We start from the raw sequence: 115,343 nt of genomic DNA on the forward strand, positions 1-115,343 counted from the left end.
CGGCTTCAGTCGGCAGTGGCCATCGCCACATCCCAATGCGCCGTTTCGCTATGGCGGCGCGGTGCGGCTGCGCCGCTACGACCGTGGCAGGGCTTTACAAATTGAGGCTTGGCTCTCGGCCCTGACGCAGCGCGCCGGCCTTGTCGGTCTGTGCAGCGCCGATTTCATCGAGGCCGAAAACGGTCTCAGTCTCATCGAAATCAATCCCCGCCCGGGGGCAACGCTCGATATTTTCGACAGCGACGCAACGCCGCTGCTGCGTGAACATTTGCGTGCAGTAGCGGGCGCTTCCATTACGGTTCCTGCCTATCGCGGCTCGGCCGCATCGGCCATCGCTTACACCAATAGGCCAATCAGGGCCTTTCCGCCGGTCGACTGGCCGGCGATGACAGCCGATCACCAGACATCCGGAACTGCACTCAGTGCGGGGGATCCGGTCTGCACCGTGTTTGCGTCGGCGTCCTCGGCAGTAGCAGCCGAGCGCGCCGTAAGGCACCGCGTCAGGGCGTTGGCGATCAATTGGGAGGAGGATTTCGCATGAGGGACGGTCATGCCTATCTGAACAGGAATGCACAGCGCCTCGCTGACGCGATGATCGAAGACGCCGATCGGCTCGGGATAAGCCATGGTCGCGGCAGCCTCGGCGAACACTTGATCGACGCCGGGGCCAAGGCTCGCGGGGGAATAGAGGCCGGCCTGCGCATTGTCGAAATCTGCATGGGCGGGCTTGCCACCGTCTCGGCCAGCCTCGATCGCAGTTTTGGCAAATGGCCATACACAGTAGACGTGCGTTCGTCGCAGCCGGTCCTTGCCTGCCTTGCCAGTCAGTACGCCGGGTGGAACCTCTCGCACGAAAAATATTTCGCCATGGGGTCCGGACCGGTGCGGGCTCTCGCTCGAGTCGAGCCGTTATTCAAGGATATCCCCTATCGCGAGCCCGAGGCGCAGTCTTCCGTGGTGATGCTTGAAGCAGCGACGCCACCACCGGCGGAAATCGTCGAAAAAGTTGCGAAGGCGACGAAGCTCGACCCATCGCAATTGACCTTCATCTATGCGCCGACGCAGAGCCTCACCGGTTCGATGCAGATCGTCGGGCGGGTCCTCGAAGTCGCCCTCCATAAGGCGCACGATCTCAACTTTCCGCTTGATGCCATTGTCGACGGCGCGGGACGGGCTCCAATACCTGCCCCGCATCCGGACTTCTTGAAAGCCATGGGCCGCACCAACGACGCCATTATCTACGGCGGCATCGTCCAGCTTTATGTGCGTGGCAGTTCGCAAGCGGCCCGCGACCTTGCCGAGCAGCTGCCGAGCCACCGCTCACGCGACCATGGCCGGCCGTTCGCCGACATATTCAAGGCATTCAAAGGCGACTTCTACGCAATTGATCCGCATCTCTTCAGCCCTGCCGAGGTGATTGTAACCGCAATCGAAACCGGCGATACGTTTCGCAGCGGCAGCCGCGATGATGAAATGCTCGAGCAATCCCTGGGGTGAGACGACTATAGATGCCAGAAACGATACTGATCCTATCCGACCGGGCCGATCGGCAGGTCAGACAATTGCAGGCTTCGCTTGAGCGTCTCGGCTTCAGTATCCTCACCTTGCACCTTGCCGATATCGCTTTCGATACCCGTTTCTCCTCGGGACTTGCGATCCCGGGATTGAACGGCGCTCTGCCTGCGGGTGTCATCGTGCGTTCGATATCATCAGGATCCTTCGAGGCGATTACCCGAAGGCTTGGCATCCTGCATGCCTTCGCGCAAATGGGCGTTCCGGTGTGGAACTCGGCCAAGGCAATCGAGCGCTGCGTTGACAAATCGACGACCACCTTTCTGTTGGCGCATGCCGGTCTGCCGACGCCGCAGACCTTTGCCGTCGAGAACCTCGCCAACGCGCGCGACGTTGCCGAGCGCGAGCTTGGGCACGGCCCCCTGGTGCTGAAGCCGCTATTTGGATCGCAAGGCAAGGGCTTACGCCTCATCAGGAGCGTCGAAGACCTCCCCCAGCCCGAGGAGGTCGACGACATCTATTACCTGCAGCGTTACGTTGCGCATTCGGGACCGCCCTTTTCCGACTACCGGGTTTTTACATGCGCGGGTGAGGTGCTGGGCATGATGGCGCGCCGCGCCGACGGCTGGATCACCAACATGGCCAAGGGCGCCAAGGCCGAACCCGTCATCGGTACCGTGCGCCCGCTCCTCGAAAGCCTGGCACTCGCCGCGTCTGCAGCCATCGGCACGGACTTTGCCGGCATCGATATCGTGCCCGCCGCCGATGGCCGCCTTCTCGTCCTTGAGGTCAACAGCATGCCGGCCTGGACCGGCTTGCAATCGGTCGTGCCGGTGCGCATTGCCGATCGTATCGCCAGTGCCCTCGCCGCCCGCATCGCTCCTGCACTCGATGAAAGGCCCGCAGCGTGAAACCGACACGGGAGCAGATAAGGCGTGCCTATATCGATGCCTGTTATCACGAGATCGACGCGCTCAAACCGGGAAACGTGCATCGATTTGCCGACGGCCACAAGATGAGCGCCGCACAGTTCTTCGACAGCGCGCAGGCCTCGGCAACCTCGATTGCGGACCCTGAGCTTGCCATTGGCGCGCGCATCCTTGGCGCGATCAGGGCGACGCGGCAGAAGGTTGAAACCAACACCAATCTCGGCATCGTTCTCCTTTGTGCGCCGCTGACACAAGCTGCGGAGCGCGGCGGCGCAGACCTGCGCGCGAACCTTGATGCCGTGCTTGCGGCGCTCGACATCGAGGACGCGCGCAATGCGTTCGCTGCGATCGTCCTTGCGCAGCCCGGCGGTCTCGGTTCCGCCACCAGGCATGACGTGGTAGAAGAACCCGCAGTCACCCTACTCGAAGCGATGCGCGAGGCAGCCGACCGTGACATGATTGCCCGCCAATATGCCACCGGCTTTGCCGATATCTTCAGCGGCGGATTTGCCGCGCACGCTGCCGCTGTCCAAGCGGGCGAGGAGCAGATGTGGCCCGTCGTTTTCCTCTATCTCCATTACCTGTCGGCCTTTGCCGATAGTCACATCGCTCGCAAGTTCGGTGCGGCGCGCGCTGAAGCAACACGCAAGAAGGCGGCGCATATACTGGAGCGTGTCCACGCTCTTAAGGACAGCACTGAACGGGAGAAACTGCTCCTCGCCTTCGATGCCGAGCTCAAGGATGAAGGCATCAACCCGGGCACGTCCGCCGACCTCACCGTTGCAACCCTTTTTGCGCTACAACTCAACTTGGTCTTGCATATTCCCTAGGTAAATGATTGAATTTCGTCAGTGGATTTCATCCGCTGCTATCTGGCCAACCGACCCCCAACTCAAGGGTGCTGCGAACAAGGATAGCTGTCCATCGAGCGTCGTGTCTCGAGGTGCGGCAACTTTGGACGAACCATTTGGGACCACTATAGGGAGGAAATAGGCTGTGGCGAAAATCAATAAAGTTATGGTTGGCGAGTCGCTGGTTGGCGACGGAAATGAAGTTGCGCATATCGATCTTCTGATCGGGCCGCGTGGCAGCGCCGTTGAGACGGCATTCTGCAATGCGTTGACGAACAACAAGGATGGTTTCACCTCCCTGCTTGCCGTCATTGCTCCGAACCTCGCATGCAAACCCAATACGATCCTGTTCAACAAGGTTACCATCAAGGGCGCCAAGCAGGCCGTCCAGATGTTCGGACCGGCACAGCATGCTGTTGCCAAGGCGGTTCAGGACAGTGTTGCCGACGGAACGATCCCTGCGGACGAAGCCGACGATATCTTCATCTGCGTTGGCGTTTTCATCCATTGGGAAGCAGAGAGCGACGCGAAGATCCAGGACTACAACTATCGCGCCACGAAGGAAGCTATCCAACGCGCAGTAACGGGCAAGCCGACGGCCGCGGAAGCAACCGCCCAGCGCGATTCCGTGAAGCACCCCTTCAGCGCATAGACAAGAGACAACCCCGCACAGAGCGCGCCCTCTGTTGAACCGGATGGCCTGCTGCGCCGGTTGGCAAAACTCTTGGGATTCTAGGTTTCGAGGAAGGGGACACCCTCTTCCTCGAAGGCTCTGCGCCTTTTCACACCTTGTGCATGAAAGATGCGATCGCCTCTGAGGCGAAAGCACCATTGTGAAGTGACGTGGCTAGAAGTGCGCCCTCGATGCCCATCGCGGCGAGCTGGTGAAGGTCGTTGGCATCCCGGATACCGCCGGCGGCGATGACCGATCGATTGCCGGCACGCCGCTTTATGTCAGCTAGCCGACTGAATTCCGGTCCGGCGTTCGCGCCTATGCTGCCGAGGGTCATCACGATGATATGCGACGGCCAGCTTTGGGCATCCGCGAGGATCGCCTCCGGACCTAGAAAGGCCTTAGCGCGAAAATCAAGGGATAGAATGATGCCGGGCATCTTGAGAAGCGCCGAATCGCGCTGGGACTCGGAACCAATGACGGGAACAATTCCCTTGAACGACAGTGCTTGTCCAACCTCTTCGCGTTCAGAAAACCCGGCATCAAGCCAGATGGCCGAGGGTGCGAGCGCGGCCTGTAGTTTCGACGCGAGGTGAAGTGGCCGATGGCGACCTTCTATTGCATCAAGATCGGCGACGTAGACAAGCGGAAACGGATAAAGCGAGGCGAGGCCCCGTGCGACATCGCCTATCTCGGCCGTCGGGCTCAGCGGGGTCTCGATCGGCCGATAATTGGCACGATCGCCAAGATGCGCCCGCACCACGCGGCCGTCTTTTATGTCGATTACCGGAATGATATGCACAGGGTCGAATCCACGTGATGAGAGTGCCATGAAACTGCGATTTGCCAACGAAAGAAAGCCCCTCGTAACCGGTTGGGATCTCGGCGGTGCGCATCTGAAACAGGCGAAATGCCTGGGCGGTGAGATCGTCTCCGCGCAGATCGTAAAGACCCCCCTATGGCTCGGCATCGACCAATTGCGCGCAGAGCTGCGTGAAATGGGGCCTTTGCGCGAAGCGGGCAACGTCAATGTCTTCACCATGACCGGCGAACTTTCCGACACCTTTGCGTCGCGCGACGCAGGGATCGCCGGACTGCTCGATCTTATTGAAGCCGAGTTCGGTAGCGATGAAACGCTCATCTATGCGGGCCGGGCGGGATTTTGCGATATCACGACGGCACGCGGGCTTGGAAGCGACATCGCTTCCGCAAATTGGCACGCAACGGCAAATTTGAGCGCCAAGCTCCTGGACAGCGGGCTTTTCGTCGATATGGGTTCGACGACCACCGACATCCTTGCCTTCAAGGCCGGCGAGCTCGCCAACGACGGCTATACCGACGCTGAGCGGCTTTTGACCGGGGAACTGGTCTACACCGGATTTGCCCGTTCGGCGCTCATCGGCATCGCGGCGCTGGTACCGGTGCAAGGCCGTATGACACCCCTGATGAACGAATACTTCGCAAACACCGCCGATCTCGGCCGTATTCTCGGCACGCTGGATGAAGACGACGACAAATATCCATCGGCCGATCGCCAGGCAAAGTCTGTCGCCGGCTCTATCGCGCGTCTCGCACGCATGGTCGGGCGCGACAGTGCCGATCTGGAATATGACGAGTGGGTGGATATCGCGCGTTGGTTCAGCGAGCATCAGCTGCGGATGATCCATGACGGCGCCTTCCGTGTAGTACGGCGCACAGACTCGGATTATGCGGCGCCTATCGTCGGCGCGGGCATTGGCCGGCCGCAGATCAAGCGTCTTGCAGCGCGGCTTGAACGCCCTTACCTCGATTTCGGATCGCTTATCCCGGCAACCGATGCTGCGCGCGATGATGCGAGCAAGGCGGCGCCGGCCGCCGCCGTCGCACTTCTGGGCTCAATGCATCTTAAAGGAACTGAACGCCCCGATCAGCCGTGATGATGCTCATGATGGATGGCATCCTTGCCTTTCGCATCGCGGGCATCGTGATGGTCTTTCACTCTTTGCATCAGCCAGGACCAGGCCTGCTGCTCGTCGGGGCCGGCCGTTTTCTCCATGGCGATCGATAGATATTTTATCTCGGCCTCGATCTTCTCCGGTGGCAGCATGTGCAATCGGCTGACGAGAATCGCGAGTTCGAGGATGGCTGCCTTGGCGCGGTTGAGCCCAGTAAACGGAGCGTGCGTCTCTTCCGACACGACCTCGCAAAGATGCTGGGGTCGCAGGCCGTCATCATTGACCGTAACAACCTTCAGAACCGAGTGGCTGAGCGCGGATTGGAGGCGGGGGACTTTGCAACCCTTGACGGCGACAGTGGGCCAGTCCTTGCGCCCCGTCAGGCATCCGGCAAAAACCAGCATATCGTCCGTGTAGTTGGCGATCGCATAGGGCACCGAAGCGAGGTTTTCCAGCGTCTTTGACGGTCGAAACGGCGCAATGATCCATTTGTCGTCCTGCTGGATGATGCCGAGCGGCGCGATATGCACCGCGCCTTGATTGTCCACGGTCGTTACGATCGTTTCCCTGATGTAGGTCATGGCGCCGCATCCTTTTTTGTCCGCAACGTATGTCCGGCCTCGGCCAGCCTCGTACGGTCCTCTTGTTTCGCGGGCGCGGCAGCGCCCCAGGCGAGCGGCTCGTCCTGCGCATAACGCTTGCCGAGCTTCCAGGCGATTTCCGCTTTCGTCAGTTCCGCGCCGAGATAGAAGGCGTGAGCCCCATCAGCCTCAACGCCGAGACCAGGGAAAAGTTCGAATACGTCCTGTGCCGTCCCGTGGCCCTTGCCGTTGAAAATATGGACGCCGTCAGGCGCGGTCATGATGCGGAAATTTGCATCGCGTACGTCAGTGGCAAGCGTCTCGATATCCTGAATGCTGTGCGGATAGGGTTTGCGATCATGCACCTGCAACAGTCCGGCATCGTAACCGCGCGGCAAGGCGTGATCTTCCTTCGCAGCGAACATGATGCGGCGGGCGCGGTCATGCTCCTCAACGGTGCGCACCGTGTGCGGGCTGACATTGACGACGAGCACATTCTGGATCGAGAGTTCGGAACAAAGTCCGGCGAGGACTGCCGTAACTCCTGAAGAGTCGGCGTCGGTAAGTTCGGTGAGATTGCCTGTGCCCATCATCATGGGAATGTCTGGCCAGCGTTTCCGCGCTTCGATGAAACGGGCAATCGAGGCCGCAAACCCGAAATGAATGGGGTCGAGGACCGGATCGGCGATGAAGGATATACCGGCCGTCTGCGCCGCTGAAATCGCACGGCCGAGTGAATCGAGATCGCCGGCAGCCGCGGGGATGAGGATGGGCGTCGTGCGATATTTTTCGGCAAGCCAAATGGTATCTTCGGTCAGGCTGAGCAAGTAATCCGCGCCAGCTGCGGCCCCCTCCTCCAGCTCCTTGATATTGGCGGAATCAACGCTGACCTTGAGGCCCATTGCCTTCAGGCTGCGAACGGCCTCGGCGAGATGCGGAAACGGCGTTTCCGGCAGGCAACCCAGATCGATTACATCGGCGCCAGCGGCGCTGAGCGTCGTCGCGCGCTGCACCAGCGCCTCGATGCCCAACGCCGATGCGTCGACGATCTCGGCAAAAATCCTCATGTCATGGCGCGAAAGGTCGACGGGCTTACCGGCCCTCCCAAGGAAGGCGGGAAGGTCGGCCACCTCATCCGGACCGCGCACGAAAGCCACACCGAACCTGTCGCTAAGCCGCGCAAGATCACCACGGTAGCGCCCAGGCAGGATCACCCGGTCTGCAGCGAGCGGCGGCTTCAATCGGCGCGAAATAATCTCCTCGGTCATCAAGGCCGCGACCTTCACGCCGATATCGACGATCTCATAGGAAAAAGTCGTTTCCCCGAGGTCCGCGAGAACCCGCTCCAGCCGCGACCGCGCCAGGTGCCCGGTCAGGAACAGCAGGCGCTCAGCCATCGCTGGCGATCTCATTTTGCCGCTGCGCGATGAGCCCCTGCAGTTCGGAAAGTGATTCCACGACTTTGGTGCGGGGATAGGCCTTCAGGCGCTCGGTGTTTTCCAGGTCGATGGGCCGGGGATAGACCTTGACCATGCCGCCCGGGGCCATGGTTTCAAGTTCCGGCGCGGTGTCGCAGGCGAAGACAATCGACGGCACACGGCACTTGCCGGCCTGCGCGTAGACATTGGTGGGCAAGGAATCCGATATGCCAGCCACGCATTTCGCCACCGTATTCGAGGTAGCCGGTGCAATCACTGCCGTATGATAAACGCCGTGGTAGAACCCTCCGATCGGAATGGAACTGGCCGTCTTGTCGTGGAGAACACGCATCGTATCGGGAAAATCGAGCTTCAGGCCATACATGCGCAAGACCTCATTCGCCGCTTTGGATACGAATATATCGCAGTGTTCGAGCGTACGGATCAACTCGAAGCTTTCGATGAAGAAATGGCCCGAGCCGGTAAGGGCCCAGGCCCAGCGCGGCGTATGGAGTTGTGTCATTGAGCACCCATGTCTTCAGCAATACTGCAACGCATGATCGGGTGTCCGGGGATCGTTGCCAAGGGTAATTTCAACGCGTCGAGCGTCTGCGGACCGGCAATATGAAGATCAATGTCGGGGGCAAGCATCTTGTCCAGCATCGGATCGACAATAGCGGCGTGAGCAAGGGCGGAAAGCGATGCGCAATGCAGGTATTCGTCCGTTTGTTTGATGAGAAGCAGCGCTTTGGCACCAAGTTTTTCTGCGAGCCAAGCGCTCAGCGAATCGGACGTTACATTCCAAGAGCGCTCGACATCGGCTGCGTCGATCGTCATGGTCGAAGGCAGCCAGACGGGAACATGTCCCGCCACCAGCACTTCGCCTATCTCACCCACAGTTCGGGCAAGGCGAAGCCTGTCATGGCGCTCGGCAAGCATCATGCCGAACTGATCCATGGCGAGGATCGCCATGGCGTGAGCAGCGTCATCCGAAATACCGAACCGCTTTTGCGCAAGACGCACCTGGTCCGCAAAGGGACCACCGCCGGGGACGACTACGAGCAGAAAGGTGGAAGTCGCGAGAGCGTCGATCCAGTGCTGCATTTCCGCCTTTCCCGCCGTGCTCCCACCGAGCTTCACGACAAGCGGTTTCATGAGGAGGCGCCGCCCTTCCTGCCTCCATGCACATGCACCTGCTCGGCCTTGCCCTGTCTCGACTTGGCCGAATTTCGCATGTCGTTCTTGCGCTCGATCTCGACGCCGACACCGCCTGGCCCGAGTTCCAGTTTCTCCGCCCGGACGACAACGCGGGTCACGCGTGGATTTTCCAGTACAAGCGCCGCCACCTGTTCGGCCAATGTCTCGGCGAGCTCGACATGGCCCTGCGCAACGATCGCCCGGATGCCGTCCATTATAAGGTCATAGGAAACGACATGGCGCATGTCCTCGGGATTGCGGGTCACGCGGAGCACATCCGCAGTAACATCGAAGCGAACCTTCTGGCTCTTGCCGTGTTCGAAACTATAGGCACCAATCTGCACGGGAACGACGAAATCCCTGACGAAGATCTTGTCGGTCCCGAGGCCGGCTTCTGCGGAATCGGGAAAGTAGGCGCGGGCGGCGAGCAGTTTGTAGTCGACACCCGGAGGCGCGCGCAGCCCTTCCGTTTCCGGAATAAGGCCACGTATCTTCGCAGTCGCCTGCGCGTCAACAGGCGAATTACGGCTGAGCCCCGCGCACAGCGCCCCGCGAAATCCGAGAAAATCGGGCTTGAAGGCAAGGAGCCGGGGAACGTCCGGCGCCTCGAGCGATCCCGCTACGCCGCACATCAGTTCGTGCGAATGGCACTCCTTGATGAAATGGCCGATCTGGTCCGGCGTCATGTGGTCGAGCAGCCGGCCCGAAGCCTTGTCCGCAGTATCGATCATCACGCCATGAAACCCTGCAGCGGCCAACTTCTCGACAAGGTTTTCATCATATTCCGCCACATGATCCGCGAAGAGAACGGCAATCAATTTTCCGTGCGTTGCGAGCGGCTTCAGCACCTCGATGCAGGCATCGAGCTGCGCGTTCGGGAAGAACCCAACCTTGAGATAATCGATCCCGGTCGCCGCAATTTCCTCGACCTTGCTGCGGATCGTGTCCGGGTGCATCGGCAGATCGCCACAGGCAGCGCTGAGCGGTCGGCGCCCGGCAATATAGTCCTTTACTTCCAATAGCTTGGATAGTTCCACCGCGCCCAGGGCACCGTTTGCCGGATCCTTCAGATCGATGATATCGGCGCCGTTCAGAAATACGATTTCCGCTTCCTGGCGATCCCTTACGCTGGCCAGCATCTGCGTCATTGGCGCGCTCCCGACAGAATGCACATCGCATCAACCAACGCGCGAGAAAAGCTGACACGGTGGGTTGAGATTTCGGCTGGCTTGTTTAAAAACACTCTGGGCACCTCTGTTCTTAAGCGACCGTCATGACGCGAATGGCGGCAAAACGGAATGGTATGGATTATGAAGAGTATGGTGCCAAACACTCTCGTGTTTTTATTCGGCTTTTTTTTGCTCTTCGTCAACGTCCCTTCCCTAAACGCACAAGCTACACAACCCGACAAATCTGCACAACCAACGGTTGATGTACGCATCGGTTATCTGCGCGCCTACGAGCCGCAACTTGCGCTCTCCGTACTCGATATTCCGCCGCGCGACGAGGGCGTGGCCGGCGCGAACGTTGCCATTAACGACAACAATACGACCGGCAAGTTTCTCGGCCAATCCTTTATTCTCGATGTAACGGAAGCCAAGCCGCAGGCTGACATTGTGCCCGTTTTCAAGGAAATGCTGGCGCGGGGCGATCGTTTTATCCTCGCCGACATTTCAGCCAAGCAACTGCTTTCGATCGCCGATCTTGCCAAGGAAAATGGCGCGATCCTCTTCAATGTCGGGGCCACCGACGATTCCTTGCGCGAAGAGGAATGCCGTTCGAATGTGTTCCATACGGCGCCCACCCGCTCGATGCTGGCTGACGGCCTTGCTCAATATCTTGTCTGGAAGCAATGGCCCAAATGGGTGCTGCTTTATGGCTCCCATGACGGCGACAAGCTTTACGCCGATGCGATCAGGCGCGCCGCAACACGCTTTGGCGCGACTATCGTCGAAGAACGGCTTTACGAGGACAAGGGCACCGCACGCCGCACTGACACAGGCGTCATCCAGGTTCAAAAGCAGATGCCGGTTTTCACCCAGAACCTGCCCGAGCATGACGTCGTGATCGTTGCCGACGAAAGTGAGGTCTTCGGCAGCTATGTGCCCTATCGGACCTGGACGCCGCGTCCGGTTGCAGGCACGGCGGGGCTTGTGGCTTCGAGCTGGCATCCCGCCAGCGAACAATGGGGCGGCTCGCAAATCCAGAACCGTTTCGCCAAGGCGACTGGTCGCCGTATGCTATCAAAGGACATGCAGGCATGGACTGCGGTTCGCATTGTCGGCGAGGCGGTCACACGCACGAAAGGCAATGATCCGAAGCAGGTCGAGGACTACATCAAGTCGGACGGTTTCTCGATTGCCGCGTTCAAGGGCCAGAAGCTGACCTTCCGCAATTGGAACTGGCAATTGCGGCAACCTGTTCTGATCGGCGATGGCCACGGGGTGGTGTCGACTTCGCCGCAGGAGGGCTTCCTGCATCAATTCTCCGAGCTGGATACGCTCGGCGTCGACAGGCCGGAGACCAAGTGTAAACTGAACTAGAAATACTGGGAGGACTGAATGCGACGGACCTTACGCCTGCTCGCCGCGACTGCGGCTCTGCCATTCCTTGCGGGCCCAAGCCTTGCGAATATGGTCTACGTCTCGAACGAGAAAGACAACACGGTCACCGTCGTCGATTCGAAATCAATGGAAGTCGTCAAGACGCTCGAAGTCGGACAGAGGCCGCGCGGAATTACCATCTCGCAGGACGGTAAATTCGTCTACGTCTGCGCCAGCGACGACGATACGGTGGAGATCATCGATACCGCCTCGGGCGAGATCGTAGGCTCGCTTCCATCCGGTCCTGATCCCGAACTCTTCGTGCTCTCGCCGGACGGCAAGAAGCTCTACATTGCCAATGAAGACGACAATCTCGTCACTGTCATCGATATCGAGAGCAAGAATGTCATCGCCGAGATACCGGTCGGGGTTGAGCCGGAAGGCATGGGTGTCAGCCCTGACGGCAAGACCATCGTCAACACGTCGGAAACGACCAACATGGCGCATTTCATCAATACCGACACTCACGAAATCACCGATAATGTCCTTGTCGACTCCCGCCCGCGCTTTGCCCAGTTCAAACCTGACGGCTCCGAGGTCTGGGTGTCAGCCGAAGTCGGCGGCACCGTGTCGGTTATCGACAACGCCAAGCGCGAAGTGACCCACAAGATCACGTTCGAGATCCAGGGGCTGCGGTCGGAACAGATTCAGCCCGTCGGCATTCGCATCACCGCTGACGGCAAGAAAGCCTATGTCGCTCTCGGACCGGCCAACCGCGTCGCGGTCGTCAATGCCGAGACCTACGAGGTGGAGAAATACATCCTCGTTGGGCAACGCGTATGGCAGCTCGCCTTCACACCGGATGGCAAGAGCATCATCAGCACCAACGGGCTTTCAAATGACATCACCTTCATCGATACGGCCACGGACGAGCCGATAAAGTCCGTTACCGTCGGGCAACTGCCCTGGGGTGTCGTGGTGGCGCCGAACTGACCAATGAATGACGAATATCAAGGAGGAAAAGTATGAGAAATTTCAAGACGGTCGCCCTCGCGACACTCCTGAGCATTGTGGCCGCCCAAACGGCATTTGCACAGGCCGATGACGACGACGACGATCAGGCAGCACCGAAGCCGAAAGCCGAAGCACAGACCAAGGCACCGGCGGTCACGCGTGCGAGCAAGAACCTCCCGGAACTCATTCTTGGCTCCAAGACCGACGACTTCGCCGTCAATCAGAAGGATTTCGAGCTTGTCGCCGGACAAGGCTACCGCTGGAAGATCACCTCGGCCGCCGGTTTCGAATACAAGTTCTTTACCGACCTTTTCCGCAATGTCTGGATGAACCAGATCGTCATCAACGAGCTCGAGGTGCACATGAACGGGGCGCCCGCCTGGCTCGAATTCGATTCACCCGGCACGATCAATGTTCAATTCACCGCGGTTCGCCCGGGCGAATACACGTGGTCGGTTCCCGACCTTGCCGATAAGGGAATGAAGGGTAAGATTACCGTCAAATAAAGGATACCGCATACGGTACCAGGGTGGAGCTCAATGGGTACAAATGCCGGACTGAGAAGTATCGAAGGCAGGACTTTGCCGGAAGCAAACGTTCCGGCATTGCAGTTGACTTCGGTGAGTTACGCCTATGGCAAACGGCAAGCGCTGGATGACATATCATTCTCGATTGCGCCCGGACGTTTTGCCGTTCTTTTGGGTTTGAATGGAGCGGGCAAGACGACGCTGTTCTCATTGATCAGCCACCTCTTTGCCACGCGGCAAGGTAATATTCATGTCTTCGGGCACGATATAAACCGCAAGTCCGGCGACGCGCTACGGCGCCTGGGAATTGTTTTCCAGGCGCGAACGCTTGATCTCGACCTCTCCGTACACCAGAACCTCGCCTACCACGCCTCGCTCCACGGCATCGGGTCGCGGCAGGCAAACCAGCGCATCAATGAGCTCTTGATGTCGATAGACATGAGCGACCGCCTGCACGAGAAGGCCCGCAGCCTTTCCGGTGGGCAGATTCGCCGCGTCGAAATCATACGCGCGCTTTTGCACCAACCGTCGCTGCTGCTGCTCGACGAAGCCACGGTCGGGCTCGACATCAAGTCGCGCGCAACGATCCTCTCCGATATCCGCAAGCTCGTCCAGAACGAGGGCATCAGCGTGCTCTGGGCGACCCATCTCATCGATGAGGTCAGCCATGCCGACCAGGTGATCGTGCTCGATAGGGGCAAGCTCGTCGCCAATGGCCCCGTGCACGACGTCATCAAACGCGCGGGCGCCGAGACGATCAACGAAGCATTTTCGCGGCTTACGGGCATCGTGGCGTTAACCCCGGGGCAGAAACCATGACGGACATTGCCGGCAACGTACCACTTCCCCGGTCCTCGGCGCGCAAACGCTTCGGCCTGATGCAATATCTTGTCTGCCTCAAGGGCATTCTTATCCGTGAGGGCCTCCGCTACCTCAACCAGCGCGAGCGGTTCATTTCCTCGCTGGTTAGGCCTCTGCTTTGGCTCTTCATCTTTGCAGCCGGCTTTCGCCAGGTCCTCGGCGTCTCGATCATCCCGCCCTATCAGACCTATGTGCTCTATGAGGTCTATATCACTCCAGGCCTATGCGGCATGATCCTCTTGTTCAGCGGCATGCAATCATCCTTGTCCATGGTCTATGACCGCGAGATGGGAAACATGCGCACGCTCCTCGTCAGCCCATTCCCGCGCTGGTTCCTGCTGGTTGCGAAGCTCTTGGCCGGTGTCGCCGTTTCGATCACCCAGGTCTATGCCTTCCTTTTCATCGCATGGTTCTGGGGTGTCAAAGCGCCGCCCATTGGCTATCTCCTGACCCTTCCTGCCCTTTTCCTTGCCGGCATGATGCTCGGCGCGCTTGGCATGCTGCTCTCTTCGGTGGTGAAGCAGCTCGAAAACTTCGCCGGGATCATGAACTTCGTGATCTTCCCGATGTATTTCGCCTCGTCGGCGCTCTACCCGCTGTGGCGCGTGCAGGAGGCAAGCCCGCTCCTTTACAAAATCTGCCAGCTCAATCCGTTTACCTATGCCGTGGAATTGATCCGGTTTGCCTTCTATGGTCAGGTCGAATGGACCTCGCTCGTCGTCGTCTGCGGCTTTACGCTTGCCTTCATGACAGGCGCTATCATTGCCTACGACCCCTCGAGGGGTCTGACCATTCGCAAGCAGGAGGGAGGAAATACGTGAAACAAGCGCGCGCTATCGCCCTGATTTCGGCAAAGCTTCTTCCCTTTTTTGCTACGCTTCCCGCTTATGCGGCGGCGAGCAACGATCCGGATTGGCCCTGCATCCAGCGCAGAGTCCCGGAGATTTCAGTCGGGCAGGTCTGGAACGGACCGCAAATCCCCGAAACTGCCGGCGACTGGGGCAACGATCCCAAGATCGATGATCTGGTCAGCGAGATTGCTGCCCGCCGCAACCCGCTCGAGGCGGCACAGAAACAGATAACGGAATTTGCCGCCGGGCTTCCGAAAGACCAGGCCAACGACAAGCTTTTTCAGGTTTTTCAGGGGGTCTTCGACACGCTCAGCCGCGAGCGCCAACAGGTGATGACCGGTATTTCACGCTACGCCGTGCGCCAGCGTGACATGGCGGACGACCTGCGCAAGGAAGCCGCCCTTGTCGATGCCATGCGCGCCAAGCCCGATGCGGATCCGGAAGAACTGGACCGGCAGGACGAGCGTCTGAAATGGGAAACACGCATTTTCGACGAGCGCGTCCAATCCCTGACCTATGTCTGTGAGGTTCCGACGATCATCGAGCAGCGCCTCTACGGTTTGGCGAAGACGATCAGCCAGTCGCTGGTCAAGCCGTAGGCTCTGTAACCCGCCCGATCCGCCGATAGGTGAATGTTTCGGCGCCATTCGCCGAAGTCCTGGTTCCGGCCGCTTCGTTGATGAGCGCGCCCATGCGCGCGTGCAGCGGGGACTTGATGCAGGCTGGATCGGTGGCGGCGGGATCGCCGGCAATGGCCAGCGCCTGGCAGCGGCAGCCCCCCCAATCAATCTCGCGCCGCTCGCAGCTCCGGCACGGCTCCTGCATCCAATCGGTACCACGAAAAGCATTGAACGCTGAGGATTCATGCCAGATGCGGCTTAGGGTCCAATCGCCGAAGCGTTCGAAATTAAGGGTTTTGATGGTAGCGGCGGCGTGGCAGGGAAGCACAGTGCCATCAGGCGCCACCATGAATGCGTCGCGCGCCCATCCGCCCATGCAGGGCTTCGGATAGATGGCAAAGTAGTCGGGCGTGACAAAATCGATGGTCATGATGCCCCGCAACCGTTCCTGCGCCGCCTCGACCACTTCGACCTGTCGTTCGACGGCTTCCCGCTCTGGCATCAGCGCATTGCGGTTAAGCAAGGCCCAGCCCGCATATTGCACATTGGCGATTTCGAGCCGCTCGGCACCGAGTGAGAGCGCGAGATCGATGAAGTCGGGCACCTCTTCCATATTGTGCCGATGGATGGGCGCATTGATGGTCAGCGGCAGGCCGGCGGCGCGAATGCGTCGCGCTGTTTCCAGTTTCTTTTCGTGTGCGCCGCGCGCATTGCCGATCTTTTCCGTCGTCGCTGCAAACGCTCCCTGGAAACTCAGCTGGACGTGATCAAGTCCCGCTTCAGCAAAGGACTCGATACGGCCTTCAACAATGCCGACACCCGCTGTGATAAGGTTCGTATAGACGCCGCGCCGCGCAAGGCACGCGATGAGGTCAACGAGGTCAGTGCGCAAGGTCGGCTCGCCGCCCGAAAGATGCACCTGCAGCACACCGAGATCGGCCGCCTGTTCGAAAAGCGCGACCCAGCCTTGCGTGTCCATCTCGCGATTGGCCTTGAGCAATTCAACGGGGTTGGAACAATAGGCGCATTGCAGCGGGCAGCGATGCGTCAATTCCGCCAGCATGCCGATCGGGGGTAGGACAGGTTCCGTCATAACGTCACCAGAAATTTGTCGGACCATTCCTGCAGAAAGCCGGTCACATCCGGCGCAATTTCAGCTTCGTCCGCTCCGTATTGATCGCCAAGCGAGGCAATCATTTCAGCCACGGTCTGCCGCCCATCGCATAGACGCAAGATATCAAGACTGACCTCATTGGGCCAGAATACGCGCTCGGGCGACAGGAGGGCCCATGCTTCACGCACTCTATCATATTGCAGACGGACATGCCGCTTCAGGATCGGTTTCGATTGCATCGACACGAGCGAACGGGCACGGGCGGTTTCGATCATGTTCTCTCCGGATCGAAGGCGCCTGGCGGAACGTGGCCCGCTTCGCCATAGGCATGCGCCAGCGCATCGAGCATCGCCCAAAGGACGTCGCACTTGAAAACCAGCGCATCGATAACCGCCTGCTGCTTCTCGGCCGTGTCTGCATGTTTCATGACATAGGCAAGGGCAAAGTCGGAATCGCGCGATGCCTGGGTCGGACGTTTGTCGAAATAGGCCAGAATCTCCGGCGTAACATAATCGTATTTCGCCAGCATCGCCGGAACGCGCTCGCCGATTATGACCGGCGAGAAGAGTTCGGTGAGCGACGAAGCCACCGCTTCGAGCAGCGTGCGGTTGGTGCAGAACGAGAGATAGGCGCCGACGGCAAAGTGCGTCGCGGGCAGCGCCAGCCTCTCGCTTTTGACGGCGTCAGCGTCGAGGCCCAGCCCCGTCGCGAGTTTCAGCCACCGGGCAATTCCGCCGTTCCAACCGTCACTTCCGTCATGGTCTTCGATCCGCTTGCGCCACTCGGCACGAAATTCCGGATCCTCGGCGCGTGCGATGATCATGGCATCCTTGCGAGGAATCACCGACTGATAACAGTAGCGATTGAGCGCCCAGGCCTGCATCTGTGCTTTTGTCAGCGCTCCACTGGTCATCTGGTGATGATAGGGATGGCGATTGTGGTAGCGGACCGCGCCCACTTCGTGCAGAACGTTCTCTAGTTTCGCCGGCGAAAGGCCGCTTCCCGCCGCATTGCTGAAATCGCTCAAAGCCTTACCTCCATGCCGTCATGGGCGACTTCCCATCCCGCCTCCTCGACCGCGGCGCGCTCCGCCGATGCTTCATCCAGGATCGGGTTGGTATTGTTGATGTGGACATAGATCCGCCGCTTGACCCCGAGATTGCTCAGCGCGTCGATCGAACCGGAGGGCCCTGAAATGTGCACATGGCCCATCCGCGCGCCGGTCTTGGAGCCGACGCCTGCCGTGATCATCTCGTCATTGGTGAACAACGTTCCGTCAAAGAGCAGGCAATCGGCATTCGACAGGCGGCGCTTCAGATTGGCGTCCACGGCGGCACAGCCCGGAACGTAAAATGCCGCGTGCGGCGTCTGCGACGACGAGATACGAAGGCCGATCGTGTCGCCCGTCTCGGTGCCGAAACCCTGCGCGGCCAAACTAGGGTCTTCGAGAAACAGCGCCACTTTGCCTGGGACTGCAAATGCCTCGACGACGAGACCGGTGGGCGTGCCGCTGGCGTCAGCGATTCTTGTCGGCTCATCGAGCAGAAGCTCGCGCCGCTTGACGATCGCGGGATCGAGCACGTTAAAGATGGAATTGCTTGCGAGAACTTCCAGGATCCGCTTCGAGGCGTAGATCGCAAATGGCTCGCGTTCGCGCAGGCTGAGAAGCCCGGCAATATGGTCGACGTCGGCGTTGGTCAGAACGACCGCGCGGATTGGTGTAGACCGCAACGGGCCTGCAGAAGCAGGTTGGAGCTCGGGTGTCGCGGCAATCTGCTCACGGATATCCGGAGACGCATTAAACACCACCCAATCCGTACCGTTTGCACTGGCAATGAGGCTGGACTGGGTTCGGGGGCGAAGATTGATATCGCCGCTCCGGGCACCCCGGCTCAATCGATAGTTGCAATTCCATTGCGGAAACCCGCCACCTGCCGCTGAACCAATTATCTTCAAACGCATTGCAGGCACGCATCCTCATAGCCGAATGACGAGGCATCGCCCGTGCTTCAGCTTACGATTGAACCAGAAGGCCGCCCCACGCTCGATATGTGCGTGGGGCGAGAGGTATGTGGCTTATTTCTTGGCCTTCAGTTCCGCTGGCAGGTAACGCGAAAGTTCCATGCCGGCAGCAACTTGGCACATGACTGGCTTTGTCCAGGTTTTCTTCATGCTTTCCTCCTTCTCATATCAAAGATCATTCCCGATCTTTCTCCAGCATCATACGCCACAATGGCGCAGGATTGAAATCAATAGGGTTCATTTCTTTGTGTGGCCTGCTTGGCAGCGGTCCAGCCGTCGGTGCCGAGGGGAAACCAGATCACCGAAGTGTATCCCCATTCGACGGCCCTTTTGGCTGCATTCCACGACATCCAGCAGTTCTCCATACAGTAGAAAATCACGTTCTTGTTCACGTCATCATCCAGTCGAGATTTGAGGCCCTTGCGAAAATAGGCCTCGGTCTCCTTGTTGATGACCCCGTATCCGACATTGGGTAGCCAGATGCTTCCCGGAATGTCCTCTCGAATCTTTTCCTTCCAGATCGTGCCAGCCGGCAATTCCGCTGGCTTCGGATCATGGGGAAGAACATCTACGAAAACAGCGTCCTTGCTCTTCCAAAGTTCGACCGCCTCGTCGGTCGTGATCACCTTTGCACCCTCCAGCGTCGCCGGCGTCGGCGCCCTGTAGGATTCGGTCCTGTAACCGTCGGGCTCGGGAACCGTTTCTGCGGCAAGTGCAAAACCTGTCCCCGCCACTATCAGAACGGCTGCCGCCACAAGCCGGTTCCACTGCAATTTCAAGCGTCCTCCGTCATCCTATTGCGTCACCGGCTTATTGTTCTCATCGATCAACGGAACCTGGTAATCGAGCAGGATTTTGTTGATCTCCGCCTGGTTTTCCCTGATCACCTTGTTCAGCGTCCGTTTCCACTCCTGGTCGGACGGGCGCACGCCCATGGTGATGCGGAACGCCATGTGGCCCGACTTTTCGTTCAGGAGCGGCACGAAGGCGAGATCGGGATCGATCTGCTTGGCATAGTAGCCGGCCATTGGCCCCCACAGGATGGCGACATCAATGACACCGCTCTTCAGTTCCTTGATCATGACTTCGGCCATGGACGGGGCGAGGCGCGTATCGACCATCAGCGGATACGGATGGACGTTGCGCATATAGCCCGCCTTGGCGAGATTTACCGATGGCGGCGTACCGGCAACCACCCCGATCTTCTTGTTGGCAAGCTTCGGATCCTCGATGCTATCCACGCCATCAAGCCCGGCGCCCTTCTTGTAGACCAGAACGTAGGTCGATCGATAATAGGCGTTGGTGTTCTGGACGAGTTCATCGCCCTGGGCGTAACCCATGATGATATCGCAGCGATGCGCCCGCAACGTGTTGCGCACGAAACCTGTTGCCATCGGATACCAGGTATAGGCGACCGACTTTCGGCCGGTCTTCGCCGCAACGAGTTCCGCGAGCTTGTTCTCAAAACCCTTGCCGCTCTCGTCGGAGAACGGCATGTCGGAGGGATCGGCGCAAACCCGCAACACGTCTGGATCGACAAGTTCACCGGCCGCACCGAGTCCCGCCCCCTGCGCCAACGCCGTAGAGGGCGACGCCAGGAATGCCGCCATCGATAATGCGGCGATCCATTGCGGAAGAGAGCGCAGGCGCAGCTTCATATCAACCACCCATGCAGGATGTTTCCTGCTCCTTGGCCGCATCGGGTTTGTTTTCGTGCTTTGCCGGGCGACCGCGCGGCAAGTCGCCGACAGCGCGCGCACGCAGATAGACATAAAGATCGTCCATGTAGCAGTAGACGTTCTTGTTATCGCCGAAGGCCGGCATGACCTTCTCATTGCCACCACTGAGATTTTTGCGCCCGCCGGCAACGATCGCCATGAAATCTGCGTAGTTGATGGACTTCAGCGAAGTGGCGAGGGCCGGGGCAAAGGACGAACCAGCGCCATCAGCGCCGTGGCAGACGTGGCACTCGGAGTTGAACCGCCGGTAGCCGCTATAGGTGTACCAGTCGACTGTGCCATCTTCCTGTATCTTGTATGTGGGATTTCCCTCTTTGTCGGCATATTTGCCGTTGGCGTCGGATGCGACTGCAGCGGTCGCTGCGTCGTCGGCGTAAGTGCTGCCCTGGCTCGCCAGAAGGGCGAGACCGGCAGCGACGGCAAGCAATGTCTTTCGAATGGGCATCCGGAGTCCTCTTTCCAATCCGCGGTCAGCATCTCACGATACAGGCCCACGGTTGTTATTGATCAATGTTTCGGCATTTGAGACACGAAGGGCCCGGCCTGGAAGGACCGGGCCCTATTGTTCAGAGCCTGCCTGCGCACGCTCGCAATGTGTCCGACATCGTTCCTGTCATTCAGGAACGGTGAATACGGTCAGCTGACCACCCAACGTCGTGTAGTCGGCCAAACCGGCATAACCGCCGACGGCGCCGAGACCTGCAGTTCCGACTGACTTGGTTTCGTCGCCCTGGGCCCTGCCCTGATCGACTGCGCCATGCCATGCAGCTGCATTCTTGGCTTCAAGCAGACCGGCTGCGAGACCGATACCTGCCCAGCCACCAACACCGGACAGAACGGCAACATATTGTTTGCCCTTATGTTCGTAGGTGGTGACATTGCCGATGATCCCGGAAGGTGTCTTGAACTTGTAGAGTTCCTTACCGTTCTTATCGACCGCCTTGAGGTAGCCTTCGAGTGTGCCGTAGAAGACGACGTCGCCATCCGTGGCAAGGGCGCCGGACCAAACTGAGAACTGCTCGGGAATGGACCAGACGATTTCACCCTTGGCAGCATCCCAGGCAATGAAATTGCCCATGCCGCCGTGGCTGTTGGGAGCCGGATACATGGAAACCGTGGCGCCTACATAAGGCTGACCCGCGGTGTAGCTGACCTTGTAGGGCTCGTAGTCCATGCAGACATGGTTTGTCGGAACGTAGAAGAGCTTGGTCTTCGGCGAATAGGCCGCAGGTTGCTGATCTTTCGTACCGAGAGCGGCCGGGCAGATACCGGTGGTATTCGTATCCTCACCCTGAGCCTGGGTCGAATACTTGTCTACGACCTTTGGACGGCCATAGGTCTTGCTGCTCTTGTCCATATCGACTTCAGTCGCCCAATTGACAGCCGGATCATATTTCTTTGCGACCAGAAGCTCACCGGTTGCACGATCCATCGTATAGGCGAAGCCGTTGCGATCGAAATGCACGAGCACATCGCGATCCTTGCCGTCGATCTTTATGCCATCGGCCAAGATCATTTCATTGACGCCGTCATAGTCCCACTCATCGTGTGGGGTCATCTGATAGAGCCATTTTGCCATGCCGGTGTCGGCATCGCGGGCCATGATGGTCATGGACCATTTGTTGTCGCCCGGGCGCTGGTTAGGATTCCAGGTCGATGGGTTGCCCGTGCCGTAATAGATCAGGTTCAGCTTCGGATCGTATGAGTACCAGCCCCATGTCGTCCCGCCGCCGATCTTCCATTGATCGCCTTCCCAGGTATTCGTTCCAGAATCAGGTCCGACTGGCTTGCCGAGCGCGGTCGTCTTTTGCGGATCGATCAAGGTCTCCTTGTCGGATCCCATAGAATAGGCCCGCCAGGCCTGCTTGCCGTCCTTGATATTATAAGCTGTCAGGTGACCGCGGACGCCGAATTCACCGCCGGAAACACCGACGAGAACCTTGTCCTTGATGACAACCGGCGCAGATGTGCCGGATTCACCCTTGCTGCCGTCAGCTGCTTCACCATTCTTAACAGACCAGGCAACGGCGCCGGTCTTGGCGTCGAGAGCAACGAGGGTCGTGTCAGCCTGGTAGAGGAAAATCTTGCCGTCGCCATAGGCAACGCCGCGATTGACCGTATCGCAGCACATGATCGGAATGACGTTCGGATCCTGCCTTGGCTCGTACCGCCACAGGATTCTGCCGTCATTGTTGAGATCGAGCGCATAGACCGTGTTCGGGTAAGGAGCATGGACATACATAACATCGCCAACTACGAGCGGACCGCCTTCATGGCCGCGCAGTACACCGGTCGAGAACGTCCAGGCGACTTGGAGGTTCTTGACGTTGTCCTTGGTGATCTTCTTCAGTTTCGAGTATCGGGTATTGGCGTAATCGCCCGTCTGCATAGCCCAGTTCTTGGCATCCGAAGACAGGGTCTGAAGATCATCATTGGCAAATGCTCCTCCCACCAACGAGAGCGTCATGGCTGTGGTAGCGAGTGCAATGCCAATGAAGTGTCTGTGTACACGCATTCTGAGTCCTCCCTAAGTTCACTTTAATGAACCATCGGGCGGCGCCATCTCACAGGACGACTCCGCTCCATCAGCTCACGCAAATGGGAAGTATTTCCGGCAGCGTGTCACGACCTAAGCCAGGCGAGCAGAGGGCACCGTTACTGCCCACCCCGCTTGGCCTACGAAGACTGTCACCACTCCCTTGACGGTAACGTCCTTGAAGCCGGAAACAAACCGACGATAGGAGAAACAAATGCATTAAGCAAGCAGGATTATCAATTTATATTTGCTGCATTGCAATACACTTCTATTGCACTGCAGTAACTCGCCTATTCTATTTATATATTCTCTTTTTTGAGGCTGTCACACAATTTGATACTTAAAACCGGCGTAAATGTTTGCAGATCGTTGTTATCTTTTGCTATCTACTTGGAAAATGTATATTTCCACACCACGAAAGCGAGAAATGCCATGGCCGCGTTCAAAGTTGCCAAATTCGCCATGTTAGCAGTTGCAACATCTGGCATCAGTTTGCCGGCAAATGCTGCGTCAGACTACCCCACGGCGACGGTCGCGGAGTATGTTTATGCCTGCATGAAATCCAATGGCGAAAACCGGGATATGCTGCAGCGCTGCTCGTGTTCCATCGACGTTATTGCCTCGGTCGTGACCTATCCTCACTACGAGGCGGCCGAGACCTTCAAGCAGATGGGATTGGTGCCTGGCGAGAACGGCGCACTGTTCCGTGAGAGTGCGCCGGCCAAGGCTGCAAACGCCGAATTGAAACGGGCGCAGGCAGAGGCTGACGTGCGCTGCTTCTGATCCTCAAAGGGTAGATGACTGGATCGGCCACTCGTTCTGGAACTTCTTGCCTTTCGTATCCGCGGCATCGACCTTGATGTCTTCGTCAGGTTTCGCGTTGAAGTCGAAGCGGAAATTCGGATCCTCCGAGATCGATATGCCGCCAACCATGGACATGATCAAGCGATCGCCTTGGGTGATCGTCAGCCCATCGATGAAATGCGGCGGAATGTAATAGCGCGTGACCTGATCCATCTGCAGCCCGGAATTGTTAGGGTGCCGGATCATCAGCTGCATCTCCGTGGCGCGTGTCATCGGCTCGGTGCCCGCAGCCGTCGACGGAAAAACCTTGAGCTTCATCTGGCCGAGGGAAGCCAGGGCTTCGTCCTGGTTCTTCATTGCCGGAGCCGAACAGCCGCCCGAAGCCTTTACGAAGGTCTCGGTCATGTGCAACTTGCCGTCCTCGGTCTCAGCAATCGCCCGGATATAAGAGTAGGCGTTGACGCGCAAACGTGTGGCGAGATGGGTGACGCCGGCATCCTTGCCGAATTGAAAGACCGCGGCGACGGGCGACGGGTTTTCATCGACGATAAGGGTAACGGCTTTCAGCCTGCCTGAAGCGGCGTCGGTCTTGAAACGCAGATCGACAGGAACGATCGCCGCATCTTCCGCGCGTTTCGGTGCCTCGATACTGATAATGCCGTCGGCTGGCTCGATCGGCTTCGCGCCGAACACGTCGCCCTTGAGGCTGTTCCAGGTCGTCGGTTCCGGCCCGGAAGCGCTTTGCGCCATGGCGCTGGGCGTCAATCCACCAAGGAATGCCAACGACAACACTATCGCAAAACGGCTGCGCCGATTTGTGAAATCAAAAGTCATGCTTTGCCTCCACCAAGTTTTGGCGGTGCCCGGCCAATCCTCATTATACCACCACGCCGAAGTGTCTGGCAAACAACACCGTCATTCCCATTCGAGTTCGGCGAAGGCTGCGGTCGCATTGCGTTCATTGTAGTCGTCAAAGAGATGCCAATTATCTCTTTCGCTTTGGCCCGCAGTCGTGACGGCCTTCGCCATTGGCACCCCATCGGCAATTGCCTTGCGGATGTCCGCGGCAAGCACGTCGAAATAGCGACGCTCGGCCTCGAGCGCCTGCGGCCAGTTCGCCGGAACCTCGCCGTGGCCCGGGACGGCACGTTGGGCCTTGATGGATGCCAAGGCGCCGAGTTGGGCTATCCAGCCGCGCAAGGATCCGTCCATCGTCGGCAGGTGCCCGAGAAAGCAAAGGTCGCCGGTAAAAAACGTTTCGGTTTGTTGATCGAAAACCGTCAGGTCGTTGTCCGTATGGGCAGGTTTCCACGCCTTGAGCGTCAGTTTGCGCCCGCCAAGGTCGATCTCATCGACATCGGTCACAAGTTGTGTCGGCGGCATGATCCTGATGTCTGCCATCAGCGCAGCGCCCATCGCATCGCGATAGCTCTGCAGATAGAATTCGCCGCGTGCCGCAAGGGCTCGGGGCAGGTTATGGTGCCCGACAATTGTCGCGCCGGTCTCGGCGAAGGCGGCATTGCCGAAGATGTGATCCGGATGCATGTGGGTATTGATCAGGTAGCGGATCGGCTTGTCGGTCACGGCGCGGATCGCGGCGACGAGTTCCCTTCCCTCGGCCGTGCTTCCCCCGCTATCGATGACCGCAACACTCTCGTTGCCAAGGATGAAGCCAAGATTGCAGATCTTTCCCTCGTTGGCGGCAAGCATGAGGGCGGGAATACCCCTGAAGGCGAAAACGCCGGGGGCAATCTCGCTGACCGTTAGCGATGACTGCGCCCTTGCGAAGCCGGAATGCATCATGCCGCAACAGGCGAAGAGCATCCCTGTCTTGATGATGCTTCGCCGGGTTGGCGACCGAATCATGGTTCAGTCCTTATGCCAGCAAATTTCTCCCGGAATGATCGCAGCAGATCGGCATTCACCTGTTCGTTGCGATAATTGCGCGGCAGCCGGATATCGAACGTGCCAAGGACGTGTGTCGGCCTGTCCGACAGGACGACAATGCGGTCGGAAAGCATGATCGCCTCCTGCAGATTGTGCGTGACCATCAAGGCCGTGGTGGGGCGGTCCGACCAGACGCCAAGCAAGAGATGCCGCAATTGCTGGGCGGTCGAGGCATCGAGGGAAACAAACGGTTCATCGAGGAGGAGAATATCGGGCTCGATAGCCAATGCCCGGGCGATTGCTGCGCGGCGTGCAAGGCCGAGTGAAAGCTCCGAAGGGTAGAAGCCGCGCATCTTGGCGAGGCCAAGACTTGCGAAAAGCTGATCCAGGCTGGTGTCGCGGAGGTGCGTCGGAAGCGCAAGCCGAACGTTCTGTTCCACGGTCCGCCAGGGCAAAAGCAGTGGCTCCTGAAATACTGCGGCCATGCGCGCCTGCACCTTTCCAGGCAGTTGGACGGAGCCGCGAAACTCCCGGTCGAGCCCGAGCAGGATGCGCAGCATTGTCGTCTTGCCGCATCCGGACGGTCCTAGCACGCAGGCAAATTCATTCTCCCCAACCTCGAAATTGAGGTCGCGCAACACCTCGATCGTTCCGCCGTCCGAGGTGCGGAACGATTTCTCTTCGATGTTGACCTTAAGCCGCGCGGCGGCGCCAGCGAGTTGATGAGCGTTCAAGGGGCTGTACCAGGAGGAGTTCGATGAAAAGCATGACCGCCACGAAGGCAAGCGCATAGGCCAGGATCGCCGCGACGTCGAAAAGTTGGAAGAAGAGGTTGATCTCGAAACCGACACCGTTCGACCGGCCGAGCAGTTCGACTACGAGCACGATCTTCCAGATCAGGGCAATGCCCGAGCGCGACGCTGCGGCGATGTAAGGCTGCAATTGCGGCAGGAGGATATGGCGAAGCCGATCGAGGGGGCCAAATCGATAGACGGCTGCCATCTCGGCATAGCGCGGATCAAGCGCGCGCGTGCCCTCGCGCATGGTGACTATGACATTCGGGATCTTGTTGACGGCCACGGCGCCGATCGCTGCGACCTCGTTTAGGCCGAACCAGATATAGGCGAGGACGATGACGACAAGCGCCGGAATGTTGAGAAACAGTATGAGCCACGGGTTGAAGAATTGGTCGGCGCGCCGAAAACTGCCGAGGAAAACACCGATGACCGAGCCTATGACCATTGCGAGGACGAACGATGCCGCGACGCGCCAAAGCGTCATGCCTAGATGGTAAGGCAAATCACCGCTCGCCGTTTCGCGAAGGAAAGTCTGGAAGACCGGCAACGGGCCCGGTAGGGAGCGGCTCGGCCATGTGATTGCAGCGAAATGCCAGGCGGCCAAAAGGACGGCAAACGACAGTGCGATCATGATCGGCGAGGTCAGTTTGCTGCGATCTGCCGGTGCCCTTCCCCGTTGCATGCGGTCTGATTCAGCGCTTGCCAGCCCCATTCATTCGTCTCCCCAGAATGTGCCTGCCGCCAGCGTTTTGGCCGGGCCTACCAGCCTCGGCCCACCGAGTTCGGCAAGCACAGAATAGAGCTTCGTGGCATCCGCCTGCTGTTCCTCGATCGTATCGTCGGGGATTCCCTCCCGGTAGCGATCACGCAAAACGTCTAGTTCCCGGCCTTCGGCCCTCACGACGGGGGCGAGGCGCCGCCAATCCTCGTCCGAGGTTGCCAGCAATGCCTTGGCGTCGCGGCTGGCCGCAATGAAGCCGGCAACGGCCTGCGGATGCGCTTTCGCCCATTTTTCATGAAAGATGTAACCGATGGCCGAAGTGGTGCCGGACGCGCCAAGCGCTTTCGCGGCATCATTCGCACTCAGCAGGCGGCGGAAACCGTTTGCCTCGAGCCGCGCGCAGAAATTCCAGAAGTTCAGGACCGCATCGAGCTCGCCTTGCATCGCCTTTTCGGCCAGCAAGGGCGGCGCGCCGTAGATAATCTCGTTTTCAGCAGCAAGATCGAGCGCGTACTGCTGCTTCGCCAGACCCTGGATCAGCAACCAGCTCTTGTCCAGGGGTCCACCGGCCACCCCGAGCTTCTTGCCCTTGAGGTCTCCAAGGCTTTTAATGGGCGATTGTGCTGGCACCATGATGGCGCCGACCGAACTTGAGTATGGGACGAATGTCAGGTCCTCGCCGGACGATCGCTGGCGCGATGCCCATAACCAGTCGCTGACGATGATATCCACGTCGCCGGCCATCATCGCCACGTTGGTGGCATCTTCGCCAGCAAAGAACCGGATATCGAGATCGATACCGTGCTTCTCATCGAGTTTATGAAACTTGATCGTATCAAGTTCCCAATTCACCGTGCCGAACTTGAGAACCCCGATCCGTACCATTTCGGCAGCCAAGGCGCGGGTGATGCCCGCTTCGTAAACCAGAAGCAGAATTGCCAGACTGAAAAATGCCCGTATGCATACGCGAATCACGACGCTCTCCTCACAGCGAGCGTTCATCTGTCGGATAATCACACTTCCAGCGGACTACCTTCTGCTTGGGATGGAGCTCCGACCATTTCGCTATCTCGGCAGGCGCAAGAAACATGCAGTTCAGCTGGCCACCACGGTCTTCGAAATGCAGCCGCTCCTCTCGACAACTCGAGGGATTCGATGCAAGGCATATTGTCAGGACGAGATCGATCACATTCATTATCGGCACCTCCCGCCTTCTGCCGAGGTCTTCCTACGCTCAGCCGCACGTCCGGCGCGAGAAAGACTCAGTCACGCTGATCGGATTTCTCAAGGTGCCCGAATGAGAAATATTGCAACAGGTTACGGTTCCCGTATGCGAACGTCAATCACGGCGAGCATGGAAAAATCGGCCCGCAATTTCTCGGTGTAAGCGATTGACTTCTCAGGAACGGCGGGTAACTCTGGAAGAGTTCTAAATGGTGGACACCAATGCATGGAAATTGGTGCCAGTCTTCGTCCAGGGCACCCTTGGCGAAAATGAGGAAATGCCATGCAATACAAGAATGCCCTACTTATCGGTCTATCAATTGTTTCGTTGTCAGCTGTTGGAGCGCGGGCCCAGGAGGGTGATGCCACGGCAGGTGCAACGGTCTTCAAGAAATGCGCGGTATGTCATGTCGCCGACAGCGACAAGAACAAGGTCGGGCCCTCATTGTTCGGCCTGTTCGGCAGGACTGCCGGAACGCATCCTGGCTTCAGTTATTCGACTGCCATGGTCGAGGCGGGCAAGGGTGGTCTCGTCTGGGACCCGGCAAGCCTGAAAGACTACCTGCATGATCCAAAGGCCAAGGTCAAAGGCACCAAGATGGCCTTTGCCGGTCTGAAGGATGATACGGATATCGCCAATCTGGAAGCTTACCTGAAGCAGTATTCGAAGTAACCGCAATGCCGCCGCTGAACGCGGCGGCGTTCCCCCGCATTCATGCCGGTTCGCGCCATTTGATCGAGCAACCGATCGAAGCGACCTGTTCGCGCGGGCCCTGGCCTGAATTTGCTATCTGTTTCATGGCCTCGAAAAGATCGCGGCGAAGATCCATATCGCCTTCCTCCTTGCGCGATGCATCAAGGCGGCCGCGATATTGTAATTCCCCAGCAGAGTTGAACCCAAAAAAGTCTGGCGTACAGACCGCTCCATAGGCGCGTGCCACCGTTTGATCGGCGTCATGAAGATAGTGGAATGGAAAGTCATGCTCGCGGGTGAAGCGTTGCATGTTTTCGAAAGAGTCGGCCGGATATGCCGCCGCATCGTTGGCATTGACCGCCACGAAACCAATGCCGAAATCCTTGAGATCCCGGGCATCGCGCACGATGCGTTTGATAACCGCCTTGACGTAAGGACAATGGTTGCAAATGAAAGCCACAACCAGTCCCCTTCGACCGGCCTGCGCCAGGATCGAATGTGTCTCGCCATCGATACCGGTGAGCCGGGCGTCGATAGCCTTCCAGCCGAAATCGCATACGGGTGGGATCGCCGCCATGTTCTCGCCTCCGTTCAAGCCGCCCGCGCGTGCATTGCCGCGTCGGCAGCATTGCGGATTGCTGCGATATTGTCAGCATAGGTGAGCTTGCCATTGCCCTTGAATATCGCAGAACCCGCGACAAGCACATCGGCGCCCGCCGCCGCTACGAGTGGGGCGGTCTGCGGTGAGACACCGCCATCGATTTCAATATGGATCGGACGCCTGCCGATCATGGATTTGACCCTGCGCACCTTGTCGATGACCGAAGGAATGAAAGCCTGTCCGCCAAAACCCGGATTGACGGTCATGAGCAGGACGAGGTCGAGGCGGTCGAGGACATATTCTATGACGTTCTCCGGGGTGGAGGGGTTCAATGAGACACCGGCCTTCTTGCCAAGGTTGCGTATCGCCTGCAGCGAGCGATCAAGATGTGGTCCGGCTTCCGCATGAACCGTGATAATGTCGCAGCCGGCTTCGGCGAAGGCGGCAAGATAGGGATCGGCCGGAGCAATCATCAGATGGCAATCGAAGGTGGCTTTCGTCCGGTTGCGGATCGATTTGATGATCTGCGGACCAAAAGTGATATTGGGGACGAAATGCCCGTCCATGACATCGAGGTGCACCCAGTCCGCGCCGGCCGCAATGACATCCTCCACCTCTTCACCGAGCCTGGCAAAATCCGCCGAGAGCACGGACGGGGCGATGATGGTCTTCTGGCCTATCATGATCATTCCTCCTGCCTGGACATTGCGAAGACGCGGCTGACCTTGATATCGGCCGCGGTGATCGTTGAAAGCGCCCGCGAATCGATGGGACCATCCGAACTTTCAAAGAGCCGGTTCGCCTGGCGCAGGCGAGCCCGGTCGAGTGCGTTGCGGATGGAACGAGCATTGGCGAAATGTGGCTGCTGCCGGCGTAACGTGATGTAATCTGCCATGATGGCGCGGGCTTCATCGTCGAAATGGTAGTTCTGCTTCGACAGCATCGTTTCAGCAATACTCAGCAATTCGTCGTCGCCGTAGTCAGGAAAATCGATGTGGTGGGCGATACGCGAGCGAAAGCCCGGATTGCTTTCGAAGAACTTGTCCATGCGGTCCGCATAACCGGCGAGGATAACCACGAGATCGTCGCGCTGGTTTTCCATGACCTGAAGCAGGATCTCGATGGCTTCCTGGCCATAGTCGCGCTCGTTTTCCTGCCGGTGAAGATAGTAAGCCTCGTCGATGAAGAGCACTCCCCCCATCGCCTTCTTGAGGATTTCCTTCGTCTTCGGGGCGGTATGACCGATATACTGCCCGACAAGATCATCACGCGTCACCGAAACCAGGTGTCCCTTGCGGATATAGCCGAGGCGATGCAGGAGATCGGCCATGCGCAGGGCGACCGTGGTCTTGCCAGTACCGGGGTTACCGCTGAAGCTCATATGCAGAGTCGGCGTCTCATGCGCCAATCCCATGCGCCGGCGGGCGCGCTCGACCAGGAGCAGCGCTGCCGTTTCCTTGATACGCTGTTTTACCGGCGTCAACCCGATCAACTCGCGGTCAAGCTCATCAAGCACGTCTTTGACGCCGGATTCGCCATATTCGGCGCGCAGATCGACGGCGGCAGGCGCCGCCGCGATGCTATCCTCTGCCTGAGGTTCCTTGACGGCCATATCAGCCATAACGCTGCCCCGCGGGTTTGTCGGCCGCATAGGCGCGCGTTGTATAGCGCACGACACGCCCTCCCGCTTCCTGCCTGGCCAAATGGAAGCCAGGCTCTTCCGCCGGCCGGTTGACCAGGAACGAAAGCTTCACCGACTCCCAGCCATGGCGGTTATCGAAGGCGACGAAACGGATATAGCGGTCGCCATAGACCTTGCGGCATTCCCTAAGCTCCATCATCAGCGCCGCCGCATCGGGATTGTCGAACATCGGGTGGGCCCACATGTCCCAATAGGTGTTGCGCGGATGCGGATCGTCGGTGAATTCCAGGCTCACTGCCCAGCCATTGTCGATGCAGTACTGGGCCTGTTTTGCGATCTGTTCGTCGGTCAAATCCGGCAGGAAAGAGAAGGCTCCCTGTGTGACACGCATATTGTCCTCCTATTCTGCTGCAGTTGCTGTTGGAACGAAATCCGGCGAGTCAGTCGATGTGTAGTTGAAAGTGACGTCCTTCCAGATGTCCAACGCCTGCTGGAGCGGTTGGCAGGTGCGTGCGGCCATGCGGAGGATCTCGGGACCCTCGTTGACGATGTCGCGACCTTCGTTGCGGGCAAGGATCATGCACTCCAGCGCTACGCGGTTGGCGGTCGCACCGGCGGCGATTCCGAGCGGATGGCCGATCGTGCCGCCACCGAACTGGAGGACGACATCTTCCCCGAGAAGATCGAGCAGTTGGTGCATCTGTCCGGCATGGATGCCACCGGACGCAACCGGCATCATCTTGTTCAGCGATGCCCAATGCTGATCGAAGAACACGCCGTTCTCAAGCCGCATCGGGTTGAAGTCCTCGCGGCAGATATCGTAATAGCCGCGTGTCGTCGCCGGGTCGCCCTCGAGCTTGCCGACCACCGTTCCAGCATGGATATGGTCGACACCCGCCAGCCGCATCCACTTCGCAATGACGCGGAACGAGACGCCATGCGACTTCTGCCGGGTATAGGTCGAATGGCCGGCACGATGCAGGTGCAGGATCATGTCGTTGCGGCGGGCCCATTTCGACATCGACTGGATGGCGGTGTAGCCGATCACGAGGTCGATCATCACGATGTTGGAGCCGAGCTCCTTGGCAAATTCGGCGCGCTCATACATGTCCTCCATGGTGGCGGCCGTTACGTTGAGGTAGGTACCCTTGATTTCGCCGGTGGCGGCTTGCGCCTTGTTGACGGCCTCCATGCAGTAGAGGAAGCGTTCGCGCCAGTGCATGAAGGGCTGCGAATTGATATTCTCGTCATCCTTGGTGAAGTCCAGCCCACCCTTCAGCGCCTCGTAGACGACGCGGCCGTAGTTGCGACCCGAAAGGCCGAGCTTCGGCTTTACCGTCGCTCCGAGCAGAGGGCGGCCAAATTTGTCAAGGCGTTCGCGTTCGACAACGATGCCGGTTGCCGGACCCTGGAAAGTCTTCACATAGGCGACGGGCAGGCGCATATCCTCAAGACGCAGCGCTTTCAGCGGCTTGAAGCCGAATACATTGCCGATGATCGATGCGGTCAGGTTGGCGATCGAACCCGGTTCGAAGAGATCGAGATCATAGGCGATATAGGCAAAATACTGCCCTTCCCCGTTTGGAACGGGATCGACGCGGTAGGCCTTCGCCCGGTACTTTTCCGTCGCTGTCAGCCGATCGGTCCAGACGACCGTCCAAGTAGCGGTCGAGGATTCGCCGGCAACAGCAGCCGCGGCTTCGATGGGATCGACCCCGTCCTGGGGCGTGATGCGGAACATAGCGATAATGTCCGTATCCTTGGGCTCGTAGTCCGGCTCCCAGTAGCCCATCTTCTTGTATTCCATCACGCCGGATCTGTAGCGCTCCTTTCCCGTAACCGTCTCTGACTTGTTCAGCATTGTAGGGTCCTTTCCATTGATTGGGTCCTGTCAGGCAGCCTTGGCTGCGGCGATCTGCGGGTCAAGCTTGCCCGCGGCGTAGCGTCTGGCCATGTCGTCAAGGCCGATGACCTTGATTTTCGATGCCTGGCCCGCGGTTCCGAAACGTTCGAACCGATCGCGGCAAAGGTCGCGCATCGCATCCATTGCCGGTTTCAGGAATTTTCGCGGATCGAATTCAGCGGGGTGCTCCACCGCGATGCGGCGGAACTGGCCACTCATCGCCATGCGGCAGTCCGTATCGATATTCACCTTGCGAACGCCGTGACGAATACCACGCTCGATCTCTTCGACCGGTACGCCATAGGTTTGCGGCATCTCTCCGCCGAACCGGTTTATTACGTCCTGCAGCACTTGAGGAACGGAGGACGAGCCGTGCATGACAAGGTGGGTATTGGGCAGCTTGCGATGGATTTCCTCGATCACACCCATCGCGAGTATGTCGCCATCCGGCGCGCGGGTGAACTTGTAGGCGCCGTGCGACGTGCCGCAGGCAATCGCGAGGGCATCCACCTTAGTGCGCAAGACGAAATCGACCGCCTGATCTGGGTCGGTTAGCAGTTGCTCATGGCTGAGTACACCACTCGCGCCGTGTCCGTCCTCGGCCTCCGACTCGCCGCTCTCCAGCGATCCGAGCACGCCGAGTTCGCCTTCAACCGAGACCCCTACCCAATGTGCAATCGTCGTAACGCGGCGGGTGATCTCGACATTGTACGCATAGGAGGCAGGCGTCGCAGCATCGGCTTCGAGCGATCCATCCATCATGACCGAAGTGAAACCATGCCGGATCGCCGTCAGGCAGGTGGCTTCGTCATTGCCGTGGTCCTGGTGCATGCAGACAGGAATGGAAGGATAGATATCGACCAGCGCATCGATCATGCGCGCCAGCATTAGATCTTTGGCGTAGGAGCGGGCTCCCCGCGAGGCCTGCAGGATGACCGGCGCGTCGCAGGCCGCGGCGGCTTCCATGACGGCAAGCCCCTGTTCCATATTGTTGATGTTGAAGGCGGGAACGCCGTAGCCATGCTCGGCCGCATGATCAAGCAATTGCCGCAGGGTAATTCGAGCCATGATCGCTATTCCTTGTTAACGAGTTTGCGCGCGGTCGCGACGATGTTTTCCGGCGTGATGCCAAAATGACGGTAGAGATCAGAGGCGGGCGCACTCGCGCCGAAGCCCTGCATGCCGATGAAGGCCCCTTTCTCGCCGATCCAGCGATCCCAGCCGAGCCGGGCCGCCGCCTCGATTCCAACGCGCGGCGCAGCAGCGAGAACCGACCGGCGATAGGCGGGGGTCTGGGCTTCGAACAGCTCCCAGGACGGCATCGAAACCACCGCTGCCGCGATCTTGTGCTGCCCGCGCAGTATATCGGCGGCCGTGCAGGCGATCTCGACTTCCGAGCCTGTTGCAAGAAGGGTGACCGCACGGGGCTCCGCGGGCTCGCGAAGGACGTAGGCGCCGCGCGCCGAACGATTTTCCTCAACATGCGCTTGCCGCAGCATGGGCAGGTTCTGCCGCGACAAAACGATGATGCTCGGCCGGTCCGTATAGCGCAGGGCAAGTTCCCAGCATTCCGCCGTCTCGATGATGTCGGCAGGGCGGAACACGTTGATGCCGGGCGTTGCGCGCAACATCGCAAGATGTTCGATCGGCTGATGCGTCGGTCCATCCTCGCCAAGGCCGATCGAGTCATGCGTCATGACGTAGATGACCTGCTGACCCATAAGCGCCGACAGCCGAATGGCGCCGCGCGCATAGTCGGCAAAGGCCAGGAACGTGCCGCCATAGGGAATGAAGCCGCCATGCAGCGCGATGCCGTTCATAGCGGCGGCCATCGCATGTTCGCGAATTCCGTAGTGAATGTAGCGGCCGGTAAAATCGTCGGGCGTAATGTCGCGAAGCCCTGGGGTAATCGTCAGGTTCGAATGGGTAAGGTCGGCTGACCCTCCAATCGTGATTTGCGTTGCACCATTGATGACGCCGAGCACCATCTCCGAGGCCTTGCGCGTTGCAACCTTGGTTGCTTTTTCCACGTGCTCCCGGCGAAACGCATTCAGCGCGTCAAACAGCTCCGCAGGAAGCTCCTTCTGAACCTCCTGCTTGAACGCTTCCGTCTGGGGCGACGCGGAAAGCCGCACGCGCCACTCACGGCGTTCGTCTGCACCACGGCGGGCGACGTTGCGCCATGTCTCGACGATTGCTTCCGGAACGTCGAAAGGTTGATGCGGCCAGCCGATGGCGAGCCGGGTGGCGGCGATCTCGGCCTCGCCAAGTGGTGCGCCGTGGGTTTTCTCGGTTCCCTGGAGCTTTGGTGCACCCTTGCCGATAATCGTCCGGCATGAGATCAGCGATGGCCGGTCGGATAAACGCGCCCGCGTAATGGCGGCGGCAATCGCCTCGAAATCGTGCCCGTCGATCTCTTCAACCTCGAAGCCGGCCGCCTTGAACCGCGCAAGTTGATCCATCGAGGTCGAGAGCGATGTCGGACCATCGATCGAGATGGAATTATTGTCCCACAGCACCACAAGACGCGACAGTTTCAGGTGTCCGGCAAGATCGATCGCCTCATGGCTGATCCCTTCCTGAAGGCAGCCGTCGCCGGCGATCACATAGGTGAAGTGATCGACAATTTCCTCGCCATAGCGCTCGCGCAGAAGCCGCTCGGCCATGGCCATGCCGACCGCCGTTGCAAGCCCCTGCCCGAGCGGTCCCGTGGTCGTCTCGATACCCTGGGCATGGCCGTACTCGGGATGGCCGGCGGTCTTGGCGCCGAGCTGGCGGAACCGCTGCAGTTCCTCGATCGGCATATCGGGATAGCCGATCAGATAGTGCAGAGCGTATTGCAGCATTGATCCGTGACCCGCCGACAAGACGAAGCGGTCGCGATCCGGCCACTGCGGATGCAGGGGATCAAGCTTGATGAAGCGGTTGAACAGCACCGTCGCAACGTCGGCCATCCCCATCGGCATGCCCGGGTGGCCGGAATTGGCCTTCTGCACGCTGTCCATGGCGAGCGCACGGATCGCATTGGCCATGTCGCTTTCGCTGACGATTTCGGCGGTTGGGGTCTCTTGAAGGAAAGCTTGGGTGTTCATCGTCTTCTCCTCACGAGGCTCGGTTCTTGCGTTCCATCAGCTGCATGATCAGCGGGGTCAAAATCAGCTGCATTGCGAGATCCAGCTTGTTTCCGGGAACGACGATGGAATTCGCCCGGGACATGAAGGAATCGTGGATCATCGACAGCAGGTAGGGGAAATCGATGCCGCGCGGCTTGGCGAAGCGGATGACGAGCATCGATTCATCGGGAGTTGGTATCCAGCGCGCGATAAACGGGTTGGACGTATCGACGATCGGAACGCGCTGGAAATTGATGTCCGTAAGTGTGAACTGGGGTGTGATGTAGCGGACATAGTCCGGCATGCGGCGCAGGATCACATCCATGACCGCCTCGGTCGAATAGCCGCGCGTTGCCCGGTCGCGATGGATCTTCTGGATCCATTCGAGATTGATGACCGGGACCACGCCGATCTTCAGGTCGGCATGGCGGGCAAGGTCGACCTCGTCCGTCACGGCACAACCATGCAGCCCCTCATAAAAGAGCAGGTCACTCGGCGGAAAGTTGCGCCATGGCGTGAAGGTTCCGGCGGGCGCTTCATGCACCTTCGCCTCATCCTCGTCGTGGATATAGCTACGCGTCTGGCCCGTGCCGCGCCGGCCATATTCCCCGAAAACTTCCTCGAGCTTGTGCAGTTCATTTGCATCGGCATGAAAGTGCGTGAAGTTGGGATTGCCCCTTTGTTCTTCCTCCGCGACCTTTTCCTTCATGGCGTTACGGTCATACTTATGGAAGGCATCGCCTTCGATGAACGCCGCTTCGATCTCCTCGCGCCGGAAAATCAGTTCGAAAATGCGCTTGACCGAGGTGGTCCCGGCGCCTGAAGAGCCCGTGATGGAGATGATGGGATGCTTTGCTGACATGGTCGTCTCCCATCAGGCCCTGAACAGGCCACGGTTGCTGAAGAGCGGTGCTCGCTCGCCGATGCTGCTTGGCTGCGTGTGATACCGGCTGATCCGCGCGACTTCCCGGGACGAGCCGAATACCAGCGGAACCCGCTGATGCATGCCTCGCGGCGTCAGCCCGAGAATGCGGTTCTGCGTGTCGGTTGCCGCGCCCCCCGCCTGCTCGATCAGAAAGGCAACCGGATTTGCTTCGTAGACGAGCCTGATACGCCCCTCGCCATAGCTCTTGCGCCGGTCGCCGGGGTAGAGAAAGACGCCGCCGCGCACGAGGATGCGATAGGCCTCCGCAACTAGCGAGGCGACCCAGCGCATATTGAAGTCGCGTCCCCGGGGACCTTCATTGCCCTTGAGGCAATCGTCGACATAGAGACGTACAGCCTCGTCCCAATGGCGGTAGTTGGCCGTGTTGACCGCAAACTCATGCGCCCGGTCGGCGATGACGATGCTCTCATACGCCTGGACAAAAGTGCCGAGCCTCGAGGAAAACACGAAGATGTGGGTGCCGCTGCCGAGGGTCAGAACCAGGGCGAGCTGCGGTCCATAGATAAAAAAGCCGGCAGCGAGCTGAGCCTCCCCTTTTTGCAAAAAGGAAGCATCAGGCTCGCTGTCCGGTTCACCAGCCACCGGGAGGATGGAGAAGATTGTGCCTATCGAGACATTGGTGTCGATGTTCGAAGAGCCGTCGAGCGGGTCGATGGCCAGCGCCAGTGGAGCTGAAGGATTGAGAATGGCCGGATGCTCAAGTTCCTCCGAACCGTAGACCGCCACGGGGGCCTGCCGCATCGCTTCGATGAACATGTCATCGGCAAGGATATCGAGTTCCTTCTGTGTGTCGCCACCCGCATTCCTGTTGCCCTGGCTGCTCGCGAAAGCCTTTCCCAGAGCACCCTGATTGATGGTGTTGCGCACCTTGACGGCAGTGAGAGAAAGGTGGCGAACGACGGCGGAAACCGCGATGCGGATCTCGTCGCCCTTTTCGCAATAGGACCCAAGAAAGGCGTCTAGTGTCGCCGTGGTCATCGTATTCCTCCCGTGCCTGACGTCTCTCCCGTGTCAAGCTTCAGGTTCATGGAAACAGCTTCACATCCGTAAGTAAAATTTAATATATTTACTGGATCACTAAATTATTTTAACGTCGCTGGATGCGAAATCTCACCCTCAAGCAATTGCGTGCAATCCAGGCCATCATGAAACACGGAACCATCGCCGCGGCGGCAAACGCGCTTCGCCTGACCCCGCCTGCGGTCACCATTCAGTTGAAGCTGGTCGAGGAGGAGGCGAAGGTATCGCTGTTTGACCGGACCAATGAAGGGTTGCGGCCTACCGCCGCTGGCCTCGCGTTTCTGGATGCCGCCCAGATGATCGAAGAGAGGCTGCGTGTCCTTGATGACGAGATTGACGCAATCAAGGGTGTGCGGGTCGGCAGCCTCAACCTAGGGGTTGTCTCGACCGCGAAGTATTTTGCGCCGCGCCTGATGGCGACCTTCAGGAACGAACATCCGGATATTGCCATCAAACTTCTTATCGGCAACCGGGCCGAGACCATTGCCAGCCTCAAGAGCCATGAGGTCGACATCGCCCTGATGGGGCGGCCACCCAAGGATATCCCGCTACGCTCGGCCGTGTTCGGCGATCACCCCCTTGTCGTCATCGCCGCTCCGGACCATCCCTTGGCCAAACGCCGCGACATAACCAAGGAACGCATAGCCCAGGAGCACTTCCTCGTACGCGAACCCGGATCAGGAACACGCATCTCTCTCGAGATCTTTCTGAGCGAGCTGCCCGGCAGGCTCGATGATCTTGGAACCGAAATGTCGTCGAACGAAACGATCAAGCAGGCGGTCATGGCGGGGCTCGGCGTCGCTTTCATCTCTGCCCACACGATCGCCCTCGAACTCGAAGTCGGCAAACTGGTCATGCTCGACGTGGTCGGCATGCCCATCCGCCGGCAATGGTTCTCCGTGGTGCGCACCGACCGCACCCTGTCGCCGGCGATGAAGGCGTTCCAGGATTTTCTCAACCGCAAGGGCGCGCAGTGCCTGCCTTTCTTCGACAAGCTTTATCCGGACATGGGCAGTATACACAGGTAGCGCAACCGACCGGAAAATGCTTCGCCCGATGGTTGACACATTCCTTGCGAGCAATAGGTTGCAGTCTCATCATCGTAGGGGTCGTTCGTGAATTCACCGTTTCATCGCGCTCTGCTCTTTGCCGTCTTGCTCGGACCCGCGCCGGCAATGGCCGCCGACAAAACGATCTACCTGACATTCGATGATGGCCCGCTCAATGGAACGTCGAACATCCTCAATGTCCTGGACGCCGAGCAAGTGCCGGCAACCTTGTTCATGGTCGGTTTGCATGCCGAGGCGAGCCGGGAACGGCAGGCGCTCGTGGCAAAAGCGAAGTCGCTGCCCTTCGTGACGGTCGGCAATCACAGCTACAGCCATGCCTATAACCATTACAAATTTTTTTATGCTTCGGTCGAAGGGCTTCTCGCCGACCTTGCGAGGGCGAACAAGGTTCTCGGATTGAAGGGCCCACCGATCTATGCGCGCCTGCCCGGGCGAAACGTGTTCCGCCTGCCCGACATGTCGTCCGACGACATGTCGATCGGCAAACCGGAGGATCACCGCGAGGAGCCCGGCTTCGAATTTGTGGCTGCCTCTGGCTACTATCTTTACGGCTGGGATCACGAATGGGTACACGACGACAGCGGCAAGCCGGTACAGAGTGTCGATCACCTTGTCAGCGAGATCGATCATCTTTTTGCCTACGGTAAGATGGCAAAACCAAACAAGCTGATCCTGCTCATGCATGACGAAATGTTTCAGGACAGCTTCAACGGTACAGCCAACCTGCTATCGCTCATCGCGTCCCTCAAGAAACGCAGCTACAAGTTTGGACAGATTTCTGCTTTTGACGACTAGTTCAAATGATGAACTTGCAACCCTGGTGTATCTGGTTCACGCAAGAGTTGCAAAATGGCGGACTATAGCCAGCGGATTGGCTATAATTACGGAGGGGCGTGGTGCCATCGTCCAGGACGATCGTAGTCGCCGGTACAAGCAAGGAGATTTCCATGGGACTGATGACCCGTTATTTCCGCGGTGCGGCGCTGTCGCTGTTCGCCATCTTGTTTTCAGCGAACATGGCATCGGCGCAGGTCGGCAAGTCAGGCTGCACGCTGCAGCAGGTCGGTGGCACATCTCGCCAAATGCTCAAGTGCACGGGTGGCTTGACGATCATTGCTGAAAAGGGAGCCCGCTACTCGCTTGTCGACCGCAACCGGGACAACCGTGTGGATGGCGTCCGGCTGCAGAGCAAGGCGCTTCTCCTGGACTTCGCCCCGGGTTCCGGCACCGGCTTTCAGGTGACAACGCCGCAGGCGATCGCTGCGGTGCGCGGCACCAGGTGGGCGGTCGATGTCGGCGCTGGCAAGACTTCGGTCTTCGTCGAGCGTGGTCAAGTCGGCGTGCAGCGACCCTCCGCAAATGCCGGGGTCGTTCTCGGGCCCGGCGAAGGTGTCGATGTCGATCAGGGCACGAGCCCCCTCACCGTGAAACGCTGGCCGCGTCCCCGCGTAGCGGCATTGATGGCACGCTTCGGCCAATAATTTCATGAGCGGAAGAGCGCTCCAGACGCTGATTGCCCTCGTTGTCGCAGGAATTTGGGGCGCGGGTCTTGGCCTCGCGCATCTGCGCGGCGACATGTGGTTCATCGATCGGGTCGAAGCGACAATGACCGACCTGCGGACCGTCATCCGTGGCCAGAAGCCAGCACCTGACGTCGTCACCATCGTCGCCATAGACGACGAGGTTGTCCGCCAAACTGGCAGTTATCCCCTGGCGCGAGCGAAACTTGCCGAGTTGATCGACGCAATTGCTGCCTTGAAGCCCAAGGTCATCGGCGTGGATACGTTGCTCGTCGATCCGGGACCGGCCGAGGGCGACCAGCGGCTGGTTCAGTCTCTCGCCAAGGCGCCGGTCGTGCTTGCGGCGGCGGCCGTTTTCCCGCAGGGCCAGCAACTTACCCAGAATGACGCCGCCGACCCGCTATCGGGCGTACCCGACGCTGAGCGCTTCCTGTTGCCCCTACCCGTCTTTGGTGATGTGGCTGCGACCGGCGTCGTTAACGTGTCGACCGACCGAAACGGAACGCCACGGCTCGTTCCGATGCTTTTCAAGAGTGGCGGCGACATCGAGGCATCCTTCCCGCTTCGTGTGGTTTCAATTGCAAAGGGTGTCGAACCTGCCGTGGAACCCGGCAGATTGCTGCTCGGCGACGAAATTATCCGAACCGATATTGGCCAGGCCCTCCCACTCAGCTTCTATGGCACGCGCGGGTCGATCCGCACCATCAGCGCCGCCGACGTGCTTGCTGGTAAACTGTCACGCGAAAGCATCGAGAACCGGATTGTCGTCATCGGAACCACCGTTACCGGTGGCGGTGACGTTTTTCCGACTCCATTCGATCCGGTATTGCCGGGAGTGGAAGTTGTTTCCACAGCGATAACTCACTTGATGAACGGTGGCGCTCTCATCCGCGATCGCACCGTCAGGCTCGTCGATGCGGGCTTTGCGGCCGCCCTTCCCGTCATCCTGGTCAGCCTTCTCGCCTGGCGGCGCAATGCCATCGGCCTTATCGCAGCGCTATGCGTGGTTCTTGCCTGGTTCGCATTCAACCTTACGGCCTTCTTCAACGGTATCTGGCTGAGCGCCGCCGTTCCCCTGGTTGCGGCCATACCGCCTGCACTCGCCTTCGGCGCAACGCAGTTGTGGATCGGAAGACGACGGGCGCAACATTTTGCTGAACAGAGCAAGCTTCTGCAGCAAGTGCAGGCGCCGGGGCTCGGCAACTGGCTGGCGCGCAATCCCGATTTCCTGGCAGCGCCGGTGCGCCAGGATGCCGCCGTGGTGTTTGTCGACCTTTCAGGGTTCACCGGTCTTAGCGAAACCTTAGGACCCAACGCAACGCGGGAACTCCTCAACGGATTCTACCAGCTGGTGGACGAAGAAGTCGCGGCCAGCAGCGGGTCGATCACGAGTTTCATGGGCGATGGCGCCATGATCCTTTTTGGATTGCCCGCGTCGAGTCCCGATGACGCGCTCAATGCCGCGCATTGCTGTGTCGGCCTTTGCGACCGCATGCGCGCCTGGCTCGATGGGCTGCCCGAGGCCGTCAGCTCCCGTATCGGCTTCAAGGTCGGCGCCCATTTCGGCACGATCGTGGCTTCGCGGCTGGGGAGCGGTATGCGCCAGCAGATCACCGCGACGGGCGACACGGTGAATATCGCGAGCCGATTGATGGAAGTGGCCGCCAGCAACGGGGCGGAACTGGCGTTGAGCGAAGAAATTTTGCGAGCCGCCGGGGAAGACGCCGATCCATTCAAGTCTGGCATCCTTCGCGGTCCTCTGGAAACCCGGATACGCGGACGCGCAGGGTCAATCGCCATATGGCTTTGGCGAGGCACGGCTTCCGACAGCGCGCGCGGTCAGATTGAAATGTCGAAGTAAAGATCCGTTGCCGACACGCCTGTAATAGCGCGCGATGGCGTTTCGTCGCTGCGGATGACGCCTGTCTTGGCCGTGGATTTGAGGGCCTCTGTCAGTTCCTGCAGGGGAATCCGGTCCCAGCCCTTCCTGAGCGCCATTTGATGATCGACCGGAATTGCGGCAATGGACAGGTTTTTCATCATCGCCAGACCGTTGGCGCGCAGCGTGGCATTGCTGCTTCCATGGTGGCCGACCTTATAGAAAATCGTCCTTGCCAGGAGATCCGGGCCCGTCATTTCATCGCCGCCGACCTTCCACGAGAGGTCTCCCCAAGAGATCCAATTGCCGACCTGTGCGTCAGCGACGAAAAGCAGAACGTCACCACCCTTGAGCTCGATCGCAAGGACGAGGCTGGTATTGTTGGTTGCGCCGTCGAGTGCGAGCGCCAGCTCCGAAGCCCCGTCGAGCCACGCAGTATCGATCCGGCGCCAGTCGGGAGCGTCCTCGCCCGGTCCCCAATAGTGTGCGCGGAAGAATTCCATGCCGCGGGTCAGCGCGAGCGGTATGGCGCGAAGGTCACTGAATGGAGTCGCCGCATCGTTGGGCAGCAGCGCGGCAGTGACATTGTCAGAAAGCTGGTTGGCGGCAACACCGTAAGTATCGGGGTCGCGCGCCGAAGGCAGGGTCTTGCGGATCAGCTTGGCGTCGTGCGGCGGTCCGAGAACATAGACCTTCGCGGCTGCATCCTTCAATTGCGTCGGCTCGTCCGCTGGGCGGCAGAAGCGCAGCTTTCCCATTTTCATGACGGCATCCAGCGCGTCCGCCGTCGAGGCGCCGCGCGTGGCGCCGTAAAAGCCGAGGAGATTGTCAATCTCACTGGCGCCAGCCGTGTCGCCGGCCATCGTCATGGCAGCCGCACTCATGCGCAGTGCGGTGAGTGCCTGCGCCCTTTCCTGTCGAAGCTCATTGGCAAGATCGTCGCGGGGATCCTCGGTCCATGCCACCCACACCTCGCCAACCGTCAGCTTGGCGAATATGTCGGAAGCCTGGATGAACCCTGAAAGATGATCCCAGTGTTGATGCGTCGCCACAACAATGTCGATGTGCCCTCCGGATACTTTGACGATGTCTTCGGCAACGCGGATCATCTTTGCCTCGGCATCGTCGGTGCCAAGGAGAACGCCGCAATCGATCAATATCCGGTAGGCGCCCGATGTCTTGCGCGGCAGCGTAATGAGAAAGCAATCGCCGAAGCCCTGCCTGTACATGCGAATGTTCGCACGGGCACCCTTGCCGCCAGACTTGCTGCCTCGCGGCGAAGCGGGCGCGACAGTTTTCTTCTTCACCATTCCTGACCTCCCGCCTAATGGCCGCTTCGATGCAGCATTGCAAACGGCTCGTCGCCCGCCGGCGATTGATCGAAATATTGCATCCTGGGATCGGACTCGAACTGACGGCGATAGGCAGCCTGCTGGCTCATGCGTTCGGCGCTCGTTACCCGCTTGCGTATGCAGTACCGGACGGTGCTCGTCTCGAGATCGATGACAAGCGTACACCCGCCTCGATAAAGGCCGTCGAGAACCTGATCGGGCCGGAACGTCTGGGTGATCTCGACGATAAGATCAGTTCGGCTCTGACCATCGGGACCAATGCGTCTTGCCGGGCGTACCGAATGAACCTCCAGCCCGCGCATCTGGCCTTCCATGTTGCCGACACGCATCTTCTGGCTCTTGCGGGTGAAGCCGAGCATGGCAAGCTCCTCATCCGACACCTGCTTTGGCGAAACCAGCCAGGCATGGAACGTCGCGGCATTCAGCTGCGACGCCTTGTAGGCGAGGCGCCGGTCATTGTTCAAATTCCAGGTCAGTTTCATCTCGGAAAGGATCGCATCGAGATTGGTAAGCGGTAGCGGCGGCGATTCCCAGATGAGATTGCCGGGCGACAGGTGGCGCACACCCGAGGGATAGATACCACGATCGCGGAATGCGGCGACGAAGGCAACGCGATAGCCGCGTGGATCGTCCGGCACGAGATCCCGGTCCGCCGTGATAAGCGCACGGAGATAGTCGCCAAAGGTAATATCGACCGGCGGGCAATAATCGAGCGCCCTGATGCACATTTTCAGCACTTGGGTCGCGACCTTGCTGGCCTCGTCGGCCATGCGGTCGGCAAGTTCGACCGATATATCGCCCGGCGGCAACACCCCGGTCCCCTGGGTCGCAAGCTTGACCAGATCGAGCATCCTCGCCTTGTAAATCGCAAGGAATGCCGCGAAAATTGCCGAAACGAGCACCGCACCCAAGGCATGCGGTTCCTTGCTGGCCCCATAATCCGTCGGCTTCGGCTTGCGCGCGACCCATTTGCCATCTGCATCGCGGGAGCCGATGGCGTCGCGCAGCGCGCCATAGCCGCCGCTCAGTGCCTGGCCGAATTCGATGGCAAGTTCCGAAAGCAGATTTTCCTGGCTGAGGTCGCCGCGCGTCCGGCTGATCTGGTGGCGCAGTGCCTCCGGCATGGCGAAGTGCTGGAACAGCGCTACGATATCGGCGAAGGCCTCGTGAAATGCGAGGACGTCCGGGTTTGTCGGTTCGCGGAACCGGCTATGCAATCCGTCCAGCAAGGCGTGGGTCGTCTCGTGGGCGATGACATCGTGGGACAGCGCCGTAAATACGACGCCATGCGGCAGGCCGAGGCCTGCCGTCGGCCCGCTCGCCGTGAAATATCCAAAGAGCAGCGCCTTGCGCTCAGGACTGTAATAAGCGTTGCGGGCCCGGATGCCGTGCGGATAGATACGCAGTCGCTGAACAAATTCACGGCGCACTTTATCCGTGACTGTGACGATGCGTGGTGCCCACAATGCCGACCGGCCAAGCGCAAGTTCGAAAAACTCGATCGTTCGCATGGCGACCGCATAGGTCATCTGCTGATGGAATTGTGGATTGCCCTCCGATGGGGCAAGTCCGTCTTGCGGCAGCAGGTGCACATGATTGAGATCGACGGGCGCATAGGCGCAGCGGCTGGCTGGATCGATGTCGACGATCTCGAGATATTCTCCTATTGGCCCTGGAAGCAGGCCACGCTCCCAACGCACATCAAGCACGGCTTCGTTGATTGCAGCGGTTTCAATTGATGTTGCCAGCGATGGATCAAGCGCGAAGACGTGCAGGCGGCGGCGGCTCGGGGCCGTAATGTCGGGGGACATGGCAGACTTCAGATGGAACTTGGTGACGGCATCATCGGCTTGCGGCAGCGCTATAGCGGGGACCGCCGTCGGAACGGCGGCCATGAGCGTTTGGCGCAAGCGCTGCGATATGGCCGGCTGCGCCAAGAGGGCGTCTGCAATGTCGAGCCTTTGCTTGGCGGTCAGCGTCTGCGGATCGACCGACGGATCGGGAAGTGCTGCCTCGACCTCGGCCGACTGCGACAGCTGCAGCGCCTCGAGTTCCAGCATACGGCGGCCGGGGTTGTCGCCATCCGCTAGGCCGAATTGCCCGCCGGTCAGTACGTTGAGAAACGGAAACGATGCGCTGTCGCTTGGCTGCTTGGCGAGATCGGCCGCTCTTGCCGGCGCAACGCTCAATGCCGCCAGTGCCTTGAGTTCGCCGCGTCCGAGCCGTCGCAGATCGCCCCGTGCATCCGCCGTCTGAAAGAGCGCCTTGCGAACCGCCTCGACCCGCATCCAGTCCTCGCGGTAGGCGGTATATTTCGTCATGTTTTTCTGAATCCACAGCGCTGCAGATGCGGCAACCTGCGGCGTGGCCGACGATGTGCCGTTGCCGTCGAAATCGATGATGGCAGGGCAGCCCTTCCGCGCCCAGGTTGTATTCGGCGTACATGCCGCGATCGCGGTCGTCATCTTCGATGCCGGGCCATAGTTGCCGGCCATGACCGCTGCCGGCAGGTCCGCATAGGGCATATGGTCGGCCATGACGCCGCAGGCCGCGACGACGCGGTTGAACCGCGCCGGATAGACGATGTTGCGCGTCGGCAGATTGGCGTAATTGTTGCCCGCGGCCGTCACAATGAAGACACCACGCTCGTAAAGGGCGTTGACCGCATCTGCCCAGGCCTGCGAGGCAAGCCCGCCCATGCTCATCGTGATGACATGAACGCGGGTGGCAGGATTGTTGCAAAGCGCGTGGACATAGTCGAACGCCCTCGCGATTGAACTGTTGGAGAACAGGACGACGCTGTTGGCGACGCGCAGCGGCACAACATCCACATTCGGTGCGCAACCGATCACCGGCGTGGTGCCGAAGGCCTTGCCCGCCAGAATTCCGAGGGTCCCGGTTCCGTGACCCGGATTTGACAGCGCCGCCTCGCCCGTCGTGTCTGTTGCATCGTTCGGCCGGTTCGCATCGACGAAGTTGCGCTGTAGCGCAAGGTTCATGTGTGCCGGAAAGCTGCCATGCCGCGGATCGTAACCGGTGTCGAGATGCGCAACGCGTACCCGTCCGGCTGCGCTTGGCGTTCCGACTTCCGCCAAGGCATCATCGAACTGCGAGTGGCTGCGCTTTCTCAACCAGAAATTGTCTGGATCGCGCGGATAAGAGGCATTCTGAGGCGCAGCCCTGTCGCAACTTGCAGTCAAGCCTATGCCGATGGACTTCTCATCACCGATCAGCCAGCGCTGGGTCAGGTCCGGCTCGGCAAATTCGACGGCCGTACCGGCGATACCGAGGCCTCCCGTTACCATGGAATGGCAGAGATCCCATGGATTGCCGCTGTCATCATCCGTCGACAGGACATGCCAGGCGGCAGCGCCGGCAATACCAAGGCCGTGCTGCTGCCCGATGCTCCGGAAGAGCGGCTCGACGCTGAATTCGGCGCCGGCAGCTCCAAAGGTAAGCCGTTGCCCGCCGATTGCCGCCGTGGTCTTTACCAGTATTCGCCGTTGCTTCGCCGCTTCAACCATGTACCGCACCCCCAAGCAAGCGGCGCCAATACGCCGCGCGGTCCAAGTAACGCTCACATGTCAGTCGTAATTTCGGAACCAGCGCACGATGGTCAATTCCGGTCATGCAAAATTGTCGATGATGGAAACCTTGCTCGAAATAAACCACAGACCAGGCATCGAGGCAAATGGTACGGCAATTGAGCAGCTGCAGCCGTTGCGTGACATTCTAGCCAACTCACTGCCCGGGCGGCGGGCTCTGAACGGGAATTCTGTCATTGCCTGTTGACGGCGGACACCACCTGCCGCATGGGCAATAAGTATTCGTTCAGTAAATCTTCCGGACATAAAGTTGTGCACTGCACAAAAGCTTTCGCGGCCACGGAAAATACAACCTAGGGTATAAATTTTGCTGTCATTGCCTGTTTTTCTTCTTTGTGCAATGCTACCTTTGGGCGCCTACAGATTGCATGTTCATGTCCACAGCCGATGTCGGCAGGGAGGTGGCAAGAAATGGCTGTCGTACTCATTCTGGTTCTAGTAGCGGTTGCGTCAGTTCTGTTTCATCTGTTGAGTCCCTGGTGGTGGACGCCTATTGCCTCCAACTGGCACTACATCGACAACACAATCATCGTCACATTCTGGATCACCGGCGTTGTCTTCGTCGCGGTTGTCCTATTCGTTGCCTACTGCGTCTATCGTTTTCGCCACAGGCCGGGAATGAAGGCCCACTACGAACCTGAAAGCCGTAAGCTCGAATTCTGGCTCGCGACGGTAACCGCCATCGGCGTTGCGGCAATGCTTACGCCTGGCCTCTTCGTCTGGCATCAGTTCGTGACCGTCCCGAGCGACGCCACCGAAGTCGAGGTCGTCGGGCAGCAATGGCTATGGAGCTTCCGCCTGCCGGGCGCCGACGGAAAACTCGGCACGTCGGAGACGCGCGATGTGACCAGCGATAATCCGCTGGGGATCAACAAGAACGACCCGGCCGGGCTCGACGACATTATCATTCAGGGGGGCGAACTGCATCTGCCGATGGATAAGCCGGTAAAGATGGTGTTGCGCTCCATTGATGTGCTGCATGATTTCTACGTGCCGGAGTTCCGGGCCAAGATGGACATGGTACCGGGCATGGTCACCTATTTCTGGTTCACGCCGACCCGCACCGGAACGTTCGAAGTGCTGTGCGCCGAACTTTGCGGCGTCGGCCATCCGCAGATGCGCGGCACCGTCATCGTCGACAACGACGAGGATTACAAGACGTGGCTTGGGCAGCAGCAGACCTTTACGCAGTTGATGGCATCGGGAGAGACCAAGACCGTGAACTGAGCATGCGCTTTTCGGGAGACGAAGCGATGAGCATTGAGGGAGGCAATTGATGGTCAATATTCCATCCAGCATGGACGACCCCATCCCGCCGGCGGAAGTCGAAGATGTGGAACTCTATCATTCGCACAGTTGGTGGACGACCTACGTCTTCAGCCAGGATGCCAAGGTTATTGCCATTCAATATTCGATGACGGCAATGGCGATCGGCCTCGTTGCGCTCGTGCTTTCATGGCTCATGCGCCTGCAACTCGGCTTTCCCGGCGTTTTCACCTTCATCGATGCCGAGCGCTATTACCAGTTCATCACCATGCACGGCATGATCATGGTCATCTACCTGCTGACAGCCCTCTTCCTCGGGGGGTTCGGCAATTATCTCATACCGCTTATGGTCGGCGCTCGCGACATGGTGTTTCCATACGCCAACATGCTGAGCTACTGGCTCTATCTACTGGCCGTCTTGATACTTGTTGCCAGCTTCTTTGCGCCCGGCGGACCGACAGGCGCCGGCTGGACGCTCTATCCGCCGCAGGCTGTCCTTTCAGGCACCCCCGGCGGCGCCGATTGGGGCATCGTCCTGATGCTTCTGTCGCTCATCTTCTTCATCATCGGCTTTACGATGGGCGGGCTCAACTATGTGGTCACAGTGCTCCAGGGACGCACCCGCGGCATGACGCTGATGCGCCTGCCGCTGACGATCTGGGGCATTTTTACCGCGACCGTCATGGCCCTTCTCGCTTTCCCTGCCCTTTTCGTCGCCTCCGTCATGATGCTGTTCGACCGCCTGCTGGGAACGAGCTTCTTCATGCCGGCGATTGTCGAAATGGGTGAGCAGTTGCAGCATGCCGGGGGGACCCCGATCCTCTTCCAGCACCTTTTCTGGTTCTTCGGGCATCCCGAAGTCTATATCGTTGCCTTGCCGGCATTCGGCATCGTCTCAGATCTCATCAGCACCCACGCGCGCAAGAATATCTTCGGATATCGCATGATGGTCTGGGCCATCGTCATCATCGGCGCGCTCAGCTTCGTCGTCTGGGCGCACCACATGTATGTCAGCGGCATGAACCCGAACTTCGGCTTCTTCTTTGCGACGACGACGCTGATCATCGCCGTGCCGACGGCGCTTAAAGTCTACAATTGGGTGCTGACTCTCTGGCGCGGCGACATCCATCTGACGCTGCCGATGCTGTTTGCCCTCGCCTTCATCGTCACCTTCCTCAATGGCGGGCTAACCGGCCTCTTCCTCGGAAATGTCGTCGTCGATGTTCCGCTGTCCGATACGTTGTTCGTGGTTGCTCACTTTCACATGGTGATGGGCGTCGCGCCGATCCTCGTTGTTTTTGGTGCGATCTATCATTGGTATCCGAAGATCACCGGGCGGATGATGGACGAGACTCTCGGGCGTATCCATTTCTGGGTGACATTCCTCGGCGCCTACCTGATCTTCTTCCCGATGCACTATCTCGGCCTGCTCGGCATGCCTCGCCGCTACTACGAAATGGGTGAAACCGCCTTTGTGCCGCCCTCTGCACATTCGCTGAACGAGTTCATCACTATCGTGGCGCTCATCGTCGGCGCCGGCCAGATGGTGTTCCTGTTCAACCTCTTCTGGAGCGTCCGGCACGGCAAAGACGCCGGCGGCAATCCGTGGCGGGCAACGACGCTTGAATGGCAGACGCCGACGACACCGCCACCGCACGGCAACTTCGGCAAGGACCTGCCGATCGTCTATCGCTGGGCCTATGACTACAGCGTGCCGGGAGCGGCGGAAGATTTCATCCCGCAGAACCAGCCCAACGACGACCGGATATCGAGGGAACCGTCTTGAGCGCGATCCTCATCTTCCTCGCGGCGCTTGCCGTCATCATCACCTGGTGGATGGCGCAACAGCGGCTCATGTCAAAACCCTGGCTTGAAGTCGGGCATGCCGGCGACACGCCCCAGCGGGAAGGATCTTCCATTCCAACGGCAAAGATCGGGCTCGGCGTCTTCCTCGCGGTCGTCGGCGCTTTGTTCACATTGCTGATCAGCGCCTATTTCATGCGCATGGGCCTCAATGACTGGTGGGCCGTGCCGATCCCCGGCCTGTTGTGGTTCAATACCGCCCTGCTCGTTGCAAGCAGCCTCGCTTTGCAGTGGACCAAGGCAAGAGCGCAGCGGGGCAATCTCGAAGCCGTGAAGGCCGGACTTGGCCTCAGCTTCGTAACCTCGGTCGGCTTCCTCGTCGGTCAGATCCTGGCCTGGCGTCAACTGATGGCGGCAGGGTATCTCGTCGCCGACAACCCGGCGAACAGCTTCTTCTACCTGATCACCGGCATGCACGGCCTGCACATTCTCGGCGGCCTCGTCGCGCTTGGTCGCACATCCTTCAAGGCACTCAAGGGCGCGCCAGCCAAGGCGATCCGGCTAAGCGTCGATCTGTGCGCGATGTACTGGCATTTCATGCTGCTCGTATGGCTAATCCTTTTTGCCCTGCTTGCGGGCTGGGCGAACGATTTCGTCGAAATCTGCCGGCAATTGCTGACTTAGAGGTGTGACAATGCACGAAACCACAAAGACCAAGCCTGGCATTGCCCTTCCTCCGCTCGCTCCCGGAATGCAGGGCTTTGCCTCCGACTGGGCTTCCGACCAGAGGGCATTCAAGAATGTCTCCTGGGGCAAGGCGATGATGTGGATCTTCCTGTTGAGCGATACATTCGTCTTCGGATGTTTCCTGCTTGCCTATATGACAGCGCGCATGTCGACCACCGTGCCCTGGCCGAACCCCAGCGAGGTCTTCGCGCTGAATATTGGCGGGCAGGATATTCCGCTGATCCTCATCGCGATCATGACCTTCGTGTTGATCAGCAGCAGCGGCACCATGGCTATGGCGGTGATGTACGGCTACCGGCGCGACCGCCGCAAGACCGCCGCCCTCATGCTCCTTACCGCGCTCTTCGGCGCGACTTTCGTCGGCATGCAGGCCTTTGAATGGACCAAACTGATCCATGAGGGCGTCCGTCCCTGGGAGAACCCCTTTGGCGCGGCCCAGTTCGGGTCGAGTTTCTTCATGATTACCGGTTTCCACGGCACGCACGTGACGATCGGCGTTATCTTCCTCATCATCATCGCCCGCAAGGTTTGGCGCGGGGATTTCGATCAGGAAAAGCGCGGCTTCTTTACGAGCCGCAAGGGACGCTATGAGATTGTCGAGATAACGGGCCTCTATTGGCACTTCGTCGATCTCGTCTGGGTCTTCATTTTTGCTTTCTTCTATCTGTGGTGAGGTGGGACACATGGCACAGGCTGCAGCACATGCCGAACATCAGGAACATCCGATCAAGCTCTATCTGCTTGTCTGGGGACTGCTCTTCGTCCTCAGCGTCTGTTCCTACCTCGTCGATTATTTCGGCCTGCACGGATATTTGCGATGGGGCCTGATCCTCATCTTCATGGTGCTGAAGGCCGGGCTTATCGTTGCTGTCTTCATGCATATGGCCTGGGAGAGACTGGCGCTCATCTACGCCATCATCGTACCGCCCGTCCTGGTCCTGGTCTTCGTCGCGATGATGGTTTCGGAGTCGCACTATACGCTGCTGACACGGGTCAACTTCTTCGGCGCCAGCCCCTGATCTAGTCTCTCGCGCGTCGCTTAACGGGAAACGGCGCCATCTGGCGCCGTTTCCATTGTGCCCAAATGAATTGATCGTCGTTACGCTGCAGTCGGAGCAGGCACGACAATCTTCTTGTAGAGATGCCAGGTCGCGTGGCCGAGCACCGGGATGAACACGGCCAGGCCGACGAACAAAGTCAGGAAGCCGACAAGAAGGAGCGCGGCAACGATCAAGCCCCAGAGCGCGATAGGTACGGGATTGGCAAGCGTTGCCTTCACGGAGGTGACGACGGCCGCAAAGGCGCCGACGTCGCGATCGAGGAGCAACGGAAAAGCGATCACTGTGGTGCAGAGAACGACGACGGCGAAAACGAAGCCGATGGCGTTGCCGAGCAGGATCATCCTCAGGCCCTCCGGGGTCTCGAACACCTGGCTCATGAATGTGCCGATCGATGCGGGGACCTGGTCACCGAAGAGGTTCGTATAAAGCGTCTGGGCCACCAGTATCCAGGCGACGAACAGAACGAGAAGCATGATGCCAACCGCGATGATGGATGGGATTGCCGGCGAGTGGCGTACCTCGAAAGCATGGCTCCAGGACGTGTCGAGATTGAGTTCCCTGCGCCTGCTGATCTCATAAAGGCCTAGCGCCGCGAACGGCCCGACCAGTGCAAAGCCCGACATCAGCGGGAAGAGCAGCGGCAGCATGTTGGCTCCGGATGTCCAGCGTATCAGGACCAGACCGGCTATCGGATATATCAGGCAGAGAAAGACATAGTGCGAGGGCTTGTCCCAAAAATCATCGAGCCCCTCGCGCAGCGCGGCAAAAACATCGGCCACACCAATTCGACGAACCTCTGGATAGACGTTCGTTTCATTCGCACCTGCTATCACGTGAAATTGTGCCATGAACAATTCTCCCAATCTCGTTTCGAGCGGGAAAGGTACCGGGGGCACCGTGCAAAGGCGGGGCCAAGGGACCTAAACCTGCACAAGCAAAACATAACCTGATCGGCATGCATTTGCCAGATATATCGGCAACCGCTGGTAGAAAGCCCGTCCTATGGCCAATCCCGATGGTGATTATGGTGTGCTTCGGTCAGGCCGTTCTGGAAGAACCGTTCATAGTATTCGATATCGACGTGATGCACCTGCAGCCAGACGCCGGGAACATGGATCGCATCGCAATGGGCCGGGAACCTGCCGTGGGTATCGTAGATATAGGTGCAGATATCCTGGACGCATTCGATCACATCCGAACTGTAGACAGCAGCTTCGGAAAGGTACCGATTGCCGTAGTCGCCTTTGTAAATCTGCGCGAACAGGGCCTTGTCTGTGTAAAAACCGCCCTTCTCGCCAAATTTTTCGCGAACGACCTCCTGAACGGCGCTCGCCATGGAGTCGTAGTAGGGCGGTGACATGCCCTTAATCAGATACTCGCCCTTGTGGCGCAGGCCGATCGAATTGCTCCTGAGGTTGGAGTAGCGCGGCAGCGGCACATGCCAGCGCAGAAGATCCATGATGCGCCATTTCGGCGTTTCCACATCGAGTCCGAGCATGGGCCCGTAGTCCTTGGTGAACTTCGGGTCCCCAACCAAGACGGGCGGACTGATCGAGGCGTGTATCCAGGCGCCGAGCCCCATCGCATCGGCGACGAGAAAGAGATTCTGCAACAGAAGGTCAGCTTCGATCTGCGTGCGCAGCGATCCAATTGCGCCGAGCGGCACCTTCAGGTCCTTGTTGAGAAAGCCCTTCTCGACCCATTTCTTCACGCCCGCCGACCTATAGAAGTTGCGGTCGTCGACAATAGCAGGGCGCGCTCCATCAGGCTGCGTCAGGATGTACATCATCCCGTTGATATACTGCCGTGACAGGTCAACCACCGGGAGCAGCACCGTCGTTCCGGGAAGGTTCGAAAGGAAGCGGTTGGAATCGAGATAGGCCGGAAAATCCCTCTTGCCGTTCGGAACATCGAGGCGGCGATCGAGTATTTTAACTTTAGCCTGGTTGGCGCGCTCCAACAGAAGCTCGGTGCTGAACGCCTTGTTGCCGTCTGCTGGCGGCGGCAGCTTGCGCAGGAAATAGGTTCCGGAATCGTTGATGAGGAAGAAGTGCGTTCCTTGTGCGTTGTCCGGGCTTCCCGCCGTTCGTCCCGCCATGTTGAGATTGGGCTTCGCCATGATCGGCTTGCGCGTTGATGGATCCTCGAAGGGCCGATCCGGCATGGTAAGGCCGGTACAGCCGGTCATGGCGATGAGCACCGCTTCCTCAAGTTCGGAAAGCGGCTCGCGCGGCTTGTCCGACTCGTAGCTCATCGTACCCGCCAGCACCGTACTTCCCTGGCTGACCCGATGCGTACGCCGGCGCCAGATCGTTTCCATGAGCGGCCGCTTCAGGAGCGCATCGAGCCCCCGGTGTCCGGTGGATGTTGCGGGAGCATTGGTGGGGAGCGGCTCGGTCACGGCGTCGCTCCCGTCATCGACGGCATTGTACTGTTCGGCAGGATCGGGCGCCAAGGCGCAAAGGCGCTGCCGGTGCGCGGCAGCACCGAGGCAAGTTCCGGACAGTGCCGAAGGATGACGCTGGTCATGTTATTGTTGGCGATCCAGTCGATACCTAATGACGAATAGACCTCCGGCCTGAAATCGACGGTCAGGAAGCGGTCGCTCTGCAGCCGGCGCGATGCCATGAGTATGAAGATACGAAACGCCGTATCGCTGAAACCGAAGCCGGTGGGCGCGGGTTCGGCAAAGAGACCGACGACCGTATCGACGCGGTCGATACTTCCATAGAACTTTTTCAGGAGCTCGATGTCGGCGGGATTCGTCGTCAACTCTTCGAAGCTTCTCAATCGCGGCCGATGCAGGCCGGTACGGAAATCATTGTAGCGCGGCACGCCGCGCCGTCTTGTGCGCACGAGGTCGACCACCGAAAGGTCGATGATCTCGTTGTCGCGTTCGAGCGCCAGCAGCGAGCGGGGATAATTGTGCAATGTGATCGCACCCGGATGCGCGATGCCGAACGAATAGAGCGTGTTGCGCAGCCCGAACGCCCGCATCGCATCGTCGGCCGCCGCTGCCTGGATGTCGAGGAACCCCTTATCTGCGATCTTGCTGCCGTTGGCGTGGTTGTAGAAGCAGTAATCGTCTGGCAGGAGTGGATGCAGGCGGTAGACGGTGACAAAGTCCTCCGTCAGGCAGTATGGCGCGCCATGATGATCCGGCAGGGTCTTCGGAATGCCAGTCAGCGCGTGCGCGTCGAGCAGCCATATGCCCAGCTTCGTCAGCCAGTCATTGGCTGGCGGGCCGTTCCAATTGCTGGAGAGGCCGACGTCGATGGCTTTCGTCGCGAGGATTGCCGGAGTCCATTCAACGGTGTGGATCTTGGCAATCAGGGCCGAGACGATCAGGCGCGCCGTATGATAGACGCGCTCGTCATCCCAATTGCGGTAGCGCGAGCGTAGCTCGTCGCACAGGAGATTGTGTTCGCGCGCAAACAGCGTGTGCAGGGCGCTGAGACCCAGCCACCAGCTTTCGTTGAAGCCGGTGACCTCCATGCCGCGCAGGTCGACCGGCAGATGCCCGTTCACCAATCGCAGCTTCGGGCCTTCGCGCAACAGATTGGCGGACTTGCTATCCGGTCCATAGACTTCCGAACCGTCCCACCACTGAGAGGCAGCATTGCCGAAATAGATGGGTGGCTGGCCGTCGACCGGATCGCGCCCGGCCACGTTGCTGGCGATACGCATGACTTCTTCGCGCGGACCACCAACGCTGCTCTGCCAGGTCATTCCCTTGGGCAATGGCACGATGACATCGTCCTTGCCGAGGGGGTTGCGCGCATGATTGACCCAGTCGTGCACCTGGAACTGGATCCATGCGGCCGCCAGGATGTTCAGCGAGCGCGCGGGAATGAATGTGTCGCGGTGCAGCAGTTCACGAGCCACCTCGACCGGATTGGGGTTGTCGAACTGATCCGGCTCAAAGACCGGCTTGAGATTGCGACCGAAGGCCGAGCCGATCGATCCCATTTTGGGCTGGGAAAGATCATTGAACGTTCCATCGTAAGTGCGCGCCTGGCGGACTGTCTCATCGACACTGGACGGTGGTACCGGACGGGCTGTCGGCGGTGCTTCATAGACTTCCGTATCGATCAGGTTCTTTTCGCGCAGCACATAGCGAAACGCGTCAAGGTTGAGCAGGCTTAGTCGCAGCGATAATTTATGCCACTCGATATAGCGATTGATGACCAGAAAACCCTGCCGTGCAATCGTACCGAGCACGCGGTTGCGAAGCGGCGTTTCCGTTCGCCAGCGATAGACATGCCGATGCGCCGAGCTCGCATCGTAGACTGATTTACGGGCACGGTTGAGATTGCCCAAGGGCCGGAATTCATCGGTGGTGTTCCACGGATTGAAGGAAAGCTCGTCGATGACCCTCGCATTGGTGAACGCCTCGGCGATGCCCGAATTGGGCTTCGAAATGGTGAGGTCGGCCACCTTGATCGGGCGCGATACCGATTCCAGCCATTCGACCGCCGTATCCTCGATCGGCGTGGACGCGACATCGACATAGGGTTGCAGGCAGAGTTCGAACCGGACGTCGTCACGATCAAGACGGCGCGCGAACTCGTTTGAAAGGTAGCCGGGATCCTTTTCCGAAGGTTCGGGAGCCGACGGAGCGTCGGCAGCGGGGCGCAGGATGAAGCGCACGGCGAGCGTGTCACCCCATCGGATGGCTCCACGGCTCCAATAGGACTCAAGCGCGACGCTCGAAACCTTGCGTTTGCGTGCGGTCGTGACATTGCGGAGCATGCGGATGACCTCGGACGGCCCGAATTTCACCACGAGTTGGACAAGGCCCGCGAGTTTACTGAAAATGCCGCCGGACGTTGCTTTAGCGAACGCCACGAACTGCTCGGCATTGCGCGCATGCGAGACGGGGAAATTGGTGGCAAGCAGGTCGTGAAATTCGTCGTCCGACACCTTCACCCGCAAGGCAACGCCACGCATGTCGGGCTTGTAGTCAGGCTGGCCATAGCCGTTGGCGTTCGAGAACCGGACGATCGTCGTGTATGACGCGCCGGGCTGGGCAAATCCCGCGCGAAATTCCTCGGGAAGGTCGTCAACGAAGGTCAGTTTCGCGTCGATGGCGGAAAAGACGGCCTTGCTGTGAAAGGCACGCTGGATTGCCGGCGCCTTGCCATGCTTCTTTGCCTTGACCTGAACATCCATCATGTCCTGGGCCAGACGCTCGAACGTCAGCCGCTCGGCTTCCGCACTACCTTGATATTCCTCACGCCACGTCGACATTTTTGTTCCCCTACGCAGGCTACATCAGAAAATATGCGACTTTTTTCGCGCCTTCATTGCGCACGAACCCTCTCTCCCAGTCGCTCAACCAATCCGGCGAGCGTTCCCTCGGGCGATGAGCTGTATTTCGGAAGTTCCATCCGCGAGATATGGGCGTCGATAAGCACCGGCTTGTTGAGGGCAAGCGCCTTGTCCAAGGCCGATTCAAACTCGCCGACCGTTTCGACCCGGAAGCCTTGCGCACCACACGCCTTGGCATAGGCGACGTAGTCCGGGTTCTCGAATTCGACGAGACCGGATTCGCCATAGGTCGATAGCTGGTAAATCTTGATCAGTTTGAACTGGTTGTCATTGAAGATGATCCAGATCACCGGCAGGTTGTACTGAACGGCCGTTAGCAACTCGAACCCGGAAAGCAGATAGCAGCCGTCGCCGCAGCCGACGATGACGGTGCGGTCGGGATGAGCACATTTGACGCCGAGCGCGCCATTGACGCTGCCGGCCATGGGTCCGAAGCCGCCCGGCTTGCGAAACCGCTGGTGCGACTTGAGTTCGAGATAATATCCGAGCCAGGTGAGATGCGCGCCGGCATCTGCAAGTACGATGGCATTGTCAGGCAGGCGGCGTGAGAGGGCCTGGGCGAGCTGGCCCGGATGAATCTTGCCCACCAGATCGTGAATCTTGTCGGATCGATAGTCGTAGCGGGGGAAGGTTCGTTTCGGCAGCGGCTCGAGTTCGGCCGACATGCGGTCGTAAAGCGCCGTTATTGCAAGCTTTGCATCGCCGATAATCGCCGCATCCGCCTTGTAGACCTTGTCCACTTCGCCGCCATCAATATTCAGGTGAATGAGTTTCTTGCCCTTGAGAAGGTCCTTGCGGAAATTGAAGGTCGCATGCTGGGCAAAGGAGTTGCCGATGGCGAGAACGATCTGCGCCTCCTTGAACGCTTCCCGCGCCGCTTTGTGACCGCTGTCGCAAAAAACGCCGATGGCCAAAGGGTGGCTCTCGTCGATGATCCCTTTCCCGTCGAGCGTCGTCACGAAAGGGATCTGGTAGCGTTCGAGCAGGCGAAGCAGCGGCTCGCCGGTATCGCTTAAAATTGCACCGAAACCGATGAGCGCGAGTACTCTCTCGCCTTTTGCCAAAGCGGCGAGCAGAATTTCCGCGACGGCCTCGACCCTTGCCGTCTCGGGCACAACCGGCTTGATCTGCAAATCGACGTCGCGATAATTGTCAACGGAAACGCCCTTATGGGTCAGATTTTCCGGCACGTGGATATGGACGGGTCCCGGACGACCATCAAAGGCCACGTTGACAGCCTCCTCCAGCACGTCGCAGGCCTTGGCCGCATCCTCGAGGAGAAACGACTTCTTGGTGGTTGCCACGAACATCGCATGGGAGTCGGGTGTCCGGCTGACACCGGACGTCTCGTTCAACGCGCCCTTGCCTTTCCATTCCAGCGACGAATAACCCGAAATCGCGAGGATTGGATAGGAGTCCGACATGGCGACGGCGAGCCCTGAAAAGAGATTGAAGGCGCCGGGGCCGGCCGTGGCAAAACAGACACCAAGGCGGCGCGAATACATGGCGTAGCCGCATGCCATGAAGGCTGCGGCCTGTTCGTGACGCGTGATCACCGGCCTGATCTTCTTGGAATGTTTGAGCGCGAGCATTAGTTGGGCAGCGTTCTCGCCGGCGCCGCCAAACGCAGCGCCGACGCCAACGCTCTCCAGGCCCTTCACCAACGCCTCGTAGATCCTCATTGCGAGCGCTCTCCGGCTGCGCAGGACTTCCTCCTGCACAACAAATACTCACCAGCGAGGCACGCGCCCCGACCAAGAGTGATGACTTTACATTACAGTTCGTATTTTCGGCAGAACTTGTCTTACACGACTGTCAATAAATGCTGTCTTTTATCGAGCAGAAACCCTTTACGGATCATAGCATTCTTTGAATGACTTGCAATCTCTTCGGATGAACTTAGGCGTTTCTCACCCATAGGGATTAGCCCAATTTTTGGAGGCCGCACAACTTCGTTGACGCGTTATCCCTCGCCCTCGCGATTTCGCTGTTCGGCAATGTGCCCAAGGATCGCAGTTCGCATGTCGTAGGGAATGTTGAGCAATTGGAGGGCGGATGAAACCTCCGCTTCCCATTCGGCCGAAGGCGATCGCGGCTTGGCAAAATCATCGTCGCCGGCAAACAATCCTCGCGTGGCATGAAAGCCGAGCGACCTATATGCCTCGAATTGCTCCTCGCTGAAAAATTGATCGACCGTCGTTTCGTGTGGAAAGGCTGGGTTATGGCGCTTGTAGTCGAGAACATAATCGTTCTCGTCACCGCTCAGCGAGGCCTTTATATAGATAAGGATGCCTTGGCCGTCATCGTAGCGTATCTGACCGATCACAGCATGCGGCCCAAGCTTGCCGGGAAGTCCGTTCGGGCCATAGAGCGCCGTCGCCGTGACGCCGGTTGCGCTGGACTGCAGTGCCTGCCATGGCAGTTCGATGCGGATGCCAAGGTCGATGCGCGCCATCACCTCGAGGTTGACCAGGGCGGAGAAGGTCATGTTGGGGTCCGCTTCAGCGTCAACCGCAACAATGACTTTGCAGCGTCGGCGCAGCAGTTCATAGATGCCGAGATTCTCGATGTGCCCGCCGTCGGTCAGATAGACGTTGAGGCGCTTCTCGTTGAGCTTTCCGAGGGTCTCCATGGCAAAGAACCAGGTGCCGAGTTTAGCCTTCCAGCGATTGCGCCAGGAATGAAAGTCGTCGAGCCGCGCCGGATTTGCCAGCCAATATCCAAGGCGGATATTGAGGAGCGACAAGCTGAATGTCAGGACCTTGATGGTATTTCGGCCCATATTCGCCGAGGCGGCGGCACCCGAGACTGCCATTGCCGTGGCCAGGCTCAAGTCGGGCACGATGGCTTCCATCCGCGTCGTCGGGACATATCCCGTCCACCAGCTGCCGACATGCAACGGGCTGAAGATAAAGGTGTCGCCGTTGCGCCCGCGCTTGTTCAGGTCTTCGGACGCTTCGAGATTGATCGCTGTATTTGTCAGAAGATATGGCGCATAAGCGGCCGACGGCAGCCAGGCTCCCGTCGCTTCGGCGCGCGGTTTCAACGATGAAAACTTCCAGGTATCGACATCGCTTGGCGCATTGTGGGTGCCCATCTGCGCCCGCTCGAACAGGAAAGCCCGGCTCAGGCGGTCACGGTAGAGCTTGTGCAGCGAGTTTGCGTTGGGCCCGATGAAGAGGGTGACCACTACAATTGCCAGCGCGACCACGAGATAGATTGCCAGCGAGCTAAAATCACACAGAGTGAGCCATCGCATCCAGTCGGCCGTGCCGGCGGCGCAGCGATTGCCGGAATAGTTCTGGATCGCCCAGTAACTCAAGCCGATATAAACCAGCCAAAGCAAAAGCGGGACGATGATTGCCGCCACATAGAGGGCAATGCGGCTCGCATATTTTTTGAGACTGGCAGTCCACGTCGCCTCCCCTATTGACGCCTTCGCGACATTGGCGAGCTTCTGGGATGCGGCAATGAGCACCGTGGCGACGGATGTCAGCAGCGCAAACAGCCGTGAAAGCCAGGTCATATCCATATTCGCAGGACCACCAGCGCGCGACATGATTGCTGCAAGGATATAGGGCTGGGCCTGGAACAAAGCCGCGACCAGAACGAGGACCACGAGCAAGCCGATGCCCTGCCCGAGGATCTCCCTCGATCGCAGGGTGCCTGGCCTGAAGGATATGTAGATGGCGCTTGCCACCATGAAGACCGCTGTGAGACCGGCCAGTATCAGCGTCAACGTGAAAGACTTGTAGAGGTCAGGTCGCGGGTAAATTGCCACGGTCAGGACCGCAAGGAGCAGCAGCACCGGCAAAACGATGACGGCGTTGACGAGTATCCCTCGCAAAATCAGCGCGAAGCTGACGAGATAGTCAATACCGCCATTGGCAGCGAGAAAGTTCGAATAGTCGCGCAGATGCTGCGTCTCGGGCGCTTCCTGTTCATCAAGGCGGCTGTCGAAGGGGAAGGTTGCATTTTCCTGCATTAACCCGGCAACAAGCGACGTGCCGATGTAACCGCCGCCCGATACTGCAGAAACGTAGTCGATGGCATCGATCACCCGGGGCTCATTGTGCTTCGACAGGGAGTCGAGACCCTGGAGCACTCCAAGCGAAAAGGAAGCGGAACGTATGCCGCCGCCGGAAAGCGCAAGGCCGACAAGATTGCTTCCGGGGACAGTCCGGGTTGTCTCTCGCCCGGGAACCTCGCTCTCGGCGAGAGCAGCATCAATGCGCGGGGTGAGGAAATGCGGATTTTCCGCAAATGGCACTTCGACATCGGGAAGAAACAGGTCGGTACTGCCCCGGCGGGTAAGCGATCTTGCGCGTGCGACCGCTCCATCCTGGATGGTGCGTCGGCGGTAATTCACAACATCGAGTTCGTTCCGGAAAATATCAAAGAACGAAAGCACCAATTCACGCCTCCGACTTCATTCAAGATGTCAGATCATCATGTGCAGGCAGATATCGAAGTTCCCGGCCGCCATCCTAAAGCGTTTCCCAAGTAAATAGAAGCGGTTCTGTTCAGCCCCGGCCATCTGCGCCAAAGCTTGGGGCCTCATGGCAAAAAACTCTTAACCTTTGCGCCGTATAGGACAGGCATGCGGCGAACCATCCTTTTTCCATCGGCGGCAATTGGCTTGTTGCTCATCTTTGCCGGTTGCGCGACCGCGCCGAGCCGCATCAACGATGTCTGCTCCGTCTTCGACCAGAAGGACGGCTGGTTTGACAATTGGTACGATGCGGCCAAGAAGACCGAGCGGGAATATGGTGTGCCGGTTCCGATCCTGATGGCGACGATCCGCAAGGAATCCGGATATAACGCCTATTCGCGCCCACCCCGCACCAAGCTTCTGGGTTTCATTCCCTGGAAAAGACCGTCAAGCGCCTATGGCTATTCGCAGGCACTCGACGGCACCTGGGCGCGGTACAAGAACGAGACCGGAAAGTTCATGGCCGACAGGAATAATTTTGCCGATGCCGTGAATTTCGTCGGCTGGTACCACAATCAAAGCCACGAGACGAACGGCATCGAGCTCAACGATGCCTATCACCTCTATCTCGCCTACTATTTCGGCCACAGCGCCTTTGCCCGGGGCGACTGGAAGACCAATGCAAATATGCAAAAGGTCGCGCGCAGCACGGCGGAGATGGCCTATAGTTACGGCGCGCAGATGCAGGCCTGCGGCCAGCAATAGAACCCTAAAGGCGCTCGATCGCCGCCTCCTTCCTGGATTTTGGCGGCGAGCAGCGGATCTTTACATATTCGTTCGGGGACCGCCCGACGATGGCAGTTCTTGCGATGTAGGCCTGGCCCTGCAATCCGCACATCATGGGATTGTTTGCCTGCGGGCCGATGATCACATCGAGAGCCGTGTTGGTCTGGCATTCGGCTGGCGAAAGACTGGTCGCGCAGATCAGGATTACGATTTGGAGCATGTTGTCACCCTCAGCAACGATTTGCTCCTCCCAGTACAGTCCACGATAGCCCAATTTTGCTGCATTGCAATAAGGGTTTTTGTGCATCGCACATAGACTAAAGGATGTATGGTGGCATTAACTGTATTTTCCTGCTTTCCATGCTAGCTTCCCGCCATGACCGATGTACGTAACATGCGCCTCCATACAAGGCCCAATCAGTCTGCCGACAGCGCCGAGGCAAATCGCTGGAGTTTCGCCCTGGAATCGGCGGGTCTGGGCGTATGGGATTCCAATCTTGTCACCGGCCAGTGCTACTATTCCTCCACATGGAAAAGGATGCTCGGCTATCGGGAGGACGAACTTGGCGACAGCGGCGATCTTTGGCTGACGCTTATCCACCCGGACGACAAGCAGCGCGCCATCGAGAGTGGACAACGGCATATTGCCGGCGAAATTCCGCAGATCGAAACGGAGTTCCGGCTGCGCCACAAGGACGGCCATTGGGTCTGGGTGCTCGATCGCGGCCGCGTGGTTGAGTGGGATGCGGATGGAAAGCCCACCCGCATGATAGGCGTTCAGACGGATATTACCGATCAGAAGAATGCCGAACATCAGCTGGCGCTGTTGAACCAGCGCGTCGAACTGGCGCTGGACGCGGGCCAGATTGGCCTGTGGCATTTCAATATCGAGACCGAAACAGTGCTTTGGGACCGGCGGATGCGCGAAATATTCGGTATCGGGTCGGGCACCGACGAGGTCCCCCGCGCCACCTGGCACCATCTCCTGCATCCGGAAGACGCCGCCATTGCGGAACAGGCGGTCGAGGCGACCTTCAAGACCGGCATTCCCATGAAGACGAGCTATCGCATCGTCAAGCCCGATGGCGAGGTGCGCCACGTATATGCTCTTGCCCGCCTCGTTAAGCGCGAAGGCATGCCGGAGATGCTGATGGGCAGCATCTGGGATATTACCGAGCAGGTGCACAGCGCCGAGGCACTGGCGCGCGAGAAGGACCTTTATCGCGTCACACTGCAATCGATCGGCGACGCGGTGCTGACAACGAATGTCGACGACATCATCACCTTTGCCAACCCTGCCGCTGAACGGCTGTTGCTGCGATCTGCGAGCGAACTGATCGGCGCCCCCGTGAGCGGCGCCCTTCGCCTCGTTGACGAAGTGAGCGAACATGTTTTGACGTCGTCGACGATGCGAGCGATGGAGAACAGGTCGACGGTCGATCGCGTCGAAAACGCGGTTGTCGTCCGAAGCGATGGCGAACGCCGCTCAATACGTGACCTAGCGTCACCGATTTTCAATACAGCCGGCGCGGTCACCGGCTCGGTGCTCGTCGTTCAGGACGTAACCAACGCCCGCAATTTGCAACGTGAACTCTCGCACGCGGCGACCCACGATACCTTGACCGGGCTTCTCAATCGGCGTGCATTCGAAGTGGCCACCGCCTCGATACTTGCCAGTCCTGACCGGCGACACGCCCTGCTCTACATCGACCTTGATCGTTTCAAGATGGTGAACGACACGCTCGGCCACGCCGCTGGCGATGCGCTGCTGAAGCTTGCAACTGCGAGCATGAACAGCGTGCTCCCGCACGACGCTGTCATCGGCCGCCTGGGCGGCGATGAGTTCGCCGCGGTCCTGCCGTCGGCCAATCCCGAGGACACAAAGGCAATAGCCGAGCGCCTGATTGAAGAGATCCGCAAGGTGCGCCTCGAATGGGACGGGAAACTGCAGGAAATCGGCGCCAGCGTCGGTATCGCATTTCTCGACGACCCCAACCTCACTCTTAACGAGGCAGTCGCGCGGGCCGACGCTGCCTGCTATGCCGCCAAGGCGGAAGGGCGCAACCGCACAGCGATTTACGATGAAAACACTGGCGCGGCGAAGGAGAACCTCGCAAGCGTCCAGGCTGCATCGGGCATTCTCGAGGCGCTGGCGGAAGGGCGGCTGGAAATCTACGGCCAGGAGATCAGGGAGATTTCCGATACGACCGAAAATACGGTCTATATCGAAATCCTGTCGCGCATGCGCGCTCCGGACGGCACACTGATTGCCCCGGCTGAGTTCATCCCGGCCGCGGAGCGCTTCGGCCTGATGGGAATCGTTGACCGCTGGATCATCGAACACACGCTGGAGCAATATGGCGAGAGGCTGATGGCTACCGATAAGGTTGCGATCGCGCTCAACCTTTCAGCCAACACGATCAGCGATCCGACTCTGTGGTCGTTCATCAAGACGACCACGGAGCGTACAAACGTCTCCCCCTCGCGCCTGATCTTCGAAATCACGGAAACGACGGCCGTCAACAATTACGAGGCGGCCGAAAATTTCGTCAAGGAAGCCCGGGCCGCCGGCTGCCGCATCAGTCTCGACGATTTTGGCGCGGGCCTCAGTTCCTTCGGCTATCTGCACCACTTCGATGTCGACAGCATCAAGATCGATGGTGCATTCATCGAAAAGCTATCAAACAGCCGGCTCAATCAAGCGGTCGTCCGCTCGATCGGCAGCGTTGCGCGCGAACTCGGGGTCGATGTGGTTGCCGAGCACATCGAAGACACCGGTGCCGTCGGTATCTTGCGCTCGCTCGGCATCGGCTTTGGACAGGGCTTCCTCTTCCACCGCCCGCAACCGCTCGGAAACTTGCTGCAGGATCTCGACGTCCGGGAAGCAAACTCGTAGCTATCGCTTCGATTGGGAAGGGAACTGACTGATAATCTCTCCAACAATGTCGTCGGTCGTTGCGAACTGATCCGTATCGAGCACCCTGCAGCCATGCTCCCTGACAAGTTCGGTGGTCTTCTGGTCGAAGAGGATGGTTCGCTCAAGAAAACTTGCAATCATCGCGCGGCTTCGTTCGTCGGCATTCTGGTAACCGCTGCTTTCATGGATGCGCGACCTCAACGTTTCCGCGCTAGCCGTTAGCCACACCGCGCCGATTTCCTTCAGGCGGTGACCCGCGGTAATAAACGGCCAGAGAGCGGAGCCTTCGAGCACGGTTCTCTCGTCATTGGCGCCCTTTAGTATCGACCAGATGAATTCCGCAACGAGCGGCGACATGCGCCTGTGATGAAGGATCACAGACTCGAGTAATTCGTCGGCTTGCAAATTGAGGTAATGTTCCGAAACGTGATTCGGAACCTTTTCCTTCCGCTTTGGCCACGGCCTGCCTGGATGTTTGGCGAGGCTGTCGGTTGAAACGCAGCGCCAGCCGAGCTTGCCCGCAAGCACATCCCCAATGGTTGATTTGCCCACATTGGATGATCCGCCCAATAGAATGACCTTGAGCTTGGCGTCTATGCGTTTGGTCAATGAGTTTTCCTACCCCACAAAAGCTTCGAACAGTGTTTATCGCAGTACAGTTTTTGGCAATTGAAACCGCTCTAATATAAGGGTGCCCAATAACACAATTCAACTTTAGAGTGAAAAATTCAACCCATAGGTGCACCGTGGCACCTTGATAGATTCTTTGATCCTAACCATGCCGATCAATTCATTTACCGTAGCGATCACAAAGCGCAAGGCAACCATGACCGTAGCCGCCTTCATATAGAAAGTCTTAATCGCTATTACGCAACTGTTGCGTGTGCCGCACTCGCAGTTTCAAATTGAGCTCAACATGTCAAATACGCCTGCGCGCAGTGTATCCAGCGCGAAGACACGCCGACTTGCCGATCTGGTAGCCGAAATGATCGCGTCCCTTGGTCGGCGCGATGATGCCGAAACCGCGTCGCGCATAAAGGCAGAGCTTGATGCCATGGAGTCGCGCATCCGCCAGCAGGCAGCCGCGCTCGCTCACAGCCAAAGAATCTTCGATCAATCGGCGGCGGCAGCCAGGATCGGCATCTGGGAGTGTAGCCTTCCCGATGAAACGTTGCGCTGGACCGACGTCGTCTACGATATCTTCGATCTGCCACGGGGCTCGCCGCTCGATCGCAACGATATCATGTCCTTCTATTCTGCGGAATCCGCGCGCGAACTCATTCGGCGCCGCAGCCGCGCCGTCGAAGAGCATAGCGGATTCACCATGGAAGCCGAAATCGTCACGGCAAAGGGCAATCGCCGCTGGATGCGCATTACCGCTACCGTGGAATGCTCCGACAACGAGCCCGTGCGCATCTTTGGCATGAAGCAGGACATCACCGAGCAAAAGCTGCTCCTCGATCAGACCCGCTATCTCGCCGAATACGATCCGATGACCGGCCTTGCCAACCGGACCCAATTCCAAGCGAAACTTGCGCAGATGTGCAAGCAGCATGGGGAGATGATTTATGCGGGAGCGTTGCTCCTGATCGATCTCGACGGTTTCAAGAAAGTCAATGACACGCTTGGACACGCGGTCGGCGACGATTGTCTGAAGGAGGTGGCGCACCGCCTCGCACACGCTTGCCGCGCCGCTGAGATCGTCGCACGTATCGGCGGCGACGAGTTCGCCGTTCTTACAAAGCCATCGCAAGGCAGGGATGCGCCCGAGGACCTTGCACGCATTATCGTTGAAGCGCTGAGCCAGCCGATCGAGCATGATGGCAGGACGCTGCGACTGGGGGCCTCGGTCGGCATCGCCGTCGTCGATGCGGGCTTGCCATCGGACGTGTTTAAGCGGGCAGATATCGCGCTCTACGCGGCAAAGGCTGCTGGACGCAACCGGTTCCAACGGTTCGAACCGCCGCACGATCTCAGCGCGTGATCGGCATTCATTTGGGTCTAACGCATACTTTTCGCCGTAAAGAGTAAGGGTACTCGGCCGGCCACGGGACCGGTATCGAAATGACACGACACCCGCTGACCGTCGCCTCCATAGTTGAACGCTCGGCGGGACAAGAGCGCGCCCATCCCAGTGGGTTGAAGCGATTGCATAGAGCCAAAGAAACGGGCAGCATGCCATTTCCTGGCGGTACAAGGGGCGACAGCGCAATTGCCGTCGATGCGTTGCCAGGGAGGGCTGGCAAATGCGGTCATGACACGCGCGCAGCAATTGGGGGTAATTATCGGCCTTGCCTTCGTGGCGGTGCTCACCATCCTCCGGGCCGGTGATCCACCCATCCTGAAGCTTGCCCGCGACGTCACCTTCGATGAATATCAACGCATCCTGCCGCGCGCCTTCGAACCCATGCCGGTGAGGGTGATCGATATCGATGAGGCCTCACTGCTCGAATACGGACAATGGCCCTGGCCGCGCGACCGGATCGCTGCCCTTGTCGACAAGCTGAACGACCTCGGCGCCTCGGCCATCGCCTTCGATATTCTTTTTGCCGAGCCGGATCGCCTGTCTCCGAGCAACGTGGTTCGCGACGTCAAGGGTATCGATCCCGCGCTCCTTGAAAAGTTTCCCGACAATGATGCGATTTTTGCCAACGCCGTTCTGGGAAAGCCCGTCGTGTTGGGCTTTGGGCTGTCGAACGAAGGAAACTACCGCCCGCCCGTAAAGGCGGGATTTGCGTTTACCGGGGAAAGTCCATTCGGCGCCCCGCCGCGTATCAAGTCGGCGACGCCGCTGCGACCGCAACTTGAGGCAAACGCCGCCGGCCTTGGCCATATCAGCCTCAATCCCGGCAGTTCCACATCGGTCGTGCGGACGGTTCCGCTGTTTCTGAGCGACGGCGAGCAGCTTTACCCCAACCTTGCTATCGAGGCGCTTCGCGTCGCACAGGGCGCTTCGACCTATGTTCTCGCCGATGCGCCCGACGTGCCCGATACGATAACACAGGTGAAGATCGGCGAGTTTGCAGTACCCGTCACCGCCGCCGGTGAATTGTGGCTCTATGTTACCCCCGACCGAGCCGAACGTTATATCTCGGCTCGGCGCGTACTCGGTGCTGAAGGCAACTCGCCCGAACTCGCCTCCGCCATCGAAGGCAGTATCGTCTTCGTTGGAACATCAGCGGCGGGGTTGCAGGATATTCGCGCCACCGCGCTCGGACAGAATGTTCCGGGCGTTTCGCTGCATGCGCAGACGGTCGAACAGATTCTATCCGGCAAATTCCTGTCACGTCCGGATTGGGCCAACGGCCTCGAGATCCTTGCCGTCGCCGTCGGTGGTACCTTCCTTGTCCTTGTCACAACCTTCATCAGTCCGGCCTTCGCACTCGCTTGCGGCTTGCTGATCACCGCGCTCGGCCTTGCCGCATCCTGGCTCGCCTTCTACTATGCTGGACTGCTGTTTGACCCTCTCGCCCCAATCGTCGGCTGGTCGGTCACCCATTTCGGGGCGACGGCATTCCGCTTTCTGGTGACTGATCGGGAACGGCGGGAGGTTCGCAAGGCCTTCGGTCACTATCTTTCGCCTTCACTGCTTTATCGCATCGAGCACACGCGCAATGCCTTGCAGCTTGGCGGCGATGATCGCGAACTCACCGTCATGTTCGTCGATGTGCGGAATTTTACCGAAATCAGCGAGCGACTCGAACCGACCGCTCTCGTCGGCTTCCTGAATACGCTTCTCGATGCCTTGAGCCAGCATGTCATTGCCAATGAGGGAACGCTCGACAAGTTCATCGGCGACTCGATCATGGCGTTCTGGAATGCACCCGTCGATGTCGCCGACCATGGCCGCAAGGCAGTGCACGCGGCGCTTGGCATGCGCGAGACACTCGTTAAGCTCAACGCCCGCGACGCGTTTGGATTCGGCGAGGGACAACCCGTAGGCATCGGCATCGGCATTCACACCGGCATCGCCTGCGTCGGCAATATGGGGGCCGAGGCACGTTTCAATTATTCGGCGGTCGGCGATGCCGTCAATGTCGCGGCGCGTATCGAATCGTCGTGCAAGGATGTGGGCTTCGATATTCTCGTGTCCAACAACACCGCGCGTCTCCTGCCAGACTACGCATTGCTGGAGGTCGGCGACCTTGCGCTAAAGGGCAAGAGCACGCGGACGAAACTCTTTGCCGTGGTCGGTAATGAACAAGTCTCGACGTCGGCGAAATTCGCCGAATTGCAGACCATTCACCGGCAACTTATCGCGGCAATGCGCGCGCAGTCGACAACCAGCCGCAGAATGGTCAATGCCGCCAAGTCGAAAGCTGCGGATTTGGGCGTTGGGCTGCCGGAATTCTACGGCCGCATAACACGCAGGTCCCAACATTATCTCGATGAGCCGAAGCGCAAGGGCAACGGCCATTCGAGATAACCGGTGCCGGCGAGAACAGTCCAACTAACGTTGGTGTCGCCCGCCACCATCCCAGCCGCCACGGCCCCTGCGATCGCCGTCATGATCGTCGTCGCGGTCATGGTCATGGCGATCATGTTTGCCGTGATGATGCCCCTTGTCAGGCTTATCGGGCTTGTCGGGTTCGTCCGGCTTATCCGGCACGGTTGGCGTATCAGGCGGTTCTGCCTGCGGGGTCGGAGCAGCAGGTGGACTCGGCGGTGCCGGCGGGTCCGGGTCGTTCTGTGCCACCGGTGTCGGCGCCGGTGGAGCGGGAGCCGCCGGCGCCGGTCGCTCGGGCCGGTTTCTTTCGGGTGCGGTCTGGGCAGGATCCGACACAGCCTTGGAAAGCCCGCAACCGGTTACAAATCGTCCGAAGCCGGTCGAAAGTTGCTGATTGCCGGAGAGGAATGGCAGGGCGCGGTTATTGCCAAGCGTCTTGAAGATGCTCTGGTTGACGCGGCCGGGGTTCGTCATTCGGCCATTGGGTTTCGCGACAACGCAGTCGCAACGCTTTGTCAGTTGCCGGCATCCACCCGGGCCGCAAAATCCGACAGCACCGCTAAGCAGCACGACGGCAGTGGTGCCGTCGCGATCGATATAGAAGTCGAACGCCGTACCGCGAACGCCAATCGTGCCGGCGGGCGTGAGTATCTCATAAGCGGACGATTTCGAGCTGCCGCTGATCCAGCGGAATGTCCCTTTTGCGGCCTTGATGGAGAGCCTCTTGACGGTGTCGGAATCGTCGAAGACGAATTTGTCGAGGGTAACGGAAGAGCCCCACCCAACCGCAAGTTTGGTGCCGTCCTTGAACACGAACTGGCCGAGGCCGTCCGGGGACGTGCTGATCTTCTCGTTGCGATGCACAGGATCGGTAACGGCCAACGTCCCGCCCGCGCCGGTTACTTCGGTCTTAATCCGGACCGCTTCGCCAATTGCTTCAGCAGCAATAAGAGGCCTCGGGCTAAACAGCGAGAGGCTCAACGCCACGATCGCGGCACCACGCATCCACGTCATGGCACCCCCTTCACCAAAGGCGGAAGGTTACCATGTCACCCCGTCAAGAGTCGTGTCATCCCTTTGGGTTAAGTCAGATGTTTGGGCGAACGCGCTTTTCGCCCACTATTTGGCTTCGGCCATCGGCGCCTTGGCTGGCTGCTTGCGCGCTGAGCGCCACTCCTCGAAACGCTGCATAATGACGAAGAATGATGGCACGAACAGCACTGCAAGGCAGGTCGAAGCGATCATGCCGCTGAAGACGGTGATGCCGATCGATTTGCGCGCACTGGCGCCGGCGCCCGTTGCCACGACGAGCGGCGCCACGCCGAGGATAAAGGCAAACGATGTCATGAGGATAGGCCGGAAGCGGGACCTCGCCGCTTCGATTGCGGATTCTGTAATCGATTTCCCTGAGGCCCGCAATTCCCGCGCCATTTCGACAATCAGGATGGCATTTTTAGCGGAAAGCGCGATGAGAAGGATCAAGCCGATCTGAACGTAGAGATTGATGGGCGTGTTCGCGCCAAGCAGTACTCCAACCGGTCCGACGAGCGACATCGGGGCCGCGAGCAGGACGGATACCGGCGCGATCCAGCTCTCATATTGGCCGGCTAGAACGAGATACACCAAAAGTAGGGCAAGCGCGAAGACGAGATACATCTGGTTGCCGACAATCTTTTCCTGGAATGAGAGCGCGGTCCAATCGAAACCGAAGCCCGGCGGCATGGTCTTCTCGGCAATCTGTTCCATAAGGCTCATTGCCTGTCCCGAGGAAAAATTGGCTTCGGGAACGCCCGTGATGGAGGCGGACGGATAAAGATTATAGAGGCTGATCAGGGAAGGACCGACGCTTGGCGTAATGGTCAGGACTGTGCCGAGCGGTATCATGTCGCCATTCTTGTTGCGCACGGTGAGATTGTTGATGTCGTCTGGCGCCAGGCGGAACTGTGCATCGCCCTGGACATAGATCTGGAAGACACGGCCGAATTTGTTGAACTGATCGACATAGCTGGAGCCGAGATAGCTCGCGAGCGTATCGAACACCTGATCGGCGGTGAGCAGCAGCGTCTCCACCTTCTCGCGATTGATCTGGACATCGTATTGCGGCACGGTCGCCCGGAACGGCGCGCTTGCACGCTGGATGCCGGATTGCGCTTCCGCAGCAGCGACCATGGTATTCGTCACGCTCTGCAATTTTGCGAGATCGAAGCTCCCGTCACGGACTTCGACCTGCATCGTAAAGCCGCCCGCATTGCCGATGCCCTGGATCGGCGGTGGCGGCAGCACGATGATGCGGGCCTCGGAATTGGCGGCGAGGCTTGCATTCAGCTTTTGGTAGAGCGATCCAAGGTCTTCACCCTTCCCGCGCTGGCTCCAATCGTTGAGCATAATGTAGGCGAGGCCGGCATTGGCGAGGGTGGAACTATTGTCAAGCGCGGACATGCCGGCAATGGTGATGACTTGCTTCACCCCTGGCGTTTCCTTGGCGAGCTTGCCGACATCCTCCAGGACCTTTTGCGTCCGCCCCAGCGCCGCGCCATCAGGAAGCTGGACCGCTGCCAGCAGATAGCCCTGGTCCTCGATGGGCAGGAAGCTCGTCGAGGCGCGCGTCAGGCCGTAACCCGCCGCGCCGATGATCGCCAAGGCGATGATTGCCATGAGACCGGCACGGCTGACCATTGATCCGATCAGCCGGATATAGGCGTTTTCGACGCGCTGATAGACGGCATTGAAGCCGCGATAGAACACATTGCGCTTTTCCATCGGCACGGTCGGCCGCAGCCACAGGGCGCATTGGGTCGGCTTGAGGGTTACGGCATTGATCGCGCTGATCAACGCCGTCGCCGCGATAACCAGCGCGAACTGCGAGAAGATCTGTCCGGTGATGCCTGGCAGGAACGAAGCGGGCAGGAACACGGCCATCAGGACGAGGGTAATGCCGACAATCGGTCCGAACAGCAGATCCATGGCACTGATCACCGCATCGTGCCCCGACATGCCCTGCTCGATATTGTGGGCAGCGCCTTCCACAACCACGATGGCGTCATCGACCACAATGCCGATGGCAAGCACGATCGCGAACAGTGTCGACAGGTTGACGGAAAATCCCATGGCCGCCATCGCCGCGAAGGCGCCGATGATCGTCACCGGAACGGTCGTCGCCGGCACGAGCATGGCGCGCCAATCCTGTAGAAAGACGAGAATGACGATCAGCACCAGCAGCGCCGCCTCAAACAGCGTCTTGTAGACCTCGTTGATCGCCTGGCTGACGAACGTGGTGGTATCGAACGGTATCGAATAGGTGACGCCTTGCGGGAATTCGGCGGCGAGCGCCTTCATGCGATCGCTGACAAGCTTGGCGACGTTCAGTGCGTTCGCACCGGGCGACAGAAAGATTGCAAGGCCCGCCGCCTGCTTGCCGTCGAGCTTGAAATACTGACCATAGGTCTGCGCGCCGAGTTCGACGCGGCCGATATCGCGAACGCGGGTGAAGTCCCCGTTGGTGCCGGTCTTTACGATCACCGCGCCGAACTGCTCGGGATCGCTGAGGCGGCTTTCAACATTTATCGTATATTGAAACGACTGGTCCGCCGGCACCGGCGGGATGCCGACCTGCCCTGCGGTCACCTGCGTGCTTTGCTGTTGCAGCGCCTGGATGACATCCTGCGCGGTCAGGCTGCGTGCCCGCATCTTGTTGGCGTCGAGCCAGATGCGCATGGAGTACTGGCCCGCACCGAAGACGCTGACATTGCCGACACCGGGGACACGCGCGAGCTCGTCCTTAAGCCGGATCGTGGCATAGTTGCTGAGATAGAGACTGTCGAAGCGATCGTCAGGCGACGTGAGGGTTACAATTTCAAGGATCGACGTCGATTTCTTCTGGACGTTTACACCCTGTACCTGCACCGACTGCGGCAGAGCGGCAAGCGCCGCCGAAACCCGGTTCTGCACCAGAACCTGCGCCGCATCGAGATCGGTGCCGATCGCAAAGGTGACCGTCAGCGTATAGCTGCCATCGGACGCGGAATAGGACTGCATGTAGAGCATGCCCTCGACGCCGTTGACCTGCTGTTCGATGGGCAGCGCCACCGTATCGATCAGGGTACGGGCGCTCGCGCCGGGATAGCGGGTCGTCACTTGCACAGTTGGCGGCACGACGTTGGGATATTGCGCAATCGGCAGCCGGTAGAGCGACACGAAACCGATGACCACCATGAGAATGGCGATGACATTGGCAAGTACCGGACGCTCGATGAAAAATTTGGAGATCATTGCGTCACGCCGTCAGCAGCAGTGGCGGTGAGAACAGTCATATGCGGTTCGATCTTCTGGCCGGGAATGGCCGTCAGCAGGCCGGAGACAACGACACGGTCATCGGCGGTGACGCCGGAACTGACGACACGCAACTCGCCGACAAGCTGGCCGAGCTGAACCGTGCGCTGTTCCACGATATCGTCCTTGCCTGCAATGAGCACATAGCGCCCGCTTTGATCGCTGCCGACGGCGCGGTCGGGTACGAGCAGCCTGTCCGGCTCCTCGAAAAGCGGCACGCGCACGCGCACGAAATACCCTGGCAGCAACTGCCGATTTTCGTTGTCAAACACACCGCGGACGGCAAGCTGGCCGGTATTCGCCGTTATTATCGGAGCGGCGTAGTCGAGGGCTCCGACGTGAGGGTAGCCTTTCTCGGTTTGCAGGCCGATCTCGACTGGTATCTTCTTCAGGTCCTGCGTCGTCACTCCGCGCTTCTGCATCGTCGCCCGAACACGCAAGACCTCCTTTTCGCTGACGTTGAAGTCGACATAAATCGGGTTGAACTGCACGATGCTGGCGAGGGTCGATACATTATTGGGGCCAACAAGTTCGCCCACCGAAACGAGCCGCGCAGTGACAACACCATCGAAGGGCGCCTTGACCTGCGTATAGCTCAGATTGAGTTCGGCCTGCTGAATGCTGGCTGTCGCCTGCTGCTGGGCGGCAATATTGGCGTCACGGGCGGCTTCGGCTTTTTCGAGATCCTGCTGCGTGGCGAAGGTCTTGGCGACGAGGGCTTTCTGGCGCTCAAATTCTGCTTGGGATTGCTTTAGCGCCGCATCGGCCGAAGCCTTGGCAGCGTTCGCTTGATCGAGAGCCAGCTGGTAAGGCTCCGGTTCGATGACAAAAAGCACCGTACCCGCCTTGACCGCATCGCCATCCCGGTAGTTGATCGATTGGATGAACCCCTGAACGCGGGCAACCAGAGCCGTCGAATTGATGGAGGCCGTGGTGCCCGTGGTTTCAAGATAGGGCGTCACATTTTGCTTGACCGGCAGGGCCACATCAACTTTTGGCGGCGGTGGCGGCTCGTAGGTGTTCTGTTCGCTGCAAGCGGCGAGTACGAAAGCGCCGGTAAGCAAAGCAGCGGAGAGGACCATTCTCTTGCGGGGCATGGCTCTCAAAATGGCCGCAAATATTGAGTTTGGGTCTCCGCCCAGCTGTCTTTGCGGGCGATACGCATTGTCTTCGCGCCTGCCGGCATGCAACCCCAATAGACCTGCCATCAAACTCCCCGATTGACGTTGGTTGCAGGGAAATCCAGTCGGATGCTACGTTATTCCGCAATCGGAGGATAGATCTTCAGCGGCATATTTTGGGAGGTTGTGATGCGGTTGGTCTTTGGTTTACTTGCGATCGGCATTGGACTTTCCGGCGGCATGGCAGCGGCACAGACAACTGCCGAGCGGGAAGCATGCATGCCCGACTATCAGAAATACTGTAGCGGCGTAGCGCCGGGTGGCGGGCGTATTTTCGGGTGCCTGGCAAAGCAGTTGGACCAACTCTCGCCGGCCTGCAAGAAGGTCGTCGAGGCGCACGCCGCCAAATAGGACAACGATCGAGGAGCGACCACCTTATGCAGGCGTCTTCATGGTTTCCTGCTGGCGGTGCCATTTGGACTGCAAAAGGAACCAGAAGTCCGGCATGATGCCGAAGGAGCGTTCGATCCTAAGGGCGATGTCGTAGGTTATGGGATGCCGTCCGGCGATGATGGCATCGAGCGTGGTTGCGGGCAGATCCGTCCGGTCGGCAAAGTCTTCCACGGACAGGCCGCGGGATTGGATGCACTCAAGGAGATGCTGGCCCGGGTGAATTGCCCAATGCGGCGTCCATCGATTTGCTGATGTGTTCATCTTGCTTGCCGATCTGTCTCGCATCACTTGTGCCTCGAATCATAGTTGCGCCGCATGTCAGGCGAGTGAAAAAATCGTGGCGCGAAAGCGGCAGTTCGACGTTGCCGATCAATAACGCGTGACCCTACTTGCCGAACCCATACCAAAGATATTGGAGCCGGTGATTGTTCAGCGCCAATGGGCCGTGCTAGATTTCGCTTCAATCCAACGCTTGGCCACGCATCGCCTGTAAGCAATCGCGTTGGTTTCAATCGTCATCGGACTGGGAGAACTAAAATGGGCCTACGTATCAATGATACTGCACCGGATTTTACCGCTGACACGACGCAGGGCGAGATCCATTTTCATGACTGGATCAAGGACAGCTATGCCGTGCTGTTCAGCCATCCGAAGAATTTTACGCCGGTCTGCACCACCGAACTCGGTTACATGGCTGGCCTTGCTCCCGAATTTGCCAAGCGCAACGCCAAGATCATCGGCATTTCCGTCGATCCTGTCGAAAGCCACGCCAAGTGGAAGGCTGACATCAAGTCGGCGACGGGCCACGAGGTCGACTATCCGTTGATCGGCGATAAGGAGCTCAAGGTCGCGAAGCTCTACGACATGTTGCCGGCTGAAGCTGGCGATACATCCGAAGGCCGCACGCCCGCAGACAATGCAACCGTGCGCTCGGTATTCGTGATCGGACCGGACAAAAAGATCAAACTGACGATTACCTATCCGATGACGACCGGCCGGAACTTCGACGAGATCCTGCGCGCCATCGACAGTATTCAGCTCACGGCCAAGCACAAGGTGGCGACGCCGGCGCAGTGGCAACAGGGAGAAGACGTGATCATCACGGCCGCCGTTTCGGACGAAGAGGCGAAGGAGCGCTTCGGCGAGTTCGAACGCGTTCTGCCCTACCTGCGCAAGACAAAGCAGCCACAGGCTTAAAATACTCCTGGGCAAAGAGTTCATAAGTGCCTTCGCGCCGGCGGCGATTGCTTGTCAGGCTGCCTCGGGCGGAATGACACCCTTGGTGAGCATAAAGCACCCGTAAAAGCGGGTCTCTCCGGTGGTAATAACGCAATAGGCCTTCTTTGCTTCCTCGTAGAACGCAAAGCGCTCAATGCCGTACATGGGCGAGGCCTTGCCTTCCGCCGCATCGACCTCAGCTTGCACTTCACGCTGGACCGGCGGCACTTCGCCCGGCGCGCCCATGACTTCCATGCGACCGACCGACGGCTGAATCGGCGTATCCAGCGGCATCACCGACAAAATAGCCTTTATCGCACGAGCAGCGGAAACATTGTCTATACGCAGGAGCTTGCCCAACGTCGTTTGCCGAGCGATGGCGTCGGAGGGAAAGTTTGTATCTGAAATCACCAGCGTGTCGGCGTGACCCATGGACCGCAACGCGTGGAGAACGTCCGCATTGAGCGCCGGGTCGATATTCTTGAGCATGAAATTCCTCCAGAGTTGCAGGGCCTTGATCTCTGACTATTCCTATTCGCCGTAAGGAATCCAGATATTCTTTACATCGACGGCGCGGCGCAGGAAAAGCGTGCCTTCGGCGGCGGCGCGGTCGTTCCAATCGGTGGCCTTGCCGTAATCGACGAAGGTCCGCTTGAGGTTGCCGACGGACAGTTTCTCGACCGTGGCAGATAGTTCATCGCTGCCAAACGCCCAAACAGCATCGACATCGTTGTGCGCGGCAAGGGTCTTGGCGAGTTCGATTGAGGATCCAGTCACGATGTTGATGACACCCGCTGGCACATCCGACGTCTCGATGATCGAGTAGAAATCGGTCGCGGCAAGGGGGTAGGCCTCACTCGGCACCGCAACCACGCGGTTGCCCATGGCGACAAGTGGCGCAACAAGGCTGACAAGGCCGAGTAGCGGAGCTTCAGGCGGGCACACTACACCAGCTACGCCCAATGGTTCCGGCATTGCCAAGGCCACACCCCGCAGGGGCGGAACGTGCACCGCGCCCTCGAACTTGTCCGCCCACGCACCATAGGTAAAGAGCCGTGCGATAGAGGCGTCGACCTCCGCCCTCGCCGCCGCTGCGGAAGCCCCGGTCATGGCAGCAATCCGCGCGGCAAATTCGTCGGCGCGTCCGGAAAGGTTTTCGGCGATGTAATAGAGGATCTGCGCGCGATTGTGCGTCGTCGCGCTCGACCAGGCGGAAGCCGCCTGCGCGGCAACAACGGCGTTGCGGATGTCCTTGCGGTTGCCGTCGCCGACCTCTCCGATCACCTTGCCTTTGGGCGAGATCACGGCGCGCGAATAATTGCCGTCGGGCCGCGCCTGCTTGCCGCCGATGAAGAGCTTGGCCGTCCGGTCGATCGCCGGCGCGGAAAAATCCCCAGCCACAGGTTTGAGTTCGGGCAGGTTGGGTAGAACGCGCGCCTTGCGGCCGATCCACACCTTAGGCTTCAGATATTCGTAACAGCCTTCGCGCCCGCCCTCACGTCCAAAGCCGGATTCGCGCTTGCCGCCAAAACCGACCGCGGCATCGAACAGGTTCGTCGCATTGACCCAGACGACGCCGGCCGCAAGCTTGGCCGCGACGTTGAGCGCAAGGCCGATCGTTTCGCTCCACACGCTGGCGGAAAGACCATAGCGCGAATGATTGGCGAGTTGGACCGCTTCCTCGGGCGTGCGAAACGTCATGGACACGGCAACCGGCCCAAAAATCTCTTCCGTCGCGACGATCGAGGTGGGTTGCACGCCGCTCAGAAGCGTCGGCGGGTAGAAACTTCCACCCTTCGGCATTTCGATCTGCGCCTGGTGCAGTTCTGCGCCTTCGGCAAGCCCCTTCTTCACCAGCGCTTCAATGCGGCTGAGTTGCACTGGCGCAACGATGGCGCCCATGTCTATCGCCTTGTCTAGCGGCAGACCGACCCGCAGCGTCTGCATGCGGCGCTTCAGTCGATCATGGAAAAGCCTGGCAATACCCTCCTGGACGAGAAGCCTCGATCCGGCACAGCATACCTGACCCTGGTTGAACCAGATCGCATCGACGACACCTTCGACCGCACCATCGACGTCGGCATCATCGAAGACGATGAAGGGTGACTTGCCGCCAAGTTCGAGGGTAAGCGATTTGCCGCTGCCCGCCGTGCGCTCGCGAATGATGCGGCCGACTTCCGTCGATCCGGTGAAGGCAATCTTGTCGATGTCGCCATGATCGACGATCAGCGCACCGGTTTCACCCTCGCCGGTGACAATATTGAGAACGCCAGCCGGAAGGCCGGCCGCCGCTGCCAGCTCCGCGAAAAGCAAGGCGGTCAGCGAGGTAAATTCCGCTGGCTTCAGGACAACCGTGTTGCCGAGCGCCAGGGCGGGGGCAATCTTCCATGCGAGCATGAGAAAGGGGAAGTTCCAGGGAATGATCTGGCCGACGACGCCAACCGGAACGTGATCCGCAAATTCAGTGTCTTGGATCTGCGCCCATCCCGCATGATGATAGAAGTGGCGAGCGGCGAGCGGCACATCGATATCGCGCGTCTCGCGGATCGGCTTGCCGTTGTCGATGGCTTCGACCACTGCGATCAGGCGGGCGTGCCGCTGGATCATCCGGGCAAGCGCGTAGAGGTGGCGAGCACGAAGGTGACCGGGCAGTCTTGCCCAGGAAACTTGCGCCTTACGGGCTGCGCCGACCGCCTTGTCGACATCCGCCTTGCCACCTATAGCGAGTCTGGCAAGGAGCTTGCCGGTGGCGGGCTCGAACGTGTCGAAGGTCTTCCCCGACGTTGAAGGCACGAAGGCGCCGTTGATGAAGTGGCCAAAACTCGACTTGTGGCGAGCCAGCCAATCGCGGGCTTCGGTATCGGCTTCGGGTGCGGGGCCGTAGGACATTTCGTCAAAATAGGTCGCGACAGTCATGGCATTATCCGATCGGATGTCTGTTGAGCGCGGAATAGGCGCCCGTAACGTGATGTTCCAATTGCCGCTCGATGTCGGCAAGAAGGCTCGATGCGCCGATGCGGAAGAGATCGGGCTCGAGCCACTCCCGGCCAAGTTCTTCCTTCATGAGGAACTGATAATTCAGCACGTCCTTTGCCGCAGAAATGCCGCCAGCCGGCTTGTAGCCTATTTTGAACCCCGTGCGCTCCTCATAGGCACGGATCATGCGCAGCATCACCAGCGTAACAGCAAGCGTCGCGTTCACACCTTCCTTGCCGGTCGATGTCTTGATGAAATCGGCACCCGCCATCATGCAGACGAGCGAGGCACGCGCCACATTGCGCAAGGTCTTGAGGTCGCCGGTGGCGAGGATCGCCTTCACGTGCGCATCGCCGCAGGCCCTGCGATAGTCCTGCATCTCCGCATAGAGTGCGGTCCAGTTGCCGGTCAGCACATGTTCGCGGGTGATGACGATATCGATCTCTTTTGCACCGTCGGCAACCGACGCTTCGATCTCCTTCACCTTGAGATGGTGCGGACTAAGCCCCGCCGGAAAGCCGGTCGAGACCGCGGCGACGGGAATGCCGGAATCACCGAGGGCTTCCACCGCCGTCGCTACGAAGCGATGGTAGACGCAGATGGCTCCGGTGGTGATCGACCGCTTGCCCATGCCCAAAGCGTCGAGAATGTCCTGCCGTACCGGGTGCATAGCCTTGGCGCACAGCCGTTTGACACGTTCGGTCGTGTCGTCGCCATTGAGCGTCGTCAGATCGATACAGGTGACCGCCTTCAACAGCCACGCTGCCTGGGCGTCCTTCTTGACCGTACGCCTTCCGGGAAGGCTTGCGACACGGCGCTCGACGGCGGAAAGGTTGACCCGCGCGTCAAGCACCCAGGAAAGGTCGAGTTCCATGCCGGGATTGCGCGGCCAGCCATTCGTCCTGGCGTGGTCCACCAGCCTCGTTGGCGGGGAACCGGCTGTCACAACCCCGCCATCGCCTGATGCAGTGATAATCCGGGCTTTTTCCACGAGAAAACGTCCTCCAGCGAATGCGAGTCTAGCATAGGCGCTTGGCGCCAACAGACCAGAACATTCGCTCCGGCCTTCGCCATCATTGTTAGAATAATATCAGTTTTTGTTATTTTTCCTTCAAAATGACCATCGCGTCAAGGGGCTTTAGGCACGTCGATCTCGCCTTCCTCGGTGATGATCGCCTGAAAGGCCGCAACGGGCGCAAACAGAACGGGCTTGACCTTGCCCATTTTGCTGCTGTCGGCGACAAGCAGGCTCATTTCCGCGAACTCGATCGCTCTTTGCTTGACCGGCGCTTCATGAAAATGCGCGCAAGACGCGCCCCGGTTCATATCCAGTCCGGCGGCCGAAATGAAAGCAGTATTGATGCCGAGCTTGGAGAGGGTTTCAAGGCCGGAATCGCCGGAAAACGACGCGGACGAAGCGTAATAAAGTCCGCCCAGCATCACCAGGCTGATGTTCGGGCGCCGCGTCAGCCGCTCGGCGACATTAAGCGCATAACAGATGGCGGTGATCCGGTAGTCGGCGGGAACATGGTCGATGAGGCTGAGCAGCGTCGTGCCGCAATCGATAAAGATCGTATCGTCGGGGCGAATATATCTGGCGGCAAGAGCGCAGGCCTTCACCTTGGCGGCGGCATGGGTGTCCACCGCCTGCGACAAATCGTAAGGACTGTCGTTCCAGAAATCGCCAGCCGGAACGATATGGCCGCCAAGGTAGCCGAACTGGTCGGGATTTTCAGCAACGTCGCGGCGGACGGTCATTTCCGAAACGTTGAGCAGCAGGGCTGCATCCTTGAGACGCAATACCCGCCGCGCCCGGAGCGCTCCCGAAAGGTCTGCTATCCGCCGTGCCTTGCGGCTTACCATTGCGTTTCGTCCCCTCAAACATTGTGACAACTGTTAAAAACATAACAGATCCCGTTCAAGGAGCAATGAACCGCAACGAAGCCGCATAACTATGTTCCTCGTGCAGAAAAGCGAAGGAGTTCTCCCGCCGTCATAGTCGCTGGCTTATGGTACCATCGGCACAGCTTGACCGCCGTTGCTCCACTTTTCTGACATAGTGACGCAGATTCTTTGTCGTTACCTATACAATTTGCCAGAGAGACTACTTACATCTTTGGTGAAGGACAGACGACGAAAGGTGATCCTCACCTCATTGCAGACACAACTATGTGCCTAAATTGCATCTACACAAGATAACAACAATTAGTGTCTTGCACAGTGGAGCGACTCACCTGACAGTGTAACCATACGGCATGCAATCCTCTGAGCGGAGGGGCGGCCCCTTCAGCTCAAGTTCCTTCGAACTTGCATGCGGCTGGAGGTTGGAAATGACAACGCAGGCATCTGACGTATTCAGTCTCTTCTCAGAGATCTACAGCAGCGAAAAGCAGGAAGAGATGAGCCTGCAAGAGTATCTGCTGGCCTGCCGCAACGATCCAAAGATGTTTGCCACTGCTTCTGAACGTATGGTCGATGCCATCGGTGAGCCGACCCTGGTCGATACCAGTACCGATGAACGCCTAGGCCGCATCTATCTCAATCGCACCATCAAGATCTATCCGGCCTTTGCCGATTTCTACGGCATGGAAGATACGATCGAACGCATTGTCGGTTATTTCCGCTACGCCGCGCAGGGTCTCGAAGAGCGTAAGCAGATACTTTATCTGCTCGGCCCCGTTGGCGGTGGTAAGTCTTCACTTGCGGAACGGCTGAAGCAATTGATGGAGCGCCGCCCCATCTACACCCTCAAGGCCGGCAACCACATAAGCCCCATCTTCGAATCGCCGCTCGGCCTGTTCCAGCCTGACCGCATGGCTGGCCTCCTCGAAGACAAATACGGCATTGCCCGCAGACGCCTCAACGGCCTGATCTCGCCTTGGGCGGCGAAACGGCTCGACGAATTTGCCGGTGACATCTCCAAGTTCAGTGTCGTCAAGCTTGCTCCGTCGCGGCTGCGCCAGATTGGCATCGCCAAGACCGAACCTGGCGACGAGAACAACCAGGACGTTTCCTCGCTCGTCGGCAAGGTGGATATCCGCCAGCTCGAGAATTTCAGCCAGGCCGACCCCGACGCTTACTCCTATAGCGGCGGCCTTAACCGGACCACGCAGGGAATGCTCGAGTTCGTCGAAATGTTCAAGGCGCCGATCAAGGTCCTGCATCCGCTGCTGACCGCGACACAGGAAGGGAATTACAACGGCACCGAGAATTTCGGCGCCTTCCCGTTCCAGGGGATCATTCTTGCCCACTCGAACGAATCCGAATGGCTCCAGTTCAAGAACAACAAGAACAACGAAGCCTTCCTCGACCGCATGTCTGTCGTCAAGGTGCCCTATTGCGTGCGGGTGACGGAAGAGAAGCAGATCTACGAAAAGCTGCTGCGTGAGAGCGAACTCGTCAACAATCCCTGCGCACCGGAAGTGCTGGAAATTCTCAGCCGCTTCACGGTTTCGACCCGGCTTGCGGAGCACGAAAATTCCCCGCTGTACACCAAGATGCGTGTCTATGACGGCGAGAACCTGCGTGAATCCGATCCCAAGGCGAAATCGGTGCAAGAGTACCGTGACGCCGCAGGCGTCGATGAAGGCATGAACGGCATCAGCACGCGCTTTGCCTTTAAGGTCCTCTCGGAAACGTTCAACTACGACACCAAGCAGGTTGCGGCTGACCCCGTGCACTTGATGTATGTGCTCGAACAGTCGGTCAAGCGCGAGCAGTTCCCGCAGGAGATCGAATCCAGCTACCTCGATTTCATCAAATCCGAACTCGCATCCCGTTATGCCGAGTTCATCGGCCACGAGATACAGAAGGCCTATCTCGAATCCTATAGCGAATACGGCCAGAACCTCTTCGACCGTTATATCGCCTACGCCGATGCATGGATCGAGGACCAGGACTACAAGGATCCCGATACCGGTCAGATTCTCAATCGAGGCATTCTCGACGGTGAGTTGTCGCAAATCGAAAAACCGGCCGGCATCGCCAATCCCAAGGACTTCCGCAACGAGGTCGTGAAGTTCACCCTCCGTGCCAAGGCCAAAAATAATGGCCGCAACCCGTCCTGGACCAGCTACGAAAAGTTGCGCGAAGTCATCGAGAAGCGCATGTTTGGCCAGGTCGAGGATCTGCTGCCGGTCATCAGCTTCGGTTCGAAGAAGGATGGCGCCACCGAGAAGCAGCATACGGAGTTCGTCCAGCGCATGGTCGAGCGGGGTTATACGGAACGACAGGTTCGTCGACTGGTGGATTGGTACATGCGCGTGAACAAGGCGGGGTGATCGCCGAAGAAAGGTGCTTGCATGCCGAGCTTCATCGATCGCCGCCTTAACCCCAAGGACAAGAGCCTGAGCAATCGACAACGCTTTCTGCGCCGCGCGCGCGGAGAGCTGAAGCGCGTCGTCCATGAGAAGATAAAGTCGGGCAAGATCGTCGATGTGGATGCGGGCCACAGCGTCCCCTTTCCCCTGGACGGCACCAGCGAGCCAAGCTTTCAGGCGGATCGAAGCAGCGGCAGGCGCGAACACGTCCTGCCCGGCAACAAGGAGTTCACCGCCGGTGACCGCCTTGCCAAGCCCGGTCAGGGCGGCGGCACGGGTGCGGGCAAGGGCGCTGCATCCGAAGGCGACATGGAGGATGATTTCCAGTTCGTGCTGTCGCGCGAGGAGGTCCTCGATCTGTTTTTCGAAGACCTCGAACTTCCGGACATGATCAAGTCCAGTCTCAAGGAGGCCGTTACCTTTCGCTCGCGCCGTGCTGGTTTTACCATTGCCGGCGCCCCGACCAACATCAATGTCGGGCGAACCATGCGCAACAGTTTTGGCCGCCGCATTGCACTGCAGCGTCCCAAGCTTGCCCAGGTCGAAGCAATCGCCAAGGAAATCGAGGAACTCGAAGCAAAGCACCCGAAGCCCGGCAGCGCTGCCTTAGAGCGCCTTGCGAAAATGCGCATCGAACTGGAACGTCTCGAGCGCCGCCGCAAAGTAGTTGGATATATCGATCCGGTCGATATTCGTTTCAATCGCTTCGAGCCGCAGCCCTTGCCGAATGCAAGCGCTGTAATGTTCTGCCTCATGGATGTTTCAGGTTCCATGGGCGAGCGCGAGAAGGATCTGGCAAAGCGCTTCTTCGTGCTTCTCCACCTCTTTTTGAAAAGGCGTTACGAGCGCATCGACATCGTATTCATCCGCCATACGCATCAGGCGCACGAAGTCGATGAAGAGACGTTCTTTCGCAGCACCCAAAGCGGCGGTACGGTCGTATCGACCGCGCTCGAGGAAATGCAACGCATCATCCTTGAGCGCTACCCCAGCCAGGATTGGAATATATATGCCGCCCAGGCTTCGGACGGCGACAACCTCGCGGGCGATTCCGAACATTGCGTCAATCTGTTGAACAAGGAGATCATGAAGCTTTGCCAGTATTATGCCTATGTCGAGATTCTGGACGAACGCGAGAGCGCCATATTCCGCTCGACCGACAATGGCACCTCGCTGTGGCGTTCCTATCGACAGGTCGGGGAAAATTGGCGAAACTTCCAGATGACGCGAATAGCCAAGCCAGGCGACATCTACCCGGTGTTCCGCCAGCTCTTCGCCAAGCAACCATCTTCCGCCAAGAACGGCTGAGCGGGGTCATAGATGAGTAAGAGTGCGGGCGCTTCCGATCTTCTGTTCACCGGGTCCGACTGGACCTTCGATACATTGTCCCGGACCTATGATGCGATAAAGGAGGTCGCCCTCGGTGATCTCGGGCTCGACTGCTACCCCAATCAGCTCGAAATAATTTCCTCCGAACAAATGCTGGACGCCTATTCGTCCAATGGCATGCCGCTCATCTACCAGCATTGGTCGTTCGGCAAGCATTTCGTCTACGAGGAATACCTCTACCGCAAGGGCCGTCGCGGCCTCGCCTATGAGATCGTCATCAATTCCAATCCATGCATCGCCTATCTGATGGAAGAAAACACGATGGCCCTGCAGGCATTGGTCATCGCCCATGCCTCCTTCGGCCACAACCATTTCTTCAAGAACAACTACCTCTTCAGGCAGTGGACCGACGCCAGCGCCATCCTCGACTATATGGAGTTCGCCAAGGGCTATGTGTCGCGTTGCGAGGAACGATATGGTTTTGCGGCCGTCGAATCCATCCTTGACGCAGCGCATACCCTGATGGACCAGGCGGTTTTCCGCTACCGCCGCCCGCCCCGCATTTCCTCGGCCAAGGAACAGGCGCGCGTTCGCGAGCGCTTGGAGTATGAGGAAAAGATTTTCAGCGATCTTTGGCGGACCTTGCCGCAGCCACGGCAAAGCGAGGATACGACCGAGGCCGAATTGGAGGCGCAGGAGCGAAAGAAAGCCCTCAACCTGCCGGAAGAGAACCTTCTCTATTTCCTGGAGAAGAACAGCCTGATCCTCGAGCCGTGGGAGCGAGAGATCCTGCGCATCGTCCGTGTCGTCGCCCAGTATTTCTATCCGCAGCGGCAGACTAAAGTGATGAATGAAGGCTGCGCAACGTTTGTCCACTACACGATCATGAACATGCTGTTTGACAGAGGTAAAATAAGCGAAGGCCACCTTCTGGAGATGCTTCATAGCCATTCCAATGTGGTTTTCCAGCCAGGGTTCGACGATCCGCGCTTTTCGGGCCTCAACCCTTATGCGCTCGGTTTCGCCATGATGCAGGATATCGAGCGCATCTGTACCAAACCGACGGCCGAGGACCGCGACTGGTTCCCTGAGTTTGCCGGCAATGGCGACTGGCGCGGCACCTTGCTCGATGCTTGGGCCAATCACCGGGATGAGTCATTTCTGCTGCAATATTTGAGCCCTGCGCTGATCCGCAAGATGCGGCTGTTCGCTCTCGATGATGAATCGAAGGAAAAGCACTACCAAGTCGCGTCTATCCATAACGAACGGGGCTATGAGAAAATTCGCAGCTCCCTCGCCCGCAGCTATGACATCGGCATGAACCAGCCCAACATCCAGGTCGTCGATGTCGATCTGCTCGGCAATCGCCACCTGCGGCTGCAGCATACGGCTCGCGACGGCATCGTGCTCAGCGAGAGCACCCGGGATGCGACCTTGCGCCATGTCCGTCGCCTGTGGGGCTATGACGTCAGTCTCGTCGGCGTCGATGCCGAATTCGGCAATGTCCTTTACGAAACATCGACGGACAAGTTCGCCGGATAGCGATTCAAGTCAAGAGCCGGTGCTCGCGGCGGTCACTCTCGCTGACGTTTGCAAGGTCAATCGCCATTTGCAGCCTGGCGGCGTGGCGAAAGGACGGCTCGAGGGTCAGGCCGATGGCGACGGCCTCGACGAAGCGCTGATAATTTGTTTGAACCGGATCGACATTGATCTCTCTCCACGTTGCGGTCTCAATATCGGCGTCAAGGCAAACAAGAAGCCTGGAACCGTCATGGCGATGAAGCACTTCGAGCGATCCCTTGTCGCCATAAACGCGCAGCCGCAGTTCATTCACATGACCTGTCGCCCAGCGGCTGGAATGCACCACACCGAGGGCTCCGTTCTTGAAGCTCACGCTCATGGTGAAGCTGTCATTGGCATCGAGTTCATATTCGCCGATACGATTGCCCTCGGCTTTGTCGAATGCTTTTAGCCGGCAAAACACTTCGTCGATTTCGGTGTCCGTTGCATATACCACGAAATCGAGGATGTGGACGCCGACGTCCCCCAGGGTGCCGTTAGAGCCATGGTTTTTCGACAGGCGCCATAGCCACTGGCTTTCCGTGCGCCAGTCGCCCCATTGCTTCGAGACCAGCCAGCTTTGCAGATATGACGCCTCGACATGCTTGACCGTCCCGATCCGGCCGCTCGTGACCAGCTTGCGCGCCGCCTGCAGCTGGGCAACGTTGCGATAGGTCAGGTTGACCATGCCCACGAGATTGGCGGATTCGGCCTTTTCGGCCATCTCCATCGCATCCACCGAATTCGTGGCGAGCGGCTTTTCGCAAAAGACGTGCTTGCCGGCGGCGAGGCATTGCAGGGTCGTCAAATAATGCGCGCTGTCGGGCGTAACATTGGCAACGGCATCGAAGTCTCCCCAGGCAAGTGCGTCTGCCAGCGAGGTGAAAGCCTTTTCGATACCGTATTTCGCGCGAAACGCCTCGGCGCGGGCGGGATCGACATCCACGGCGCCTGCAAGCGTCACCGTTTCGATTTCGGCGAAACTGCGCGCATGTGCGTTAGCCATCTGGCCGGTACCCAAGATCAAAAGACGCATCGATCCACCTGCTCCTGATGCCAATCCAGCGATATCAGCGAAAGCCTTCCTCGCCTTCCGCGTGAACGCTGCCGCCCCGCGCCTCGATCGGCTCGAGCGCCTTCTCGACCGGCACATTCGGCGCGGTTGTTATAGTGGGATAACGCTCGGGATTATAGGCCCAGTTCACGGCGTTACGCAGAACAAGGCCAACCGTCTCGTGGTGATAGGTGGGGTAAGTCTCATGGCCCGGTCGGAAATAGAATACATTGCCCGCTCCCCTGCGATATGTCAGACCCGAACGAAAGACTTCGCCGCCCTGGAACCACGATACGAACACGGTCTCGAGCGGTTCGGGCACGGAAAACGGTTCGCCATACATTTCCTCGTTCTCGATCTCGAAATAGGCAGGAAGCCCCCGCGCAATGGGATGACCCGGATTGACCACCCAGAGCCGTTCACGCTCGCCGGCCTCGCGCCAATTGAGGGCACAAGGCGAACCCATCAGGCGCTTGAAAATTTTCGAGAAATGGCCGGAGTGGAGAACGATCAGCCCCATGCCTTCCCATACGTGTTTTGCCACCCTTTCGACGATGTCATCGCCAACATCGCCATGGGCTTGGTGCCCCCACCAAACCAGCACGTCGGTTTCCCCGAGCGCCCTTTCGGTCAGCCCATGCTCAGGCTCTTGCAAGGTCGTTGTCTTGACGGAAATCTTTTCGTCCGCAGCAAGGAGTTTTGCTATCTGCGTGTGCATGCCTTCGGGGTAAATCCCGGCAACGGTCTTGTTCGTCTGTTCATGAACGTTTTCGCCCCAGACGAGTGTTCGGATAGCCATGTCTCTATTCCTGTTTCTCGGATACGATTGGGAGGGTACGCGCCCAGTATGACGCTCAGAAGGCGACGCCTTCAACCAGACCAATGATCAACGCATTGGTCTGGTTCCATATTCTTCAGAAACAGTATGCATGAAACCCCCTCCAACGAACGAAGGGGATTTCCATTGTTAGCGGATCGGCGGGGCGTACATCAGGCCGCCGGCGTTCCAGAGGGCGTTGATGCCGCGATCAATCTTGAGCGGGCTGCCCTTGCCGAGACTGCGTTCAAACATCTCGCCGTAGTTACCGGTCGCAGCGACGATGTTGTAAACCCACTTCTGGTCGAGACCCATGGATTCGCCAGTATTGCCTTCCGCACCGAGGAAGCGGCGAACTTCGGGATTGTCGGATTCCAACTGTGCAGCGATGTTATCCTTGGTGACGCCGAGTTCCTCCGCGTTGATCAGGGCAAACAAGGTCCACCGGACTATGCCGAACCAACGGTCGTCGCCCTGGCGGACGGCCGGTCCCAGCGGCTCCTTGGAGATGATCTCCGGCAATACCAGCGATGAATCCGGATCGGTCAGCACAAGACGCTGCGCATAGAGCGCGGAGGCGTCGGTCGTATAGACGTCGCAGCGATCCGTATTGAATGCGGCAATCGTCTGATCGGCTTTTTCGAACGAGATGATGTCGTACTTGATGTTGTTCGCCTTGAAGAAATCCGCGGCGTTCATTTCGGTGGTTGTGCCGGTTTCGGTGCATAGCGTCGCGCCGGAGAGTTCCTTTGCGCTCTTTACGCCGAGGGATTTCTTCACCATGAAGCCTTGGCCGTCATAATAGATCGTCCCGACGAAGCGCATGCCCATGCCGGTATCGCGCGACTGCGTCCACGTTGTCTGGCGCGACAGGAGATCGACTTCGCCTGATTGGAGAGCCGCAAATCGCGCCTTCGTCGAAAGTGGCACATAGGTCACCTTGCTAGGATCGCCGAGGACGGCTGCCGCCACGGCCTTGCAGAAATCAACGTCGAAGCCCGTCCACACGCCTTTGTCGTCGGCGTTGGAAAAGCCGAGCACGCCTTCACTCACGCCGCAATTGAGCTTGCCACGCTCCTTGATCGTTGCCAGCGTATCGGCTGACGCGGGCGATGCTGCGAACGCTGCCGATGCCAGCAGCAGTGCAATAGCGGATGTCAGTTTCATTGTGTTCTCCCTCGTTTTGGCAGGCAAAGCCTGTCCGTGCCGCCGGACACATGTCCGAAGACCCATTGGTTTCGATGTTTGAGATTTTTACCGGCGTCGCCTGCTGGAGACTGTGCCGGGCCTTGCGCCTGTTATGCCTCCGCCATGACCGCTGCGAAGGTCTCCTCCATGACCTCGATCAGCAGATCCGCATTGGCGCGGTTGAAAATCATCGGGGGACGCAGTTTCAGCACATTGTCATGCGGTCCCTCGGTTCCCATCAACACGCCCCGCTCCCTTGCCCCATTATTGATCTTGCGCGCGAGCTCCGTTGCCGGTTGCTTGGTCTTGCGATCGGTAACAAGCTCGATGCCAAGGAACAGACCCTGGCCGCGAACGTCGCCGATCACTTCATAACGCGCCTGCATCGCCCTAAAACGCTCCAGCAGATAATTGCCCATCGCCAGCGCGTTGCCGCGCAGATCGTCACGCTCGATCACGTCGAGCACGGCAAGCCCGACCGCGCAGGAAACAGGGTTGCCACCGAACGTATTGAAATATTCCATCCCGTTGTTGAACGAGGCAGCCACCTCGCGGGTCGTCACCACGGCTGCCATCGGATGGCCGTTTCCGATCGGCTTGCCCATGGTGACGATGTCGGGCACGACGCCTTGCGTCTCGAAGGCCCACCAATGGCTCCCAACGCGCCCAAATCCGACCTGCACCTCATCCGCCGCGCAAATTCCGCCGGCGGCGCGCACCATGGCATAGACTTCCCTAAGGTAGCCTTCGGGCAGGAAGACCTGTCCCGCCACGCTGGGGATCGACTCGGCCAGGAAGACGCCCGGTCCCTTCCCGGCCTTGCGCATCGACGCAATCTGCTCGGCAACGCTCTCGGCATACCGCTGCGCGATCTTATCCGCCGGCCAATCGGCAGGCGCGCGGTAGGTGTCAGGTATATTCGCTTCATAGACGTGCGACTTCCGGCCCTTGCCGCCTTTCCGCTTATATTTGTAGGGGCTGAGATCGATAAGCTCCTGGGTCGTGCCGTGGTAGGCCCAATCGAGCACGATCGCCTCCTCGCGGCCCGTATGGGCGCGCATCATCCGCAACATCAGGCTGTTCGCCTCGCTACCGCTGCAGGCAAAGGTTGCAACACACAAGTCACCGGGAAGGGTCGCTGTCAGTCGCTCGGCGTAATCGACGATGTTGTCGTGGAGATAGCGCGTGTTCGTATTCAGAATTCCGGCCTGCTTGCTCAATGCCTCTACGACATCGGGATGGGCATGGCCGAGATGGCAGACATTGTTGAAGCAGTCGAGATACGCCCTGCCGCGATCATCGATCAGCCAGGCGCCCTCCCCGCGGACAAATTTGATCGGCTCGGCATAGGAAATGGAAAGGTTGGGCAGAAGGATGGACTTGCGCTCGGCAACGATCTCGCTTCGGCTCCGCCCAGACTGCTCGAACGTCTCCGGCGGCAATCCGGCAAAGGCAGCGGCATCGGGGAAAAGCTCGGCCCAGACGGGGAGAAATGCCGGCTCGCCGACACCCAGTATCTCCATCGCCGCCAGCTGCGTATCCACCGATAGCTGGAGATGCAGATGGGGCACCCAACCGCCATTTTCCGAAGGACCACCCATCTCCCCGATCAGGTCGCCGGCGGCGAGTTTTTCACCAGGGCGCAAACGACCGACTGCCTCATGCGCGAGGTGCCCCCAGAGCGTCGCGAATGGCGGACAGCCTTCCGGCCGGTGTTCTAGCTTGACCAGACAGCCATAACCGAGAGGGTCCTCTTCGATCATTACTTCGCTGACGACGGCGTCAATCGGGGTGTAGAGCTTCGTCCCGGCAGGCATGAAGAGATCGAGCCCGAGGTGCCGGGTGCGCCGTGTTCCTGCAATGAAGCGCGACTCGAACATCGTGCCGGTATAGACCGAGCGCTCCTCCCCCCAGGGACCGATGCCGAGCGCAATCTTCTGGTCGCCAGCATAGGCATCCCACCACTCGGTTGCCTTCTCAGGCTCCTTTCCAGCCGAAAGCACGGTCATCGGGTTTTGTGGATCGCCATATGGCACGATGCCCTTGGCGAGCCGCGCCGGATGCGTCGCAAGAATCGACCGGAAGGACTTGTTATTGTCCTCTATCCAACGCACGATTGCTTTTGCGCCAGGGAATGCGTCGTAGCCGCAGGCCTGTCGCAGGATTGCGGTGGCAAGGCCCGGGTTCATCCGGTCGAGCCGCCGCAACAAGTTCCAGGCAGGTGCCTCGCTCACTTGCAGATACGGATTTTCGGCAGTCTTGTCGCTGCGCTGTGCCGACATGGTTACGCTGATGACGAGCCGCATTACAATCAGGTCGAAGAGCAGGTCGACTTCCTCCTCCAGAAGCGAGTACTGCGCGTTGAAACCTGCAACAATCGACCCAGCAGCTCCGATCGGGTCCTCGACCTCCAGAATGGAGTAGGCGCAGGCAACGGCGACCTCCGCAATCAGCACGCTGTGCAGTGCATCACCGAAATCGATGAGGCCGGCGATGCGAGTGGGGTCGGAGGCGTCGACCAGCACATTCCAGTCATTGGCATCATTGTGAATGACGGCAGCGCGCAAGGCAGGCAGGCGCGGGGCGACATCACGGTCGAAGCGGTCGAGCCAGCGTTCCAGCAAGGCGCGATCGGCTGCGTCGTTGACATATTGCACGCGCTGCCGCGACAACCCCGCCGCCCGAATATCCCAATCGAAGGTTCGCAGGGCCCCGGCGTGGATGAAGCCTTGCATCGCCCGGTCCAACTCGCCGAGAACTTTGCCGAGATTGCCAAGCGTTGCCGGCGTTCGCTCCATTGTCGCGAGTGGTTCGCCGATCTGCCAGGACACCATGCGTACGGCATGCAACTCGCCGCTCGGCCCTTCCACGCTTGCGAGGGCCAGACCGGTCAAGGCGCGGCGCAGCCGGGGCACGGCGAGTTCGCAGGCGTGCTTCTCAAGATGCTCGAGCAATGCCGTTTGAAAATCGCTCTGATCACGCGGCTCGCTGGCGTTGACGATCTTCAGGATGAAGGAATGACCGTCGTTTGAATCGATCTTAAAATTCTGGTCCCGCTCGCTGGCAAGCGGGCTGATCCGGCCTTCGATACCGAAGTGCTCACGAGCGATTGTGAGGGCTTCCGCGTCCGAGAACGACGGTGCCGGATGGGACAGATCAATCATGCGCAGGCTCCATTTTCTTCGAGCTTGGCATGGGGCAAAAAATCGGGCATCCGTTAATCCGCCGGTTTCATCGTCGTTTTGACGGCCCTGACCGGCATTTGGTCGGGGAGGATGAAAGAGCAATGAAAGAGCTGGATGACAAGGACCGTGCGATCCTGAGCATTCTTTCGCGCGATGCCAAAATTCCCATCAAGACTCTCGCCGGCGAGATCGGCCTTTCGCGCAGCGCGACGAGCGAAAGGATACTCTTCCTCGAGAAGTCAGGCGTCATTCGCGGCTATCGCGCCGATATCGGCCAGCTCAACGAAGGTCTGATTTGCGCCTTCCTGCTCATCAGCCTGGTTCGCACGCCCTCGCTCGGCGTCCTCGACCGTCTTGCCGCCTATCCTGAAGTTCGGCGTGTTTCGTCGGTCAGCGGCCAGCTTGACCTCATCGTCGAAATCGAAGTGCCCTCGATCAATCACCTCAACACAATTCGCGACAGGGTTGCGACGATGGATCAGGTCGACGATGTAACGACGTCGATCATCTTGCGGCGCGACATCGACCGAGGCGACGCCAGCCTCGCACTTTAGCTGTTGCCGACTTGACGGCAGGCTGCCGCGACCTATGCTGCTATGGATCGGCGGATCGCCAGCACTCTGGGAGGAGAGCATGGGAAGACTGCATGAGGGCTTGCACGCGGAACACATCCAAACGGCGCTTGCGGGCGATGCTGCGGCACAGTCGGCGCTTGTCGCATCTTGGGGACGGTCCATGCGCCTCTATGGACTCAACCCGGAGGAACACACGCCGCCGAACGTTTTGACCAACCGCGAACTATCGGAAGCGCGCGAAAGGCTCGGCTCGCTGATCGACACAGCGTCCGGAACCCTCGACCGCCTCTATACCGCGGTCGGCGGTGCCGGTTGCTGCGTTCTCCTGGCCGACAAGGAAGGTGTGCCAGTCGATCGCCGCGGCTATGCCGGTGACGATACGACGTTCTACAAGATCGGGCTTTGGACGGGAGCCGTGTGGAGCGAAGAAAGCGAAGGCACGAATGGGATTGGAACCGCCATCGCCGAGCAACGATCGCTGACCATCCACCGCGACCAGCATTTTCGCAGCCGCAACACCGCTCTTTCCTGCACTGTCGCGCCGATCTTCGATCATCGCGGTCGCTTGATGGCAGTGATCGATGTCTCGTCGGCGCGGTCCGATCTCACGGAAGACTTCGTCAAGCTTATTGCCATGGCGGTCGTCGATGCGGCGCGCCGGGTCGAGGCCGAGAATTTCCGTCTCGCTTTCCCCAAGGCGCGCATCGTGATGGCCGGCGACAATATTGCCGGGGATCGCGTCGTCAATGCGCTGATTGCCGTCGACCAGGACGATCTCGTCATCGGCGCGTCACGGTCCGCGCGCCACGTCTTCGGCTTGACCGACGAAAGCCTCAGCGGTCCCCTGCCGGCCGCCAACCTCCTTGGCCAGGAGATCGATCCAGAACGCGGTTTCGCCTCGGCCGAGCGCAGTGTCATCCGCCGCGCCCTCAGCAATGCAGGCGGCAATGTTTCCCTTGCGGCCGGGATGCTTGGCATGAGCCGCGCCACGCTACACCGGAAGCTCAAGCGCCTCGGACTCAATTAGCGCGGACAATTGTCTCAGATCTGCGACACTCGCACTGTCATGTTGCCGGCACCCGGCTGACAGGCCGTGCTTTCTCGCCGATGCTCCGACTCTGCCGCAGGAGGCGGTATTTAACGCGCAAGCCCGTCAAAACCGGCTCGCGTCAGGGAGGAAATCACATGAACAAGGTAGAGTTCAACCGCACAGCCACGCCCAAATTCAAGTCGCGATACGGCAACTTCATTGGCGGTAAATTCGTCGAGCCGAGGTCCGGCAAATATTTCGAAAACACCTCGCCCGTAAACGGCCAGGTAATTTGCGAAATCGCCCGATCTGATGCCAGCGATGTCGAAGCAGCACTCGATGCAGCGCATGCCGCCAAGGAGGCCTGGGGCCGCACCAGCCCGGCCGAGCGCAGCGTCATTCTCAACAAGATCGCCCAGGTGATGGAAGACAACCTCGACATCCTGGCCGAAGCCGAAACCTGGGACAATGGCAAGCCCATTCGCGAAACGACCGCAGCCGACCTGCCGCTGGCGATCGACCATCTGCGCTATTTCGCCGGCGCCATCCGCGCGCAGGAGGGTGGCATTTCCGAGATCGACCACGACACGGTCGCCTATCATTTCCACGAACCTCTCGGCGTCGTTGGCCAGATCATTCCGTGGAACTTCCCGCTTCTCATGGCGATCTGGAAGCTTGCACCCGCGCTCGCTGCGGGCAATTGCGTCGTGCTGAAGCCTGCCGAACAAACGCCTGCATCGATCCTCGTTTTCGCTGAGTTAGTCGGCGACCTTCTGCCGCCAGGCGTCCTCAATATCGTCAACGGCTTCGGCCTTGAGGCAGGCAAGCCCCTCGCCTCCAGCCCGCGCATCGCCAAGATCGCATTTACCGGCGAGACCACGACTGGCCGCCTGATCATGCAATATGCCAGCCAGAATCTCATTCCCGTCACACTCGAACTCGGCGGCAAATCACCCAACATTTTCTTCAAGGATGTCACGGCCGAGGATGACGATTTCTTCGACAAGGCGATCGAAGGTTTCGTGATGTTCGCACTCAATCAGGGCGAGGTTTGCACATGCCCGAGCCGCGCCCTCGTTCATGAAGCAATCTATGACAAGTTCATGGAGCGTGCGTTGAAGCGCGTCGAGGCTATCGTCCAAGGCGACCCGCTCGATCCAGCGACCATGATCGGCGCGCAGGCATCCAGCGAACAACTCGAGAAGATCCTCTCCTACATGGACATCGGCAGGCAGGAAGGCGCCGAGGTCCTGATCGGTGGCGGCCGCAACGAACTTCCAGGCGATCTTGCCGGCGGCTACTATGTCAAGCCGACGGTGTTCAAAGGCCACAACCGCATGCGCATCTTCCAGGAAGAGATCTTCGGTCCAGTGGTTTCCGTGACCACCTTCAAGGATAATGACGAAGCCCTGTCGATTGCCAATGACACGCTCTACGGTCTCGGCGCCGGGATCTGGAGCCGCGACGCCAATACCTGCTATCGCTTTGGCCGCGCCATCCAGGCCGGACGCGTGTGGACCAATTGCTACCACGCCTATCCGGCGCATGCCGCGTTCGGCGGGTACAAGCAGTCCGGCATCGGCCGGGAAAATCACCTGAAGATGCTGGACCACTACCAGCAGACGAAGAACATGCTTGTGAGCTATAGTCCAAAGAAACTCGGCTTCTTCTGACGGGTTGGATCATCGATGGCGCTGGAAGGCCGGCGCCATCGATTTCACTTGGAGGCTCTCATGGAAGAAAAAGTCAGCGCTACCCCTGCGGCACTTGAATTGATTTCGACCCTGCAATCCGAATACGGCCCGATCCTCTTTCACCAGTCCGGCGGCTGCTGCGACGGTTCTTCACCCATGTGCTATGCGCAAGGCGATTTCATTATCGGTGACCAGGACGTCAAGCTTGGCGAGATCGGCGGCGCGCCGGTCTATATCAGCGCCTCCCAATACGATGTCTGGAAACAAACCGACCTGATCATCGATGTCGTTCCGGGACGGGGCGGCATGTTCTCACTCGACAATGGGCGTGAAGTGCGGTTCCTGACGCGCTCCACGATCTGTGCGGTTGGCGGCAACCAGTAACCGCGGCGTTGCTGCCCCGGAGGGCAAGCGCCCCACACGTTAATCCTCTGTTTAGGTTAATGTTTTTGCCGAAGCGGAAGACAACACAGCGTTTACTTCCGTCCCATCGGCGCATCCATATGTTCGCTCGCCATGCGTGGCAGTCATAAATCCGGCCCTCGTCATGTGGTCACCAGTTGAACGTGGCTGCCGTTGGCCCGCAGCTGAGCAAGGAGCATCGGCCAGACCGAAAACTCCTCGCGTGCCGCCTTGTCCGTCAGGGAACGCAGATAACCGCCAGCCGAATTGATATGGTCTGCCCTTTCGAGGATGCATGCTACGACAATCGCCGCATTTTCCTGGCCTAGTATATCGCAAGCTTCCTCATAGGCCGAAGGACTCACCCCAAGCATCGAGCGCACGACCACGGCCGCGGCCATCAGGTCCTGCCAGCTTGAAATCCCGTCGCGCCCATAGGCGGCAATGCTCGGGCATGCCTGGCGGACCAATGCAAGCGGGATAGGCCTGTCGGCCTGCGCAGTTTCTGGCGTCTGCTCGCTCCTATCCGTCTTGTCTGATACCGACTGCTTTGTCTCTGTCATCCTTCCCGTTTGATCCACGACTTTTGCCCCCTGGCCTTTTCTAAAGCCGGGTTCAAGATCAGAAGTGGATTGGGTGTTTGAATTTTGTTTGTGGCGCTCAGTATGAGACTCTTTGGCGCTCGTATTCTCAGAATTTAACTGTTTCTCCAGGGTATTAGACACTTCCATGTGGATGCATTCCAGACCGTCCACTGCGGGCTCCAGATCGTGGATGGTCGCTTGACGCGGAATCCCGTCAATGACACTGCGAAACCGCCTGTAATGCGCGCTCCAGTCAGGATTGGGCAAAGCTTCGAAGCCGAGTTCAATGAGTTTGACGATATCGCGCCGCAGCAGCGTTACGCGCTCCTTCATCAGTTTCAGCTGAAGCCGTTCGCTTCTCACCTGTTCGGCCATTCCTCCGAGTTCCTCGGCCCGCGCCACCAAGGGAGCCAGCGAGAAGCCGAATGCTTCACCACCTTCCCCTCCCCGCGCCTTGCGTGCGAAGCGCTTGCCGTTGGGGCTGTCCTTGCGGAAAATGAGCCCTGCTTCGATCAGAGCAGCGAGATGGCGACGCAATGTGGCTGGAGCCATTCCATGCGCCCGCAATGACAGCTGCGCGTTCGACGGGAAGACAACAAGCCCGTTTGCTTCGCTTAGCTCCGCCTGTGGATAGAACGTCAGGAGAGCGTTCAGTACCACCAGGGCGCGGTCCGAAATTCCTACCAGCGCCCTCGCCTCGCACAGGCTCCGGAACAGCTTCCATTTGTCGATCGACGCTGCCGGATCTATCTCCTGGGCCTGGCGTTGGGTTGCCAGCATGCCAAGCGATAGCGACCGCCGCCCAAAGGGCGTCGTGAATGCATTCCCCGTCTGCATTGCCTCTTACCTTTCTAAAGGCAAAAGAAATCCGCTCGCCAGAACGACGTCAAAATATCTTGACACTGATTCGGGGAAATGCGATTCTCGATCCTGCTAGAGATATGAGAGAAGCCTTCCGAGACAGCGATGTTGAGGTGGGCTTTTTTCTTTTGCGGGTTAATCTCCTGATTTATTGACGGTTTCCGATTGCTGGAAGTCGCGATAAAGCTCCTCCAGCCTGTCGGTAATGTAGGATCCGAAGCGCGAAGCGTTCTTGGCTTTGAGCGCCAGGGTAAACGCCTTGCCGTTGTCGGTGATATCGACGCGGAGCGACTTGTCCGTCGGCGCCCAGCCCTTCTTGCGCGAAGCAGCGGCCTTAGCGGGACGCTTGTTGGCCTTGCTCAACAAATCGAACAGTTGCCCAAAGCGCGCGTCGCCGGTCTCCGCTTCAAGTTCACCGGACGCTACCAGAGCCTTCGCCCTCGCCGCATTGCCTGGCACTTCCAAAAGCTTCGAAAGTTGCCACCACCGATCCCGTCCCGTCGCCTTCGCAGCACCAATTGCGAGGATGATATCTTCCGGAATGTGGGCGCCGACGGACTGCATCTTCGAGAACGTCGTCGCATCGATCGCCAATGCGGACTTGATGACGGACTGATCGTAGCCGAGATCGCCCAGCCGCTTTGCAAACAATGTGCGCTCAATGAAGGAAAGGTTCGAACGCGCCGCATTCTCCTGGCCCTGTGCGATCACATGGTCCTGGTCCTCGAGCGCCTTCACGACGGCGCGGACTTGCCGGCCGAGATGCTTCGCTACCTTGACGCGGCGGTGGCCGAAGACAACCTGGTAGCGACCGGCAGCCGCTGGGTGCGGCCGCACAAGAATGGGGGAGTCCTGCCCCCTCTCCCGGACCGCGGTCAGCAACTCCTGAAACGCCTCGTCGTCCTCATCGATACGGTCGGCAACAAACGATCCATCCACGAGATCGGGATCAAGTTCGACGACGCTTCCCTTGGCGAGTTCCTCGAAGGAGCTCTTGATCGAGCGCGACGCACCACTCACCACATAGTTCAGGGCATTGTTGCGCTCGGTCTTGACCGGCGCCGGGTTCATGACACTGCTGAAAATGTCCTTACGGGCCATCTATCTGCTCCCGCTAAGCTGTAAGCAATTGATCCTGCGTTTCAATTTCGCGTTATTTACTGCGGTAAAGCCCTCACGCATGATCAGCGTCCCCACGCCCGGTGAATGAGCGTTGCGATCTCGGCGTTGACTGCGTCCAGCGATTCGATTGCGCGTTCATAGGTAGACCGGGTGAAGCTGTTCTTCTCGACCTCGTAGAGGGTCTGCTTTGTCAGCCCGGCATCGGAAATTGCCGTGGATTTCAGCATCGGATTGGAAAGGATCTCCTCGGCCAGCATCGATTGCATGAAGCCGACCATCTGGGCCTGTGGAATGTCCGTCGGCTCGTAGCGCGTGATCAGGTAGCGGAACCAGTCGAGCTGGACTTTTGCCCCGGCCTGCTTGACTGTCTTCAGGATCCCGCCGAGCATCAACAGGAACTGCGACATCGACATAAGGTCGAGCATCTGCGGATGAACGGTAATAAGAACGGACGTCGCCGCCGACATAGCTGTCAGCGTCAGATAGCCAAGCTGCGGCGGGCAATCTACAACGACAACGTCGTAGCGGTTATCCACTTGTTCGAGGACCTTGCCGATCCGAGTGAAGAACTGCCGACCTTCAAGCGAGGAGCGATCCTGCATAGCCAGCGGGGTGTCATATTCATATTCCTGCAGTTCGAGATTTGCCGGGATGATGTCGAGCCCAGGAAAGTTGGTCGGCAGGATGACCTCGGAGATCGGCTTGCGCTCATCGTCGTAACGAATGGATTCGTAGAGCGACAGGTTGCGATCGAGTTCGGGTTGAAAGCCATGCAGAGCCGACAATGAGGCTTGCGGATCAAGATCGATCGCGAGAACGCGATGTCCGGTCAGGGCGAGGTATTGGGCAAGATGCGCAGCCGTCGTCGTCTTGCCGGACCCGCCCTTGAAATTGACAACGGCGATGACTTGCAGCTTGTCGCCCGGTTTGCGGTGCGGCACGTATTTCTTCACTTCGGTGCGGCCGTTGCGATCGAGATAGTGCCGCAATTCCATCATCTGCTCGGCCGTATAGGAACGGCGACCGGACGCTGCCTGTGCGGGTACAGGGCCCTTGCCTTCGAGGTGCAGGCGCTTCAGATTGTTCTGGGTGACGCCGAGATAATGGGCGACCTCGGCCATCGAAAAGGAGCGCAATTTCTTCTTCGCATTCGGAGGAAACTTTTCCATCCGAAGTTGGTCCAGCCGGCGGGAAATCTCCGCCCCTTGATCGAGGATTTTGTCGTCGAACTCGAACTTGGGCAGAGGCATTGCGATATTCATTTAAATCGAAACCTCTAATAGCGCTTTTTCAAAGCAAACGCTTTACGAAGCGCCATTAAGCTCCGATTCGTCTGATCCGGCAAGAATTTTTGGGTTAAAAAAAGGTTAAGAGGATTTCGCCTGTGGAAGAGCCGGCGAATCCGGAAGGCGTCAGCCGCTTTAAACGACATTTGCCATCACATGAACGCCGGCTCTAGGTGATTGATTCAACGCAAGAAATCAATCCAATTTACCGCAGTAAACTGATGTGTAGAACAAAGCTGTGATCATTTGCGCTGATCGGTGCCGTCCTTGCGTGTCGCATCGTCCTCTACGAGTTCATACCACATCGCATTAAGGACAGCGAATGCCGCGGCGAATGGCAATCCGAGAAGCCAGGAGAAATACCACATGATTCGATCCTTTCGATCAGTAAGCGTGGCCGCTTTTATCATCACCTGAATTGGCATCCACCTTGCCCCAGAGCACGTGGTAGACCCAGGTTGTGTAAGCGACGATCAGCGGGATGAAGATGGCGGTCACGACAAGCATGATGAACAGCGTAAGATGGCTCGAAGATGCATCCCAAACTGTCAGGCTCGACCGTGGGTCCAGCGAGGAGGGAAGGATGAACGGGAACATCGACACCCCGACGCTTGCGATCATCCCGAAGATCGACAGGGCGCTCACGAGTAGCGTTGCTATTTCCGCCCGCGCGCGGAAGCCGTAAAATGCCAGGGCAGCGCCCGCAAGCCCCAGTATCGGGGCGATGAGCAGCACGGGATAGGCGCCATAGTTGGCAAACCAGCCAGATGGCTCCTCCGCGACCGTTTTCATGAGCGGATTTGACGGGCCATGCGGATCGATCGCGCTCGTGATGACGTAGCCATCAATGCCAAGCCAAAGAATGATACCTGCAAGAGCGTAAAGTACGAGCGTCGCGAGCGCCGCGAGCGCGCCATAGCTACGGGCGCGTTCGGCGATCGGGCCGTCGGTCTTCAGCATCAGATAGGCGCTCCCATGCATGATGAGCATCACGACCGAAAGCACGCCGCACAGCAAGGCGAACGGATTGAGCAGGCCGAAGAACGTACCTTCGTAAAACACGCGAAGGTCGTTGTTGAAGCGGAACGGAACGCCCTGGAGGACATTGCCCACCGCAACACCGAAGATAAGCGACGGCACAAACCCGCCGATGAAAAGAGCAATGTCCCATCCACTCCGCCAGCGGTCGCTATCGCGCTTCGAACGGTATTTGAAGGCAACCGGCCGCAAGATCAATGCCGCAAGGATTGCGAACATCGCGAGATAGAAGCCGGAGAAGGAAACCGCGTAAAGCGGCGGCCATGCGGCGAAGATCGCGCCGCCGCCAAGAATGAGCCAGACCTGGTTACCTTCCCAGGTTGGGCCAATGACGTTTATTGCAATGCGCCGCTCGGTCTCGGTCTTGGTGACGAAGGGCAAAAGCGTGCCAATCCCGAGGTCGAAGCCATCGGTAATGGCAAAGCCGATGAGAAGAACACCCAGCAGGACCCACCAGATAAGGCGCAGGAGCTCATAGTCGATGAATTGGTGCAGTATCATGTTTGCTTACTCCGCTGGCACGATGTGCGGGGAAATGAGTTCGGCTTCCGGCTCGGTGTCAGGGTCGGGGCCCTTTTGGATAGCGCGCAGCATCAGGCCCATCTCGATGAAGATCAGAACCGTATAGATCAGCACGAAGCCGCAAATGGTGAGGAGCACCGTCGATGCACCGAGGCTGGAGACCGCCGCGGCTGTCGGAAGAACGCCTTCGATGATCCACGGCTGACGACCGGATTCGGCGACAACCCAGCCGAGTTCGGCGGCGATCCAGGGGAGGGGGATCGCAAACACGGCGACCCGCAACAGCCAGGGATAGGCGTCGATCTTGCGGCGAACGGACAAAATGAAGAAGGTCGTCGTCAGGATAATGAAGAAAATGCCGAGCCCGACCATGATGCGGAACGACCAGAACAGTCTGGGGACGTTCGGAACCGTATCCCAAGCCGCCTTGTCGATCTGTTCAGGCGTGGCAAGACGCGGATCATCGACATAGCGCTTCAACAGCAGGGCGTAGCCGAGATCGGCGCCATTCGCCTCGAAAGCATCGCGCACCTCGGCGGAAACAGCCGTCGTGCTGCCGACCTCTCTTATTTTCTGCAAGGCGTCATAGGCGATGATGCCTTCCTTGATACGCAAACGGGCGTGTTCAACAAGTTCCTCGATGCCGGGGATTGGCGTCGTCAGCGACCTCGTACCGATCAACCCCATGACCCACGGCACGCGCACGGCAAAATGCGTTTCCCGCGATTCCTGATCGGGGAAGCCGAAAACGGTGAAAGCGGCGGGCGCAGGTTCCGTCTCCCACATCGCTTCGATCGAGGCGAGCTTCATCTTCTGATGCTCAGTCGACAGATAACCGCTCTCGTCACCGAGAACGACGACCGATAAGGCGGATGCGAGGCCGAACGAGGCGGCGACGGTCATCGAACGCTTGGCGAGCGCAATGTGACGCCCCTTCAAGGCGTACCACGCCGACACGCCGAGCACGAAAAGCGATGCTGTGACATAGCCAGCCGAAACGGTGTGAACGAACTTCGCCTGCGCGACAGGATTGAACAAAACTGCATAGAAATCAGATACTTCCATGCGCATTGTCTGCGGATTGAAGGTCGCGCCAACGGGGTTTTGCATCCACCCGTTAGCAATGAGAATCCACAGCGCGGAAAAGTTGGAACCGGCGGCAACGCACCAGGTCGCGACGAGGTGGCCGACCTTGGATAGCTTGTCCCATCCGAAGAAGAACAGGCCGACGAATGTCGCTTCGAGGAAGAAGGCCATTAGCCCCTCGATCGCGAGCGGCGCGCCGAAAATATCGCCGACATAATGGCTGTAATAACTCCAGTTCATACCGAACTGGAATTCCATCACGATGCCGGTCGCGACGCCGATGGCGAAATTGATACCGAACAGGGTACCCCAGAATTTGGTCATCTGGCGCCATATGACGCGGCCGGTCATGACGTAGACCGTTTCCATGATCGCCAGGAGTATTGAAAGTCCAAGCGTCAGCGGGACAAAGAGAAAGTGATATAACGCCGTTATCGCAAATTGCAGGCGCGAAAGCGCCACGATATCGAGTTCCATTGCATCTAGTCGGGCCTACCCCGACCCCCCTGTTGACCGGCAGCACATTTGCGCGCCGCCGAGTGAAGTTGCTGGCCCTCAGTCCGGCCGGAGCGCGGCGAGGGCGGTATCGAAATCCTTCTCCCCACGGTGCGGCGCAGCGACGATCCGACCGTGTTCGAGAATGATGATCCTGTCGGCGAGTTCTGCCTCGCGGCGAATATGCGTCGCGATCACCACTGCATGACTCGGCATGGCACTGCGCAGCCGTTGCAGCACGTCGCGGGCGGTGGCGCCGTCGAGGCCTTCAGTCGGCTCATCGAGAAGCCAGAGCGGCGCCTCGCGCAAAAGCAGTCGCGCAAGAGCAAGGCGCCGCGATTGTCCGCCGGAGAGGCCAAGCCCGCCTTCGCCGAGACTGGTGCCGAGACCTTTCGGAAGCGATGCAACAAGCTCATTGAGACCCGCCTGATCGATCGCGCGATGCAGCTGCGCATCATCCGCTTCCGGAGCTGCCAGCCGCAGATTGTCACGCAGCGTGTCCTGGAAGAGTTCCGTCCTTTGCGTCAGAAGAGCAGATTTTGCGGTCGCGACTTCGCCGCGATCGAGGCCAAGTTCGCCGGCAATGAGCGCCAGCAGGGTCGACTTGCCGGCACCGCTCGGTCCGATAAGTGCAATTCGCTCGCCGTCCGCGACAGTGAAGTTCAATGCGTGAAGGGCGGGTAGGGGGGCGCCGTCATGGGTGACGCTGGCATTCGCAATATGAACCGCTTCTCCGTTCCGCGCCGCTGTTCGCGGCAGGGGAGGGGAGGGGGGTGCGATGCTTGGTCCGATTCGGCGCGCGGCGAGCAAGGTGCGGCCAAGCTCCACGGCGCCCCGCCGCAATGCTGCAAAGGGTTCAAGCGCTGCGAGCGCCACCAGAACGCCAAGCGCCGCAACGGGACCATTGATCGTGCCCGCGCTGGCAAGAGCCGCCATGGCAATGAGCGTCCCGCCGAGCAGGATCGCCGAGGCGACCCCAAACCCAGCGCCAGCGAAAACCTCGATCCAGTTCAGTCGGCTATCGGCGGCAGCAGCCCGGCGATCGGAGACCGCCACCGCTTGCACTTGCGCCGCAAGCCGCCCGGTCATCAAAAGATCCGTCTGTCCGGCAACGAGATCGATGCAGCGGGAACGGAGCGACTCAAGGGCGTGAGCGCGGCGTATCGACGAGGCACCTGCGAACCTTGCGGCGATGAGAGGCACGCCAAGTCCTGTCAGAAGCAGGAATGTCCCTGCGCCAAGACCGACAAGCGGATGCATCATCCCAAAAGTCACGGCGACGGCGAGCGCTGTCACGATCGCAACGGCTGCCGGTACGAGCACGCGCAGATATAGCGAATCGAGCGCGTCGATATCGGCGGTAAGTCGGAACAGCAGGCGCGACGGCCGCTGAACGAGCAACCTTGCGGATTGCGGGCGTGACCAACTGCGAAACAATTGTTCGCGCAACCCAGCGAGCACGCCGAGCGTTGCATCATGGGTTGTCAGGCGCTCACCATAACGTGCTGCCGTTCGCGCCAGAGCCAGAAATCGGATGGCGGCTGCCGGCGCGAATACATCGAATGCAAACGCAGTTGCAGACGACAGTCCCGCAATGGCTGTCGCAGTGATGAACCACCCTGAGAGGCCAAGCAGCATGATGCCGGTAAGAACCGTGATCGCTGCGAGCAATGCACCAGCAAGGAGCATGCTGCGGCGTTCCCGATAGAACAGTGCAATGATCGGCCGGAAAGTGTGGAGGATGCCCATCATGCAGCCTCCTGCGCGATCTGAGGCGATAGCCTGACGATGCGATCCATGCGGGCGGCGAGTATCGGATCGTGTGTTGCAACGATCAGTGTCTTGCCCCTGGCGATTTCGAGGAGGCCTTCGGTGATTTCGCAAGCGGTTATCGTGTCCAGATGTGCCGTCGGCTCATCGGCGAGGATAAGATTCTTTCCTGAGCCGGCAGCAGCACGCGCGAGCGCCAACCTCAATATCTCGCCGCCCGAAAGGCCGGAACCGCCCTCGCCCAATTGAAGATTGCCGTGGGCCTTGGCGACATGTTCGAGGGCGGCAAGAGCCAGTGCGCCGTTCGTCCGCGCTCTGTCGACATCGGGACGCCCAAGCGCGATATTCTCACATAGTGAGCCGGCAAATATATGCGGCCTTTGGCCGATCCAAATCATTCGATTGCGCAACTGATCTGCAGTCGCGCTCGTAAGATGCTCGCCGCCGATGATGATCCTGCCATTTTCGAGGGGAGCCAGCCCTGCGATCAGCGCAAGCAGGGTAGACTTGCCCGACCCGCTCGGGCCCAGTATTGCGACACGCTCGCCGGGCTTCACCTCAAGGTCGAAGTCTTCCAGCACATCGCGATCCCGCGCGGCATGAGAATAGCCAAGCCCTTCGATCGAGACTGACGCGGGCTTATCATCGTTCTGATCATTGCTACCAGACCCGCCCACAATGGCGATGCCCTGATCGCTGAGTTCGGCAAGTGCGGCCAGCGCCGCTTCACCAGCAGCACGGTCGTGCCATACGGATGAAAGCTCCCGCAGCGGCTCGAAGAAGGCCGGCGCGAGGAGGAGAATGAACAAGCCCTCGATCAGATCGAGTCGCCCGCCCCAGGCACCGAACGGCAACTGTCCAAGATAGTGGAAACCGATATAGACGGCGACCATGGCGACGCCGAGGGCGGCAAAGAGTTCAAGAACAGCTGAAGAGAGAAAAGCAACCCGCAGTACGGCCATCGTACGCGAGCGCAGGGATTCGGCGTTGGCGCGCAACCGGTCGGCCGTCAGGTCAACTGCATCGAAAACGCGTATGGTCGTCATTCCACGCAGGCGATCAAGAAGAAAGCCATTCATGCTGCCCATCTCGACCAGTTGCTTCTCACTGGCAGCCTTGGCGCGCCAGCCAATCAGCGCCATGAATAGCGGTATCAGCGGCGCCGCCATCAGCAGCACCAGAGCCGGCACCCAGGAGAACGGGACAATGGAGGCAAGGATGGCAAGGGGAACGTATGTCGCCTTGAGCCGCGCCGGCTGGAAGCGGGCCAAATAGGGCAGGATAGCCTCGGCCTGTTCGGTTATCCCGCTGGCTGCAAGCCCGGAGGCGGGACGCGTAATGTCGAGGGGCGAGCGCCGCGCCAGGCAGGCGATAGCGGTTTGGCGCAGTTCGGAAAGAGTCTTGCGGGCGGAAAGGAACGCGACCCGCGTGCCCGCTGCGTCAAGTGCAGACCGCAGGACGCCGAGGGCGACAACCCCAACGGCAAGCCAGACAATATTGCGCCAATCGGTGCCCGCGATAATCTGGCCAACCGCCATTGCCAGCAACCATGCCTGCGGAAGCCAGAGGAGGGTCGCCGCTAGTTGCAACAACGCTGGCGCCTTGGCGCGAGCAGGCTTTTGCTTGTCGATCGGCAGACTGGAAGACGGCTTATGAGTCGATTCCCGCACAGTGCATGCATCTGCCGGGCTCACCTCTGAGCGAAGCGCCAATGATGCATCTGCTGCGGGTCCCATGCCATCAACCCTTTTCAGTAGTGCGCTTCGATCTGCCGAGCGAGACGATCTTATCCTTCGCCTCCAGCAGTTTCGTGACTTTGGCGCCCAGCGTCAACAGGGTTGCCAGCCGGTCGGTCTCAAGTTGCTTGACATCCTCATACCAGGTCGTCAGCCGCTCGATCAGCCCGTGCATTTCACTCATCCGCTCCTGCGCATGCCGTTCCGCCTCGCTCGCCGGCTGCTGCATCAGAATTTCTCGCAGGACCGACAGTGTCGGATCGACTTCGCGCTTCTTGCGCTCTTCCGCGAGCGTCCGCAGGATCTGCCAGACGTCGTCGGGCGTCGTGAAGAAATCGCGGCGATCGTCGGGCAGGTGTTTCAAAAGAACCAGATTCCAGGCCTGCAATTCGCGTAAGCTCATGGAAACGTTCGAGCGCGAGATGCCGAGAGCATCAACAATCTGATCCGCGTTAAGCGGCTCCGGCGAGACATAGAGCAGCGCATAGATCTGGCCAACCGTTCGGTTGATGCCCCAGCGGCTTCCCATTTCGCCAAAATGCAAAACGAAGGACTGTACGAGCGGCGGGAGATTCATGGTGCTCTTTCGCTTTATCTGTTATTTCAGAAATTACTGAAATGACAGTAGCAAAGAAAGCGATCGGGTCAAGAATGGGCACGGGCCGGTGCGAAAATGCCGCATGCCGAGCGGGCAAACAAAAAGGCCCGGTCGCGATGACCGGGCCTCTTGCACTCTCGATTTTCAGGCTTGTCAGTTCAGGCCGAGCTTTCCGCGCAAGGTCGAAAGGTCTTCGGCGAGCGTGTTGACGGCAGCGGCAAGAACCTTGCGGTCGTCTTCGCTCAGCTTGTCGTACAGCTCGTAGCCATCGGCGGTCTTGTACTTCGCCAGGGTCGTATCGACCGCGTCGAAATTGGAGGAAACCTTGGTCACAAAGGCAGCCTCATCCTTCTCAATCAGGGGACGAACAAGATCGAAGATCTTGCGCGAACCATCGAAGTTGGCCTTGAAGTCCCAAAGGTCGGTATGGCTGTAGCGATCTTCCTCGCCGGAGATCTTTGTGGCAGCAACTTCTTCCATCAGAACGGCAGCGCCACCGACGACCTTCTCCGGCGGCAGGGTGAGGTCGGTAATGCGCTTGTTGAGCTCGGTTACGTCAGCCATGAGCTGGTCGGCAACCGGTCCAAGACCTTCTGTGCTGTTCTGAGCGAAAAGGCCATACTCAATCCGATGGAAGCCGGTGAACCCCGGATCCTTTTCAGCAAGCTCATGATCGTCGGCACGCGAGTCGATCGAGCCATCAAGGTCGCTGAAAAGCTCTGCGATCGGTTCGATCGCCTCATAGCTCATGCGGGTCGCGCCAAAGAGTGACTTCGCCTTTTCGACATCACCGGCCTTGACTGCGTCAGTGAATGCCTTGGTATCAGCGACAAGCTTCTCGGAATTTTCCGACACATAAATCTTGTAGTCGGCGATCGGCTGCACGAGATCGAGCGGCGATACCTCGGCCACGGCGACACCGGGAAGGATGGCCGCGGAAAGGGCGAACAGGCTGGCAGAGAGTGTAAGTTTAAGCTTCATCGATTATCCCCTTAAGATCTGACGCGGGTCACGGCGTGACCCGCTGCTTCGAGTAGTGTCCGGCCCAGGAAGTCGGTTTCATCAAGAGGGCCGGGTAGTGTGAAGAAGAAGCCGCCGCCGATCGGCTTGATGTATTCTTCCAGCGGTTCACCATCCAGCTGGCGCTGCACAGTGATGAAACCTTTTTCAAGATTGGCCTGGTAACAGATGAACAGCAGTCCCTGTTCGAGCTGACCGGACTTGCTGACACCATTCGAATAGTTGAACGGACGGCGCAGGATAAGATTGGCTCCGGATTCCGGCGTGCGCAGATTGGCGAGCCTGATATGGGCATCGAGCGGCGTCACCTTGCCCTCGGGATCCTTCGCATAATCCGGCACGTCATGTTCGGTTTCACCCGAAAACGGAGCGCCGGTTGCTTTCTTGCGCCCGATGATGCGCTCCTGTTCGCCAAGCGGTGTCCGGTCCCAGCGTTCGACAAAGTTGCGGATGATGCGCACCACCTGGTAGGAGCCCCGACGCGCCCATTCGGGCTCATCGCTGTTCTCCGTCACCCAGACGATGCGGTCCATCAGCTCGGTATTATTGGCGTCCGGGTTGGCCGAGCCATCGCGGAAGCCGAGGAAGTTGCGCGCGCTTTCATGACTGCCGTCGGGCTTTGGCGGCAACACAGGGACAGAGCCCTCCTGTTTCCAGCGCAAAACCAGAAGGTCCGGCATGGTCTTTATGATATCGCGCAGCGCGTGAATGTTGGTATCGGGCGTGTTGGACGATATCTGCAACGTCAGATCGCCGTGGCAAAGGTCGCCATCAAGCGCGTCATTGCGAAACGCCTTCATTCGCGATAACCGCTTCGGCTTGTGCGCCCCGAGCCAATCGCGCTTGGCGAAGAACGACGAGCCGAGCGAGACGGTCATGGTCAAATTATCTGGTGGGACGACGGGCCCGAGAATGCCCGAATCCGACGGCGGCAATCTGTCGTCGAAAACAGGGGGCTTGCCCCCCTGCATCAGAAAAGCGATGCGTTCCGACAAGGTGCGGAACAGCCGCTCGACGTCTTCAGGGCTCGAGGCGAGAACGTCAAAGGCCGCGATCATGCCGGCAGCCGGGCGCGGCGTGATGATACCGGCCTGATGCACGCCGTAGAAGGGCTGGCGCTCCTGCGTCTTGTCACTGACCGGAGCGTCGGTGACCTGTTCCTCCTGCTTCGCGGCCGCGCTTGCGCTGCCAAGCCCGGTGGCGAGGACACCGCCAGCCGCACCCACGCCAAACAGTACATTTCGGCGCGTGGTGACGAGGCCCTTGTCGTTCGCCGTCATCGTCGTTACTCCAATCCCACAGCGGCGTTGAGCTTGCCGATCGCATCCGCCAGCGCCTGCATCTTCTGCGAAAGGACCTTCCGGGTATCGGCATTGACGCCGTCATAGGAAGGATACCCATCCGGCCCGCGAAGGGCTTTCAGCTCGGTGCTCACATCGGTCAAACGCAACTCAATATCCCCGACAACCTGCGGGGCTGCGGTCACCGCGACGGGCTTCAGCAGCGCCATCATCCGCGATACGCCCGCGACATTTGCCTCGAAGTCGGAAAGATCGGTCTGCGCGTAGTGGTCGACACCCGCAGCCACCTTCGTCTCTGCCGTAGACGCCATGAGGCGCTGCGCACCCTTGGCGATCTGTTCGGGGGAAATCCGCAAACCGCGAATACGGTCTTTCAGTGCCGTCACGTCGGCCAGCAGTTTGGTCGAATAATTTTCGAGACCCGCAGTGCTTTTCTGTGTGTAGAGGCCGTATTCGATGCGATGGAAGCCGGTGAACGCCGGATCCTGCTCGCGCTTCTCGAGATAATCGGCGACAGGATCGATGGCATTGTGAAGATCCGCGAATTGATCTGCCATCGGCTCGATCTGCTTGTAGGGAACGCGCGCGCTTTGGTAGGCTGCCTTGGCCTTTTCGAGATCGCCCGCCTTGATGGCGGCATCGAGGGCCTGGCTCGCCTTGACGAGGCTGTTTCCCTGAGTAACGAGAAACACTTGGAATTCGGCGAGCGGCCCCAGATAGGCGCGTAGTGCCGGCCGCGCCGCCTCGGCGTCGGATACGGCGGACGGTGTCACATGCAAAGTTCCGCGCGGATTGTTGAGGAGCCCACAGGTGATCTCATAGTCGCCGGGCTTTAATTTCGCCTGCAGCGTCTGGCTGATTCCCGGCGCGATATTCTCCCGCTCCTCGATCACCATGACGCCGTCGAGAATTTCCCACTCGAGCGCGCGATCCGATTGGTTGACGATCGTAAACGTAGAGGGACCGGCAGCCACGGTAATCGCATTGGGATCGCAGGCGCCATTCTTGATTGTAACCGTGATGGCATCGCCCGCCACCCCCGGCTTTACATTTTTCGACGCGTAATAGAATGCGGCGCCGCCGGCAACGACGAGGGCCGCTGCCCCGACGACCGCAAATTGCATCAATTTCTGTGATGCGGGGCGAGGGGAGGCGGAGCCGGTGGATTGCGACATGAAAAATCGTCCGATCAGTTCGAGGGCTTGGTCGCTGGCGCGTTTGCGGCAGCCGAAACGTAAGGTCGCAAGAAAAAGTAGAGGCTGAACGCAAGGAACGAGAAGTAGGCGATCACTTCGCCCAGCGTCGGCATATCCTGATAGCCGAACATGCCCGACAAGATGGTCCCGAGCGGGCTGCTTACAGGCAGGATTCCGCTCAAATCGACGACCACGGTCTGCAGGCTGTTCCAGACACCTGCCTCGTGGAAATGGCGCAGCGTGCCCGCCAGAATGCCGGCGGCAACAACGAGAATGAACAGGCCCGTCCAAAAGAAGAACCGGCGGAGATTCATCCTCACGCCACCGAAATAGATGCCGTAACCGAGCGCAATCGATACCAGAATGCCAAGAACAGCCCCAAGTGGTGCTTCGCTCGATGGGCTCTGCTGGAAGATAGCGAGCAGAAAGAACACCGATTCAAGCCCTTCGCGCGCCACTGCGAAGAACACCATGGCGATCAGTGCCGTTGCTTGCCCGGACGTATGGGCGAGGGCCTCGTCGATATGGGTATGCAACTCTGATTTGATCGAGCGCGCGGCCTTGCGCATCCAGAAAACCATGGACGAAAGCACGATGACCGCTATCAGGCCGACGATCGCCTCGAAGAACTCCTGTGCCTTTTGCGGAAACTGGGCGCTGACCAGTTGCAGGGCAGCGCCAACAAAGAGCGACAAGGCGACTGCAAGGAGAACGCCCACCCATACGGCAGGCATCCATTCACCGCGTCCGGTCTGCTTGAGATAGCTCGCGACGATACCCACGATAAGTGCTGCCTCGATACCCTCGCGCAGCATTATCAGAAACGGAACAAGCATGAATTCGAACCCCAGCGCAGGCTTTGCCGTGCGAATGACACGGCTTATACGCGGGCCAAGTCATAAACTTTCGCTAAAAACGAAGCAATAACAATATATTAGAAGTGTTCTAATCTATATCTGGACTGAATTCCTCAATTATTTCCGTATCTTGAGTACGCTTCTCCACTATAGCGCTTATCCGCTCTAAGCGCCGAGATGGAGAGCTGCCGCATTATTGCCACAATTCTGCACGGCCCTTGATGGAACCTCGTCGATCCGCCTTGACACTCTGTCTGTGTTCGGCAAATGTGAAACCGGTTTCACTAGCTTCGGGATAGCCGTTTGAAATTTGACCTGATGATACTGGCGCCGCACGTGCCATTCTTGCTGAAGGGGGCGCTTCTGACGGCCGAGGCCTGCGCCCTGGCTTTGCTCGGCAGCCTTGTCATCGGACTTCTCGTCGCGGCCCTGCGCACGTCATCTTCGTCGCTCCTGTCGCGTGCCGCTTTCATATATGTGGATCTGTTCCGCAATATCCCGTTCATCGTCCAGCTGTTCTTCTTTTTCTACGGGCTTCCGGAAATCGGCATCTACATCGATGCCTTCACGACCGGAGTTCTCGCGCTTTCGATTGCGGGAGGTGCGTTCAGTTCCGATGTCATTCGCTCGGGAATTCTCGCCATCGATACAGGCATCCTTGAGGCTGCAGAGGTAAGCGGGCTGTCGAAACCGACGATATTTCGCAAGATCGTTATGCCGATTGCCCTGCGCACATCGATAAGGCCGCTCGGTTCAGTCTTCATCAATCTGGTGCTGACCTCGTCGATCCTTTCGACCATCACCCTCAATGAATTGACCGGTTCGGCGAAAATCGTGGCCTCCGATACGTTTCGCCCGTTCGAGGTCTATGCTGTGCTCCTGATCGTCTATGCAAGCTTGACCTATCTTATCTCGCTCGCGATAGGGGCGCTGCATCGGCGCCTCAATCGCGACCGCATGCCGGACGTTGCCTGATGCGGTATACGAGCTTCACTTCCTATGACCTCATATTGCTGGCGCAGGGTCTCGGCGTATCGGTGGCGCTCTTTCTTGTAACGACACTCATCGGATTCCTTATCGGCACGATATGGGCGGTCATACGCTTTTATCGCGTTCCTCTGCTTACGCCGCTTATTACCTTTCTCGCGGAGCTTCTTAAAAACTCGCCGGTCCTGGTCCAGCTGTTTCTTGTATTTTTCGGCCTGCCGGCACTGTTGAAGATCAATGTTACGCCGGTCGAGGCCGCTGTCATTACGCTATCGGGCAACACGGCCGCCTTCATTTACGTGATAGCCGTTGCGGCGATCGAATCTATCGGCCGCGACCAGATCGAATCCGCACGCGTTTTCGGCCTGTCGCGCTGGCAAATATTGCGCCACGTCGTTGCGCCGCAGGCGATGGCCTTTGCCATCGGCCCCCTGACGGGACTTCTCGTCAACCAGCTCCAGGTGACATCCTTGATCTCCGTCATTGGCGTCATCGATCTCACCAAGATCGGCAACATTCTCAATCTGCGTACATTGAAGCCATTCATCGTCTGGACCGTCGTCGGCGGTCTCTACTACATCGCCGCCAAGCTCATCGCTCTTGGTGGCGCACGGTTGGAACGGCGCCTGCGCGCTCACACTGCATGGAAAGGTCTGTGAGATGATCCGCGCCCGCGGCGTACAAAAATCCTTCGGCTCCGCCGTGGTCCTCAACGGAATCGATCTAGATGTCAACGTCGGCGAGGTTGTCTCTATTCTCGGCTCCAGCGGGTCGGGAAAGTCCACGCTGATCCGCTGCATGAACGGGCTCGAACGGCTCGACGGCGGGCTCATCACCATCGACGATTTCGATGTTTCGAACCCGAAAGACCTTGCCGAGGCGCGCAAGCGCTCGGCAACCGTCTTCCAGCTCTTCAACCTTTACCCGCATATGACCGCGGTCGAAAACGTCACGCTTGCCCCGATCCAGGTCCTCAGGATTCCTCGCGCGCAGGCCGAGTCCGAGGCGCGCGCCTTGCTTGATTCTGTTGGGCTCGCGGCACGCGCCGACGCCTATCCGGCCCAGCTTTCAGGGGGGCAGCGTCAGCGTGTCGGAATTTGTCGCGCTCTGGCGATGAAGCCGCGCTACCTGCTGCTGGACGAAA

General features: G+C 59.1%; 102 protein-coding genes (2 of these 102 cut by a window edge). 39 read left to right on the forward strand and 63 right to left on the reverse strand.

Annotated elements, in window-relative coordinates; translation table 11 throughout:
- From GF108_RS21340 to fae, 5 genes are all read left to right on the forward strand, one after another.
- On the forward strand, positions 1–541 hold the end of the coding sequence (locus GF108_RS21340; protein WP_246664075.1) for an ATP-grasp domain-containing protein. The gene continues 641 nt to the left of window position 1, outside the view; 541 of the gene's 1,182 nt are visible here — the last part of the coding sequence; its start codon lies off the left edge, out of view; the stop codon is at positions 539–541.
- Positions 538–1,497 carry a methenyltetrahydromethanopterin cyclohydrolase gene (gene mch / locus GF108_RS21345; RefSeq protein ID WP_153670352.1) on the forward strand — a complete coding sequence of 320 codons (960 nt, stop codon included), beginning with the start codon at positions 538–540 and terminating at the stop codon, positions 1,495–1,497. Before GF108_RS21340 ends, mch begins: the two co-directional genes overlap by 4 nt.
- An 11-nt stretch (positions 1,498–1,508) precedes the next feature.
- Positions 1,509–2,423: a RimK family alpha-L-glutamate ligase gene (locus GF108_RS21350; RefSeq protein ID WP_153670353.1), complete on the forward strand. Its 915-nt coding sequence runs from the start codon at positions 1,509–1,511 to the stop codon at positions 2,421–2,423.
- On the forward strand, positions 2,420–3,271 hold the full coding sequence (locus GF108_RS21355) for a triphosphoribosyl-dephospho-CoA synthase (RefSeq protein WP_370462269.1): 852 nt from the start codon (positions 2,420–2,422) through the stop codon (positions 3,269–3,271). The genes GF108_RS21350 and GF108_RS21355 overlap by 4 nt, the downstream gene beginning before the upstream one ends.
- 166 nt (positions 3,272–3,437) lie before the next feature.
- Positions 3,438–3,944, forward strand: a complete 507-nt coding sequence (gene fae, locus GF108_RS21360) for a formaldehyde-activating enzyme (RefSeq protein ID WP_027232877.1) — start codon at positions 3,438–3,440, stop codon at positions 3,942–3,944.
- 130 nt (positions 3,945–4,074) lie between these two features.
- Here fae and GF108_RS21365 read toward each other — a convergent pair whose 3' ends face one another.
- Positions 4,075–4,797, reverse strand: a complete 723-nt coding sequence (locus tag GF108_RS21365; protein ID WP_153670354.1) for a HisA/HisF-related TIM barrel protein — start codon at positions 4,795–4,797, stop codon at positions 4,075–4,077.
- On the opposite strand from GF108_RS21365, the gene GF108_RS21370 reads away from it, so the two are divergent.
- The gene (locus GF108_RS21370) at positions 4,796–5,881 is read left to right on the forward strand and encodes a hydantoinase/oxoprolinase family protein (RefSeq protein WP_153670355.1); all 1,086 of its coding nucleotides are present in this window, start codon (positions 4,796–4,798) and stop codon (positions 5,879–5,881) included. The genes GF108_RS21365 and GF108_RS21370 overlap by 2 nt on opposite strands.
- Here the strand turns inward: GF108_RS21370 and GF108_RS21375 are convergent.
- The 5 genes from GF108_RS21375 to GF108_RS21395 are packed head-to-tail and all read right to left on the reverse strand — an operon-like array spanning position 5,872 to position 10,243.
- Entirely contained in the window at positions 5,872–6,480 is a 609-nt protein-coding gene (locus tag GF108_RS21375; RefSeq protein WP_153670356.1) for a DUF447 domain-containing protein, read from the reverse strand. The genes GF108_RS21370 and GF108_RS21375 overlap by 10 nt on opposite strands.
- Positions 6,477–7,877 carry a DUF6513 domain-containing protein gene (locus tag GF108_RS21380; protein WP_153670357.1) on the reverse strand — a complete coding sequence of 467 codons (1,401 nt, stop codon included), beginning with the start codon at positions 7,875–7,877 and terminating at the stop codon, positions 6,477–6,479. Before GF108_RS21380 ends, GF108_RS21375 begins: the two co-directional genes overlap by 4 nt.
- The gene (locus GF108_RS21385) at positions 7,870–8,421 is read right to left on the reverse strand and encodes a flavoprotein (RefSeq protein WP_027232881.1); all 552 of its coding nucleotides are present in this window, start codon (positions 8,419–8,421) and stop codon (positions 7,870–7,872) included. Before GF108_RS21385 ends, GF108_RS21380 begins: the two co-directional genes overlap by 8 nt.
- On the reverse strand, positions 8,418–9,053 hold the full coding sequence (locus tag GF108_RS21390) for a dihydroneopterin aldolase (protein ID WP_153670358.1): 636 nt from the start codon (positions 9,051–9,053) through the stop codon (positions 8,418–8,420). Before GF108_RS21390 ends, GF108_RS21385 begins: the two co-directional genes overlap by 4 nt.
- Positions 9,050–10,243, reverse strand: coding sequence for a (5-formylfuran-3-yl)methyl phosphate synthase (locus GF108_RS21395; RefSeq protein WP_153670359.1), 1,194 nt, complete (start codon positions 10,241–10,243; stop codon positions 9,050–9,052). Before GF108_RS21395 ends, GF108_RS21390 begins: the two co-directional genes overlap by 4 nt.
- Before the next feature lie 162 nt (positions 10,244–10,405).
- Between GF108_RS21395 and GF108_RS21400 the strand changes: the two genes are divergently transcribed.
- Genes GF108_RS21400 through GF108_RS21425 form a run of 6 tightly spaced genes read left to right on the forward strand, consistent with a single transcriptional unit; the run spans position 10,406 to position 15,490 of the window.
- Positions 10,406–11,638 (forward strand): ABC transporter substrate-binding protein, encoded by a 1,233-nt coding sequence (locus tag GF108_RS21400; protein WP_370462270.1) that lies wholly within the window; start codon positions 10,406–10,408, stop codon positions 11,636–11,638.
- An 18-nt stretch (positions 11,639–11,656) separates the two neighbouring features.
- A complete protein-coding gene (locus tag GF108_RS21405) occupies positions 11,657–12,631 on the forward strand; it encodes a YVTN family beta-propeller repeat protein (RefSeq protein ID WP_153670361.1) in 975 nt (324 codons plus the stop codon).
- Positions 12,632–12,663: 32 nt separating this feature from the next.
- Positions 12,664–13,158, forward strand: coding sequence for a hypothetical protein (locus GF108_RS21410; RefSeq protein ID WP_153670362.1), 495 nt, complete (start codon positions 12,664–12,666; stop codon positions 13,156–13,158).
- A 33-nt stretch (positions 13,159–13,191) separates the two neighbouring features.
- A complete protein-coding gene (locus tag GF108_RS21415) occupies positions 13,192–13,998 on the forward strand; it encodes an ABC transporter ATP-binding protein (protein ID WP_153670363.1) in 807 nt (268 codons plus the stop codon).
- Between the two features lie 59 nt (positions 13,999–14,057).
- Positions 14,058–14,861, forward strand: coding sequence for an ABC transporter permease (locus GF108_RS21420; RefSeq protein WP_246664080.1), 804 nt, complete (start codon positions 14,058–14,060; stop codon positions 14,859–14,861).
- On the forward strand, positions 14,858–15,490 hold the full coding sequence (locus GF108_RS21425; protein ID WP_370462271.1) for a hypothetical protein: 633 nt from the start codon (positions 14,858–14,860) through the stop codon (positions 15,488–15,490). Before GF108_RS21420 ends, GF108_RS21425 begins: the two co-directional genes overlap by 4 nt.
- On the opposite strand, the gene pqqE is transcribed toward GF108_RS21425, so the two are convergent.
- The 9 genes from pqqE to GF108_RS21470 form a co-directional block, all read right to left on the reverse strand.
- The gene (pqqE, locus tag GF108_RS21430) at positions 15,480–16,604 is read right to left on the reverse strand and encodes a pyrroloquinoline quinone biosynthesis protein PqqE (protein WP_153670365.1); all 1,125 of its coding nucleotides are present in this window, start codon (positions 16,602–16,604) and stop codon (positions 15,480–15,482) included. The two genes, GF108_RS21425 and pqqE, sit on opposite strands and share 11 nt — an antisense overlap.
- Positions 16,601–16,900, reverse strand: coding sequence for a pyrroloquinoline quinone biosynthesis peptide chaperone PqqD (gene pqqD / locus GF108_RS21435; RefSeq protein ID WP_027232890.1), 300 nt, complete (start codon positions 16,898–16,900; stop codon positions 16,601–16,603). The genes pqqE and pqqD overlap by 4 nt, the downstream gene beginning before the upstream one ends.
- Entirely contained in the window at positions 16,897–17,652 is a 756-nt protein-coding gene (gene pqqC / locus GF108_RS21440; protein WP_153670366.1) for a pyrroloquinoline-quinone synthase PqqC, read from the reverse strand. The genes pqqD and pqqC overlap by 4 nt, the downstream gene beginning before the upstream one ends.
- Entirely contained in the window at positions 17,649–18,587 is a 939-nt protein-coding gene (gene pqqB / locus GF108_RS21445) for a pyrroloquinoline quinone biosynthesis protein PqqB (RefSeq protein ID WP_153670367.1), read from the reverse strand. The genes pqqC and pqqB overlap by 4 nt, the downstream gene beginning before the upstream one ends.
- 114 nt (positions 18,588–18,701) lie before the next feature.
- Positions 18,702–18,797, reverse strand: a complete 96-nt coding sequence (locus tag GF108_RS21450) for a pyrroloquinoline quinone precursor peptide PqqA (RefSeq protein WP_113280421.1) — start codon at positions 18,795–18,797, stop codon at positions 18,702–18,704.
- A gap of 77 nt (positions 18,798–18,874) precedes the next feature.
- Complete coding sequence (locus tag GF108_RS21455; protein ID WP_370462272.1) at positions 18,875–19,426, reverse strand: PQQ-dependent catabolism-associated CXXCW motif protein; 552 nt, start codon at positions 19,424–19,426, stop codon at positions 18,875–18,877.
- Positions 19,427–19,441: 15 nt separating this feature from the next.
- Positions 19,442–20,305 carry a substrate-binding domain-containing protein gene (locus GF108_RS21460; RefSeq protein ID WP_153670368.1) on the reverse strand — a complete coding sequence of 288 codons (864 nt, stop codon included), beginning with the start codon at positions 20,303–20,305 and terminating at the stop codon, positions 19,442–19,444.
- Between the two features lies 1 nt (position 20,306).
- Positions 20,307–20,831: a c-type cytochrome, methanol metabolism-related gene (locus GF108_RS21465; protein WP_051615263.1), complete on the reverse strand. Its 525-nt coding sequence runs from the start codon at positions 20,829–20,831 to the stop codon at positions 20,307–20,309.
- A 168-nt stretch (positions 20,832–20,999) separates the two neighbouring features.
- Positions 21,000–22,853, reverse strand: a complete 1,854-nt coding sequence (locus GF108_RS21470) for a methanol/ethanol family PQQ-dependent dehydrogenase (RefSeq protein WP_162737164.1) — start codon at positions 22,851–22,853, stop codon at positions 21,000–21,002.
- A 501-nt stretch (positions 22,854–23,354) separates the two neighbouring features.
- Here GF108_RS21470 and GF108_RS21475 point away from each other — a divergent pair.
- Complete coding sequence (locus GF108_RS21475; RefSeq protein ID WP_153670370.1) at positions 23,355–23,705, forward strand: hypothetical protein; 351 nt, start codon at positions 23,355–23,357, stop codon at positions 23,703–23,705.
- Positions 23,706–23,708: 3 nt separating this feature from the next.
- Here the strand turns inward: GF108_RS21475 and GF108_RS21480 are convergent, their stop codons facing one another.
- The 5 genes from GF108_RS21480 to GF108_RS21500 form a co-directional block, all read right to left on the reverse strand.
- Positions 23,709–24,560 carry a quinoprotein dehydrogenase-associated SoxYZ-like carrier gene (locus tag GF108_RS21480; protein ID WP_153670371.1) on the reverse strand — a complete coding sequence of 284 codons (852 nt, stop codon included), beginning with the start codon at positions 24,558–24,560 and terminating at the stop codon, positions 23,709–23,711.
- An 81-nt stretch (positions 24,561–24,641) separates the two neighbouring features.
- Positions 24,642–25,592 (reverse strand): quinoprotein relay system zinc metallohydrolase 2, encoded by a 951-nt coding sequence (locus GF108_RS21485; RefSeq protein ID WP_153670372.1) that lies wholly within the window; start codon positions 25,590–25,592, stop codon positions 24,642–24,644.
- Positions 25,589–26,347, reverse strand: coding sequence for an ABC transporter ATP-binding protein (locus GF108_RS21490; RefSeq protein WP_246664076.1), 759 nt, complete (start codon positions 26,345–26,347; stop codon positions 25,589–25,591). Before GF108_RS21490 ends, GF108_RS21485 begins: the two co-directional genes overlap by 4 nt.
- Positions 26,307–27,041 carry an ABC transporter permease gene (locus tag GF108_RS21495; protein WP_172982707.1) on the reverse strand — a complete coding sequence of 245 codons (735 nt, stop codon included), beginning with the start codon at positions 27,039–27,041 and terminating at the stop codon, positions 26,307–26,309. The genes GF108_RS21490 and GF108_RS21495 overlap by 41 nt, the downstream gene beginning before the upstream one ends.
- Before the next feature lie 81 nt (positions 27,042–27,122).
- Positions 27,123–28,106 (reverse strand): ABC transporter substrate-binding protein, encoded by a 984-nt coding sequence (locus GF108_RS21500; RefSeq protein WP_370462273.1) that lies wholly within the window; start codon positions 28,104–28,106, stop codon positions 27,123–27,125.
- A gap of 532 nt (positions 28,107–28,638) precedes the next feature.
- Here GF108_RS21500 and GF108_RS21505 point away from each other — a divergent pair.
- Positions 28,639–29,028, forward strand: a complete 390-nt coding sequence (locus tag GF108_RS21505; RefSeq protein WP_153670376.1) for a cytochrome c family protein — start codon at positions 28,639–28,641, stop codon at positions 29,026–29,028.
- 40 nt (positions 29,029–29,068) lie between these two features.
- On the opposite strand, the gene GF108_RS21510 is transcribed toward GF108_RS21505, so the two are convergent.
- From GF108_RS21510 to GF108_RS21550, 9 genes are read right to left on the reverse strand one after another with little or no spacing between them, the layout of a single operon-like run.
- Positions 29,069–29,626 (reverse strand): thioredoxin family protein, encoded by a 558-nt coding sequence (locus tag GF108_RS21510; protein ID WP_153670377.1) that lies wholly within the window; start codon positions 29,624–29,626, stop codon positions 29,069–29,071.
- Between the two features lie 14 nt (positions 29,627–29,640).
- Complete coding sequence (gene rpe, locus GF108_RS21515; RefSeq protein ID WP_370462280.1) at positions 29,641–30,330, reverse strand: ribulose-phosphate 3-epimerase; 690 nt, start codon at positions 30,328–30,330, stop codon at positions 29,641–29,643.
- Positions 30,331–30,335: 5 nt separating this feature from the next.
- Complete coding sequence (gene cbbX / locus GF108_RS21520; protein ID WP_153670464.1) at positions 30,336–31,262, reverse strand: CbbX protein; 927 nt, start codon at positions 31,260–31,262, stop codon at positions 30,336–30,338.
- 1 nt (position 31,263) lies between these two features.
- Entirely contained in the window at positions 31,264–31,683 is a 420-nt protein-coding gene (locus GF108_RS21525) for a ribulose bisphosphate carboxylase small subunit (protein ID WP_153670379.1), read from the reverse strand.
- 9 nt (positions 31,684–31,692) lie between these two features.
- A complete protein-coding gene (locus GF108_RS21530; protein WP_027232908.1) occupies positions 31,693–33,153 on the reverse strand; it encodes a form I ribulose bisphosphate carboxylase large subunit in 1,461 nt (486 codons plus the stop codon).
- Between the two features lie 30 nt (positions 33,154–33,183).
- Positions 33,184–34,263 (reverse strand): class II fructose-bisphosphate aldolase, encoded by a 1,080-nt coding sequence (gene fba / locus GF108_RS21535; RefSeq protein ID WP_153670380.1) that lies wholly within the window; start codon positions 34,261–34,263, stop codon positions 33,184–33,186.
- 5 nt (positions 34,264–34,268) lie between these two features.
- The gene (tkt, locus tag GF108_RS21540; protein ID WP_153670381.1) at positions 34,269–36,287 is read right to left on the reverse strand and encodes a transketolase; all 2,019 of its coding nucleotides are present in this window, start codon (positions 36,285–36,287) and stop codon (positions 34,269–34,271) included.
- Positions 36,288–36,297: 10 nt separating this feature from the next.
- Positions 36,298–37,170 (reverse strand): phosphoribulokinase, encoded by an 873-nt coding sequence (locus tag GF108_RS21545; RefSeq protein WP_027232911.1) that lies wholly within the window; start codon positions 37,168–37,170, stop codon positions 36,298–36,300.
- Positions 37,171–37,182: 12 nt separating this feature from the next.
- Entirely contained in the window at positions 37,183–38,232 is a 1,050-nt protein-coding gene (locus tag GF108_RS21550; protein WP_113280410.1) for a class 1 fructose-bisphosphatase, read from the reverse strand.
- Positions 38,233–38,354: 122 nt separating this feature from the next.
- Here GF108_RS21550 and GF108_RS21555 point away from each other — a divergent pair, with 122 nt between their 5' ends.
- From GF108_RS21555 to GF108_RS21570, 4 genes are all read left to right on the forward strand, one after another.
- Complete coding sequence (locus tag GF108_RS21555) at positions 38,355–39,302, forward strand: LysR family transcriptional regulator (protein ID WP_027232913.1); 948 nt, start codon at positions 38,355–38,357, stop codon at positions 39,300–39,302.
- An 87-nt stretch (positions 39,303–39,389) separates the two neighbouring features.
- On the forward strand, positions 39,390–40,139 hold the full coding sequence (locus GF108_RS21560; RefSeq protein WP_370462274.1) for a polysaccharide deacetylase family protein: 750 nt from the start codon (positions 39,390–39,392) through the stop codon (positions 40,137–40,139).
- 152 nt (positions 40,140–40,291) lie between these two features.
- The gene (locus GF108_RS21565; protein ID WP_370462275.1) at positions 40,292–40,825 is read left to right on the forward strand and encodes a FecR domain-containing protein; all 534 of its coding nucleotides are present in this window, start codon (positions 40,292–40,294) and stop codon (positions 40,823–40,825) included.
- Positions 40,826–40,829: 4 nt separating this feature from the next.
- A complete protein-coding gene (locus GF108_RS21570; RefSeq protein ID WP_153670382.1) occupies positions 40,830–42,725 on the forward strand; it encodes a CHASE2 domain-containing protein in 1,896 nt (631 codons plus the stop codon).
- Here the strand turns inward: GF108_RS21570 and GF108_RS21575 are convergent.
- Positions 42,704–44,053 (reverse strand): MBL fold metallo-hydrolase, encoded by a 1,350-nt coding sequence (locus tag GF108_RS21575; protein WP_153670383.1) that lies wholly within the window; start codon positions 44,051–44,053, stop codon positions 42,704–42,706. The two genes, GF108_RS21570 and GF108_RS21575, sit on opposite strands and share 22 nt — an antisense overlap.
- 14 nt (positions 44,054–44,067) lie before the next feature.
- Positions 44,068–47,619, reverse strand: coding sequence for a S8 family serine peptidase (locus GF108_RS21580; protein WP_153670384.1), 3,552 nt, complete (start codon positions 47,617–47,619; stop codon positions 44,068–44,070).
- 492 nt (positions 47,620–48,111) lie between these two features.
- Here GF108_RS21580 and GF108_RS21585 point away from each other — a divergent pair, with 492 nt between their 5' ends.
- From GF108_RS21585 to GF108_RS21605, 5 genes are read left to right on the forward strand one after another with little or no spacing between them, the layout of a single operon-like run.
- Entirely contained in the window at positions 48,112–48,927 is an 816-nt protein-coding gene (locus tag GF108_RS21585) for a cytochrome c oxidase subunit II (RefSeq protein WP_027232917.1), read from the forward strand.
- A 49-nt stretch (positions 48,928–48,976) separates the two neighbouring features.
- On the forward strand, positions 48,977–50,752 hold the full coding sequence (gene ctaD, locus GF108_RS21590; RefSeq protein WP_162737158.1) for a cytochrome c oxidase subunit I: 1,776 nt from the start codon (positions 48,977–48,979) through the stop codon (positions 50,750–50,752).
- A complete protein-coding gene (locus GF108_RS21595; RefSeq protein WP_153670385.1) occupies positions 50,749–51,453 on the forward strand; it encodes a cytochrome c oxidase subunit 3 in 705 nt (234 codons plus the stop codon). The genes ctaD and GF108_RS21595 overlap by 4 nt, the downstream gene beginning before the upstream one ends.
- A 10-nt stretch (positions 51,454–51,463) precedes the next feature.
- The gene (locus GF108_RS21600; RefSeq protein ID WP_027232920.1) at positions 51,464–52,189 is read left to right on the forward strand and encodes a heme-copper oxidase subunit III family protein; all 726 of its coding nucleotides are present in this window, start codon (positions 51,464–51,466) and stop codon (positions 52,187–52,189) included.
- Between the two features lie 10 nt (positions 52,190–52,199).
- Positions 52,200–52,535 (forward strand): cytochrome C oxidase subunit IV family protein, encoded by a 336-nt coding sequence (locus GF108_RS21605; RefSeq protein ID WP_153670386.1) that lies wholly within the window; start codon positions 52,200–52,202, stop codon positions 52,533–52,535.
- Between the two features lie 80 nt (positions 52,536–52,615).
- Here GF108_RS21605 and GF108_RS21610 read toward each other — a convergent pair whose 3' ends face one another.
- From GF108_RS21610 to GF108_RS21630, 5 genes are all read right to left on the reverse strand, one after another.
- A complete protein-coding gene (locus tag GF108_RS21610; RefSeq protein WP_153670387.1) occupies positions 52,616–53,425 on the reverse strand; it encodes a DUF2189 domain-containing protein in 810 nt (269 codons plus the stop codon).
- Between the two features lie 152 nt (positions 53,426–53,577).
- Entirely contained in the window at positions 53,578–54,978 is a 1,401-nt protein-coding gene (locus tag GF108_RS21615) for a hypothetical protein (protein ID WP_370462276.1), read from the reverse strand.
- Positions 54,975–57,827: a peroxidase family protein gene (locus GF108_RS21620; RefSeq protein ID WP_153670388.1), complete on the reverse strand. Its 2,853-nt coding sequence runs from the start codon at positions 57,825–57,827 to the stop codon at positions 54,975–54,977. The genes GF108_RS21615 and GF108_RS21620 overlap by 4 nt, the downstream gene beginning before the upstream one ends.
- 53 nt (positions 57,828–57,880) lie before the next feature.
- Entirely contained in the window at positions 57,881–59,590 is a 1,710-nt protein-coding gene (locus GF108_RS21625; RefSeq protein WP_153670389.1) for a thiamine pyrophosphate-binding protein, read from the reverse strand.
- Between the two features lie 281 nt (positions 59,591–59,871).
- A complete protein-coding gene (locus GF108_RS21630) occupies positions 59,872–62,319 on the reverse strand; it encodes a patatin-like phospholipase family protein (protein ID WP_210386118.1) in 2,448 nt (815 codons plus the stop codon).
- 189 nt (positions 62,320–62,508) lie between these two features.
- Between GF108_RS21630 and GF108_RS21635 the strand changes: the two genes are divergently transcribed.
- Positions 62,509–63,105 carry a transglycosylase SLT domain-containing protein gene (locus tag GF108_RS21635; protein ID WP_153670390.1) on the forward strand — a complete coding sequence of 199 codons (597 nt, stop codon included), beginning with the start codon at positions 62,509–62,511 and terminating at the stop codon, positions 63,103–63,105.
- A gap of 4 nt (positions 63,106–63,109) precedes the next feature.
- Here GF108_RS21635 and GF108_RS21640 read toward each other — a convergent pair whose 3' ends face one another.
- Positions 63,110–63,346, reverse strand: a complete 237-nt coding sequence (locus GF108_RS21640; RefSeq protein WP_153670391.1) for a hypothetical protein — start codon at positions 63,344–63,346, stop codon at positions 63,110–63,112.
- Between the two features lie 174 nt (positions 63,347–63,520).
- Between GF108_RS21640 and GF108_RS21645 the strand changes: the two genes are divergently transcribed.
- On the forward strand, positions 63,521–66,022 hold the full coding sequence (locus GF108_RS21645; protein WP_172982702.1) for an EAL domain-containing protein: 2,502 nt from the start codon (positions 63,521–63,523) through the stop codon (positions 66,020–66,022).
- Here GF108_RS21645 and GF108_RS21650 read toward each other — a convergent pair whose 3' ends face one another.
- Complete coding sequence (locus GF108_RS21650; protein WP_027232928.1) at positions 66,023–66,652, reverse strand: hypothetical protein; 630 nt, start codon at positions 66,650–66,652, stop codon at positions 66,023–66,025.
- A gap of 307 nt (positions 66,653–66,959) precedes the next feature.
- Between GF108_RS21650 and GF108_RS21655 the strand changes: the two genes are divergently transcribed.
- Positions 66,960–68,027 carry a diguanylate cyclase domain-containing protein gene (locus tag GF108_RS21655; RefSeq protein ID WP_153670393.1) on the forward strand — a complete coding sequence of 356 codons (1,068 nt, stop codon included), beginning with the start codon at positions 66,960–66,962 and terminating at the stop codon, positions 68,025–68,027.
- 270 nt (positions 68,028–68,297) lie between these two features.
- Positions 68,298–70,469: a CHASE2 domain-containing protein gene (locus GF108_RS21660; protein WP_153670394.1), complete on the forward strand. Its 2,172-nt coding sequence runs from the start codon at positions 68,298–68,300 to the stop codon at positions 70,467–70,469.
- Between the two features lie 24 nt (positions 70,470–70,493).
- Here the strand turns inward: GF108_RS21660 and GF108_RS21665 are convergent, their stop codons facing one another.
- The 3 genes from GF108_RS21665 to GF108_RS21675 all read right to left on the reverse strand — a co-directional run bounded on the left by GF108_RS21665 (position 70,494) and on the right by GF108_RS21675 (position 75,916).
- Positions 70,494–71,504, reverse strand: a complete 1,011-nt coding sequence (locus tag GF108_RS21665; RefSeq protein ID WP_153670395.1) for a FecR domain-containing protein — start codon at positions 71,502–71,504, stop codon at positions 70,494–70,496.
- Between the two features lie 105 nt (positions 71,505–71,609).
- Positions 71,610–74,759, reverse strand: coding sequence for an efflux RND transporter permease subunit (locus GF108_RS21670; RefSeq protein ID WP_153670396.1), 3,150 nt, complete (start codon positions 74,757–74,759; stop codon positions 71,610–71,612).
- A complete protein-coding gene (locus GF108_RS21675; protein WP_153670397.1) occupies positions 74,756–75,916 on the reverse strand; it encodes an efflux RND transporter periplasmic adaptor subunit in 1,161 nt (386 codons plus the stop codon). Before GF108_RS21675 ends, GF108_RS21670 begins: the two co-directional genes overlap by 4 nt.
- A 213-nt stretch (positions 75,917–76,129) precedes the next feature.
- Between GF108_RS21675 and GF108_RS21680 the strand changes: the two genes are divergently transcribed.
- Positions 76,130–76,351 carry a cysteine rich repeat-containing protein gene (locus tag GF108_RS21680; protein WP_153670398.1) on the forward strand — a complete coding sequence of 74 codons (222 nt, stop codon included), beginning with the start codon at positions 76,130–76,132 and terminating at the stop codon, positions 76,349–76,351.
- 24 nt (positions 76,352–76,375) lie between these two features.
- On the opposite strand, the gene GF108_RS21685 is transcribed toward GF108_RS21680, so the two are convergent.
- On the reverse strand, positions 76,376–76,654 hold the full coding sequence (locus GF108_RS21685) for a HigA family addiction module antitoxin (RefSeq protein WP_172982703.1): 279 nt from the start codon (positions 76,652–76,654) through the stop codon (positions 76,376–76,378).
- A 276-nt stretch (positions 76,655–76,930) separates the two neighbouring features.
- On the opposite strand from GF108_RS21685, the gene GF108_RS21690 reads away from it, so the two are divergent.
- Positions 76,931–77,590 carry a peroxiredoxin gene (locus GF108_RS21690; protein ID WP_027232933.1) on the forward strand — a complete coding sequence of 220 codons (660 nt, stop codon included), beginning with the start codon at positions 76,931–76,933 and terminating at the stop codon, positions 77,588–77,590.
- A gap of 54 nt (positions 77,591–77,644) precedes the next feature.
- Here the strand turns inward: GF108_RS21690 and GF108_RS21695 are convergent, their stop codons facing one another.
- The 4 genes from GF108_RS21695 to GF108_RS21710 form a co-directional block, all read right to left on the reverse strand.
- Entirely contained in the window at positions 77,645–78,100 is a 456-nt protein-coding gene (locus GF108_RS21695; protein ID WP_153670400.1) for an RbsD/FucU family protein, read from the reverse strand.
- A gap of 42 nt (positions 78,101–78,142) precedes the next feature.
- Positions 78,143–80,527, reverse strand: coding sequence for an aldehyde dehydrogenase family protein (locus tag GF108_RS21700; protein ID WP_153670401.1), 2,385 nt, complete (start codon positions 80,525–80,527; stop codon positions 78,143–78,145).
- Positions 80,528–80,531: 4 nt separating this feature from the next.
- Entirely contained in the window at positions 80,532–81,461 is a 930-nt protein-coding gene (gene deoC, locus GF108_RS21705; protein ID WP_246664085.1) for a deoxyribose-phosphate aldolase, read from the reverse strand.
- 254 nt (positions 81,462–81,715) lie between these two features.
- Positions 81,716–82,450: a DeoR/GlpR family DNA-binding transcription regulator gene (locus GF108_RS21710; RefSeq protein ID WP_153670402.1), complete on the reverse strand. Its 735-nt coding sequence runs from the start codon at positions 82,448–82,450 to the stop codon at positions 81,716–81,718.
- A gap of 467 nt (positions 82,451–82,917) precedes the next feature.
- Here GF108_RS21710 and GF108_RS21715 point away from each other — a divergent pair, with 467 nt between their 5' ends.
- From GF108_RS21715 to GF108_RS21725, 3 genes are read left to right on the forward strand one after another with little or no spacing between them, the layout of a single operon-like run.
- Positions 82,918–84,867, forward strand: coding sequence for a PrkA family serine protein kinase (locus tag GF108_RS21715; RefSeq protein WP_153670403.1), 1,950 nt, complete (start codon positions 82,918–82,920; stop codon positions 84,865–84,867).
- 21 nt (positions 84,868–84,888) lie between these two features.
- Positions 84,889–86,214: a YeaH/YhbH family protein gene (locus tag GF108_RS21720; RefSeq protein ID WP_153670404.1), complete on the forward strand. Its 1,326-nt coding sequence runs from the start codon at positions 84,889–84,891 to the stop codon at positions 86,212–86,214.
- A 12-nt stretch (positions 86,215–86,226) separates the two neighbouring features.
- Complete coding sequence (locus tag GF108_RS21725; RefSeq protein ID WP_153670405.1) at positions 86,227–87,777, forward strand: SpoVR family protein; 1,551 nt, start codon at positions 86,227–86,229, stop codon at positions 87,775–87,777.
- Positions 87,778–87,781: 4 nt separating this feature from the next.
- Here the strand turns inward: GF108_RS21725 and GF108_RS21730 are convergent, their stop codons facing one another.
- From GF108_RS21730 to GF108_RS21745, 4 genes are all read right to left on the reverse strand, one after another.
- Positions 87,782–88,831 (reverse strand): Gfo/Idh/MocA family protein, encoded by a 1,050-nt coding sequence (locus GF108_RS21730; protein WP_153670406.1) that lies wholly within the window; start codon positions 88,829–88,831, stop codon positions 87,782–87,784.
- A 34-nt stretch (positions 88,832–88,865) separates the two neighbouring features.
- Positions 88,866–89,648, reverse strand: a complete 783-nt coding sequence (locus tag GF108_RS21735) for a ThuA domain-containing protein (RefSeq protein ID WP_153670407.1) — start codon at positions 89,646–89,648, stop codon at positions 88,866–88,868.
- 168 nt (positions 89,649–89,816) lie between these two features.
- Positions 89,817–90,833, reverse strand: a complete 1,017-nt coding sequence (locus GF108_RS21740; protein WP_153670408.1) for an amino acid ABC transporter substrate-binding protein — start codon at positions 90,831–90,833, stop codon at positions 89,817–89,819.
- A gap of 131 nt (positions 90,834–90,964) precedes the next feature.
- Positions 90,965–94,018, reverse strand: a complete 3,054-nt coding sequence (locus GF108_RS21745) for an aminotransferase class III-fold pyridoxal phosphate-dependent enzyme (protein ID WP_153670409.1) — start codon at positions 94,016–94,018, stop codon at positions 90,965–90,967.
- A gap of 122 nt (positions 94,019–94,140) precedes the next feature.
- Between GF108_RS21745 and GF108_RS21750 the strand changes: the two genes are divergently transcribed.
- The 4 genes from GF108_RS21750 (at position 94,141) to GF108_RS21765 (ending at position 97,722) form a co-directional block, all read left to right on the forward strand.
- Positions 94,141–94,593, forward strand: a complete 453-nt coding sequence (locus GF108_RS21750; RefSeq protein ID WP_153670410.1) for an Lrp/AsnC family transcriptional regulator — start codon at positions 94,141–94,143, stop codon at positions 94,591–94,593.
- A 79-nt stretch (positions 94,594–94,672) separates the two neighbouring features.
- Entirely contained in the window at positions 94,673–95,641 is a 969-nt protein-coding gene (locus GF108_RS21755) for a GAF domain-containing protein (protein WP_153670411.1), read from the forward strand.
- 158 nt (positions 95,642–95,799) lie between these two features.
- Entirely contained in the window at positions 95,800–97,317 is a 1,518-nt protein-coding gene (gene adh, locus GF108_RS21760) for an aldehyde dehydrogenase (RefSeq protein ID WP_153670412.1), read from the forward strand.
- Between the two features lie 60 nt (positions 97,318–97,377).
- Positions 97,378–97,722 carry a DUF779 domain-containing protein gene (locus GF108_RS21765; RefSeq protein WP_153670413.1) on the forward strand — a complete coding sequence of 115 codons (345 nt, stop codon included), beginning with the start codon at positions 97,378–97,380 and terminating at the stop codon, positions 97,720–97,722.
- Between the two features lie 161 nt (positions 97,723–97,883).
- On the opposite strand, the gene repC is transcribed toward GF108_RS21765, so the two are convergent.
- The 13 genes from repC to efeU all read right to left on the reverse strand — a co-directional run bounded on the left by repC (position 97,884) and on the right by efeU (position 113,191).
- Positions 97,884–99,161: a plasmid replication protein RepC gene (repC, locus tag GF108_RS21770; RefSeq protein WP_153670414.1), complete on the reverse strand. Its 1,278-nt coding sequence runs from the start codon at positions 99,159–99,161 to the stop codon at positions 97,884–97,886.
- A 159-nt stretch (positions 99,162–99,320) separates the two neighbouring features.
- Positions 99,321–100,286, reverse strand: coding sequence for a plasmid partitioning protein RepB (gene repB, locus GF108_RS21775; protein WP_153670415.1), 966 nt, complete (start codon positions 100,284–100,286; stop codon positions 99,321–99,323).
- 83 nt (positions 100,287–100,369) lie between these two features.
- Positions 100,370–101,569, reverse strand: a complete 1,200-nt coding sequence (gene repA, locus GF108_RS21780) for a plasmid partitioning protein RepA (protein ID WP_153670416.1) — start codon at positions 101,567–101,569, stop codon at positions 100,370–100,372.
- A 266-nt stretch (positions 101,570–101,835) separates the two neighbouring features.
- Positions 101,836–101,961, reverse strand: coding sequence for a cytochrome bd-I oxidase subunit CydX (gene cydX / locus GF108_RS21785; RefSeq protein WP_091924596.1), 126 nt, complete (start codon positions 101,959–101,961; stop codon positions 101,836–101,838).
- A gap of 16 nt (positions 101,962–101,977) precedes the next feature.
- A complete protein-coding gene (cydB, locus tag GF108_RS21790; RefSeq protein WP_153670417.1) occupies positions 101,978–103,132 on the reverse strand; it encodes a cytochrome d ubiquinol oxidase subunit II in 1,155 nt (384 codons plus the stop codon).
- Between the two features lie 6 nt (positions 103,133–103,138).
- Entirely contained in the window at positions 103,139–104,716 is a 1,578-nt protein-coding gene (locus tag GF108_RS21795) for a cytochrome ubiquinol oxidase subunit I (RefSeq protein WP_091924589.1), read from the reverse strand.
- A 78-nt stretch (positions 104,717–104,794) separates the two neighbouring features.
- The gene (gene cydC, locus GF108_RS21800; RefSeq protein WP_370462277.1) at positions 104,795–106,486 is read right to left on the reverse strand and encodes a thiol reductant ABC exporter subunit CydC; all 1,692 of its coding nucleotides are present in this window, start codon (positions 106,484–106,486) and stop codon (positions 104,795–104,797) included.
- Positions 106,483–108,240, reverse strand: coding sequence for a thiol reductant ABC exporter subunit CydD (gene cydD / locus GF108_RS21805; protein ID WP_153670418.1), 1,758 nt, complete (start codon positions 108,238–108,240; stop codon positions 106,483–106,485). The genes cydC and cydD overlap by 4 nt, the downstream gene beginning before the upstream one ends.
- Before the next feature lie 4 nt (positions 108,241–108,244).
- Entirely contained in the window at positions 108,245–108,817 is a 573-nt protein-coding gene (locus GF108_RS21810) for a GbsR/MarR family transcriptional regulator (RefSeq protein ID WP_153670419.1), read from the reverse strand.
- Between the two features lie 174 nt (positions 108,818–108,991).
- A complete protein-coding gene (gene efeO / locus GF108_RS21815; RefSeq protein ID WP_153670420.1) occupies positions 108,992–109,819 on the reverse strand; it encodes an iron uptake system protein EfeO in 828 nt (275 codons plus the stop codon).
- Between the two features lie 11 nt (positions 109,820–109,830).
- A complete protein-coding gene (gene efeB / locus GF108_RS21820) occupies positions 109,831–111,138 on the reverse strand; it encodes an iron uptake transporter deferrochelatase/peroxidase subunit (protein ID WP_153670421.1) in 1,308 nt (435 codons plus the stop codon).
- A gap of 5 nt (positions 111,139–111,143) precedes the next feature.
- Entirely contained in the window at positions 111,144–112,334 is a 1,191-nt protein-coding gene (gene efeO, locus GF108_RS21825) for an iron uptake system protein EfeO (RefSeq protein WP_153670422.1), read from the reverse strand.
- 14 nt (positions 112,335–112,348) lie between these two features.
- Positions 112,349–113,191, reverse strand: coding sequence for an iron uptake transporter permease EfeU (gene efeU, locus GF108_RS21830; protein WP_153670423.1), 843 nt, complete (start codon positions 113,189–113,191; stop codon positions 112,349–112,351).
- A 324-nt stretch (positions 113,192–113,515) separates the two neighbouring features.
- Here efeU and GF108_RS21835 point away from each other — a divergent pair, with 324 nt between their 5' ends.
- The 3 genes in view from GF108_RS21835 to GF108_RS21845 are tightly spaced (at most 1 nt apart) and all read left to right on the forward strand, a layout consistent with a single transcriptional unit that may run on beyond the window.
- Entirely contained in the window at positions 113,516–114,187 is a 672-nt protein-coding gene (locus GF108_RS21835; protein WP_153670424.1) for an amino acid ABC transporter permease, read from the forward strand.
- Complete coding sequence (locus tag GF108_RS21840; RefSeq protein WP_153670425.1) at positions 114,187–114,858, forward strand: amino acid ABC transporter permease; 672 nt, start codon at positions 114,187–114,189, stop codon at positions 114,856–114,858. The genes GF108_RS21835 and GF108_RS21840 overlap by 1 nt, the downstream gene beginning before the upstream one ends.
- Position 114,859: 1 nt before the next feature.
- A protein-coding gene (locus GF108_RS21845; protein ID WP_153670426.1) for an amino acid ABC transporter ATP-binding protein crosses the window boundary here: on the forward strand, positions 114,860–115,343 show its 5' portion. It continues 251 nt past the right edge of the window; 484 of the gene's 735 nt are visible here — the first part of the coding sequence; its start codon is at positions 114,860–114,862; its stop codon lies beyond the right edge, outside the window.

Source organism: Phyllobacterium sp. SYP-B3895 (assembly GCF_009647635.1).
Classification (GTDB): domain Bacteria; phylum Pseudomonadota; class Alphaproteobacteria; order Rhizobiales; family Rhizobiaceae; genus Phyllobacterium; species Phyllobacterium pellucidum.

Coding starts and splice junctions, on each gene's coding strand:
- GF108_RS21370 (WP_153670355.1), top strand. CDS start 4,796: ATGAAACTGCGATTTGCCAACGAAAGAAAGCCCCTCGTAACCGGTTGG.
- adh (WP_153670412.1), top strand. CDS start 95,800: ATGAACAAGGTAGAGTTCAACCGCACAGCCACGCCCAAATTCAAGTCG.
- GF108_RS21365 (WP_153670354.1), bottom strand. CDS start 4,797: ATGGCACTCTCATCACGTGGATTCGACCCTGTGCATATCATTCCGGTA.
- GF108_RS21375 (WP_153670356.1), bottom strand. CDS start 6,480: ATGACCTACATCAGGGAAACGATCGTAACGACCGTGGACAATCAAGGC.
- cydX (WP_091924596.1), bottom strand. CDS start 101,961: ATGTGGTATTTCTCCTGGCTTCTCGGATTGCCATTCGCCGCGGCATTC.
- repC (WP_153670414.1), bottom strand. CDS start 99,161: ATGCAGACGGGGAATGCATTCACGACGCCCTTTGGGCGGCGGTCGCTA.
- GF108_RS21420 (WP_246664080.1), top strand. CDS start 14,058: ATGCAATATCTTGTCTGCCTCAAGGGCATTCTTATCCGTGAGGGCCTC.
- GF108_RS21480 (WP_153670371.1), bottom strand. CDS start 24,560: ATGACTTTTGATTTCACAAATCGGCGCAGCCGTTTTGCGATAGTGTTG.
- GF108_RS21495 (WP_172982707.1), bottom strand. CDS start 27,041: ATGATCGCACTGTCGTTTGCCGTCCTTTTGGCCGCCTGGCATTTCGCT.
- GF108_RS21400 (WP_370462270.1), top strand. CDS start 10,406: ATGAAGAGTATGGTGCCAAACACTCTCGTGTTTTTATTCGGCTTTTTT.
- GF108_RS21680 (WP_153670398.1), top strand. CDS start 76,130: ATGCGGTTGGTCTTTGGTTTACTTGCGATCGGCATTGGACTTTCCGGC.
- GF108_RS21405 (WP_153670361.1), top strand. CDS start 11,657: ATGCGACGGACCTTACGCCTGCTCGCCGCGACTGCGGCTCTGCCATTC.
- fba (WP_153670380.1), bottom strand. CDS start 34,263: ATGGCTCGAATTACCCTGCGGCAATTGCTTGATCATGCGGCCGAGCAT.
- GF108_RS21810 (WP_153670419.1), bottom strand. CDS start 108,817: ATGAATCTCCCGCCGCTCGTACAGTCCTTCGTTTTGCATTTTGGCGAA.
- GF108_RS21390 (WP_153670358.1), bottom strand. CDS start 9,053: ATGAAACCGCTTGTCGTGAAGCTCGGTGGGAGCACGGCGGGAAAGGCG.
- GF108_RS21350 (WP_153670353.1), top strand. CDS start 1,509: ATGCCAGAAACGATACTGATCCTATCCGACCGGGCCGATCGGCAGGTC.
- efeU (WP_153670423.1), bottom strand. CDS start 113,191: ATGCTTGTTCCGTTTCTGATAATGCTGCGCGAGGGTATCGAGGCAGCA.
- GF108_RS21565 (WP_370462275.1), top strand. CDS start 40,292: ATGGGACTGATGACCCGTTATTTCCGCGGTGCGGCGCTGTCGCTGTTC.
- GF108_RS21475 (WP_153670370.1), top strand. CDS start 23,355: ATGGCCGCGTTCAAAGTTGCCAAATTCGCCATGTTAGCAGTTGCAACA.
- GF108_RS21755 (WP_153670411.1), top strand. CDS start 94,673: ATGGGAAGACTGCATGAGGGCTTGCACGCGGAACACATCCAAACGGCG.
- GF108_RS21720 (WP_153670404.1), top strand. CDS start 84,889: ATGCCGAGCTTCATCGATCGCCGCCTTAACCCCAAGGACAAGAGCCTG.
- repB (WP_153670415.1), bottom strand. CDS start 100,286: ATGGCCCGTAAGGACATTTTCAGCAGTGTCATGAACCCGGCGCCGGTC.
- deoC (WP_246664085.1), bottom strand. CDS start 81,461: ATGGAACTCGACCTTTCCTGGGTGCTTGACGCGCGGGTCAACCTTTCC.
- pqqD (WP_027232890.1), bottom strand. CDS start 16,900: ATGATCGAAACCGCCCGTGCCCGTTCGCTCGTGTCGATGCAATCGAAA.
- cydB (WP_153670417.1), bottom strand. CDS start 103,132: ATGATACTGCACCAATTCATCGACTATGAGCTCCTGCGCCTTATCTGG.
- GF108_RS21510 (WP_153670377.1), bottom strand. CDS start 29,626: ATGGCGGCGATCCCACCCGTATGCGATTTCGGCTGGAAGGCTATCGAC.
- GF108_RS21555 (WP_027232913.1), top strand. CDS start 38,355: ATGCGAAATCTCACCCTCAAGCAATTGCGTGCAATCCAGGCCATCATG.
- GF108_RS21415 (WP_153670363.1), top strand. CDS start 13,192: ATGGGTACAAATGCCGGACTGAGAAGTATCGAAGGCAGGACTTTGCCG.
- pqqE (WP_153670365.1), bottom strand. CDS start 16,604: ATGACGGAACCTGTCCTACCCCCGATCGGCATGCTGGCGGAATTGACG.
- GF108_RS21525 (WP_153670379.1), bottom strand. CDS start 31,683: ATGCGTGTCACACAGGGAGCCTTCTCTTTCCTGCCGGATTTGACCGAC.
- GF108_RS21635 (WP_153670390.1), top strand. CDS start 62,509: ATGCGGCGAACCATCCTTTTTCCATCGGCGGCAATTGGCTTGTTGCTC.
- GF108_RS21620 (WP_153670388.1), bottom strand. CDS start 57,827: ATGTCGACGTGGCGTGAGGAATATCAAGGTAGTGCGGAAGCCGAGCGG.
- cbbX (WP_153670464.1), bottom strand. CDS start 31,262: ATGGCCGTCAAGGAACCTCAGGCAGAGGATAGCATCGCGGCGGCGCCT.
- cydD (WP_153670418.1), bottom strand. CDS start 108,240: ATGGGACCCGCAGCAGATGCATCATTGGCGCTTCGCTCAGAGGTGAGC.
- ctaD (WP_162737158.1), top strand. CDS start 48,977: ATGGTCAATATTCCATCCAGCATGGACGACCCCATCCCGCCGGCGGAA.
- efeO (WP_153670420.1), bottom strand. CDS start 109,819: ATGAAGCTTAAACTTACACTCTCTGCCAGCCTGTTCGCCCTTTCCGCG.
- GF108_RS21545 (WP_027232911.1), bottom strand. CDS start 37,170: ATGTCAGCAAAGCATCCCATCATCTCCATCACGGGCTCTTCAGGCGCC.
- GF108_RS21625 (WP_153670389.1), bottom strand. CDS start 59,590: ATGAGGATCTACGAGGCGTTGGTGAAGGGCCTGGAGAGCGTTGGCGTC.
- GF108_RS21585 (WP_027232917.1), top strand. CDS start 48,112: ATGGCTGTCGTACTCATTCTGGTTCTAGTAGCGGTTGCGTCAGTTCTG.
- GF108_RS21410 (WP_153670362.1), top strand. CDS start 12,664: ATGAGAAATTTCAAGACGGTCGCCCTCGCGACACTCCTGAGCATTGTG.
- GF108_RS21570 (WP_153670382.1), top strand. CDS start 40,830: ATGAGCGGAAGAGCGCTCCAGACGCTGATTGCCCTCGTTGTCGCAGGA.
- GF108_RS21765 (WP_153670413.1), top strand. CDS start 97,378: ATGGAAGAAAAAGTCAGCGCTACCCCTGCGGCACTTGAATTGATTTCG.
- efeB (WP_153670421.1), bottom strand. CDS start 111,138: ATGACGGCGAACGACAAGGGCCTCGTCACCACGCGCCGAAATGTACTG.
- GF108_RS21470 (WP_162737164.1), bottom strand. CDS start 22,853: ATGACGCTCTCGTTGGTGGGAGGAGCATTTGCCAATGATGATCTTCAG.
- GF108_RS21530 (WP_027232908.1), bottom strand. CDS start 33,153: ATGCTGAACAAGTCAGAGACGGTTACGGGAAAGGAGCGCTACAGATCC.
- GF108_RS21795 (WP_091924589.1), bottom strand. CDS start 104,716: ATGGAACTCGATATCGTGGCGCTTTCGCGCCTGCAATTTGCGATAACG.
- GF108_RS21740 (WP_153670408.1), bottom strand. CDS start 90,833: ATGAAACTGACATCCGCTATTGCACTGCTGCTGGCATCGGCAGCGTTC.
- GF108_RS21660 (WP_153670394.1), top strand. CDS start 68,298: ATGACACGCGCGCAGCAATTGGGGGTAATTATCGGCCTTGCCTTCGTG.
- GF108_RS21600 (WP_027232920.1), top strand. CDS start 51,464: ATGCACGAAACCACAAAGACCAAGCCTGGCATTGCCCTTCCTCCGCTC.
- GF108_RS21640 (WP_153670391.1), bottom strand. CDS start 63,346: ATGCTCCAAATCGTAATCCTGATCTGCGCGACCAGTCTTTCGCCAGCC.
- GF108_RS21385 (WP_027232881.1), bottom strand. CDS start 8,421: ATGACACAACTCCATACGCCGCGCTGGGCCTGGGCCCTTACCGGCTCG.
- GF108_RS21505 (WP_153670376.1), top strand. CDS start 28,639: ATGCAATACAAGAATGCCCTACTTATCGGTCTATCAATTGTTTCGTTG.
- mch (WP_153670352.1), top strand. CDS start 538: ATGAGGGACGGTCATGCCTATCTGAACAGGAATGCACAGCGCCTCGCT.
- GF108_RS21605 (WP_153670386.1), top strand. CDS start 52,200: ATGGCACAGGCTGCAGCACATGCCGAACATCAGGAACATCCGATCAAG.
- GF108_RS21715 (WP_153670403.1), top strand. CDS start 82,918: ATGACAACGCAGGCATCTGACGTATTCAGTCTCTTCTCAGAGATCTAC.
- GF108_RS21580 (WP_153670384.1), bottom strand. CDS start 47,619: ATGGTTGAAGCGGCGAAGCAACGGCGAATACTGGTAAAGACCACGGCG.
- repA (WP_153670416.1), bottom strand. CDS start 101,569: ATGAATATCGCAATGCCTCTGCCCAAGTTCGAGTTCGACGACAAAATC.
- GF108_RS21745 (WP_153670409.1), bottom strand. CDS start 94,018: ATGATTGATCTGTCCCATCCGGCACCGTCGTTCTCGGACGCGGAAGCC.
- GF108_RS21750 (WP_153670410.1), top strand. CDS start 94,141: ATGAAAGAGCTGGATGACAAGGACCGTGCGATCCTGAGCATTCTTTCG.
- GF108_RS21675 (WP_153670397.1), bottom strand. CDS start 75,916: ATGCCCCGCAAGAGAATGGTCCTCTCCGCTGCTTTGCTTACCGGCGCT.
- GF108_RS21665 (WP_153670395.1), bottom strand. CDS start 71,504: ATGACGTGGATGCGTGGTGCCGCGATCGTGGCGTTGAGCCTCTCGCTG.
- GF108_RS21710 (WP_153670402.1), bottom strand. CDS start 82,450: ATGGTAAGCCGCAAGGCACGGCGGATAGCAGACCTTTCGGGAGCGCTC.
- efeO (WP_153670422.1), bottom strand. CDS start 112,334: ATGTCGCAATCCACCGGCTCCGCCTCCCCTCGCCCCGCATCACAGAAA.
- GF108_RS21700 (WP_153670401.1), bottom strand. CDS start 80,527: ATGACTGTCGCGACCTATTTTGACGAAATGTCCTACGGCCCCGCACCC.
- GF108_RS21450 (WP_113280421.1), bottom strand. CDS start 18,797: ATGAAGAAAACCTGGACAAAGCCAGTCATGTGCCAAGTTGCTGCCGGC.
- GF108_RS21575 (WP_153670383.1), bottom strand. CDS start 44,053: ATGGTGAAGAAGAAAACTGTCGCGCCCGCTTCGCCGCGAGGCAGCAAG.
- cydC (WP_370462277.1), bottom strand. CDS start 106,486: ATGATGGGCATCCTCCACACTTTCCGGCCGATCATTGCACTGTTCTAT.
- GF108_RS21610 (WP_153670387.1), bottom strand. CDS start 53,425: ATGGCACAATTTCACGTGATAGCAGGTGCGAATGAAACGAACGTCTAT.
- GF108_RS21645 (WP_172982702.1), top strand. CDS start 63,521: ATGCGCCTCCATACAAGGCCCAATCAGTCTGCCGACAGCGCCGAGGCA.
- GF108_RS21485 (WP_153670372.1), bottom strand. CDS start 25,592: ATGATTCGGTCGCCAACCCGGCGAAGCATCATCAAGACAGGGATGCTC.
- GF108_RS21380 (WP_153670357.1), bottom strand. CDS start 7,877: ATGGCTGAGCGCCTGCTGTTCCTGACCGGGCACCTGGCGCGGTCGCGG.
- GF108_RS21670 (WP_153670396.1), bottom strand. CDS start 74,759: ATGATCTCCAAATTTTTCATCGAGCGTCCGGTACTTGCCAATGTCATC.
- GF108_RS21695 (WP_153670400.1), bottom strand. CDS start 78,100: ATGCTCAAGAATATCGACCCGGCGCTCAATGCGGACGTTCTCCACGCG.
- GF108_RS21725 (WP_153670405.1), top strand. CDS start 86,227: ATGAGTAAGAGTGCGGGCGCTTCCGATCTTCTGTTCACCGGGTCCGAC.
- GF108_RS21655 (WP_153670393.1), top strand. CDS start 66,960: ATGTCAAATACGCCTGCGCGCAGTGTATCCAGCGCGAAGACACGCCGA.
- GF108_RS21465 (WP_051615263.1), bottom strand. CDS start 20,831: ATGCCCATTCGAAAGACATTGCTTGCCGTCGCTGCCGGTCTCGCCCTT.
- GF108_RS21685 (WP_172982703.1), bottom strand. CDS start 76,654: ATGAACACATCAGCAAATCGATGGACGCCGCATTGGGCAATTCACCCG.
- GF108_RS21460 (WP_153670368.1), bottom strand. CDS start 20,305: ATGAAGCTGCGCCTGCGCTCTCTTCCGCAATGGATCGCCGCATTATCG.
- GF108_RS21395 (WP_153670359.1), bottom strand. CDS start 10,243: ATGACGCAGATGCTGGCCAGCGTAAGGGATCGCCAGGAAGCGGAAATC.
- GF108_RS21550 (WP_113280410.1), bottom strand. CDS start 38,232: ATGACCACGGCGACACTAGACGCCTTTCTTGGGTCCTATTGCGAAAAG.
- tkt (WP_153670381.1), bottom strand. CDS start 36,287: ATGAACACCCAAGCTTTCCTTCAAGAGACCCCAACCGCCGAAATCGTC.
- GF108_RS21735 (WP_153670407.1), bottom strand. CDS start 89,648: ATGGCTATCCGAACACTCGTCTGGGGCGAAAACGTTCATGAACAGACG.
- GF108_RS21840 (WP_153670425.1), top strand. CDS start 114,187: ATGCGGTATACGAGCTTCACTTCCTATGACCTCATATTGCTGGCGCAG.
- pqqB (WP_153670367.1), bottom strand. CDS start 18,587: ATGCGTTTGAAGATAATTGGTTCAGCGGCAGGTGGCGGGTTTCCGCAA.
- GF108_RS21690 (WP_027232933.1), top strand. CDS start 76,931: ATGGGCCTACGTATCAATGATACTGCACCGGATTTTACCGCTGACACG.
- GF108_RS21730 (WP_153670406.1), bottom strand. CDS start 88,831: ATGCGTCTTTTGATCTTGGGTACCGGCCAGATGGCTAACGCACATGCG.